We start from the raw sequence: 109,319 nt of genomic DNA on the forward strand, positions 1-109,319 counted from the left end.
CTCCTCCGCGGACACGTCCCCCTGGACGGCGACCGCGGACGCCCCCGCCTGCGTGATCGCCTTGGCCGTCTCCTCGGCCCCCGCGCCGTCGATGTCGGCGACGACGACCTGGGCGCCCGCCTCGGCGAAGAGCACCGCCGTCGCCCGGCCGATGCCGGAGGCACCGCCGGTGACGATCGCGACCTTGCCATCGAGCCTGTTCATCCGTAGAACTCCTCACTTGCCGCACAAATGCGATAAATCGTGCTTTCGCGGTATCCGGTGAGCACCCGTACGTGCCCGGCCAGCTTCCGGTCCAGTTCCTGGTCCCCGCTGTCGGCCAGCAGCGGCCGCCCCCCGAGCCCGGCCAGCTTCTGCTGCGTGGCCAGCACGACCAGCCGGTCGCCACCGCCGCCCCCGAGCACCTCGTCGAGCACCCGGGGCGAGACCTGCTGGTTGCCGCGGCCGAGCACGAAGCCCTGGCCGCCGATCACCGACAGCACGATGACCGATTCCCGGCCGCGTACCAGCTCGAACAGCTCCCCTTCGGTCACGTCGGCGGCCACCAGGTCCGCGCCGCCGTCCGCGCGGGCCTCGACCACGTCCACGCCGAGCAGCGTGGTGGCGAGCCCGAGCTCCCTGCCCACGGCCGCCGTGGTGGCGCCGGGGCCGAGCACGTAGCGCGCCCCCGGCCGCAGCCGGGTCGCGACCGCGCGGGCGATGCCCTCGACCGTGGCCGGAGCCGCGTCCGAGGAGCCCGCCTTGCGCCCCGACAGGGCCGCGCGACCTGCCGGGACGCGCAGGCTACCGTAGAGCCGGGGGCTGACGAGCCCCCGGCGGTAGCGCTCCTCGTCCAGGTCCACCACTTCGGCCTCGACGGTCTCCGGCCGGGCCAGGAAGTCGGCCGCCACGAACCCGGCGGTGGCCGGGCTGAGCGCGAAGCAGCCCGAGTACACCTTGACCCCGGCCGGTATGCCCAGCACGGGCGGCGCCTGGTCGCCCAGCTCCCGCGCGGCGTCGAGCACGTCGCGGGCCGTGCCGTCGCCGCCGGCGAACAGCAGCAGGTCCACGTCCGCCAGCGCGGCGACGGCCGCCCGCGTGTCGGCCGCGGTGGTCGCGTCAGCGGTTGTGTCCCCGACGCCGGAGGGCACCAGCTCGTACGGGACCGCGGCGGCGCGGGCGCTGTCCTCGCCCATCGCCCCCGCCACGGTCACCAGCCGGACCCCGGGACGGCGGGCCAGCAGCGTGGCGACGGCCTGCGCGGCCCGCCGCCCGGCCTTGGGCTCGGCGCCCTTGGCCAGGGCCGCGCGCTGCACGTCGGCGCCGTCGCTGCCCTTGAGCCCCACGGACCCGCCCAGCCCGGCGACCGGGTTGACGACCAGCCCGATCACGCCGTTCCCTCCGGACGCCATGGCTCAGCCGCCCGCGGCCAGGTGCTTGCGCACGTACGCACGCCAGGTCGGCGCCCACTGCTTGGGGTCGTCGAGCGGCGTCGGGTCGATCTTGTGGATCGTCTGGTTGTAGGGCGCGCCCTTGACGAACTCCGGGTCCCGCCGCGCCTCCGAGGCGACGTGCTCCAGGATCGCCGCGTACTCGTCCAGGTCCTCCCGCGAGTACGACTCCGTCGGCTCCAGCGTGAACGGCTCCGGCACCAGGTAAGGGTGGTGGCTGGTCCAGTAGTGGACGCCGAAGTCGGCGGCGCGCACGCCGATCTCCTCCGAGTGCACCCCCGTCTCCTCCGACAGCTCCTGCCAGGAGTAGCGGACCTGCTCGATCCGGCGCTGGTTCCACGGCGCCGAGGCCCCGGGGATCTGCAACACCTTGTGCATCAGGTAGTTGTTGTTCAGCGCCGCCGTCTCGGCCACCTCGCGCAGCCCCTTCGCGCCCAGGGTCATGATCCAGGCGTAGGCGCGCACGATGTTCGGGGTGACGCCGAGGAACGGCCGGATCTTGCCGACGGTCTGCGCGGGCGTCTCCAGCCCGTACGCGTCGCCGTCGAAGGAGACCACGGGCCCGGGCAGGAACGGCTCCAGCTCCGGCGAGACGCCGCAGGCGCCGGCCGCCGGGCCGCCGCAGGCATGCGGCGTGGAGAACGTCTTGTGCAGGTTGAAGTGGCACAGGTCGAACCCGGCGTCGCGGGCCCGGGTGATGCCGAGGATGCCGTTGGCGTTGGCCTGGTCGTAGCAGGCCAGGCCGCCGACCTCGTGCACCAGGTCCACGAACTCCTTGATCCTGGAGTTGTAGATGCCGGTGTCCTCGGGGTTGGTGATCATCAGGGCGGCCGTGCGCGGGCCGACGGCGGCGCGCAGCGCCTCCAGGTCGGGCAGGCCGTTGGCGTCCGGCATGAGGGTGATGACCTCGTACCCGGCGACCTTGGCGCAGGCCGCGTTCGAGGGGTGCGAGAACATCGTGGTGATGACCTGGTCCCGGTGGCTCTCGCCGCGGGCGGCGTGGTAGGCCCTGATCATGGCGATGTTGGCGTAGATGGCCGCCGAGCCCGAACCGGGCTGGAGGGACACGCGTGACATCCCGGAGATCTCGGCCAGTATGCGCTCCAGCCGCCAGTAGATCTCCAGCACGCCCTGCACGGTGTCCTCGTGCTGCAGCGGGTGCAGCTCGGCGATCGCGTTGGCGAACTGGTCGTTGACCTTCGGGCTGTACTTCATCGTGCAGGTGCCCTGGCCGATGTCGATGTTGAGGTCGACGCCCAGGTTCTCCTGCGACAGCCGCAGGTAGTGCCGCACCACGTGCGGCTGCGACATCTCGGGCAGCTTCGGCGGGGTGACCCGACCGACGCCCTCGGGCAGCTCGACCTTCGGCGCGCCCGGCTCGGGCACGGCTATGCCGCGGCGGCCGGGGCTGGACAGCTCGAAGATGATCGGCTCGTCCCAGCGTGCCTGGTGGAAGCGGCGCAGCGGCGGCTTGGGCGCCACCGGCAGCTCCGCGAAGGACTCGGCTCCGTGCCCGCTCATGCCTGCACAACCTCCTGTACGGCTGCCGCGAGCCGGTCGATGTCCTCGATGGTGTGGCGTTCGGTCACGCAGACGAGCACCGTGCGCTCGTCCAGCGGCACGCCGCCGTAGATGCCGCGCTCGCGCAGCCCGGCGAGCAGCGCCGCGGAGTCGGGCACCTCGATCGCGAACTCGCGGAAGTGCACCGAGCCCCCGTGCCGGACGGTGACCGACCGGGCCAGGGCGTCCATGGCGTACCGGGTGCGGGCCAGGACGGTCTCGCCGAGCTCCTTCATGCCCTGCGGGCCCATCAGCGCGAGGTAGACCCCGGCCGTGATGCCCCACAGCGCGGCGGCGGTGCCCACCCATTCCTTGCCCTCTTCGCGCAGGGCGAAGGAGGTGCGGTCGTAGAAGACGTCGCCGAAGCCGTACTCGCCGGGGACCTTCGTCGGCGCGATGCCGAACAGGCGCGAGGGGAACTCGGCGACCAGCGGCTCGTGGTCCTGGGTGGCGATGTAGCCGGCGTGGCCGCCGCCGTAGTTCTGGTGGATGCCGAGCGACTGGATGTCGCCGCAGACGATGTCGGCGCCGTAGGAGGCGGGCGGGGCCAGCACGCCCAGGGAGATGGGGTCGGCGCTGACGACCAGCAGCGCGCCGGCGGCGTGCGCGAGGTCGGCCAGCTCCCGGCCGCGGGTCTCGACGACGCCGTAGACGTTCGGGGTCTCCAGGTAGATCGCGGCGTAGGAGTCGTCGAGCGCGACCTCGCCGATCTGCCCGTCCTCGGCCACGGGGGCCAGCTCGATGGTGATGTCGGGGGCCAGGAAGTCACGCAGCTTGCTCAGCTTGTCGGCGCCGATCGCCCCGGTGACCAGCACCTTCGACCGCTTGGTGTAGCGGCAGGCCATGCGCAGCGCGGTGCCGGACGCCTGGAAGCCGTCGTAGGTGGGGACGTTGACGACGTCCATCTCCAGCAGCTCGCCCATCATGCTGACGTACTCGAACAGGGCCTGGAAGCGGCCGTGGTCCTCGTACGGCTCGCCCGCGTACGCGGTCAGGAACTCGCTCCTGGAGTTGACCTCGTCGCAGACGGCGGGCACGTGGTGCGGGTAGCAGCCGTGGCCGAGGAAGCTGAGCGCCTCCTCGGTGTCGACGGTCCGGGCGAACAGGCCCTTCATGTGGCGCACCAGGTCACGCTCGGCGGTGAACGGCGCCGGGAGGTCGAGCGGCCGGTCCAGCCGCAGCTCCGCGGGGATGTCGGCGTAGAACTCCTCGACGCTCGACGCGCCGACCGCCGCGAGCATCTCGGCTCGCACGCGCGGCTCGGCGTTGGGTATGTACGGGTGCGTCACTTCTCTCCTTCGATCCTGAGCACGACGGCGTCGCGAGGGGCCAGCTCGATGCCGCCCCGCAGTTCGGCCCCGGTGAGCAGGTCCGTCCCCGGATGCGGGAGCGTGACCGGCTGCGGGGCGGTGGTGTGGTTGAGGAGGAACAGGTGGCCGCCCCTCCTGACGGCCTCCACGCCCTGCGGCACGTCGATGCGCTCGATGCCGTCCAGCAGCGGCTCCAGCACCGGCGTCACGTCGTCGAGCAGGCAGCCGACGTAGGTGACCGCGCCCTTGCGGGTGACGGCGGGCAGGCCGTCCAGGTCGCCGCCCTCGAACAGGGCGACGGGCTCGGCGCCCTCCAGCCTGATCCACTCGGCCCAGGTGCGGGCGTCGCCCAGACCGGTCCGCTGGACGTCCCCGTCGGCGAGCGGCCAGAACTCCTCCACGGCGATGCCGAGCAGGTCGGCCAGCGGGCCGGGGGCGCCGCCGGTGTGCACCTGGTCGCTCTCGTCCACCACGCCGCTGAACGGGCCCACGACGAGCCTGCCCTCGTACGCCTCCAGCGCCTTGGCCTGCTCGGCGGTGCACATGTAGAGGTTCGGGGCGATGACCAGGTCGTACGACGACAGGTCCCGGCCGGGCGGCGCGAGGTCGACGGCGATGCCCCTGGCGTGCAGCGGGGCGTACCAGGCGAGCAGCAGCTCCTTGAGCTTGAGCCGGTTGGACGGCATGGACTCGGGCGCCTCCAGGCCCCACCAGCTCGACCAGTCGAGCAGCAGCGCCACCTGGGCGCGGGTCTCGCCTCCCGCGACCTCCGACAGGCGCCGCAGGTCCTCGCCGAGCGCCAGGGTCTCGTGCCAGCCGCGGGTCCGCGTCCCGCCGTGCGGCAGCATCGCCGAGTGGAACTTCTCGGGGCCGTACTTGGCCTGCCGCCACTGGAAGAACATCACGCCGTCGGAGCCGTGTGCGAGCGCCTGAAGGCTGTGCAGGCGCATCATGCCCGGCGGCTTGGGGACGTTCACCTCGCGCCAGGACACCGCGGACGGCGCGGACTCCAGTAGCAGCCAGGGCCCCTGCCGCAGCGAGCGCATGAGGTCGTAGCTGAGCGCCACCTGCACGTGCGAGCCGGGATCGGCGGGGTCGGGGTAGGCGTCGTCGCTGACGAGGTCCTCGGCCTCGGCCCACTTCCAGTAGTCGAGGCCGTGCAGGATGCTCATGAAGTTCGTGGTGACCGGGACGCTCGGTGTGATCGCGCGCAGCGCCGCCTTCTCGGCCAGGAACAGCTCCAGGAGCGCGTCGCTGCAGAAGCGCCGCCAATCGAGGAGCTGGGCGGGGTTGACCGGGCCGGGCGCCGTCCTGGGCGGCTCGACCTGGTCGAAGCTGGTGTAGTGCTGGCCCCAGCAGGAGGTGCCCCAGGCGGCGTTGAGGGCATCGACGGTGCCGTACCGGTCTTCCAGCCAACGGCGGAAGTGGGCGGCGGACTCGGGGCAGAAGCACTCCAGCGTGTGGTCGGCGTACTCGTTGCCGATGTGCCACATGGCCAGCGCCGGGTGGTCGCCGTAACGCTCGGCCATCGCGGTGGCCATCCGTACGGCGTGCTCGCGGTAGACCGGCGAGCTCGGGCAGTAGCCCTGCCGGGAGCCGAACTCCAGCCGCACGCCGTCGGCGTTGACCGGCATCATCTCGGGGTGCTCGCGCACCAGCCACGGCGGCGGCGTCGCGGTCGCGGTGGCCAGGTCGGCGGCGACGCCGTTCTCGTGCAACAGGTCCAGCACCCGGTCGAGCCACGCGAAGTCGTACGCCCCCCGCGCGGGCTCCAGGCGCGACCAGGAGAACACCGCGACGGTCGCCATGTTGACCCCGGCCTCGGCCATGAGCCGCACGTCCTCGGCCCACACCTCCTCCGGCCACTGCTCCGGGTTGTAGTCCCCGCCGAACAGCAGCCCCGGTATCCGGGTCAGCCCCACTCGAACTCCTCGATCATGCAATGTAATATTTTGTATGCCGAATTCATAGTGCAGTATTTTGCATCACGTCAAGGGTTAAGATTCGGTTGACCTGAACGAGAGGGAGTCCCCCATGCCGATCGAGCGGCGACCGTTGCGCGAGCAGATCAGGGAAGAACTGCTGAGCCGCCTCGATCGAGGTGACTTCGCCGCCGGGACCGACATCAACGAGGCCTCCCTCGCCGCCGACCTGGGCGTCAGCCGTACCCCTCTGCGCGAGGCACTGATCACCCTGGCGGGCGAGGGCGTGCTGGAGAGCACCCAGGGGCGCGGGTTCCGGTTCGCCCCGGTGAGCCGGCGCGAGTTCCGCGAGCTGTGCGAGATCGTGGCCGCCCTGGAGTCGCTGGCCCTCGACTGCTCCGACCCGGCCCACCTGCGCTCGATCGCCCCCGACCTGCTGAAGCTGGCCCAGGACTTCCCCGACAACGTGGCCGAGCAGCAGATCATCGAACGTCACGACGACGAGTGGCACGACCTGCTGCTGAGCGGCTGCCGCAACGAGCGCCTGCTCGACCTCATCACCAGCGTCAAGGCCGGCATGCGCCGCTACGCCCACCTGATCGCCGGCGACGACGCACCCCTGGAGCGCGAGGCCGCCGAGCACCGCCGGATCGCCGAGTTCCTGCAGGCCGACGAGCCGGCCAAGGCCGCCCAGGCGTTGCGCGACAACTGGATCAACGGCATGGAGCGGATGATGTCCCGCATCCCGTAGCCTCACGGAATAGTTGAAAACTAAACTTGGTTGCATGGGGCAGATCCCGCTGGAAGGAGCGCGACATGCCCGCCGTAACCGTTGAGAACCCGCTCACCCTCCCCCGCGTGCCCGCGCCCGTGGCGGGAGTGCCGGAGCGGAAGGTGCTCGCCGTCGAGACCGCGCCCAGCGGGTTCGAGGGTGAGGGCTTCCCCGTGCGCCGCGCCCTTGCGGCCATCAAGCTCGAATACCTCGACCCGTTCGTCATGATGGACCAGATGGGCGAGGTCGACTACGCGGCCGGCGAGCCCAAGGGCACGCCCTGGCATCCGCACCGCGGCTTCGAGACCGTCACGTACATGATCGACGGCGTCATGGAGCACCTCGACTCCAACGGCGGCGGCGGCACGATCACCAACGGCGACACCCAGTGGATGACGGCCGCGTCCGGAATCCTGCACAAGGAGGCGCCGCCGGAGTGGCTGGTCCAGAAGGGCGGCCTGTTCCACGGCATCCAGCTCTGGGTCAACCTGCCGGGCGCCAAGAAGATGATCGCGCCGAAGTACCAGGACATCGGGCGTTCCAGCGTCGCGCTGCTGAGCAGCCACGACGGCGGCGCGCTGGTCCGGCTGATCGCGGGCGAGCTGGCCGGCAACACCGGCCCCGGCAGCACGCAGACGCCGATCACGCTGCTGCACGCCACCATCACCCCGGGCGCGCGGCTGAGCCTGCCGTGGCGCAAGGACTACAACGCCCTGGTCTACGCCCTCTCCGGCCGCGGCACGGTCGGCGCCGAGCGGCGTCCGCTGCACGGCGGGCAGCTCGCGGTCTTCGACGGCTTCGGCAACCGGCCGGGCCGGACCACCCTGGGCCGGACCACCCTGGGCGAGACCATCACGATCGAGGCCAAGGACACGCTCGACGTGATCGTCCTGGGCGGCGAGCCGATCGGCGAGCCCGTGGCGCACCACGGCCCGTTCGTCATGAACACCCGCGCCGAGCTGGTCCAGGCGTTCGAGGACTTCCAGGCGGGCCGCCTCGGCACGATCCCGGCCGAGCACGCCCAGTCCTGACCGTCCTCCCGAAGGCCCGTGCGTCGCGCACGGGCCTTCGCGTTTTCTGGTAGACATTCATTGTGAAGGACGTACATAAATTCGACCAGGAGCCGGACGGCTCCCTCTTCGACCCGCGGGCCAGGGCGGCCATGAGTGAGTTCGTCGGCGGCGGCGACACCGCGCCGTTCGAGGCGGCCGCCGCCGTGCGGACGGCGTACCAGGCCGTGGAGCGCATGCGCGCACACGGCAGCGAGGGGCGCGGGCTCAGCTCCGGCGCGATGGACGTCCTGCTGCGCCTCAGCGCGGCAGGAGCCGGAGGCGGCATCAGCATCGGCGACCTGGCCCAGGCCGCCGGGGTCAGCTCGCGCAACGTCACCGGCCTGGTGGACACCCTGGAACGCGACGGCCTGGCGCGGCGGGTCCAGGACAGCCGCGACCGGCGCTCGGTGCTGGCCATGATCACCGACGAGGGCCGGGCGTGGATCGAGGCGTTCCGCACGCCGTCGCAGATGGCGATGCGGGCGATGTTCCAGGGGTTCACGGCCGCCGACCTGACCGCGCTGCGACACCTGTGCCTGCGCCTGGCCGACAACCAGCAGCGACTCTCGGCGCACCTGGAGGGGCGATGACCGGCACCCGCGAGGTGGTCAGGGCCTACCACGAGGCCAGGCTCCGCGCCGACGTGCCGGCCGCGGCGGCGCTGATCGGCGAGGAGTTCTCCTTCAGGAGCCCGTTCGTCTCCTCGACCGACCCCACCGGCCACCTGGCCGGCATCGAGGCCCTGATGAGCGTGGTGACCGGCGTCGACCTGATCAGCGAGCTGTACGGCGACTCGGCGGCGACCCTCGTCTACGACCTGCACACCGCCACGCCGGTCGGCACCCAGCGCACCGCCGAGCACTTCACCCTCGGCCCGGACGGGCGGATCCGGTCCATCATGCTGATCTTCGACTCCGCGCCCTGGCGGCCGATGGAGGCGGCGATCAGGTGAGCGGCAGGGCGGCGGCGGTCTGGCGCCAGATCCTGCCGTCCCTGACGACCAGCGTCCCGAACGTCGTGACCCGGTTCCCGCCGACGGTCATGACCGCGTTGTAGAAGATCACGTCCCCCTCGATCCGGAGCGACATGATCTCCTCCACCCGCGGCCCGGCCGCCAGGTAGGCGGTGAACAGCTCGCGGATCTCGGCGGCGCCCCTGGCCGCGCGGTCGAACCGGACGACCACCGCCTCGTCGTGGTACTGGGCGAGCAGGGCCTCCAGGTCGCCGTCGGCGATGGCGGCGAGCTGGCGGTCGAACACTTCCTGGGTCACGATGTGCCTTCCGGGGAGGGGCGCAGCAGGTCGTAGCCCACCTGGGCGGCGCCGAACAGCAGGACGAGCGGGAGCGCCGCCGCGACGGGCAGCGCGGAGGAGGCGAGCGTGAGCACGGCGGCGGCCAGCCGGACGACGCCCGCCCGGCGGTCGGCCGAGCACAGGTGCTGGAGGCCGAGCACGGCGAAGACCACGGCGGCCGGCACCCCGACGGCCCAGCTCGTCCCCGACGGGTGCATGAGCGCGTGCTCGATCCCGATGCCGAACGCCACCAGGCCCATCGAGAGCGGCAGGTGCGAGTACACCCACACCTGCCCGGCCAGCTTGGTGCGCAGCACGACGGACTCGTCGACGTGGTCGAAGTACAACCACCAGAAGGCCATCGCGATGGCCACCCCGGCCAGGGCGATCAGCAGCACGGACGGGGTGACGTCGTGCCCCTTGAGCCCGGTGACCACGGCCGCGACCACCTCGCCGAGCACGATCACGACGAACAGCCCGAACCGCTCCGGCAGGTGCTCGCTCTGCGGCGGCAGCTTGCTCTGGTGGCCCCGGCTGAGCAGCGGGGTCGCCAGGTCGATCACCAGCGCCACGGCCCACATCGCGTACCGCTGCGGCGGATCGACGGCGAGGGAGGCCAGCCAGATGACCGCGGCGACGGTGAACCCGGCCGCGTACCGCACGGTGAGCGGCCGGGCCTCGGGCACGTGCCGGCCGGCCCTGAGGTAGGCGACGACGAGCAGGATCCGGGCCGCCGCGTAGGAGAGCGCGAACAGGGCCGAGCGCTGCTCGATGTCGCTGACGCTGGCCGCCATCGTGGCCACCGCGAGGATCTGCGGCAGTGCGAGCAGGCGATGGCTGACGTCGTCGGTGTCGAACCGGTTGGCATAGAAGACGTAACCCGCCCAGGACCACCAGACCGGCACGAACAGGCCGACGAAGGTGAGGACGCGGCCGGCGTCGGCGCCGCCGGCGAGCACGTCGGCCAGCTCGGCGACCGCCACGACGAAGACGAGGTCGTAGAGTAGCTCCAGCCAGGTGGCCCGGCGGTGCACCTGCTCGAACAACCGTAAGCGGGGCGGCTGCCATCGGCGGCTAGTCAACGCGGGACCTCCACAATATGTAATTGTGTAATTATGCACGCCTTTCGGCTAGTGCAGTGTCAGGCAGGCCACCCGAGGGCCCGCCTCGCCCGCGTGGGCGCCGCTCTTCGTGGTGGGCCGGGCGTGGATGACCAGCGACTTCGGCAGGGCGGCGGGGTCGAGACTCCAGGAGTGACGGGCCGTCGAGCGGCCCGCGCCCGACCCGTCGGTGGTGACGTCGAGCCAGATCTCGCTGGCCGGGTCGGCGTGGCCGGGGTTGTGCTGGTAGTGGCCGCCGGCGTCGTCGGGGTCGGTGCCGCAGGGCGCGGTGTGCAGGTGGGCGCCGTAGTGGTGGCGGGGCAGGAAGCCCTCCACGACCAGCGAGGTGCGGGTCGTGCCGCCGCTGGACTCGGCCGTGAGGCTGGCCTGCGCGCCCTCGGGAGCCAGGCGGCGGTCGTAGGCGATCGCCGCGGTGTCACCCGAGGTGAACTCACCGCCGCCGCTCAGTTCCGGCAGCCCCGACGGGCTCGGTTTCGCGACCTCCTGCAGCGGCGCCGGTGGCCCCGCGCAGGCGGCCGTCGTGAGCAGGACGAGCAGAAGTGCGGGAACGCGCATGAGGGACCCCCGGATGTGCTGACGAAGGCCCCTCACTCTAACGAGTAGCCATACGACTACGCTGCGTGTTCGGCGAATCTCACTTCAGCGCGCCCGAGCTCAACCCGGACTGGATCTGCCGCTGGAAGATGATGTAGATGACCATCACCGGCAGGATGGTCATGCTCAGCGCGGCGAACAGGCCCGGCCAGTCCGCCTCGTAGCCGGCCCTGGTGGAGATCCTGGCGATGCCGAGCGTGAGCGGCCACTTCTCCGGCGCGCCGCCCATGAGCGCCAGCGGCAGCAGGTACTGGTTCCACTGCCCCAGGACGTTGAAGATCGTGATGCTGACCAGGCCAGGCTTGGCCATCGGGACCATGATCTGGAAGAACGTCCGGGTGTGCGAGGCGCCGTCGATCAGGGCCGCCTCGGCGACCGCCTCGGGCAGCGTGCGGAAGAACGCGGCCAGGAAGAAGATCGTGAAGGGCAGCGAGTACGCGATGTAGACGATGATCAGGCCGATGTGCGAGTCGAGCAGCCCGAACTGCTTGACGACGAAGAACAGCGGCCCGAGCGCCAGGAAGATGGGGAAGGCGAGCCCGGCGACGAAGTAGTAGTAGATCAGCTTGCCGCCGACGAAGCTGTAGCGGCCCAGCACGTACGCCGCCATCGAGCCGAACAACATCGTGCCCGCCGTGCCGAAGAACACGACGATGACCGTGTTGAGCATGTACTGCCCGACGTGCGCCTTGTCCCAGGCCCGCCCCCAGGCGTCCAGCCGCAGCGCCCCGGGGAGCTGGAGCGGGTCGCCGAAGATCTCGGTGTTGGTCTTGAACGAGGCCAGGAACGTCCACAGCAGCGGCAGGATGATCAGCAGGGCCCAGACGGCCAGGGCCACGTGCGAGAGCCCGCTCAGCACGCCGGGCCGCGGCCTGCCCGCTCCACGCGAAGCCATCAGAGCTCAACCCTTTCACGCCTGGTCGTACGGAGCGTCAGCACGGCGAACGTCACTGTCAGGAAGAACAGCACGACGCCCATCGCCGAGGCGTAGCCGACCTTGTGGTAGTCGAAGGCGGTCTTGTAGATGGTGATGGGCAGGATGGTGGTGGCCCCGTCCGGCTCGCCCCGGTCGCCCGCCAGCACCTGGATCAGCGCGAAGCCGTCGAAGGCGGCGATCCCCAGGTAGATCCAGCCGACCTGGAGGGTGTCGCGCAGCAGCGGCAGCGTGATGGAGAAGAACAGCCGCATCCGGCCGGCGCCGTCGATGGAGGCGGCCTCGAAGTAGTCCTTAGGGATGGCGGCCATGCCCGCGGAGAACAGCACCACGTAGAAGCCGACCGCCTGCCAGACCATCACCGCGATGATCGACCAGAGCGCCAGGCCCGGCTCGGTGAGCCAGCCGATCGGCTCGGAGAGCCCGAGCCTGGCCAGCGTGCCGTTGATCACGCCGTCCTCGTCGGGACGGTAGATGGCCTGGAACAGCACGCCGACCACGGCCACGGCGAGAACCTGGGGGAAGAAGAACACCACCCGGTAGAAATTCGACCCCCAGACCCCGCGCATTCCCGCGCCGCGGGTGCCGCCGCCGAGATTCAGCAGGAACGACAGGAACAGCGCGATGACGATCGTCAGGAGCGGCAACACCAGCAGGAGAATTCCGTGATTGCGCAGGGCCTGCCAGAAATTGTCGTCGTCGAACAACCGGCCGAAATTGTCCAGCCCCACGAATCGGACGACCGAGCTGACGCCGTTCCAGCTCGTCAGGGAGAGCTGGAACGCCTGTACATATGGGCTGATCACGAAGACCGTGTAAAGCGTGACCGGGACGGCCAGGAACCCGATGACGAATCCGTACTTGCGCAACCGCTCCATGTGCTCAGGCGCTCCGCGTCTGCTTGGTGATGGAGTCGTCCTTCTTGACGTCGTCGGCCTTCTTCTGCATGCGCGCGCAGAATTCGTCAGGGGTGATGCGGCCGGACATCAGGACGTTGGTCTGCTCCCAGCCGTAGTCGAACAGCTCCTTGTACCAGCCCTCGAAGCGGGCGTCGGTGATGATGTTCTCGCCGGCCGCGTCCTGCGCCTTGGAGGCGCTGACCAGGCCGGGCGGGAACTCGGAGCTGTCGGCGGCGCCGGTCACCACCGTGAGGTTGCTGGTCTTCTTGGTGAAGCCCGCCGCGCCCTCCTTCGACAACATGATCCGCAGGTACTCCAGGCCGCCCTGCGGGTTCTTGCCCTTCGCCGCGACGACGAAGTTCTCGCCCACGCCGACCTGGATCGCGCCGTACGGCATCTTGTCGGAGGCGGTGACGTCGGGGATGGGGGCCAGGGCGTACTCGAAGTCGAGCGGGATGTCCTTGGTCATCTCGTTCTCCAGCCAGGAGCCGCACGGGTAGAACAGCACCTTGTTCTGAAGCTGCTTGACCTGGGTCTGGGTGTGGTCGAGGCCCAGGTACGCCTTGTCGCCGTACTTCTGCTGGATGTCCAGCCACGCGGTGACCGCCTGCTTGACCGCCTCGCTCGTCCAGGCGTTGTCGACGAGGTTGTCGATGTCGATGATGACCTGGTTGCCACCGATCTTGGCGGCCGTGTACAGGACGTTCCAGAGCTGGTAGTACGGGCCCTTCTTGCCGGGGTAGGCGAAGAGCGCGATGCCCTCCTTCTTGGCCGCCTCGCCGAGCGCCGTGAACTCGGCCCAGGTCTTCGGCACGCTCCAGCCCTTGGCGGCGAACAGCTTGGCGTTGTACCACAGCGCCCGGTGGGACACGGTGTAGTTGAGCACCAGGTCCTTGCCGTCGAGCTTGCCGTTCTGCAGCACGAGCGGCGTGATCGTGTCGCGGACCTTCTTGGACGGGTCGTCGAAGGAGGGCGCGTCGTAGAGCGGGGTCAGGTCGGCCAGGTGGCCCTCGGTGGCCAGCGCGGCCAGGTCGAGCGCCTCGGGGCCGGAGTTGTTGATCACGTCGGGCATGTCGTTGCCGACGATGCGCGGCCGGAGCTGGGTGCCGATCTGCTGGGTGGCGGTGTGCTTGATCGTGACGCCGGCGTGGGCCGTCTTGTACAGCTCCTCGTGCAGGTCCTTGGCGTAGGAGTCGCCGTAGCCGCCGCTGAAGATGACCACTTCGAGCGGCTTCTTGACGTCGACGCCGAAGGGGTTCTTGGGGTCCGCCGACGCCGCGATCGACGTGGAGGGCGCCGCCGTGGGCTGGTCACCGCCACCGCCGCTGGTCGCGCAGGCGCTCAGCAGGCTCGCGCCGGGCCCGGCCACGAGCGCGGTCATGCCGATACGGCGGAGCAGCTGACGCCGAGTGATCTCGCCCGGGTGGGTCATGGGGGCTCCCGAAGAGGATTCAGTTAGGAAAGTTTCCTAAACGTTTGCCCGAACGTACGAACGCCCGCCGACACGCGTCAAGAGGGCGCAATCGAGACGTGACCTTGCCGTGATCCCTTGCCTAGAACGACGTTCTAAAAGCAAGGTTGGTCACATGATTATCGAGTACGCGGACCGGGTGTGGCGCGGCGAGTCTGACGACAGCATCGTGGACACCGGCATGGAGGGCAAGGGCGTCCAGACCGTGACGGAGGGTGTCGGCTGGTGGTCGGGGTTCGGCAACGCGATCGCCTTCGAGACCGAGGGCGAGCTGCTGCTCTTCGACACCGGCGGACCATGGGCCGCCGCCCGCCTGCACGAGGACGTACGCCGCTGGTCCCGGGCGCCGCTGACCACCGCGTTCTACTCCCACGGGCATGTGGATCACGTCTTCGGCACCGGGCCGTTCGAGGAGTCGGGCCCTCGGGCCACCGTCTACGCGCATCAGGCGGTGGTCGATCGGTTCGACCGGTACGTGCTGACAAATGGTTACAACACGGTGATCAACCAGCGGCAGTTCCAGAACACCCGCCTCCGCTGGCCCACCGACTACCGGCGGCCCGACGTCACCTACACCGACGCGCTGACCGTACGGCGCGGCGGGCTGACCTTCGACCTGCTGCACGCCAAGGGCGAGACCGACGACGCCACCATCGGCTACGTGCGCGAACACCGGCTGCTGCTGCCCGGCGACCTGTTCATCTGGGTGACGCCCAACTGCGGAAACCCCCAGAAGGTGCAGCGATACCCGCGCGAGTGGGTGCACGCGCTGCGCCTGATGGCGGCCCTCGACGCCGAGATCATGCTGCCCAGCCACGGCGCCCCGATCTTCGGCGCCGACCGGGTGCGGCGGGCGTTGCTGGAGACGGCCGAATGGCTGGAGTCGATCATCACGCAGACGCTCGACCTGCTCAACGCGGGCGCCCGGCTCGACGAGATCGTGCATGCGGTGAAGCCGTCCGAGCATTATTCCGACCGTCCTTATCTGCGGGCGCGTTATGACGAGCCGGAATTCGTCGTACGCAATCTCTGGCGCCTTTACGGCGGCTGGTACGACGGCAATCCGGCCAATCTCAAACCGGCTCCCGACGCGGTTCTGGCCAAATCCGTGGCGGAACTTGCGGGCGGGGCGCAAGCGCTCGCCGACGCGGCGGCCAAGGCCCTTTCCGAGGGGGACGAACGGCTCGCCGGACATCTCGCGGAAATGGCCGCCCTGGCGGCTCCTGACGATGCGGGTGTGCACCGGGTCAGGGCCCAGGTTTTCGCCGCCCGGGCGGCCGGTGAACAGTCACTGATGGCAAAGGGCATTTTCACCTGGGCGGCCACGGAGTCGTCGGACCGGGCCGGTTAGCGGAAGCGCCACGACGTCGGGCCGCTCAGCGACGGGTCACTCGTTCTCGATCCACCAGGGGCTCGGCATCGGAGCGGGCCGCGACCTGGGCAGGGAGTCCCGGGGGACCTCGGGTCCCGCCTTCACGTTCAGCTGGACGGTGTCCGACGCGATCAGCATCACTCTGTCGGCCGTCCAGTCGTCCTTGACGTACTGGGCGTCGACGCCGTACCCCCTGCCGGTGCCGTCGGCCTTCATCCACATCACCACGTACTCGATCTTCAGCCCCCGCCGCGCCAGCTCGGCCCGGATCTCCCCGACGCTCTTGCCGCGTACCTCCAGCCCGTCCGGAACCGGTTCCGGGACTCCCGGCGGGGCAATGACGGCGTACCGCTCGCCCGGCGCGGCCGGACGGCCGATCCCGAAGACGATCCTGCCCTTGTAGCCGGTGGGCATGGAGACCGTGCCGCACCAGACCGACGCGCAGGTCCCGGCTTTTGTGACGATCACGCCGGTGCCCGGCGGGAAGCTCCCGGGGGTGGCGGGGCCGAACAGCATGCCCGCGTACTGAGAGGCGACCGGGATCTTGCGTACCTGCGCGTCCAGGCCGACGGCCTTGAACGCCTCGGCGAAGGCGGCCGAGTCGGCCTCGGGGTCGGTGATGGCGACGTCGATGAAGTCGTCACCGGTCTTGAGGGTGACGGCGGCGTTGGCGTACTCGGTGGCCGGGCCGGCGATCGGCAGCGTGACGGCGAGCACGGCGGCCAGCCCGGCGGCCACGGCCCCCAGCACGAACGTCCTGCGCAGCGCCCGGCGGCGCGCCCTCCGGACGGGCACGCGCTCCTCGGGCACGCGCTCCTCCGACATGATCGACCGCATGAGCGCCCGCGCCCCCGCGCCGGACGCCTGCCCCACGGGCTCCCCCGCGAGCTCCTCGTCGCCCACGCGGGCGAGATCGGCGATGTTCACAATGAGCTCCCTTCCAGGGCCACGGCGTGCGGGTGCTCGAACCCGGCCTCGGTCAAACGGCGGGCGAAGCGCCGGCGGGCTCGATAGAGCCGGACCCGCACGGCGTTGCGCGTTATGCCCAATGTCGTTGCGATCTGGCCGGTGTCCAGCTTCTCCCAGCCGACCAGGGTGAGCAGTTCGCGGTCGTCGTCGGAGAGCAGGCGGAACGCCCGGGCCAGCGGCGACAGGTCCTCGGCGGACGGCCCGGCGACCACGGGCGCGGCGGCCAGTTCCGCGCGCAACGCCTCGGTACGCCGCTCGTGGCGGCGCTCACCCCGCCGGTGGTTGGCCAGCACCTTCCTGGCCACGCCGTACAGCCAGAGCCGGGCCTCCTCCCCGCGCGGCACCTCCTCGATGCGCCGCCACGCGATCACGAACGTCTCGGCCACGACGTCGGCCGCGTCGTCGGGGTCGGGACATCGGCGTAACGCGTAGCCGAGCAGGGGTCTGTAGGAGGACGCATAGATCTCCTCGAACCGGCTCTCGGGATCGGCTCCCATCCGGTCTCCTTACGTGAGTGTCAACAACACTCACCCCATGTCCGGATTTTTGGCAGCATTACAGCTCTTTGCGGGAGGAGTCGGTTTTGACGGTGGATCGCATCGTAGGCGTGGGTGTCCTGCTCACGGACCCGGACGGGCGCGTGCTGCTCGGCGAGCGGGTGAAGGCGGGCGAGCCCCTGTCGTGGTGCCTGCCCGGCGGGGCGGTGGAACCGGGCGAGACCTTCGAGACGGCGGCCGTCCGCGAACTGGCCGAGGAGACCGGCATCCGCGACGCCGGCCCGCCGGTCGTCACCGCCGTGGCCCTGGACCACCCGGAGGGAGCCGTACGGGTGACGGCGGCGGTCACCATGCTGCGGGGCGCCGACGCTCCGCAGGTGACCGAGCCACACGTCTTCCGCTCATGGCAGTGGTTCGCCTTGGACCGGTTGCCGTCCCCGCTGTTCCCGGCGACCGCCCTCGTGCTGGCCGTCCCGGCTTCCGGCTCCCGCGACGGGCTCTACCGGATCACGCCGCCCGCCGCCCGGCCGTGATCCCGCTCGTCAGGAGAAGACCTCCTGGAGAGATCGTCCGGCGTTAGCGCGCACGGTCCAGGCCACGAGGTGGTCGACCTCGGCGCAGGCGTCGATCCGCTCACGGACGTCGTCAGGCACCTCGACCCCACGCTCGGCCAACAGACACTTGAGCACACACTTCATGCCCGCCAGCCGGGCATGAAGCCTGTACTCCTCCTTGTAGTTCTCGCCGCACCCCTCCTCGTAGCCCGCCATGAAGGCCAGCAGGCCGAGCAACCAGTCGGGCGCCTGGAGCCCCGTCCTGGAGCGCTGGTTCCACGCTTCGCGAACGGAAGGGCGGTAGACCGGCCAATTGATGGACGTCATGCTCTCCTCTCAAACGCCGAATCCCCGCGAGCGGGGTCGAACCGGCAGCTGATCACGTGTTCTCAGCCCACCTCCGGGATGTCCGGCATGGCGCCACGCCCTGGCAATCCGTCATCCCGGACGCAGTCAGAGATCTGCCGCTGAACCAGCAGGTGGATCGATCAGAACCTGGAGCGGGTGTACCTGGGCACCCGCTGCCAAGGGCGTCAGCCGTCCGAATCGTCGAACAGGTCACGGGCGGACTGAACACTGCTCGCGCGAACAGTCCAGTGCATGAGCAGGTCGACGTCCGTACAGGCATCGATGCGCGCGCGGACGTCCTGGGGGACATCGATTCCACGCGCGTCCAGCAGGTACAGCACGATTCTCCGTGCGGTCTCGTGACTGCCCGCTGTGTGGCCCACTGCGTGCCCCCGGCCGAAGTGTTGGTGGGCGAAGCGGCTGTGGAGCGGCCATTCGGTGGACGCCATGATCTCCTCCAAGATGTCTTTGACTTCGGGCGCGGACATGCTGCAAGCGTATTCACTGTACTTCGGAGCGTGATCGCCGCCGGTCGCCACCAGCGCCGTCGCGAACGCCTCGATGACCTTCCGCTCACGTCCGTGGATCATGACGGACATGACCGCGAGTTCCAGGTGGGCGGCGGCCTCTTGCGGGTCGGTGATGGCCGGTACGTCGTCGGGGCCCAGCACGTACGCCTGGAGGCGGTAGCCGGTGAGCCCGGTGTCGATCGGCTGGGAGTAGTAGGCGGCGGCTCTCCGGTCGGGACAGACGACCAGGACTGTCACGTCGCAGCGCAGCATCAGCCACTGCGCGGCGGCGTAACGGGCCAGTTGCCGGGGGTCTTTGGACTTGTCCTGCTGGATCTCCACGATGATGGCGTGCGCGGGACTCTGGGGAGGGCCGAGCACGATGCCGAGGTCTGGTTCGATGTCGTCGGAGGGCCTGGTGTTGAACAGGCGGTCCTCCTGCCGGACCAGCGAGGTGGAGGGTAGGTCGACGCCCATGAGGTCACGCAGGATCTCCACCGCCACTTGAGGCCGGTCGGCGAACATCTGTCTGAGAGCGTCATGTCGGGGGGACGGCATGACACTTATTGTCACATGGTGAGCGCGTAGCGTGACCATCACTCAAGAGGAGCGGGCGTCCGGGGCTGCGAGCTGGATGCAGGCGCTACCGCGGGTGGTGGTCGGCCGGGAAAGCATGACGACGAGAGGGCTCGAACGACGGCCGGAGCACCTGAGGGGCCAGAGGGCCGTTCGCGGCAGCGCTCCTCAGGCTCGCGTCCGGTAACCGGGAAGCGCCGTTCGAGGTGAGGTTCTTACGCGCCCACCCGGCAGCCGGCCAACGGGCGGCCCAAAGGCGCCCTCCGGGGTGGGTCCCGCACGCCCACCCGGTAACCAGGCAAGCGGTGGGCGAACCAGAGGCGCTGAAGGCGCCGTCCGGGGTGGGGTTCCGTGCGCCCACCCGGTACCCAGGGGTAACGGGTGGGCGGGGCAAGGGTGCCGGAGTGGCGTCCGGGCGCGGGGAGTCAGGCGAAGTGGGTGCGGGTTTCGGTGAAGGCTTGGTCGGTGGCTTCCAGGGCTCGGGCCACGTCCTCCTCCGTGTGGGCCGCCGACATGAACCAGTTGTGCCAGGGGTGCAGGTACACCCCGTGCCGGAGGCAGGCGTCGCTCCAGTACAGGGCCGTGGACAGGTCGGCGTCGCCGTCGAAGCTGAGCCACGGGATGGTCACCGGGCCGGTCTGGTTCACGACGAACCCGTGGGACTTGGCCTGGGCGTACAGGCCCTCCCTGAGCTGGGTGCCGGCGCGTTCCATGGCGGCGATGCCGTCCGTGTCGCGCAGGGTCTCGATGGTGGCCTTGGCCGCGGCCATCGCCACCGCCGAGAACCAGAACGAGCCGGTCGTGTAGAGGGTCTGCGCGGCGCCGCGCAGGGCGTCGGTGCCGGTGACGGCGGCGATCGGGTAGCCGTTGGCCATGGCCTTGGACCAGGCGGTCAGGTCCGGACGGACCCCGTACGGCTCCCACGACCCCCGCAGGTCGATGCGGAACCCGGCCCGCACGTCGTCGATCACCAGGGCCGCCCCGAGGCGGTCGGCCAGGGCGCGGGCGCCGCGCGCGAACGCGGGCTCGACCAGCTCCTGGTCCTCGAAGGAGTCGTGCTTGAAGGGGGTGCAGATGATCGCCGCGACGTCGCCCTCGACGGTGGCGGCGGCGGCCTCCAGGGACTCCAGCGAGTTGTAGGAGAACTCGACCAGGTCCGCGCGCTCGTTCGGGGTGGTGCCGGCGGTCGAGGGCGTGCACCAGGGGTCGGCGCCGTGGTACGCGCCGTGCGCCATCAGCACCTTCGTCCGCCCGGTGGCGGCGCGGGCGACCATGAGCGCCTGGGTGGTGGCGTCGGTGCCGTTCTTGGAGAACATCGCCCAGTCGGCGCTCGGCACGGTGTCGACCAGCAGCTCGGCCAGCTCGACCATGATCGGTCCGGGGCCGTTGAGGCAGTCGCCGAGCGCGAGCTGCCGGGCGGCGGCCTCCTCCACGCGAGGGTGCCGGTGCCCGAGCACGACCGGGCCCCAGCTGCACATGAGGTCGATGTACTCGCGCCCGTCCACGTCCCATTGGCGGCAGCCCTCGCCGCGCTGGAAGAACTGGGGGTAGCCGGGGGCGAAGATGGCCGCGTTGAGGTGCCCGTACATGCCGCCGGGGACGACCTTCAGCGCGCGCTCGCGGAGTTCGGCGTCTGTCATGCGAGAGTCCTTAGGGTGGAGTCGAGGTCGGTGAGGCCCGCGTCGGAGCCGAGGCCGGTGGCCACGCGGGCCGCTGCTGCGGTGCCCCAGCGGGCGGCCTCCAGCACGTCGCGGCCGTGCAGGAGCCCGGTCAGGAAACCGGCGCAGTACGCGTCCCCGCACCCGGTCGTGTCGGCGACCTCCGTCTTCAGCGCCGGCACCCGCTCGGGACCGCCGTCGGAGGTCAGCACGAGGCTGCCGGCCGCGCCGAGGGTGACGAGCACGCCCTTCGGGCCGTCGGCGAGCAGGGTCGCGGCGGCGGTGTCCACGTCGGCGTCGCCGGTCATGAGCAGGGCCTGCGACTCGTTGGGCAGCACGTAGTCCACGTGGGGCAGGAACGCGCGGGCCATCGCCAGCAGGTCGGGCAGCTCCGACAGCAGGTCCATCGTGACGATCGTGCCCGCGGCCCGCACCTCGTCGAGGAGGGCGAAGAAGGCGGGGTCGCCCAGGCCGAAGGTGACGTCCATGCCGCCCAGGTGGATGGCCCGCGCGCGGCGCAGCACGTCGGGGTCCAGGTCGGCAAGGGTGACGCCGAGGTTGGCGCCGGGCACGTGGAAGCTGGGCCGGCCGCCGTCGGGGCGGATGGGCAGGATCGAGGCGGCGGTCTGTTCGCCGGCCCTGCGGACCAGGCGGGTGGCGTCCACGCCGCGCTTGGCGAGGACGGCCTGCAGGAAGTCGCCGAGCTCGTCGTCCCCGATCGCGCCCATGGTGATCACGTCGTTGCCGAGTTTGACCAGGTCGACGGCGGTTCCGGCGGCGGCGCCGGCGGCCGTGAGGCGGATCTGCTCGACGAGTACGGTGTCCTGGCCCTCGGGGATGTGCTCGACGGGCCTGGCGAGGATGTCGACGATGTGCACGCCGACAGTGGCGACGGTCATGGTCTAAATAGACAGACGTCCGAATAAAAAGTCAATATGGTGGGAGTCGCCGCGACAAGAGGGGGATCCGATGCCGAAGATCGTCGATCACGATGAGCGCAGGGCCGAGGTCCTGTCGGCGGCCCGCAGGGTGATCGTCAGGGATGGCATCGACGCCGCCACCACCAGGGCCATCGCCAAGGAGGCCGGTTACTCCAACGGGGTGCTCGCGCACTACTTCGCCGACAAGGACGAGATCCTGCTGTCGGCGCTGCGCCAGTCGCACCAGCGCATCAGGGCGCGGCTGACGCGCAAGGTCGAGGGCGTCACCGGCCTGGCGGCCCTGCGCGAGCTGCTGCTGGACAACCTCCCGCTGGACGCCGAACGCACCGAGGAGAGCCGCCTGGAGGTCAGCTTCTGGAGCCGCAGCCTGGCCTCCGAACGGCTGGCCGAGGTCCAGACCGCCGAGGCCGACGAGCTGCGCGCCGCCGTACGGGAGCTGCTCGGCCAGGCCCGCGCGGCCGGCGAGCTGCGCGCGGACGGCAGCCTCGACGACCTCGCCGAACACCTGCTCGCCCTGGTCGACGGCCTGAGCCTGCACCTGCTCCTCTACCCGGGCCGGCTCACCCGCGTCGACCTCGAACGCCTCATGCTCCAGGCCCTCGACCGCCTCTGAGGCGAAAGCACCCAAAAACGTCGCTGGAAGTATTTCGGACGACCGACTACTCTGCCGTCGCATGAGCCTCCGCGAGCAGTTGTGCGAGTACGGCAGGCGCGCCGTCGAGCTGGGCCTGGTCATCGGCACCTCGGGCAACCTGAGCGTGCGCCGGGGCGACCAGGTGGCGGTCACCCCGTCCGGTGTGGCGCTCGACCGGCTGACCCCGGAGGCGTGCCCGATCGTGGACATGGAGGGCCACCTGGTCGAGGGCGAGCTGCAGCCGTCGTCGGAGACCCCCATGCACCTGGCCGTCTACCAGGCGACGGGCACTCAGGCGATCGTTCACACGCATTCGGTGTTCGGGACGGTCGTGGCCACGACGATGACGGAGCTGCCGCCGGTCCACTACAACGCGCTGCTGCTGGGCGGCGTGGTCAAGGTGGCCGAGTACGCCACGTACGGCACGCCGGAACTGGCCGCCAACGTGCGGGCGGCGCTGGAGGGCAGGCAGGCGGCCCTGATGGCCAACCACGGCGGGGTGACCATCGGGGCGACGATGGAGCAGGCGTTCGAGGCCACCCGCCTGCTGGAGTGGCTGTGCGAGGTCTACGTGCGCGGGCTCGCCGTGGGCAGGCCCGCGGTCCTGACCGACGAGCAGCTCGCCGCCGTCGTGGAGCGCGCGGCCAACCCACCGGTGTTCCCGCGCCGCCCGAGCTAGCCCCGGGAGCGCGAGCGGGCCGGTCAGACCAGCGCGGCCTGTTCGGCCAGGCCCAGGGGCAGGCCGCCGGACCCGGCGATCCGGTCGTGGAACTCGCGCAGCGACCCCGTGAACGACTCGCGGATGCGGTCGATCTCGATGGCCCCCGTCAGGTACGACGGCGCCTGCGTCGGCCAGGCGCAGTAGCGGTTCACCTCGCCCCGGGCGGTGCCGGGCGACAGCGACGCCTTGGTGGCCATGAACGTCTCGGCCTCCTCGATCGACATGTCCTCGCAGTGCAGCGCGGTGTCCACGATGATCCTGGCGGCGCGGAAGAGGCGGAAGTCCAGGTGGGCCAGCTCGGTGGCGGGGGTGTCGAAGTAGCCCTGCTCGTGCAGCACCTTCTCGACGTACAGGGCCCAGCCCTCGGTGAAGTACGGCGTCCTGAAGACCTTGCGGACCGTACGCGGGTTGTCCGCCATGTACGACAGGTGCCAGTGGTGGCCGGGGTAGGCCTCGTGCACGGCGATCGAGGGCATCTGGGCGCGCGCGTTTGTCCGCAGGCGCTGGCGTACCTGCTCCTGGGTGAAGTCGTCAGGGGTGAAGGGGACGAAGAAGATGCCCCTGCGCGAGCTGCTGAGCGGCGGCGGCGACAGGTAGTGGGCGACGTACAGCACCGGGCGGGCGTACTCGGCCGACGGCAGGACCTCGCACTCCTCCCCCTCGGCGAAGGTGACGAGCCCGCGCTCGCGGACGAACTCACGGGCCCGCCGGGTCTCGGCCTCGTACTCGGACCGCATGGCCTCCAGGGTGGGCGGGTGGTCGTCCATGAGGGACTCCATCGCGGCCCGCCAGTCCTCGGTGCCGTTGAGGCCGAGGGCGACCCGGCGCATCCGGGCGTCCAGGTCGCTCCAGGCGGCCCTGCCCTTGGCGTGCAGCTCGGCGGCGCCGTAGGTGAGCATCTCGCGCTCGCGCAGCAGGGTGGAGTAGAGCTTCTCCCCCATCCGCCAGGTGCCGCCGCACTGGAAGCCTTCGAGGAAGGCGACCAGCGCGTCGAACGCGTCGGCGGCGGGCTCGGCGGCCTTGGCCAGCCGGGCGCGCAGGGCCTCGTCGGCGACCATCGCGGGGAGCGTGCGGGTGAGGAAGTTGCGGCCGGTACGGGCCTGGCCGAGCCCCCGCGTGACCAGCAGCGGCGCGGCGAGGTCGGGGGCCAGGTTGGCCTGGCAGGCGGCCAGCACGCCGGGCACCTCGGCCAGGCGCGAGACGGCGGCGGCGACGAGCTCGGCCTCCGGCTTGAGCCGCTGCTGGAAGGCGTTGAACAACGATCCGAAGACGGCCGAGAGGTAGAGGCCCGGGTTGCGCCGCCACTCGGGCCAGGATTCGAGCGCGACCGAGCCCCTCAGCTGGGACAGGACCAGGTCTCTGTCGATGGCGTCGTCCAGCGAGTCGGCCGGGGACTTGGAGAGGCGTTCGATCCAGCGGATCTCCTCCCGGGCGCGGTTCTCCCAGGCGGAGGCGGTGAAATCGCCGAGGGTGTGGTCGTAGCCGTCGGCTCCCAATTGGCTGGCGACGACGGGACGGTCGGAAAAGTACCAGTTGAGAAACTCGTCCACCTACGCACCATATCCTGACGTTCATGCCCCTGCAGATCACTGGCGCGCTAGGCGACCCCGACCTCATCCGGCTCCCCTGGGACGTCCCGCTGGCCGACTGGCCCAAGCATCATCTGGTCGATCTGCCGCGCGGCATCTCCCGCCACGTCGTACGGTTCGCCCGGCTCTCCGGCAAGGTCTACGCGATCAAGGAGATCAGCGAGCGGTACGCCAGGCGGGAGTACCAGCTCCTGTGGGACCTGGCCCGGCTGGACGCCCCGGCCGTGGAGCCCGTGGCGTACGTGACCGGCCGCGACGACGACCTGGACGCCGCGCTGATCACCCGCCACCTGCAGTTCTCGCTCCCCTACCGCGCCGTGATGTCGGGCACCCTGCGCCCCGACACGCTCACCCGCCTGCTCGACGCGCTGGCCGTGCTGCTGGTGCGCCTGCACCTGAACGGCTTCTACTGGGGCGACTGCTCGCTGTCCAACACGCTGTTCCGCCGGGACGCCGGCGCCTTCGCGGCCTACCTGGTGGACGCCGAGACCGGCGAGATGCACCCGATGATCAGCGAGGGCCAGCGGCTGACCGACATCGACGTCGCCCACACCAACATCTTCGGCGAGATGCTCGACCTGGAGGCCGGCGGGCTGCTGCACCCGTCGATCGACCCCATGGAGACCGCGGAGGACATCGTCACCCGCTACCACCGCCTGTGGGCCGAGATCACCGACAGCGAGATCATCGACGAGGTCGACTGGCACCGCGTGGAGCAGCGCATCCGCCGCCTGAACCTGCTCGGCTTCGACGTGGCCGAGATGATGGTGCGGCGCAAGGTCGGCACCGGCCGGCTGATCGTGCGGCCGAAGGTGGTGGACGCCGGCCACCACCAGCGCCGGCTGATCAGGCTGACCGGGCTCGACGTGGAGGAGAACCAGGCGCGGCGGCTGCTCAACGACCTGGACGGCTACCGGGTCGCCAAGGGCCTGCGCCACGAGGACGAGGCCATCGTGGCGCACCGCTGGCTCGCCGAGGTCTTCCACCCCACGGTCGACGACATCCCCGCGGAGCTGCGCGGCAAGCTGGAGCCCGCGCAGCTCTTCCACGAGATCCTCGACCACCGCTGGTACCTGTCGGAGACGGCGGGCGGCGACGTCGGGCTGGCCACGGCGGTGAAGTCGTACGTGGACAACGTGCTGGTGCACAAGCCCGACGAGAAGGCGCTGCTGCCCGACGACCAGGACGAGGACGATCAGTAGGCGACGGTGATGCGGGTGCGCGGGTGGGCGTTCTCCGCCAGTTCGTCGGCGATCGCCACCGCGTAGTCCTCGGCCGTGATGAAGCTGCGGCCGTCGGCGTCGCTGAGCAGGTCGTCGTGGCCGATCCGGTAGACCCCGGTGCGCTCGCCCGGCGCGATCTCGGCGGCGGGTGAGACGTAGGTCCAGTTCAGGTCGGTCACCTCGCGGTAGAGCCCGAGCACCGCCCGCGCGGCCCTGGCCTCCTTCTTGTAGATCTCCGGGAAGCCGGGCGTGTCGACGAGGTCGAGGCCGGGGCCGGCCTTGAGGCTGCCCGCGCCGCCCACGACCACCACGCGGCTCACCCCGGCGGTCCGCAGGCCGTCGATGAGCGCGCGGTTGGCGGCCAGGAACGGCGGCTCGGGCTCGGTGCCGTCGCGCGGCGGAGCGATGGCGCAGACGACGGCGTCGTAGCCCTCGGCGAGCGTGGCGGCGTCGTGGACGTCGCCCTTGACGGGACCGCGGCGGCTGACACCGGTGACGTCGTGGCCGCGGCCGGTGAGTTCGGTGACGATGCGCTGGCCGATCATGCCGGTCGCGCCGAACACGAGGATCTTCATGAGAAGCACAGTATCCAATGGATACTGGTTACTTCATCGTGCTATAAGTACCTTATGGATACCGGTGATGCCTTCGACCCGAACTGCCCGACCCGGCTGGTCCTCGACCGGATCGGCGACAAGTGGTCGGTGCTGGTGCTGCTCAGCCTCAGCGACGGGCCGATGCGCTTCACCGTGCTGCGGGGGCGGATCGGCGGGGTGACGCCGAAGGTCCTCACGCAGACGCTGCGGGCCATGGAGCTGGACGGGCTGATCACCCGCGAGGTCTTCGCCGAGGTGCCGCCGCGGGTGGAGTACGCGCTGACCGACCTCGGACGCTCGCTGCACACGCCGATCTCGGTGGTGGCGCGGTGGGCCGAGGAGAACGTTTCCGAAATCATCCGCCATCGTGAAAAAGTCTCGTGAATTGATCTTATTTCCGCACGAGTGATGCTTTTCTTCGCCCTGGCCGTATAAAACCGTATCTCCCGGTAAAACGCGTCCCTTCTGATCTCTTGTGGCCCCCTACGCTTTCCCCGTCCCACGACGGAGGGAGGCTCGCGATGCTGGGAGTGGACACGTGCCTGGCGGAGGTCATGTCGATACCGGGCGCGCTCGACGCCATGCTGGTCGACGGCACCAGCGGCATGGCGGTCGCCTTCAGCAGCGCGTCCGGCGTGGACGCCGACAGGTCCGCCGCCGCACTGACCGAGGCGCTGCGCGCCACCACCGACGGGCTGACCCGGACGTGTCCCGGCGAGATCGTGCGCATCGACGACATGCTCGTCACCACCGACCGGGGGCACCACCTGCTCCGGCTGCTGGAGACGGTCTTCGAGGGGCCGCTGGTCATCTACGTCCGCCTCGACCTGGAGCGCTCGAACCTGGCCCTGGCCCGTTACCGCCTGCGGGCCATCTCCGACCTGCTGACCACCTGAGCCATGGCCGCGCTCGACTCGCTCCTGTCCGGACTCGCCCGCGAACGCGCGACGGGCGCCCTCCGCCTGGGCAGGAACGGCACGATCTACCTGTCGGGAGGGCGCGTGACGTACATGGAGTGCGCCCAGGCGCCGGGCGTCGAGCGGCTGTTCGCGGCCCGGGGGCGGATGTCGGAGTCGGCCCTGCGCGCCCTCCAGGCCGACGGCGGCCGCGCCCGGCTGCTCCAGGAGGGCCCGGTCACCCTGGCCGAGCTCCAGTACGCCGTGCTCGGCGTGGTCCAGGACGCCGCCTTCTTCCTGCTGCCGGTGACCGGCGTGCGGCCGAAGTTCCGGCCCGGGGAGGAACACTGGCTGGGCGGGCAGTGGTTCTTCGACGTCCCGGAGCTGGTGCGCGAATCCGCCCGCCGCCGCGAGCAGCTCGCCGGCATCTGGCCCTCCGCCGACGTGGACACCCAGCCCGTACGGCCGATCCCGCGCCTTCCCGGGCACGGGGTGACGCTCAGCCAGGTGCAGTGGGAGGTCGTCGTACGGGCCGACCAGAAGGCCACCCCGCTGGAGCTGGCCCGGCAGCTCGGCCGGTCGGGCTACTCGGTGCTGCTGGCCGTCAGGAAGCTGGCCGCCGCCGGCCTGCTCGTCCCGCCGGACCCGGTACGGCCCGCGCAGCCCCGGCGCCACCCCGACGACGGGGAGGCGCTGCCCAAGCGGGTGCCGAGCCCGGTGGCCGTCCCCGCCGGCGACGGGCGGACGGGGACGGCCGCCGGGCCGGTGCCGACGGGCGACCCGACCGATCTGACGCTGCTGCGGCGGCTGAAGAAGGCGCTGGAGGAGATGCCGTGAGGTTCCCCTCACGACGCAGGAGGAGGCCACCCGTGGAGCTACGGCAAGAGGTCCTGGCGGAGATGGAGCTCCTGCGCGGACGCACCCCGGACGTCACCGGCAGCGTCGCCTGCACCGTGGACGGCCTGCGGATCGCCGGCGACCTCGACGGCGACACCGGCGAACAGGTGGCGGCGCTGTCGGCGGCGCTGCTCGCGATGAGCAGCCGGATGCTGACCATGGCGGGCCGCGGGACGTTCGAGGAGACCCTCGTGTCCGGCACCGCCGGGTTCGTGGCCCTCTACGCCGCGGGCCCCACGATCGTCCTCACGGTCCTGGCGGGACCCGGCGCCAACGTCGGGCTCCTGCGGCTGGAGGGCAGGAAGACGGCGGCCTCCGTGGCCGCCGTGGCACGCAAGCACTGACCATCCCACCGAAGCGGAGGAAAGCATGGCAGGCATGGACGTCTCCCTCAAGGAGATGATGAGCATCGACGGCACGATCGGAGCGGCGATCGTCGACCACGGCAGCGGCATGGCGCTCGGCACGCTCGGCGGCTCGAAGGAGCTGGACCTCCAGGTCGCGGCGGCGGGCAACACCGAGGTCATCAAGGCCAAACTGCGCACGATGGACTCGCTGGGCCTCAAGGACGGCATCGAGGACATCCTCATCACGCTGACCGCGCAGTACCACATCATCCGCCCGCTCACCGGCCGCAGCGGCAAGGGCCTGTTCCTCTACCTCGCCCTCGACCGCAACCGGGCCAACCTGGCCCTGGCCCGGCACATGCTCAAGGTCATCGAGGAGAAGCTGGAGCTCTGACCGGCCCGTTCACGGCTCCGTGGCGACCTCCGGGCGTACGGCGGCCGCGGAGCCGGTGTGGGCGCTGATCTCGGCGATGATCTCGGGCCAGAGGGGGCGGGGCAGGTCGTGGCCCATGCCGGGGTAGGTGACCAGGCGGGCGCCCGGGATGGCGGCGGCGGTGGCCCGGCCGCCGGCGATCGGGACGAGCTGGTCGTCCTCGCCGTGGATGACCAGCGCGGGCGCCCTCAGCCCGCCCAGCGCCGCCGTACGGTCGCCGGAGGCCATGATGGCGGCCAGCTGGCGGGCCGTGCCGGCCGGGTCGTGGCAGCGGTCGAAGGCCAGCCCGGCCAGCCTGCCGACGCGTTCGCGGTCCAGCTCGTAGCCGGGCGACCCGATGACGGACCAGGTCGCCAGGGCACCGGCGACGACCGACTCGCGATCGGCCGCGGGCTTGGCGAACAGCACCGCGGCGGCCGCCTCGGTCGGCGGGGCCGCCTGGGGGCTGGGCGTGGACATGATCGAGGTCAGGCTCAGCACGCGCGCGGGATGCCGGATGGCCAGCGCCTGGGCGACCATCCCGCCCATCGAGGCGCCGACGACGTGCGCGGCGGGCAGGCCCAGGACGTCCATGAGCCCGGCGCTGTCGTCGGCCAGGTCGTCCAGCACGTACGGCGAGGGCGCTCCCCATGGGGGAACGCCCTCGCCGTGGAGGTGCGTGGACAGGCCCGCGTCGCGGTTGTCGAACCTGACGACGTGGTGCCCCCGCTCGGCCAGGAGTTCGCAGAACTCGTCGTCCCAGTGGATGAGCTGGGCGCCGAGTCCCATGATGAGCAGCAGGGGCCTGCCCGCGGGTGAGCCGAAGCTCTCGTAGGCGATCTCGATGCCGTTGGCGGCTGCGCGCTGGATCACAGCGACCAGAATGTCATTCTGGTCGTCCGGCGTAAAGGCCGGAATGTCCGTGGGTCAGTCGTTGAGGAGCTTGCGCAGGCGCTCGCCGCCGAGCACCACGCCGCCACCGGCCAGGACCAGCACGCCGGCCATGACGGTGCCGCCCATCGCGACGGTCTTCCCGACGTTGCCCTGACCGCCGGCGGAGGTTGCCCCGTCGTCGGCGGGCGCCTCGGCCAGGACCTTGGGGGGCTCGGCCGGGTTGGCGTCGTACCTGCTCCAGGCGCCGCTGGAGAAGGCCACGGGGTAGTTCTTCTTGCCCTTGCCGTCGCCCCACTTGGTGATGACGTAATCGATCTTGATGTGGCCCTGGCCGCCGTTGCCGTCCACGCCGAGGGTGTCGGAGTTGAAGGTGCCGCCGGTCAGCTCGGCGAAGGTCTTGGCGTCGAGGTCGAGCATGACGCCGCGGTTGGAGGGCTCGCCCGGGCCGCGGTCGCCCACGAAGAACGGCATCTTCTTGCCGTTGTAGGTCACGTAACCCTCGGTCATGAGGGGCCAGCTGGGGCTGGCGGCCAGGCCCTTCTGCATGGGCTTGCCGCTGGCGGGAAGACCGGTGTCGCCGGCGCGGCCGGAGGAGTCGTCCCAGAAGTACGAAGCCTTGGTGGATCCTTTGAGCAGGATCTTCTGGTCGTCGCCGGTGTCGGCGTGGGCGCCGGTGGCGGAGATCGTCAGCGCGCCCATGGCGGACACGGACAACAGGGCGAGAGAGCGCAGGCCAAATCGAGACATGAAGCAGTGAAGTCCTTCGCGAGGGGACAGGGGGAACGCGCGTGACTACGGTGCGTAACCGGGCAGAGCGCCGAAAGGGTGGTTACGCGGCGCGTGGGGGAAAGTCAGGGAAGAGACCGCTCAGCAGGCGGTCGTCACTACACTGTCCGGGGGTACGACGAGGTGGTACATGCGTGAAGTCCTCTCCATCTCGCCTACCGGGTTAGCTGACGGGTTCGGGCGTGGAGATGCCCTACCGGCACAGGGCCGGATTCACCCCAATGAGATGGGTCCCCGGTTCCCGACAAGTCGGGATTCGGCGCCAGCTGTCGCCCCTCTCCTGGTAGGGACTACGCCACCAGCTGGTAATTGGTTAAGACGGTACCCAGAGATTCGGACAAATACAAACGAATCGTCATGAACCGGGTAAAGATCTACCTGTCGAGGTAAAGAGAAAGGGGGCACGGCATGCCGTACCCCCAGCTAAATTCGACCTTTCAGCCGCCGCTCTTGCGCCTGAAGGATCTTTTACTCGAGGCCGGGCCGTGCGCCCCGTGGATCTTCGACGGGTCCACGCCCCTGCCACCCGCGGCCGAGTCGGCCTGCTGCCCGCGCTTGCGTTCCAACGCCTCCCGGAACTTGCGCTTCATCTCGTCCTCGGGAGTCTCGCTGACTTCCGGCTCCGGTGTTTCCGCCATGAGGACCTCCTGGTATTGGGGACATCCACAGCTTCGCATGACGCCGCTTACGACGCGAAACCGGCCTCCACTCTGCTCTCCGGCGCCGGCGTCTGCTCCAGCCGCCTGCCGGGCATCATGACCAGCGCGACCAGGGCGATCACCGCGCCCGCCACGCCCAGCGACGGGATCACCACGGCCGCCGCCGAGGCGTGCGCGGCCGCGAGCCCGTGCACGGGCGCGTCCGTGGTGATGACCGACGTGTACGCGGTGCCGGCCAGCGCCAGCGCCACCGAGCCGCCGATCTGCCGGAAGAAGGTGAGGTTGGCCGAGGCGGTGCCGATGTACTGCGGCGCGACGGCCTGCTGCACGGCCACGGTCAACCCCGACAACATCGGCCCCATGCCGAGCCCGATGAGCACCATCCACCCGGCCAGCAGCAGGCCGTCGGTGCGCAGGGTCAGGTTCAGGCAGAGCAGGCTGCCGGCCACCAGCAGGAACGGCGCCCCCACCAGCCACGGCTTGTACGTGCGCGTCCTGGACATCAGCGTCCCCATGAGCGCGCTGCCCGCCACCATGGCCAGCGTCATCGGGTAGATCCTCAGCCCGGACTCGGTGGCGCTGACGTTCAGCGCCTGCTGGAAGTAGCGCGGCAGGAACACCACACCGGCGTACATGCAGAAGGCCGTGAAGAACGAGGTCGCGTTGACCAGCGTGTACGTGCGGTCCCGGAACAGGTGCATCGGCATGATCGGGCTCGACGCCCGCAGCTCGACCAGCACGAACACGGCCAGCAGGACCAGGGCCAGCAGGATCGGCCCGGCCACGGGCAGGGACGTCCAGGAGTTGCTGTCCAGGCCCTTCTCGGTGAGGCCGAGCAGCAGCGCGCTGATGGCCACGCTGAACACCGCGATGCCCAGGTAGTCCGGTCGGCCCCCGCCGCCGGTGCCCGGACGGAACGGCAGCCGCAGCGCCACGATCGCGATCAGCGCGATCCCGAGCGGCACGTTCACGTAGAAGGCCCACCGCCAGCTCGCGTGGTCGGTGAACAGCCCGCCCAGGAACGGCCCGGCCAGGTACGTCAACGCCATCACGCCGCCGAGCGCACCCTGCACCCGGGCGCCGTTCCGGCCGGGCGGGAACATCTCCATCACCAGGGCCAGCGAGAGCGGCAGCAGCGCGCCCGCGCCCAGCCCCTGCACGGCCCGGAACACGATGAGCTGGGTCATGTCCTGCGCCAGGCCGCACAGCGCCGATCCGACGACGAACACCGACATCCCGACGAGCAGCAGCGGCTTCCTGCCGTGCTGGTCGGACAGCCGGCCGTACAGCGGCACGGTGACGGTGGAGGTGAGCAGGTAGGCCGTGACCACCCACGTGTACAGCCGCGTGCCGCCCAGCTCGCCGGTGATGCGGGGCAGCGCGGTGCCGACGATCGTCTGGTCGAGCATCGCCAGGAACATCCCGCCGAGCACCGCCAGCAGCACCAATCCGTTGCCCTTGGCCTTCATGTCACTAGTCACAGGTAGAGACTGATAGGTAAGCGCTGACATGTCAAGCCTTTGCTATGCTGGCGGGCATGTCCCTGCGGATCGCCCTCCTCGGGCTGCTCTCCGGCGTCGGCCCGGCCAGCGGCTACGACCTGGCCAAGAAGTTCGAGCACTCGCTCAACCACGTCTGGCAGGCCGGGCACACGCAGATCTATCCCGAGCTGGTCAAGATGGCCGCCGACGGCCTGGTGACGGTCGAGCACGAGGGCGCGCGGGGCCGCAAGATCTACGCCATCACCCCCGAAGGCCGCGCGCTGCTCACCGACTGGCTGATCGGCCACGACCCGTCGGCGACCGTGCGCAGCGAGACCGCCCTCCAGGCGTTCCTGCTGCCCCTGCTGAACACCGAGCAGGCCATCGCCGTGGTCGAGCGCATCAAGGCCCACTTCGTGGCCCGCCTCGCCGTGCTCGACTGCGTCCCTGAGGGCAGCAGGCTCGGCAACTACGCGCTCACCCTCGGCCTCCGCCAGGTCCGCTCCGGCGTCGCCTGGGCCGACGAGACCCTGGCCGCCCTGCGGCGCGAAGGGTAAAACGGAACTCTTCGGTTCCTGGTGTTGCGTTGGAGCAGCCCCGGATATACACCCAGGCATGATGGTCTACCTCCCAGTACGGCGATGAGCCTCCTGGGTCGTGACCTGGCGATCGACCTCGGCGCGGCCAGCACGAGGATCTATGCCAAGGGCAAGGGCATCGTGCTCGACGAGCCCTCGGCCGTCATGCGCGACAGGGAGACGGGCAAGGTCCTCGGCTACGGCGCCGAGGCCGCGGACGGCGTTGACGTCACGGACGGCGAGACGTACTGGCCGATCAGCGATGGCCTGCCCCAGGACGGCGAGCTCGCCCGGCGCATGATCAGGCACTTCCTGCGCAAGGTGCATCGGCACCCCTTCCCCCGGCCGCGTCTGGTCATGGCCGTGCCCGACGAGTTCACGCCGATCGAGCGGGTGGCGCTGCGCGACGCCGGGTTCGAGGCGGAGGCCCGCGGCATCCTGCTGGTCAAGCATGCGATCGCCGCGGCGCTCGGCGCGGGCCTGCAGGTGCGCGACGGCACCGGGCACATGGTCGTCGACATCGGCCGCGACGCCGCCAGGGTCGCCGTGCTCTCCTGCGGGGCCGTGGTCGCCGCCGGAACCGTGCGCGGCGGCGGGAACGCCGTCACCCGCGCCGTAGCCCGCCTGGTCGAGGACGAACACGGCCTGCTGGCCGACGACCGGCAGGCCGAGTCGGCCAAGCTGCACGCGACCCGGGAGCCGGCCGGGAACGTGCTGATCCACGGCAGGGACGCCGGCACCGGCGAGGAGCGCGCGGTCGCGCTGCCCGCCGCCCGGGTCCGCGAGGCCGCCGTGCAATCGGTCGAGCACATCGTGCGGGCCGCCGAGTCCACCATGGAACGCTGCCCTCCCGAGCTGACCGCCGACCTGGGCGAGCGGGGCATGGTGCTGGTCGGCGGCGGCGCGCTGCTGCCCGGCCTGCGCCGGCGGATGCAGGAGGGCCTGTCCATGCCGGTGCGGCGCGCGGAGCGGCCCAGCGACTCGGTGGCGCTGGGCCTCGGCCGCTGCGTGGAGGACCTGGGGCTGATCGCCAAGCTGAGGCGCCGGTGAACGACCTGTTCGACCTGGGGGTCTCGCTCGCCGACAAGACCGTCAGGACGATCGCGGTCTACGTGACGATCGCCGTCCTGCTCCGCATCGCCGGAAAGCGCGGCATCGCGCAGCTCAACAACTTCGACTTCGTGGTCATGCTGCTGATGAGCAACGTCGTGCAGAACGCGATCATAGGCCCGGACAACTCGCTGATCGGCGGCCTGGTCGGCGTGGTGATCCTGGTGGCCGTCAACGCGCTCGTGGTGCGGTGGGCGGCGACCGTGCCCGCGGTCGGCAGGATGTTCGAGGGCGCCCCGGTCGTCCTGGCCCGCGACGGGCACTTCATCCCCTCCGCGCTACGCCGGATGGGCGTCCGGCAGGCCGATCTCAACGTGATGCTCCAGCTCAGAGGCGCCGACAGCGTCGCCGACACCGAAGTGGTACGCCTGGAGCCCGGCGGCTCGCTGCTGGTCCGCCTGCGCCCCGAGGAGGAGGACGTGGAACGCGGCGACCTGGAGGAGCTGTACCGGCGCCTCGACCGCATCGAACGCAAGCTGGACGACCTGAAAAGCGGGCCCTCCTGAGAATGGCGGCCGAACGACCATTAGATATCGATCATTAATGGTCCGTTAATCGCCCTGCGCCCGGAATTGATCTCCGATATTGTCCTGATGTGCGCCTGGCTGGTCGCTCGGTCATGATGTCCGCGGTGCTGATCTGCGTCGCGGTCGCGGCAGCTTGTACCTCCGGCCGCCAGTTCTCCTTCGAGGAGGCGGCCAGGCAGCTCACCGCCGACACCGACACCCTGCTCACCAGCGCCGCGCTGCGCGTGGCGCCGGACCACCGCTCCGACGAGACCGAAGACCGCTCGTGCGTGCCCGGCCAGGTGCGCCGGCTCGTCCGGGCCGAGGGCGAGGCCGCCGACGCCCCCGACGGCCTGCTGGACACCCTCCAGGACATGGGCTACGACCGGATCGTGGAGGACCTCGACCTGCGTGACGAGAGCCCCGAGGTCTCCGTCGTGCGCAACCCCCGGACGAACCTGACGTTCGAGCTCACCGTCCTCGACGGGCCGAACGTCAGGATCGTCGGCAGGACGACCTGCTACGTCCCGCAGGAGGACGCCCGCTCCTGACGCCTCAGGGCGCCGACAGCGCCTCGGTCGGCGACAGCCGCGAGGCGCGCACGGCCGGGTAGAGCCCCGCCACCGCGCCGATGAGCAGCGTGGCCACCAGGCCCCCGACGGTCGCCCAGCCGGGCACCACGGCGGGCCACTCGCGGGAGAAGGCGTAGCCGACGGTGACGCCGGCCCCCAGCAGGATGCCGCCCACGCCGCCCAGCGCGGACAGCAGCAGCGACTCGGCGAGGAACTGGGTGCGGATCTGGCCGCGCGTCGCGCCGAGCGAACGGCGCAGGCCGATCTCGGCGCGGCGTTCCAGCACCGAGATGACCATCGTGTTGGCCACGCCGACGCCGCCCACGATCAGGGCCACCGCGCCGACGCCGAGCAGCAGCCCGGCGAAGGCCTGGCTGGTCGCCTGCTTGGCGGCCAGCGCGTCCGACGGGCGGGACACGTCCACCTCGTTGGGCGCCTCGGGGTTGGCCGTGCCGGCCAGCACCGACCGTACGGACTCCAGCCTCGTCTCCTGCGAGCGGGTGTAGAGCGTGGTCGGGTGCCCGTCGAAGTCCAGCCTGGACTCCGCGACCGGCCAGCCGACCAGGGCCGCGCTGTCCAGCTCCTCGGCCAGGGGCACCGGGTCGAGCACGCCGACCACCGTGAACCGGATGCCGCCGATCACCACCTGCGTGTCGGGGGTGACCGCGCCGATGCCGAGCCGCCGGGCGGCGACCGAGCCGAGCACGGCGGCCGGGTAGCGCTCGGTGGCCGCGTTGAGCCAGGTGCCGCTGCGGACCGTCGCGCCCACGGTCGGCAGCAGGTCGAGACGGGCGGCGGCGGTGCCCAGGCCGTTGGTCTGGGGCGCGGGGATCTCCTCGCTCCGGTAGACCTTGGCCTCCGGCACCCTGCCCGTGGACGAGACCGTCTCCACCGGGCCGATGCGCTCGATCATCGCCTCGGCGTCCATGGGCATCTGGGCCGCCTCGCCCATCAGCGTGGTGCCGGAGGAGACGGTGAGCAGGTTCGTGCCCAGCGCGGACAGCGTACGGTCCAGCTCGGCGCTGGAGGAGGACGAGATCCCGACCACGCCGATCATCGCGGCGATGCCGATCGCGATGCCCAGCGCCGACAGGAACGCCCGCAGCGGGCGGGTGCGCAGGCCGACCGCGCCCACGCGCATCACGTCGCGCGGGCGCATCTTGGCCGGGGAGAGCCGGGGGCGCTCCAGCGTGGCCATCACGCCACCTCGGATTCGACGGACTCCCGCACACGCACCCCGCGCTCCCCGCGCGCCCCGGAGCCGGGGGCCGAGTCGGAGCGGGAGGCCGTGTCCGGGCTTGAGGCCGAGTCGGCGACGATCCGGCCGTCCCGCATGCTCACCTGGCGGGGCAGGCCGGCGGCGATCTCCCGGTCGTGGGTGATGATCACGATGGTGGTGCCGCTCCCGTTCAGTTCGTGCAGCAGGTCCATCACGCCGGTGCCCGAGACCGAGTCCAGCGCGCCGGTGGGCTCGTCGGCCAGCAGCAGCGGCGGGTCGCCGGCCACCGCCCTGGCGATGGCCACGCGCTGCCGCTCGCCTCCGGACAGCTCGTGCGGCTCGTGGTCGACGCGGTGCGCGAGGCCGACGCGGCGCAGCGCCGTCGCGGCCCTGCGGCGGCGTTCGGACAGGGGCAGGCCGGTGTAGATCAGGCCGTCGGCCACGTTGTCCAGGGCGGAGACCTTGGCGGCCAGGTGGAAGTGCTGGAAGACGAAGCCGATCGTGGTGGCGCGCAGGGCGGAGAGCTGGTTGTCCGACAGCTTGGAGACGTCGTAGCCGTCGATCTCGACGCGGCCCGCCGACGGGCGGTCGAGGGTGCCGACGATGTTGAGCATCGTGGACTTGCCCGAGCCCGACGGGCCGACGATGGCGACCAGCTCGCCGTGCCGGATCTCCAGCGACACCGAGTCCAGCGCGGCCACCCCGCCGGGGTAGCTCCTGGAGACGCCGGTGAGCGCGATCATGGGCCACCTCATCCCGTGGTCCGCGGCGGGCGTGCCCGAAGGGGGCGGGGAGGGGGTAGTGGTGTGGGTCATTTCGGGATTCCGACCGTCATGCCGTCGGTGAGACCGTCGCCGGAGATCTCGACGCGGCCCCCCGCGAACAGCCCGGTCTTCACCGCCACATATCGCGACTTGCCACCTTCGACCACCTCCACCCCGAACCCGCCCTCCTGCAACGCCACCAGCGCCGACACCGGCACGGTCAGCACGTCCTTCCGCCGGTCGGCGGTGAACGTCACCTTCACCGCCGCCTTGTCGAGCCCCTTGGCGGCCTTGGCGTTGCCCAGCGAGATCAGCACCTCCAGGCGGGTCTCCGGATCGGCGTTCTGCCCATCCCCCGGCTCGATGATCGTGGCGACCTCGGTGATCCGGCCGGTCACGTCCTTGCCGCCGGGCAGCGCGACCGAGACCTTGGTGCCCTTCCTGGCCATCCGCTGGTCCTCGGCCGCCAGCTTCGCCGTGACTACCTTCTTCGTGCCCGTGTAGGTGAGGATCTTCTGCCCCGGTGCCGTGGGCTGGCCCCGCTCGGCCTCCAGGCTCTCCACCCGGACCTTGCCGGGAGCGAAGACGACCCGTCCCAGCTCCACCACGCCGGTCTCGTCCAGGCCACGGTCCTCCTGCCACTCCCTCACCGCCTGGGCGGTGTCGTAGGTGTACTCGTCGTCCACGGTGAAGCCGTCGTAGCCGAGTTTGCGCAGGTTGCGTTCCAGGTTCTCGACGTCCCTGCCCTCGGCGCCGATCCTCAGGTCGCGGTAGGCGGGGGTGGTGCCGTACAGGAGCATGACCGGCTTGTTGTCCAGGCGGAACAGGGACCGGCCGCGGGTGATCTGGTCGCCGCTGTCGGGGAGCCAGGTGACCGTGCCCGGCTTCCTGGCCGTGGCCGTGGTGACCGGGCCGTAGCCGAGTTCGCCGTCGGCGTCCCTGGTGTCGTTCAGCGTCTGCCGGGTGACCGGGGCGGTGGCCGGGGGCAGCGCGGCGGCCGACGTGGCGGGGGCGGCGCCGCCGTTCAGCAGGCCGCCGGGGTTGACCGCCAGGACCGCCGCCCCCGCGGCGGCGGCGACCCCGATGAGGACGACGATCGTCCGGCCGCCGCGGGGGCGGCGCGGACGCGGTGAGGGGGCGTCCGGCTCGGCCCTCTCGTCGATGGTGGCCCTCCCCATCAAGAGCCTCCCTGTCCCCCGCCGATGTTCATCCGGCACTTCTCCTGCGCGGACTTGAAGTCGGGGTCCTCGGCGACCTCGCGGTTGATGCGCACCATGCCGCCCTCGGGATCGGGGAACGCCTCCACGCCGTTGTCACGCATGCACTGCGCCTGCTTGCGCATGTTCTCGGCCTGCTTGGGGTCGCCGCCCTTGCCCGACGTCATGCCCTCCGGCTGGAACTGCTTGCAGGCCTCCATGGCCTTCTGGACCTTCTCCGGGCCGCCGGAGCTCTTGTCGAACTTCATCTCCATCCGGCCGTCCGGGCCGGGGTCGGGCATGTCCAGGCCCTGTTCGCGCAGGCAGGTGGTGTACTTGACGGCCTGCTCGCTGCGGTCCGTGGTGGCCGAGGCGCCGGCCGACGGCCGGGCGCCGGTGCCGGTCACCGACGCCACGTCCGATCCGCTCTCCTGGGCGCCGCACGCCGTCAGGAACAGCGCGGCCGCGGCCAGCGCCATGAGGGGTCGTCCTCGCATGAATGCTCTCCTCCGTCGGATCCGATGGCCTTCGAGGGGAGATGCAATACGCGGCCGTGTTTCTCCAGCGTTTCCATCCCGACTTATCCCGATCAAATGCCACCCGCGTCACAATCGAGCCGGAGGTATGGAATGCGGGTGCTGGTGGTGGAGGACGAGCGCATGCTCGCCGGCGCGATCGCCGAGTGGTTACGCGAGGAGACCCACGCGGTCGATCTCGCCCACGACGGCGAGGCGGCGCTGGAACGGATCGCGGTCAACGACTACGACGTGGTCGTGCTGGACCGCGACCTGCCACGCGTGCACGGCGACGACGTGTGCAGGGAGCTGGTCGCCTCCGACTCCGACGCGCGGGTGCTGATGCTCACGGCCGCCGCCCAGCTCGACGACCGGGTGAGCGGGCTGTCCATGGGCGCCGACGACTACCTGACCAAGCCGTTCGCCCTCCCGGAGCTGGCGGCGCGCGTCCTGGCGCTGGGACGGCGCTCACGTCCGGCCACTCCCCCGGTGCTGCGCCGGGCCGGGATCACGCTGGATCCGGCGCGCAGGGAGGTGTTCCGGAACGGGCGGTTCGTCCCGCTGTCGAAGAAGGAGTTCGCCCTACTGGCCGAGCTGATGCGGGCGCAGGGCACGGTCGTCTCGGCCGAGCACCTGCTGGAGAAGGCGTGGGACGAGCACGCCGACCCGTTCACCGGCGTGGTGCGGCTGACGATACTCAAGCTGCGCCGCAAGCTCGCCGACCCGCCGGTGGTGGAGACCGTGCCGGGAGTGGGGTACCGCATCCCATGAGACGTCCGCACCCCACCCTGAGGCTGCGCCTCACGCTCGTGTACGGCGCGCTCTTCCTGGTGGCGGGGCTGGCCCTGCTGGGCGTCACGTACCTGCTGTTCAACCAGCAGCTCTCGCAGTCGTTCGAGAGCCGGTTCACGACCAGTGACGGCACCCGTAAGAACATCATCTTCCTCAAGCAGGACGGCGTCGAGCTGGTCGGCCCCGCCGCCGTCAAGTGGATGCGGCAGCAGGAGGAGGGGGTGCGCGAGGCCGCCGTGACCTCGCTGCTCACCCAGGGCGCGATCGCTCTGACCGTCGTGTGCGGGACCGCCGTCGGGCTGGGCTGGGTGGTGGCCGGACGTGTACTGGCCCCGCTGCACCTGGTGACCGAGACCGCGCGCCGCATCGCCGCCGCCCCGATGGCCGAACGCGGCCTGCACGAACGGATCGCGCTCCACGGCCCCCCGGACGAGGTCAAGACGCTGGCCGACACCTTCGACACGATGGTGGAACGGCTGGACCACTCCTTCGACGGCCAGCGCAGGTTCGTCGCCAACGCCTCGCACGAGTTGCGCACGCCCCTGACGCTCAACCGGGCGCTGGTGGAGCTGGCCATGCACCGGCGTACCGCCTCCGACGACGTCAAGGAGCTGGGCGAGAGCCTGTTGCAGATCAACACCCGCCACGAACGGCTCATCGCGGGCCTGCTGCTGCTGGCCCGCTCCGAGCAGGAGATCGCCGACCGTTCCCCGGTGGACCTCGCCGACGTCGTCACCCACGTGGTCGCCCAGACCGCGCGCGACGCCGAGGAGGCGAAGGTCGTGGTGAAGGAGGACGCCGCTCCGGCGCCGACCGTGGGTGACGCGCTGCTGCTCGAACGGCTGGTGCACAACCTGGTGGAGAACGGCGTCCGGCACAACCTCGACGACGGCACCGGCTGGGTGCGGGTGTCGAGCCGGACGGTCCCCGGCGGGCTGGTCCAGGTGGAGGTGGGCAACAGCGGGCCGAGCGTGCCGCCGTACGACGTGCCGCTGCTGTTCAAGCCGTTCCACCGGCACGGCGCCGAGCGGGTGGTCACGGGGATGAGCGCGGGGCTCGGGCTGTCGATCGTGCGCTCGGTGGCCGTCGCGCACGGAGGCGACGTGACGGCCCGGCCCCGCGAGGGCGGCGGTTTGATCGTTACGGCGACGCTGCCGGCTGCTCGCGCAACTTGACTACAAATCCTGATATTGGTCGCTATCGTAAGTAACTTCGTTCATTTCAGTATCAGGAGTCACTTCTCTCATGGCGCACGTCGAACCGCTGCGGGAGGGTGACCCGGCGGTCGTGGGGGCGTACCGGCTGCTCGGGCTGCTGGGCGCGGGCGGCCAGGGGACCGTCTACCTCGGGCGGGCGCCCGACGGGCGGACGGTGGCGGTCAAGGTGCTGCGCCACGGCGCCGGGCCGGACGAACGGTTCGCCAAGGAGATCGAGGCGGCGCGGCGGGTGGAGCCGTTCTGCATCGCGCAGGTGCTCGACGCGTCCCCGGGGCCGCAGCCGTACATCGTGACCGAGTACGTCGAAGGGCCCTCGTTGCAGCAGGCGGGCCGCCACACGGGGGCCGACCTGCAACGGCTCGCCGTCGCCACGGCCACGGCGCTGGCCGCCATCCACCAGGCGGGCGTCGTGCACCGGGACTTCAAGCCCGCCAACGTGCTGCTCGGCCCAGGCGGGCCGCGGGTGATCGACTTCGGCATCGCCCGTGCCGCGGACGCGTCGGCCACCATGACGAGCGGCATCGTGGGGACGCCCGCGTACATGGCGCCCGAACAGCTCGCGGGACAGATGGTCGGGCCGCCGGCGGACGTGTTCGCGTGGGCCGCGGTCGTGGTGTGGGCGGGCACCGGGACGCCGCCGTTCGGCCAGGACACGCTGCCCGCGATCATCAACCGGATCCTGAACAACGAGCCGCAGCTCGGCGACCTGCCCCGGCCGCTGCGCTCGATCGTGTACGACTGCCTGGCCAAGGACCCGGCGGCCCGTCCGACGATGCGCGACGTCCTCCTCCGCCTCCTCGGCGGCGACGCCCCCACCCCGGCCCACCCCTCCCAGCTCCAGGGACCACGGCACCCCACCCCGTCCGGCGCCATGGGGCAGGGACCACCGCCGGGCCCCGCTCCGGTCGGGGGCGCGGGGCAGGGGCCGGCGCCGTTCCCCGGCCCGGGGGGACGGCGGCACGGGCGCGGGCGGGGGGTGGTGCCGCTGGCCGCCGGGTTGTCGGTGGTCGTGGCAGCGGCGCTCGTGGGCGGGGTCGTCTGGCTCGCCCCCTGGTCGCACCTCCCCGGCCTGTCCGCGCTCACGGCCCCCTCCGCCACCCCGACGCCTCCCACCTCCACCCCGCGGAAAACGCAGCGGAAGAGCACCCCGAAACCCGCCACCACCAAGAAACCGACCTCCCGCCCCACCACCCGCCGCCCTACGGAGTCAGCCACCCCCCGCCCCACCGTCACCCGCACCACGACACGTTCGACCCCCACCCCCACCCGCACCACCAAGAAGCCGGTCACCACCGCCAGGGCCGGCGTCGGGGAGATCACCCTGTCCGGCGGCCCCGGACAGTCCGCCGGAAGCGGCTGCTACATGCCCCCCTTGCACTTCCAGGGCCGCGTGGAGTCCACCAAGCGCGAGATCTGGGTCTCCTACGCCTGGCTGATCGACGGCAGGAGCGTCGAGCGCAGCAGATCCTGGGTCTCCGAGGACGACTACAGCGCCTACATCACCGCCGGCCAGTACATGCTGAAGGCCGGCCCCCACACCGTCACCCTCCGGGTCACCGCCCCCAGCGCCGCGACCAAGAGCGTGTCCCTGACCATCTGCACGATGGACGACTGATGACGATGCCGCCGGCCATCGGCCCGTACCGGCTGGTCAGGCAGCTCGGCGAGGGCGGCCAGGGCGCCGTGTACCTGGCCGAGGCCCCCGACGGCGCCCAGGTCGCGATCAAGGTCCTGCACGAGGGCGCGACCGGCGACGGCCGCTTCGCCAAGGAGGTCGCCGCCGCGCGGCGGGTGGAGCCGTTCTGCGTCGCGCAGGTGCTGGACGCCTCGCTGGGCGGGCGGCCGTACATCGTGACCGAGTACGTCGAAGGGCCCTCGTTGCAGCAGGCGGGCCGCCATGCGGGGGGCGACCTGCAACGGCTCGCCGTCGCGACCGCGACCGCGCTGGCCGCGATCCACCGGGCGGGCGTCGTCCATCGCGACTTCAAGCCCGCCAACGTCCTGCTGGGACGCGACGGGCCGCGGGTCATCGACTTCGGCATCGCCCGCGCCGCCGACGCCTCCGCCACGGTCACCAGCAGCATCCTGGGCACGCCGTCGTACATGGCTCCCGAGCAGTTCGCGGGCGCCACCGTCGGCCCCGCCACCGACGTCTTCGCCTGGGCCTGCGTCATGGTGTACGCCGCCACCGGCGTCCCGCCGTTCGGCAACGACTCGGTGCCCGCCGTACTCGGCCGCATCCAGTACGGCGAGCCGCACCTCGCCGGCGTGCCCGAGCCGCTGCGCTCCATCGTGGCCGCCTGCCTGGCCAAGCACCCCGACGCCCGCCCCACCATGCAGGACGTGCTCTTCCAGCTCATAGGCGGCCCCCGCCCCGCGCCGCCGCCCTCCCCCGGCCACCCGGCCGTCCCTCACGTCTGGACCGGCCCCTCCGGCCGTCCGCCCGGCGGCCCCACGCACCCCTCCGCCCACGGGCACCCCCGCCACCCGCCGGGCGGACGTCCCCGGGCCGGGCTCGCGCTGCTGGCAGGCGGCGTGGCGCTCGTCCTCACGGCCGCCACCGCGACGGCCGCCTGGGTGTGGTGGCCCACCGCCCCGGGCCGGAACACCACGAACACCACGAACGCCGCCGCACCCCCCACCACGCACGTCCCCGACAGCCGCAGGTCCGGCACCCGCCGATCGACCACCCGCAAGCCCGCGAAACCCACCAGGTCCCCGCAACCCCCCACCACCAGGCCGACGCCCACCACCAAGCCGACGTCCGCCAGGCCGACCTCCACCACCAGGCCGACGACCTCCACCAGGCCGACGACCCCCGCCAAGGGCGGCGTGACCTCGGCGGCCCTGACCTACCAGGGCATCCGCGTGGGCGACTGCTGGCGCTACGACCTCAACGTCTACGCCGACGTGACCGCCACCGTCGGCTACGACTACCAATGGCTCGTCAACGGCCAGAGCCAGGGCAGAAAGGTGGCCACCGCCTCGACCAGGCCCGTCCTGCCCTCGATCACCTGGAAGGGCAAGGGCAGCTACACCGTGGTGTTCCGCGTCCTCACCCCCACCAGCCTCCGCCGCAGCGCCACCGTGAACATCTGCGACGTCGACAAAGGCTGGTAGCGGCCCCCGTCCGGTGGCCGGCCGGTCAGCCGAGTTGCGCGGCCGTGCGGAGTGAGCGGTAGAGCAGGCGCGGGTCGCCCAGGTGGTGGCGCAGGAGTTTCTCCAGGCCGCCGATCGGGACCAGGTTCTGGGGGGCGCGCGGGTCCTTGTAGTCGACCCCGGCCAGCGCCGGCAGGGCCAGCGTGACCGCGTCGGCCAGCTCCACGACCTGCGCCGGGTCGAGGTCGGCGCTGGCCTCGCAGCGGGCGATCCCGGCCCACGGCGCCGACGACTGCACCGGGAGCCGCAGGTACCAGGCGTGCCTGCGCCAGCTCGTGCCCATGAGGAACACCGGCGTACGCTGCCCCGGCGTGAGCGCGGCGACCACGGCCGACTGCGGCGGCGGCAGGTACGCCGCGTGGTGCGTCTTGATGTAGCCGATCGTGCGCGGCAGATGGGTACGCCCCCGCAGCGGCCCGTCGACCAGCAGCAGGTCGTCGCCCAGCGACCGGTGGCGGACGGCGAGGTCCACCTCCAGCTGGGTGACCTGGCGTTGCAGGGCGAGCGACAGCTCCTCGAAGCTGGAGTCGGCGGCCTTGTGCGGCCGGTAGGAGGCGTGCGCGGTCTTGACCTCGGGCGCGTACGGCGAGGCCGAGATGAGCGCCCTGTCGACCTCGATCGCGGCCAGCTCGGCCCCCTCGCGCCCGCAGCGCACGATCCCGGCGGCGTAGGAGGCGGCGATCCCGGGGACGGGCATCGGCAGGTCGGAGTCGTGCACCCACACGCGGGCGTCGATCCGGCGCACGCCGTCGGCCACCAGCAGCGTCTCGGGGACGGCGGCGCCGGGGCCCGGCGTGACCGGCTTCCAGTCGGCGGCCGGCCGCTCGACGTCGAGGACCAGCTCGGCACTGGTCGCGCCCAGCTCGGACAGGGCCTCGACGGCGACCGCGGCGGCGTAGCCCGGGTCCCAGGGGTCGACGGTGAAGCCCGACGCCCCCTGGACCCCCGACGTCATTGCCCCACCTTCCGGACGTGCGAGCCCTTGGCGTCGCGCAGCACCTCGAACCGGGCGGGCACCCGGTCGGCCAGCGCCGGGACGTGGGTGACGACGCCGATCATGCGTTCCTGCCCGGCGGCCAGGCGTTCGAGGGTGGTGGCGACGGTGTCGAGGGTGGCGGGGTCGAGCGTGCCGAAGCCCTCGTCCAGGAAGATCGAGTCGAGCCCTCTGGCGACGGCCCCCGACAGCGCCAGGGCCAGGGACAGCGCGGCCTGGAAGGTCTCGCCGCCGGACAGCGTGCGGGCGCTGCGCCGCAGGCCCGCCTCGCCGTGGTCGATGACCTCGATGTCGCCGGTGCGTTCGCCGAGCGCCAGCTCGTACTGGCCGTCGGACAGCTCCATCAGCGTCTCGGACGCCGTGGCGACCAGCACGGCCAGGGCCTCGGCGCACAACCACCGCTCGAAGGCGTTGGCCCGCAGGCGCAGCGCCAGCTCGTGGGCGACCTTGGCCTCGTGCTCCTTCTCCGCGACGGCGGTCTCCAGCTCGGCGGCCCGCCTGCGTTCCTCGCGGACCCGTTCGAGGGCGCCGTCGGCCCGCGCGACCGCGCCGGCGACGGCCGCGCCGAGCTGGTCGGGGGTGGCGTTGCGCGGGACGGTGACGCCGTGCTCGGCCAGGCGTTCGGTCAGCTTGTGGCGTTCGGCGGCGAGCCTGGCGGTGGCCTGGGCGAGCTCCTGCTCGCGCTCGGTCAGGGCGGCGCGGGCGGCCTCGGCGGCCCGGTCGCGCCAGCCGAGCAGCTCGGTCCAGGCGCGGTGGAGGTCGTCGCGGGTGAGCGGCGGCGGCGCGTCGCCGGAGGGCGCGAGCACGAGCAGCCGGTCGCGGGTGGCCCCGAGGGTCTGCCAGGCGCTCTCGGCCTGCCGTTCGACCTGCTCGGCGGCGGTACGGGCGCGTTCGAGCTTCTTGCGCGCGTTGCGCACGGCCGTACGGGCCTCGGTGGCCAGGGCCTCGGCCTTGGCGATGGCGGCCAGGCGGCCTTCGATCTCGTTGCGGTCGCCGGGGGCGGGCAGCCCGGCCAGCTCGGCGTCGATCCTGCCGGACTGGGTGGCCAGCATCGACGCCGACGTCTCGGCCTTGGCCAGGGCGGCCCGGCCACGGCTCGCGTGGTCGCGGGCGGCGGCCAGGGCGCGGTCGGCGGCGCCGAGATCAGCGGGCGTCTCGTGGCGGGGCAGCTCGGCGAGCGGACGCAGGCAGACCGGGCACGGCTCCCCCACGGCCAGCCGGTGGGTCAGGCCGGCCGCGGTGTGGGCGTCGCGCAGCCGCTCGCGTTCGTGTTCTGCGTCGGTCAGCGCGCGTTCGGCGTCGGCGACCGCGGGCGTGAGGCGGTCGAGTTCCGTGGCGGCCTCGGCCGCCGCCTTCCGGGCGTCGGCGGCCTGGGCGGTGAGGCGTTCGCGGGCGTCGAGCGCGGCCAGCGCCGCCACCGGCTCGGCGCGGTCGCCGAGCGCGGCCAGCGCCTCGAACGCCTCGTGCTCGTCGGCCTCCACGGCCGCCGCCTCGGCGTCCAGCGCGGTGATGGCGTCGGCGGCCTCGCGGCGGGCCGAGGCCAGCGTCGGCACCGCGGGCGGCATGCGCAGCGCGGCCAGCGCCGACTGCCGCTCGGCCACCGACGCGCGTTCCTGCTCGGCCCGGCCGATGTCGGACTCTCGGGAGCGCAGCAGGTCGAGGTCGGTGTCGATGGTACCGGCCAGCCGGTGCAGCGCGGCCAGCCGGTCGGCCAGCTCGCGTTCGGCCTCGTCGGACGCGCCGGCCAGCTTGGCGAGCTGGTCGCGGGCGAAGGCGGCGGCGTTGCGCGCGGCCTCCTCGTCGCGGGCGGCCCGCTGCCTGATCAGCTCGTAGACGTCGGCGTCGAGGAGCTGCACCAGCAGGTCCTGGCGCTCGCGCGGCGCGGCGTGCAGGAACTCGGCGAACCGCCCCTGCGGCAGCACCACGCACTGGGTGAAGAACTTGTACTCCAGGCCGGTCACCCGCTGCACCTCGGGGGTGACGTTCTCGCCCTCGGCCAGCGGCTTCAGCACCATCTCGTACGCCTCGCCGAGCGGGGCCGCCGGGTCCAGCTCGTCGATCCTGGCCTCTTTGGTGCGCACGGTGCCCTTGGCGTCGCGGACCAGCGAGCGCACCACCCCGTAGCGCCGCCGGTCGCTCTCGAACACCAGCGCCACCTTGCCCGAGCTCGCCGACGGCGCCAGGGCGTGCGCGATGACGTTCTCCTTGCCCCAGCGCGGGACGGTGCCGTACAGGGCGAAGCAGATGGCGTCGATGATCGTGCTCTTGCCCGCCCCGGTGGGGCCGACCAGGGCGAAGTACTCGGTGTCGGAGAAGTCGACGACGGCCGGCTCGCGGAAGCTGCCGAAGTGGTCGAGGTGCAGCAGCAGGGGACGCATCAGCCGGTCACCTCGTCGTAGAGCCGGTCGAACAGGGCGGCGACCTGGTCGTCGTGGCGGCCGGTCGCGGTCAGGTACTCGCGGAACAGCTCGCGCGGGCTGCGCGCGGCCGACCCCGTACGCCGCACCGCCGGCACCGGCCGGAACCGCTCGTCGAGGACGACGTCGACCGAGCCGGGCAGCAGGTCGCGCACCTGGTCGGACAGGCCGACGCGGGGTTTCTCCTCCACGATCACCTTGAGCCAGTCGTCGCCCGCCTCCAGGCCCTCAAGCTGCTCCAGCGTGCCGCGCACCGTACGCAGCCTGCGTGCCGAGGCGAACGCCAGCTCGCGCACCACGGCGGGCCTCCCGGGCGTGACCTCCACCAGCAGCGCGCCGGGCGTGTTGCCCTCCTCACCGAAGTCGACGGCCAGCGGCGAGCCGCTGTACCAGATCGGGCACGGGCCGGGGATCTGCTGCCTGCGGTGGAGGTGGCCGAGCGCGGCGTACTGGGTGGAGACCGGGAAGGCGTTGGGCTCGAAGTAGTAGGAGAAGATCGACTGGGCCTCGCGCTCGCCGCCGCCGAACGCGCCGCCCGGCAGGGTGCCGTGGGTGGTGATCAGGTTGACGGTGTCGCTCTGGAAGCCCGCGGTCAGCGCGCCGACCAGCTCGGAGATGCGGGTGGCGTAGTCGCGGTTGTGGTCGGCGGCGGTACCGGTGAGCACCTCCGCGGCGCGTACGACGTAACGGTGGGACAGGAACGGCAGCACCCCCAGCCGCACCGGCTCCCCCGAGCGCGCCGTGAAGGCCAGCGTGCCGCCCGCGTCGGGACGGCGGAAGACGCCCACCACGTGCATGCCGAGCTTGCCCAGCACAGGGCGGTAGACCTCGAAGAGCTGCGGGTTGTCGTGGTTGCCGGCCAGCACCACCACGTCACGGCCGTCGCCGCGCAGCGCCATGAGGGCGTTGAGCACCAGCGACTGCGCCTCGGGCGTCGGCGCCGAGGTGTCGAACAGGTCGCCGGCCACCACGACCGCGTCGACGTCGTGGGTGCGGGCCGCCGCGACCAGCTCGCGCAGCACGGCCCGGTGCTCGTCCATGCGGGAGCGGCCCTTGAGCACCTTGCCCACGTGCCAGTCCGCGGTGTGCAGGAATTTCACCGAGCTCCCTTCAGAACGGCGGAATGTCGTCTTCGACGCCCGGCAACCCCTGGAACGGATCGGCGGCCGACGAACTCGCCCGGGACGCCGCCTCGGCCGGACGGGTCGCCCAGGCGGGGAACGGGAACGCGACGGCCAGCGGCACCGGGATCTCCGGCTGGGCGACGAACATGGTGCCCGGTTTGGCGATCGTGGCGCGTTCCCTGACGGCCGGGGGCAGCCAGCCGTACTCGGAGCGGGCGGCCTCGGCCGGGTCGAGCCGGCCCGCGACGCGTACGGCGCTGTTGGACACGATGCGGCGTTCCACCTCGGAGGCGGTCTGCTGGGCGCCGATGAGGATCACGCCGAGCGAACGGCCGCGCTCGGCCACGTCGAGCAGGATCTCCTTGATCGGGGAATCGCCCTCGCGCGGCGCGTACTTGTTCAGCTCGTCGAGCACCACGAACAGCAGCGGCTTGGCCGTGCCCGAGGTCTCCTTGCGGTGGAACTCGCCGCGCAGGACGACGCCCACCACGAACCGCTGGGCCCGTTCGGGCAGGTTGTGCAGGTCGACGATGGTGACCTGGGCATCGGACGTGCGCACCGAGTGGGCCCGGAAGAACGGCAGGTCGCCGCGGACGATCGGGGACAGCGGCTTGACCGCGCTGCGCAGCCTGCGCAGGAAGGCGTTGACCGTGCCGAGCGGGGTCTGGGCGCCGGTCCACTCGATGCGGGTGGCCTCGTCCTGCAACTGGTCGGACAGGAGCTCGACCAGGTCGCCGAAGGTGCGGCAGGCGGTGCCCCTGATCATGACCGCGCCGCCGTCGCCCACCGGCTCGGCCCACGACTTCAGCCGGGCCGCGACCTGGCCCACCAGCAGGGAGTATCCGGCGCGCTCGTCGTCGGCGTCGGCGAAGACGAACCGCAGCAGCTCCTCCTCGCACAGCTCGACCAGCGTCCAGAAGAACGAGCTGACGCCCTGGGTGCGCGCGGACACGTGCGGCACGCCGTTGGGGTCGCCGGGCCGCGGCGGCGCGAACACGTGCACGCTGCCGAACGGCTGGGCGGGCAGCCCGAGCCGGGCGTACGCGGCCCGCGCCCCGTCGTCGAGCCGGACGTTGTCGTGGTCGAGGAAGAGCAGGTCCTCGCCCTTGACGGAGAAGATCAGGGCCTTGGTGTTGGCCGACTCGGCGTCGAGCACGCCCGAGTTGAAGATCGAGTAGAGCAGGAACGTGGCGAAGGACGTCTTGGTGGCCACGCCGGAGACGCCGGAGATCGACACGTGCGCGCCGCGGGTGCCGTCGAGGAAGTCGAAGTTGACGTAGAGCGGCAGGCCGTCGCGGCCCGTGCCCATGGGGACCCGGCGGTCCATCACGTCGAAGTAGAGCGCCTGGTCGCGGTCGCCGGCCCCGGCCAGGAAGACCTGGGAGCCCGGCAGCGGCGGCACGAACACCTCGGGCTCGACCCTGGTGACCCGCACCTCGGCCACCTCGACCACGGCGGCGGGCAGCGCGCCCTCGGCGATGAGGAACACGTCGGAGTCGTAGGCGGCGCCCTCGTGCCTGGCCTCGACCGTCGTCACCACGCCCGCGACCAGCACCGGGCCGTGGCCGGGCACCTCGCGCCTGGTGACCACGACGTCGTCGAGCTGCAACACCTTGCCGGGCTCCAGCCCGACCCAGAACGACAGCGGCGAGGCGGCCTGGGTGCCCAGGACCCGGCCGACCGCCTCACCGGACGCCGCCGCAGCAGGAGACGTCTCGCGGCTCGCAGCCCCGTTGACCGTCACGAATCCCTCCACCACCAGACATGCCCTTCCAAAGGAGAGTAGTCGGGGCCCGGGGATGCGTCCGGCTCATCGACGCCTTCGCCGCGCCGCGTCAGAGCGCGAAGGCCGCCTTGGTCCAGGCGTGCTGGGCGTCGAGCACCTCGCCCAGCATGCCGGCCAGCGTGGCGTCGGGCTCCTCCGCGGGCCGCCTCGGCCCGATGCGGCCGCCCTCGGCGCTCCGCCCGGCCACCAGCAGCACCCTCGCGCCCTCGCGGTCGACCGCCAGGGCCGCCGCGGGCTCCCACGCGCCCTCCCGGTGCGCCGCGGCGGGCCTGCGCGGCACCTCCCGGTACGCCGGAGGTCTCCACGCGCCCTCGCCCTCGGCGGGCGCGAGGGCATGCGCGGGGGCGACGACCACCAGCGCGTCGACCCGCATCGCCGTCGCCACCCGCCGCCGCGACTCGTCGAAGGCGTCCTCGGGCGGGACGGGCTGGGCCCGCATCGACTCGGCCATCATGCGCAGCAACGCGGGCAGGCCGAGCCCGCCCGGCTGCGCCAGCTCGTACTGCAGGTAGCCGACCAGCGGGAACGGCGGGTCGGGAAGGGTGTTGTAGCCGAGGAACAGCCTCGGCCACCCGGCCGACTCGGAGGGGCCGGTCAGCGCGCCGTGAGCCACCCGCCCCAGCTCGCCGGCCCCGTGGTGGGGCAGGCCATTGACTGACCGCAACATCGCCATGCACGAATTGTTGCAGACCGATTACCTTCAGTTGCGCGTTCTCCACGAGAGCCCGGGACCTCCGCCGTCCAGCGTGATCATCTTGATGGGAGCCATGGATACCAGCCGGGTCCGACAGAACCGGCTCCGCACAGCACGCGTCGTCCGGATGTGGACGGTCCGGTCAACCTGCCGCCGCCGTCCGCCGTCCCTTCTGTGTCACATCCGCCACAAAGGGAAACGTCGTGCGTCTGCCACTGATCCTGCCCTTGGCCGTCCTGCTGTTCGCCACGCCCGCGCCCGAGAGCGGCACGGTGGCGGCGTACACGTGCAAGACCGCCGGCACGAACGAGACGCAGGTCGTCAAGATGACCATCACCCTCACGGTGCCCGCCACCGCCCCCGTGGACGAGCAGCTGACGATCGGCTGGCGCGGCTCGTACGTCGAGGGCGCCGAACTGCGCGCCCCCGCCACCGGCCTGACCGGCGAGATCAAGCTGTACGCCTACGCCGCCGTCAGCGGCATCGACCGGCTGACCTCGGCGACGGGCGTCGGCAGCCCCGGCCTGATCGTCCCGGGAGCGGTCATCCCCCTCCCTGCGGGCACGGTCGACCTGCGGACCACGCCCCGGCATCCGGGGTCCGGCACGGTGCGGCCCGCGTCCGTCAACTTCGGGCCGACCCCGCAGCAGCGCCTGATCGAGTGCGAACTCCAGGACAAGGACGCGCCGGCGTCGTACCCCCTGACCGTCACCACCGCTCCGGGCGCCACCGACGCCACAGACACTCCGGCCCCCGAAAGCACGCCCCCGGCCGAGACCCCGGAGAAGACGCCTGCCGCGACGCCGACGGGCGGCGCGGACACCGGCGGCGGGGGCGAGGCGGGCCCCGACGGGCGGGCGCTGGTGCTGGCCGGCTCGCTGGTCCTCGCCGCCGCCCTCACCGGCTTACGCCTCCGCCGCCCGTCCCGCCCGTAGATGATCCGCGCCCGGTATGTGACTCGGCCGTGCGGGCCGGGCCACGTGTCACGCGTGGAGGTACGTGCTCCTATGATCCGATGCGTGGCCAAGTACTTCGACCTGCACCCTGTCAATCCCCAGCCTCGCCTGATCGGCCAGGTGGTCGAGACCCTGCATGCCGACGGGCTGATCGCGTACCCGACGGACTCGTGCTACGCGCTGGGGTGCCGGCTGGGCAACAAGGACGGCCTCGACCGGATCAGAGAGATCCGGCACCTCGGCAGCGATCATCACTTCACCCTGGTCTGCAAGGACTTCGCGCAGTTCGGCCAGTTCGTACATGTGAGCAACGCGGTGTTCCGGCTGGTCAAGGCGGCGACTCCGGGCGGGTACACGTTCATCCTGCCGGCGACCAAGGAGGTGCCGCGGCGGTTGCTGCATCCCCGGAAGAAGACCGTCGGCGTCCGGATCCCCGATCACGTCGTCACCCAGGCGCTGCTGGCCGAGCTCGGCGAACCGCTGGTGTCGAGCACGCTGATCCTGCCCGGCGAGACCGAGCCCTCGACGCAGGGCTGGGAGATCAAGGAGAGCCTCGACCACATGGTGGACGCCGTCATCGATTCGGGGGAATGCGGCGCCACGCCGACGACCGTCGTGGACCTGTCACAGGATGAGCCCGAGATCCTTCGTCGCGGCACCGGAGACCCGTCCCTCTTCGAATAGGCGGCAGACGGCCCACCCGGCCGGCCACCCCTTCGGAAGGCCGGCCGAGCCCGCTCTCACCCCGGACGGCCAGGAGCGGTGACCAGGGCGCTCTGTCCCGGTGCGACCTGCGTGACCACGGCGGGGGCGTCCGGGAAGCGGGCCTCCCAGCGGTAGGTGGTTTCGCTGGAGGTGTTGGTGAGCGTGGTGGCGGTCCTGCCGTCGTGCCGGACGGTGATCGTGCCGTCGCCCAAGGGGATGCCCGAGACCTCGGCCCAGGCGATGTCGTCGGGCAGGTGGGACAGCGTGGTCACGGCGTTCACGTCGGGCGTGACGCCGAGCAGGCCCTCGACGACCTGGCTGACGAGCGTGAAGGACACCTCGGGGTAGTCGCCGTTGAGGCCGCCCGCGACGTGCGGTTCCGCACGCCGGTCGAAGACGTGCCGCATCCAGCGCCAGGCGGCCGCGTTCCTGTCGTGGCGGAAGAAGGTGTCGGGCAGGTACGTGTAGGCCTCGATGTTGCGGGGACGCTCGGGGCCGGCGGCTTGGCCGTCGATGAAGTCGAGGTAGGCCTCGTTGCGCGGACCTGGCTCGATGAGGTCCTTGAGCGGCATGAACCAGCTGTTCTCACAGCCCCATCCGGTGACGGGGGCGCCGTCCACGGTGTAGCCGCGCACCAGGTCCGCGGGGTTCTCGCCGACGCTCCAGACCTCGTTGAAGTGTCGCCTCAGCTCGGCGGCCCGGCAGGCGAAGTCCTCGCCGTCCAGGCCGCGGGCCCGGCTCAGGGCGCTCATCGCCAGGTATGCCTGGTACCGGGAGCCGACGGAGTCTCCCGCCTCCGCCAGGTGCTCGCCGGCCAGCTCGTTGTAGCTGGCCACGCCCTGGAAGATCCCCCTTCCGGTGGCACGCGGCACGATCTCCGTCACCGCGTTGCGGTAGTAGGACCACAGCACGGGGTCCTCGACGTAGGCGCGGTCCCAGGTCCATCGGTAGGCGGTCCCGGCCTTCTCCACCAGCTCGTACACCGCGGGCAGCTCACGGACGAAGGAGTCGGGGCCGCGGTAGTCGATGGACAGGTAGGAGCCGTCGAAGTTGAACGCCCACACCGGGTGGAAGCCGTGCTCGGGGGTGGCCGAGGCGGCGAAGCAGCGCAGCATGGTGAGGTTGGCCTCGGCCATGCCGAGCAGGTGCGCGCCGACGATCTGGTGGGCGAAGTCGCGGGCGTAGAAGCCGCTGCGGTGTGCGTACCCCGCCCAGTAGGAGGGCAGGTAGCGGCTCTGTCCCGTCCCCGCGGGCCGGTGCTCGTCGACGTCGACGGGGCCCCACGAGCCGCCCTCGTGCCGCAGGCGCAGCGCCCTCGCCCGGGCCCACTCGAACATCGCGACCAGCTCGTAGCTGGCCGAGCCGATGCGCATCATGGGCCGATGCTGGGACGGATCACCAGCTCCCCGGGCAGCAGCAGCCCCGCCTGAGGGGTCGCGCCGTCCTCCACCGTCTGGATCAGACGGCCGATCAGCGCCCGCGCGATGCGCTGGAGCGGCAGCCGTACCGTGGTCAGGGCGGGATGGAGGAACGCGGTGAGGGGAAGGTCGTCGAAGGCGGCCAGAGCGAGATCAGCGCCGATCTCGATGCCCTCCTCCCTGGCCGCGGCGTAGACGCCGAGCGCGAGCCAGTCACCGGCTGCCACGACGGCCGTCGGGCGGTTGCGGCCGCGCAGCAGCTCACGGGTGACCGTGACGAGCTCCGCGGGGCCGTCGCCCGGCGCGGAGAACTCCTGCCCCACCAGGCCGTGCCTGCGGACGCCGGCGCGGAAGCCGTCTCTGCGGTCCTCCATCCACGGTTGCGCGCCGACGGAGGCCAGGAAGGCCACGCGCCGATGCCCCCTGGCGGCCAGCAGCCCGACCAGCTCGATGACCGCCTGAACGCTGTCGACGTCCACCCACGACTGCGGCTGGTCCGGCATCGTCCTGCCGAACGCGGCGAACGGGAACCCCGCCGCGGTCAGGTGCGCGACCCTGGGGTCGTCACGCATCACGTCCGACAGCAGGAAGGCGTCCACGGTGCGAGCCGCGATCACCTCGTCCAGTGCCTGCTCCTGACTCTGGCCCGGGCGCGGCCGCAGCAGCAGGATCCGGTAGCCGACCTCCCCGGCCGAGGCCACCACGGCCTCCAGGAACCCGCCCATCAGCGGGTTGGGGTTGGCGGGGTCGTCCACCGGCGTCGGGTAGGCGATTATGCGCCTGGTGCCCGACTTGAGGCTGCGCGCCGACTGGTCGGGCCGGTAGCCGAGCTCCTCGATCAGCCGGGTCACCCGTTCCAGCGTCTCCGGCTTGAGCCGCTGGGGGGCGTTGAGCGCGTTGGAGATCGTCTGGCGGGACACGCCCGCCGCGCGGGCGACGTCCTCGATGGTGATCCCACGGCGTGCCGCCACTCAGTCTCTCCTCACCGTCAGCAGGCCCCCCACGGGTACCTCGACCACGCTCGTGCCGGAGGTGAAGCGCAGCTCGCTCTCGCTCACGAGCCGCCCGCCGCAGTCGCGGACCTCGGCCGTCGCGACACCCCGCCCGTGCAGGACGACGCGGGTGTCGGGGGCGGCGTTGGCCACGAGCAGCTCTGCGATCTCCGGCACGTCCACAGGCAGGGCAGCGTACCGGGCCACGACCTCGCTCTCCTCACTGTAGGCCCGCACCAGCGGGTATCCGTGCTCGACCCCGTGCGGTTCCAGCACGCCGAGCTGCAGCGTGGCGAGGTGGCGCCGGAAGACGCCCAGCCAGAACCGGATGGCGGCGAGCTGGTCGGGCCGCTGGGCCGCCAGGTCCACGGAGATCTGCGGCACCGAGAAGAGCACGTTGATCAGGTGCACCGCGACCTGCTCGGCGGACTCGTCCGGATGCCAGAGGATCATGTCCGAGTGCACGGCCTGAGGTCCGGCGGTCAACCGCAGGTCGATCGTCCGCTGCCGGTTCTCCTGCGGGCTGAGCGGGCAGTCCACCGCCCTGACCATGTTCGCGTACGGCCACAGACCCGGGCTCGTGTACGGCTGGCGGTGCTCGATCAGCACGTCCGGCTTCGCCGCCCGGAGCCTGACGTCGAGCTCGCGCAGCAGCTCCGCCACCCCTTCGTCGGTGCCGAAACGGTCGATGAAGTCGATCTTCAGGCCGTCCGCGCCCCACTCCTCCACCGCTCGCGCCAGCTTGTCGACGAGGAACGCGCGCACCTCGGGGTGACGCGGGTCGAGGACGGCCGCGTCCATGTGGTCGAGGTAGCGCAGGAACTTCCCCCCGAAACGCTCGAACGCGGCGTTGTCCTTGCCCACGAACGGCAGCGCGTACCACAGCAGGTAGGCCATGCCGTCGCTCTGGACCCGCTGGATGTGCTGCCGGATGTCGGAGATGTTGGGCTCCCAGTCGCCGCAGAAGGCGTACCCCCGCGACCGGTCGGCCGTCTGCCACCCGTCGTCCACGATCATCGTGGCGCAGCCCAGTTCCTTCGCCAGACGGGCCTGGAGCTCCACCGACTCCCGCGAGACCTCCTGGTGCATGCTGTACCAGGTCGAGTACACGGGCAGCCTGGCCTGACGCGGCGTGGGCGGCAGGTCGCGGCCCTCCTGCCACCATCCGGCGACCTCGGTCAGCGCCGCGGAGAACTGCCGATCCGACAGGTCCAGCCGGATCCGCAGCCCCTCGCCCTGCACGGTGAAGACGAACTCGCCGGTCTCCTCGATCACGCCGCCGGTGAAGCTGCCGGTCACCGAGGCCAAGGCCACCGTGCACAGGTTGGCCCCCGCCGTGCCGACGAGACTGACGACGGGCGCGCCGGAGATCAGCCCGGCCGCCGTCGGAGAGCTCCAGATCGGCGGGATCCAGCGGGTGCCCGAGCCCGGCGTCCAGAAGGCCGCGGCGTTGACGCACGGCAGTTTCCACTGCGCCGCGTTCCCTTCGGGGGCGTCGATCAGCCAGACGTCCGGCGCGAGCGGGGTGACCGTGATCGCCTCCGTACCGGCTATCGCCACCTCGACCTCGCCCGCGCGGACGACGGTCGTCTCCCCGAGGGCGTGCGGCTCCCAGATCTGCATGGTCAACCTTTCGTGGCCCCGGCCAGCAGGCCGGAGATGAACTGTTTCTGAAGGATGAGAAAGAGGATCATCATGGGCAGCGCGGAGATCGCGGTGCCCACCATGACCTGGCCGAAGTCGGTCCTGGCCAGCCCCTGGAGGGTGGCCAGCGCGACCGGCAGGGTGAACATCTCGGGCGTGCGCAGCGCGATCAGCGGCCACAGGAAGTCGTTCCACGCGCCGAGGAACAGGAAGACCGCCAACGCCGCGAGCGCGGGCCGCATGACCGGCACCACCACCCGCCACAGCACCCGGAGCTCCCCCGCCCCGTCCACGCGCGCCGCGTCGAGCAACTCGTCGGGTACGGCCTGCAGCGACTGCCGGATGAGGAAGATCCCGAACGGAACGGTCAGGTTCGGCAGGATGAGCGCCGGGAAGGTGTCGATCAGCCCGAGGTCGTTCATCATCTCGAAGATCGGGATGATGGTGACGCCGCCCGGGATCACCAGCGTCGACAGCAGCAGGACGAAGAAGGCGTTCCTGCCACGGAACTCGAACTTGGCGAACGCGTAGCCCGCCAGCAACGCCACGACCAGCGCGATCGACGTCTGGACGGTCGCCACGAGCAGCGTGTTCCCCAGCACGTGGAGCAGGCCGATGGACTCCTCCAGCTTCGCGGTGTTCGCTCCGAGCTGGTCGCCCGGCGAGAACGTGGGCGTGGCGCCGAAGATGTCGGCGTTGGCGTGCGTGGCCGCCATGGTCAGCCAGTAGAACGGGCCGACGCACAGGGCGAAGCACGCGGCGAGCGCGAAGGTCAGCAGCCAGCCCTTCATTTCCTGCCTCCGGTGAGCTTGAGCTGCACCAGCCCGAAGCCGGCCACGATCAGCGTGAGCGCGTAGGCGATCGCCGAGGCGTAACCGAAGTCGAAGTAGCGGAAGCCGTTCTGGTACAGATAGAGGGAGATCGTCAGGGTGGAGTTGTCCGGGCCGCCACCGGTGAGCACGAACGGCTCGTCGAACAGTTGCAGCGTGCCGATCGCCGACAGCACGATCGTCAGCAGCAGGATCGGCCGCAGTTGCGGGACGGTGATCGACCAGAAGCGGCGGACCGCTCCCGCGCCGTCGACCATCGCCGCCTCGTACAGCTCCTTCGCGATGCTCTGCAGCCCGGCCAGGTAGATCACCGCGTTGTAGCCGCAGTAGTGCCAGGTCAGCGCGATGACGATGGCGATTCGCGCCCAGAAGGGGCTGCCCAGCCAGTCGATCGGGCTGACGCCGAAGAGGCCGAGCAGCCAGTTGAGCAGGCCGGAGTCCTTGCTGAGGATCACCGAGAACATCACGCCGTAGGCGACCAGGCCGGTCAGCGAGGGCATGAAGACGCCGAGCCGCCACAGGGCGCGCAGCCGTACGAGCTTGGAGTTGAGGCCCAGCGCCAGCAGCAGTGCGAGGATCAGCATGATCGGGACCTGGACGACGAGGATCAGCGCCGTGTTCCCCAACGACGTCCAGAACAGCGGGTCGTTCACCAGCCTGACGTAATTGTCCAGTCCGGCGAAGGAACGCGCCGCCCCGGCGCCGGTCGTCAGGCTGATGTAGGCCGCCGCCAGGATCGGATAGGCCTTGAAGCAGACGAAGCCGAGCAGCGCGGGCAGCACCAGGAAGTACGGAACGTTTCTCCTGGTGAGCAGGCGGGCGGTCATCCCGCGAGCTTCCTGCCGGACTGCTGGGACAACTGCTGGGCCGCCTGGCTCAGCGCGGCGGCCGGGTCGGCGCCCTTCAGCAGGACCTGGGTCTGCGCGTCACTGGCGATCTTCAGCGCGCGGGCGTAGTCGCCGGAGTAGTAGGTGGCGTCCGCGCCCTCGCCCAGCGCGTCCACGAAGGTCTTGAGCGCGGGCTGCCCGCCGTAGTAGTCCGTCCTGGCGGTGAACCGCGGGTCGGCGTAGGCGGCGGTCAGAGCGGGGAAGACCCCGCCGTCCTCGAACATCTTGTTGATGACCTCGGGCCTGGTCAGCGCGTACTCAAGGAACTTGAACGCCTCCGCCTTGTGCGGGCTGGTTCCGGAGACCGACAGGTACGTGGAGTTGACGATCGCGGTGCGCTTGCCGCCCGGCACGACGGCCGGCGGCTGCATGACGCGCCAGAGCCCCTTCTGCTTCGGCCACGTCTCGGGGATGTAGCCGACCCCCCAAGCCGCCCACGGCAGCACCGCGACCTTGTCCTCGCTGATCAGCTTCTTCCGCGTCCCCTCGCCGGAGGTGTCGGCGACGATCCCGGCGTCGTTCATCTTCTTGATCAGGGTCATCGCCTGCACGGCGGGCGCCGAGGAGAGCGTGACCGCTCCCTGACGGTCGAAGTAGAAGGCGCCCTGCTGCTGCAGCAGCGACTGGAAGAGGTCCATGTCCACGCTGCCGGCCGCCGGCTTGTTCAGGCCGATCAGATAGGCGCCCGTCCTCTCCTTGAGCTTCTTGCCCGCCTCGATCGCGTCGTCCCAGGTCCTGATCGCCGCGGAGTCGATGCCTGCCTTGTCGAACAGGTCCGAACGGTAGAAGAACCCGACCGGGTTGACCTCCCACGGCATCGCGTACGCCTTGCCGTCCTTGCCGGTGACCGTCGGCCACAGGCCCTCGGCGAAGGCGTCCTTGTACTTGTCGGCGCCCAGCTCGCTCAGGTCCGCCAGCCCGCCGGGGAACTTCTCCATGTATCCGGGCAGGTAGTCGATGCCGATGTGCAGGACGTCCCCCAGGCCCTTGCCTCCCGCGGCCATCCCCACCGTGATCTTCTCCCAGATCGCGGGGTTCCCGACCACCTGGACGTCGACCTTGATGCCGGGGTTCGCCTGCTCGAAGTCCTTGGCCACCGAGGCCAGCCCGTCGGAGGCGGGCTTCCAGCTCCAGACCGTGATCTTCACGGGACCGGTGGACTTCTGGTCGCTCCCGCCCCCGCCGCCGCAGGCCGTGACGGCCAGAGCGAGAGTCGCGGAGACGACCATGACGAGAGGTCGGTTCATGACGATTCCTTTCTCGGGGGGTGCAGGGCGGCGGCCAGACGCTGTACGGCCTTGCCCGAGGTGGTGGCGTGGGGCGAGAGACGGATCCACTCGCCCCGCAGAGTCGTGGTGAGCCCGGCGGCGGCCAGCGCGGCATGGACGGCCGCCGGATCCCGGCCGGGCATCGTGAAGGACCCGATGCCGCTCCACTCCGCGGCGCCACGTCCGGGGCCACGCCCGGCGCCGGGCGGCGCCGGCCCGCCGGCGCCGGCGGGCGCGTCCAGCAGCACCCGTGCCCCGGCGGCGCGGGCCGTGTCGAGCAGCTCACCCAGCCGATCGGCCGTCCTGCGGCCGATCTCCGCGACGCCGGCCTCCAGGACCAGCTCGATCGCGACGCCCAGGGCGGCGACGCCGGAATAGTCGGGATTGGTCATCGTGTGCGCGGCCGCTCCCGCGAGCGGCGGCCGGGGCGCGGGCCCCGCCAGCGGGCCCTCGACCCCCGACCACCCGCCGAGCCCCGGCGCCATCAGCCCGGCGACGCGGTCGCGGGCCAGGAAGAGCGCCGCCCCCCAACCGGCGCGCAGCCACTTCTGCCCGCCGCAGACCAGCACGTCGGCGGCCTCCACCTCCAACGGCACGGCGCCCAGCCCCTGGATCGCGTCCACGACCAGCACGCGTCCCGGCCCGAGCACCTCCTTCAGCGCGCCCAGCGGCGCCGGGTAGCCGGTGAGCGCGTCGACCGCGCTGACCGCGAGTGCCCGCACCGACGCGTCCAGGTGCTCGGCCAGCACCTGGGGGGTGAGGCGCACTTCGTCGATCCACCGCACCCGGAGCCCGCCGCGCCCCTCGAACCGCAGCCAGGGGTAGACGTTCGCGGGGAACTCACCCCGGGGCAGCAGCACCACGCCCTCTCCGGGCAGCGCGGCGGCGGCGGCGAACAGCCCGTGGCTGGTGGAGGAGACGAACGCCACTTCGTGCTCGGCCGCCCGCAGCAGCCGCGCCGCCGCCGAGCGCGTCCGCGCCGCCTGCTCCTCGAACCAGGCCAGCGGCATGTCGCCGACGCGGCGGTGGGCCGACTCGGCCAGGACCCCCGCGACCGCGCGGGAGAGCGGCCCCAGCCGGGCGAAGTCGAGGTAGCCGGAGGGCTCGGCGAAAATTTGAACGTTCATATCCTCTGACGGCTCATCTAGGCATGACGAAGCGGGGAGTGTGCGGCTGACCGGGGATAACAGGGCTCAGCGATATGAACGTTCATATTACGCAGCTTCCTCATGGCCGCAAGCAAAGATTGCATAACGGGCCCGGGGAAGCAGGGCGGCCCAGCGGTTCGACCAGAGCCACCGGACAACGAGAAAACCCCAGCTCAGCGTACTGAACTGGGGCTTTCGTGCGGTGCGCCGCCAGGGACTCGAACCCCGGACCCGCTGATTAAGAGTCAGCTGCTCTAACCAACTGAGCTAGCGGCGCTTGCAGAGAGGAATATACCGGTGATCCGCATGTTGGTCGAATCGACCTCGGATGGACTCCTGCCGCTAGAATAAAGTTCGGCCTGCAGACAGGGAGCATCGATGTTCGACTCGCCCGCCGACGTTACGGCGCGGCTCGCCGCCGTGGACTACCTCTCCGACGACGCCATCTCCACCTCGGTGTTCCTCGCCGCCGCACTGGGCAAGCCGCTGCTGGTCGAAGGGCCCGCCGGCGTGGGCAAGACGCAGCTCGCCAAGGCCGTGGCCCAGGCGACCGGGTCCGAGCTGGTCCGCCTCCAGTGTTACGAGGGGCTCGACGAGGCCCGCGCGCTGTACGAGTGGAACTACAAGAAGCAGCTGCTCCGCATCCAGGCGACCAGCGCCGACGACGACATCTTCACCGAGGAGTTCCTGCTGGAACGCCCCCTGCTGAAGGCGATCAGGTCGGCCGACCCCACCGTGCTGCTGATCGACGAGACCGACAAGGCCGACGTCGAGGTCGAGGGGCTGCTGCTGGAGCTGCTGTCCGACTTCCAGGTCACCATCCCCGAGCTGGGCACGATCGCCGCCACCCGCAAACCGTTCGTGCTGCTCACCTCCAACGCCACCCGCGAGCTGTCCGAGGCGCTCAAGCGGCGCTGCCTCTACCTGCACATCGAGTACCCGACGCCGGAACGGGAGCGCGACATCGTGCTCGCGCAGGTGCCGACCATCCGGGCCGACCTGGCCGAGCAGCTCGCCAGGACGGTCGCGACCATGCGGGCGCTGGAGCTGAAGAAGGCGCCGTCGGTCGCCGAGACCGTCGACTGGGCCAACACGCTGCTGGCCCTCGGCCGGGAGGAGCTGGACGAGGCGACGGTGGCCGGGACGCTGGGCGTGGTCCTCAAGCACGCCTCCGACCAGACGCGGGCGATCAAGGAGCTGGGGCTGCCGGATGCCTGAGCGCATGTCGCTGGTGGACCGGCATGTCGGGTTCGTGCACGCGCTGCGCGAGGCGGGCCTGCCGGTGTCGCTCGCCGAGGGGCTCGACGCGGCCCGCGCGCTGCGGGTGATCGACCTGAGCGAGCGCGAGTCGCTGCGCGCCGCCTACGCGGCCACGCTGGTCAAGAAGCCGGCCTACCGTCCCGGCTTCGACGTGCTGTTCGACCTGTGGTTCCCGTCGTCCACGACCGGCATGCACGCCCCGCGCCCCGGCGACGCAGGGCTCGACCCGCGGACGGCCCCGGTGACCGAGCTGCGCGACCGCCTGGCCGGGCTGCTCACCGGCAGCACCGACGCCGAGCTGCGGGAGTTCGCCCAGGTCATGGTCGAGCGGTTCGGCCGCCAGCAGACCACCGGGCCCGGCCGCCAGAACTGGTTCTCCTACAGCGTCCTGCGCGCCCTGTCCCCCGAGACGCTGATGGCCCGCATCCTGGCGAACGTGCTGGCCGGGCAGGAACGCGGCGGGCTGGCCGAGAAGACCGTGCGGCAGCGCGTCAACGGCAACATCCGGCGCTTCGAGGAGGCCGTGGCCACCGACGTGCGCCGCCGCATCGCCGAGGACTCGGGCATCGAGCGCATCGCCCGCTCGGCCGTGCGCCCGCCGCTCGACCAGATCGACTTCCTCCGCATCACCAGGGCCGACCTGGCCAGGCTGCGCAAGGAGGTCTACCCGCTGGCCAGGCGGCTGGCCGCGCGGCTGACGATCAAGCACAGGAAGGGGCGCAGGGGGCGGCTGGACTTCCGGCGGACCGTGCGGGCCTCGCTGCAGAGCGGCGGCGTGCCGCTGACCACGCACTTCAAGCCGCCCCGGCCGCACAAGCCCGAGCTGGTCATCCTCTGCGACACCAGCGACTCGGTCTCGTCGTTCGCCCACTTCACGCTGCTGCTGACGTACGCGCTGCGGGAGCAGTTCACGAAGGTGCGGGCGTTCGGGTTCGTGGACCGGGTGGACGAGATCACCCGCTTCTTCGTGCCCGGCGCGGACGTGGTGGAGGCCATGACGAGGCTGGCGGACGAGGCCGACATGGTGCGCTTCGGCCGGACGAACTACGGCCACGCCCTGGAAGGCTTCGCCGAACGCCATGCCGACGCCATCGGCCCGCGGACCTCGCTGCTGATCCTCGGCGACGCCCGCTCCAACTACCAGCCGCCCGCCCTCGACGTGCTCAGGCGCCTGACGTCGGGGGCCCGCCACGCCTACTGGCTCAACCCCGAGCCCAGGCCGCAGTGGGACACCGGCGACTCGGTCGCGAGCGAGTACGGCACCGTGGTCGAGATGCACGAGTGCCGGAACGTCGCCCAGCTCACCGCGTTCATCGAGACCCTGGCCTGACGGCGGTCAGACCTTCTGCAGCTCCCTGGCCGCGGTGCGGGTCAGCAGCTCGACCTGCTGCTCGGTGAACACCACGCCCTCGACCGCCCTGATCCGCCGGGAGACCAGGCGCGGCTTGATCAGCGCGAGGCCCTCGCCGACCACGACGCCGCCGCGCGGCAGCAGCCCGCAGTGGACGGCCAGCATGGGCGAGATCGTGACCTCGATCCCGGTCTCGCGGGTCAGCAGTTCGGCGAACGCCTCGGCGGTGTCGACGAGCGGCTTGGCCCATTTGCTGCCGTACTTCTCGCTGAAGAACAGCCTGCCGTTGTAGCAGCCGATCTCGGTGTCGGGGCTCCAGGACTCGTTGTCGATGACCCAGATGCCCGTCGGGCCGATCACGAGGTGGTCGATGGAGGCCTGGTCGCGGATCGCGCGGCCGTCGAGCACCTGGTAACCGCGCCTGGCGAGCTGCCTGCGCAGCAGCCGACCCGTGATCAGCTCGCCGCGCCGGGCGCCGCGCCAGACGGCCGTCGCGCGGAACGAGCGCCAGTCGATGAACCAGTCGACGGCGGCCACCAGACCGGCGGTGACGGCTCCCCAGAACAGGATGAACTCCGAGCCGAACCGCAGCGCGAGCAGGACGCCGGCCACCGCGCCCACGCCCGCCTTGACGTACCGGGACCGGCGCCGGTTGGGCGCGTCCTCACGCCAGAACTTCTCGTACCACCACTGCGGGGATGAGCCTGTGTACTTCTCGTCCTGCTGCACGTAGATAGAGCCACCGGGCACGGCAAACTCCCCGAGTCAGTAGAAACCTTCAGGATCTGCCACTCCGAAGATCCTCACCGGTCTAAGTGATACCCATGCTTGAACCAAGGCGAGCCTAAGGTGACGTAAATAGAACCCGCAAGACCGTCAACCGACCAGTCGGTATGCTATGGCGGTGACAAGGGGGACGAAGTGAAGGAAGAACCCGTTCGGCAGCGGTTGCTCGCCGAGGCTACCCGGCTGTTCGCGGCCCGCGGATTCGAGGGGACCTCGGTCCAGGAGATCGTCCTGGCGGCCGGCGTCACCAAGGGCGCCATGTACCACTATTTTGACTCAAAAGACGATCTGCTGCACGAGATCTACGCCCGCCTGCTCCGCATGCAGATGGACCGTCTGACGCGCATCGCCGACGGTCCGGGCACGGTCCGCGAGCGGCTGCACCGGGCCGCGGCCGACGTCGTGGAGACGACGACCGCGAACCTGGACGACTCCAAGATCTTCTTCAGGTCGATGCACCTGCTCGCGACCGAGAAGCAGAAGACCGTGCGCGCCGAGCGCCGCCGCTACCACGAGCGCTTCCGCGGCCTGGTCGCCGAGGGGCAGCGCACGGGCGTCCTCAGCGACCGGGTGCCCGCCGAGCTGGTCGTCGACTACTTCTTCGGCTCGGTGCACCACCTGGGCACCTGGTTCCACACCGACGGGCCGCTGACCGGCGCCCAGGTGGGCAGGCACTTCGCCGACCTACTGCTGAACTCCCTCGGGGCCGGGGACGCCGGCGAGTGAGGCCAGCGCCTCCCGGTGGTCTCCGGGGGTGCCGAGCGCGATCTCGGTGGCCTTGGCGCGCTTGAGATACAGATGCACGGGATGCTCCCAGGTCATCCCGATCCCGCCGTGGAGCTGGACCGCCTCCTCGGCGGCGTGCACCGCCACCCCCGCGTTCCACGACTGCGCCACCGCGACCGCGATGTCCCCGGGATCGGCGGCCGCGGCGCGGGCGGCGGCCCTGGCCCTGACCACGTCCAGCCAGAGGTCGGCCAGCCGGTGCTTGATCGCCTGGAAGGAGCCGACCGGCCGGGCGAACTGGTGGCGCTCCTTGACGTAGGCGAGCGTCGTGTCGAGACACCACTCGGCCACGCCGACCTGTTCGGAGGCCAGCAGGCCCGCACCGAACCGCAGCACGCCGGCCAGGTCGCACGCGCCGACGTCGCGGGCCGGCGCTCCGGCGAGGGTGACGGAGGCGACCGGCCTGGTCAGGTCGAGCGAGGGCACCACCTCGACGGTGGCGCCCTCGACCTCGTACAGCCTGCCCTCGAAGGGCACCAGGAGCACGTCGGCGACGTCCGCCCCGGCCACGCCGGTGACGGTCCCGGACAGCCGCCCGCCCGCCAGCCGCAGCGACGACCCGCGCCCCGGCCGGTACGGCGAGGCCGCGAACGACACGACCAGCGCCGCCGTCCTGCGCCCCTCGGCCAGCTCGCCGAGCAGGGGGTCACCGGTGGGCAGCAGCGCCCGCGTGGCCAGCACCGCGCTGGTCAGGAACGGCACCGGCGCCACGGCCCGGCCCAGCTCCTCCAGCACGACGGCCACCTCGCTGGCCGACGCGCCCGCGCCGCCCAGCTCCTCGGGCACGAGGAGGCCGGCGACCCCGATCTCGCCCGCCAGCGTCTTCCACAGGTCCAGGTCGTAGGGCTGCGACTCGACGCGCCCGAGCACCGCGGCCGACGGGCAGCGGTCGGCGAGCAGGCCGCGCACGGCCGCGCGCAGCTCCTCCTCGACCTCGGAGTAGAGCAGGGTCATCGCGGCAGGTCCTTCCAGGGCACGTCCTTGTCGACGCGGGGCTCGGAGGGCAGGCCGAGCACCCGTTCGGAGATGATGTTGCGCAGGATCTCGGACGTGCCGCCCTCGATCGAGTTGCCCTTGGCCCGCAGGTAGCGGTAGCCGGGGCCGCGGCCGTAGAAGTCGACGTCCTCCGAGCGGCGGAACGTCCAGTCGTCGTAGCCCAGGTCGCGGCGGAGCTCGACGTCGAAGCCGGACAGCGCCTGGTTGAGCCGGGCGAACGACAACTTCATGCCCGAGCCCTCGGGGCCGGGCTGCCCGGCGGCGAGCTGCTCGCGCAGCCGGGCCCCGGACAGGCGGGTCACCTCGGCCTCCACCCACAGCGCCAGCAGCCGCTGGTGCAGGTCGTGGGTGCGCAGCTCGGGGTGCTCGCGCCAGGCCGCCAGCACCGCGCCGACCATGCCGCCGCCGCGCCGCACGGGCGCGCCGCCGATCGCGACGCGCTCGTTCATCAGCGTGGTCTGCGCGACCCGCCAGCCGTCGCCGACCTCGCCCAGCCGCAGGTCGTCGGAGAGCCGCACGCCGGTCAGGAACACCTCGTTGAACTCGGCCTCGCCGGTGATCTGCCGCAGCGGCCGCACCTCGACGCCGGGCGCGTGCATGTCGCAGACGAAGTACGTCATGCCGCGGTGCTTGGGCACGTCCGGGTCGGTGCGGGTGACCAGGATCGCCCACCGCGAGTGGTGGGCGCCCGACGTCCACACCTTCTGGCCGTCGACCACCCACTCGTCGCCGTCCCTGACCGCGCGGGTGGCGAGGGTGGCCAGGTCGGAGCCGGCGCCGGGCTCGCTGAAGAGCTGGCACCAGATCTCCTCGCCGGTCCACAGCGGGCGCAGGAAGCGCCGTCTCTGCTCCTGCGTGCCGAACGCCAGGATCGTCGGCGCGGCCATGCCCAGGCCGATGCCCTGGACGCCGCTGTTGATCTGCGGCGTGCCGGCCAGCTCGTGCTCGACCACCTGCTGCAGCTCCCTGGCCGCGCCGAGGCCGCCGAGCCCTTCGGGGAACCAGACCCAGGCCAGCCCGGCGTCGAACCTGGCCCGCAGGAACTCCAGCCGGTCCCCGTCGGGGTCGTGCTCGCCCAGGAACGCGCGCACGCGCTCCTTGATCTGCGCTTCGTTCACATGAACCTCTTCAGCTCGCGATAGGCCAGGGACCGCTTGTGGACCTCGTCGGGACCGTCGGCCAGGCGCAGGGAGCGGGCGCCCGCCCAGAGCGCGGCCAGCGGGAAGTCCTGGGAGACGCCGCCCGCGCCGTGCACCTGGATGGCCTTGTCCAGGATCCATTCGACGGTGACCGGGGTGGAGATCTTGATGGCCTGGATCTCGGTGTGGGCGCCCTGGTTGCCCACGGTGTCCATGAGCCAGGCGGTCTTGAGCACCAGCAGGCGGAGCTGCTCGATCCTGATGCGGGACTCGGCGATCCAGTCCTGGACCACACCCTGCTGGGCGATCGGCTTGCCGAACGCCGTCCTGGCCAGGGCCCGCTCGCACATCAGCTCGACCGCGCGCTCGGCCATGCCGATCAGGCGCATGCAGTGGTGGATGCGGCCGGGGCCGAGCCTGGCCTGCGCGATGGCGAAGCCGCCGCCCTCCTCGCCGATCAGGTTGTCGGCCGGGACGCGCACGTCCTCGAAGATCACCTCGGCGTGGCCGCCGTGGTCGGCGTCGGTGTAGCCGAAGACGTGCATCCCGCGCTTGACGTGCAGCCCCGGGGTGTCGCGCGGCACCAGGACCATGCTCTGCTGCCGGTGCTTGGGCGCGTCGGGGTTCGTCTTGCCCATGACGATGAAGATCTTGCAGTTGGGGTTCATCGCGCCGGAGATGAACCACTTGCGGCCATTGATGACGTACTCGCCGCCGTCGCGGACGATCGAGGTGGCGATGTTGGTGGCGTCGGAGGAGGCGACGTCGGGCTCGGTCATCGCGAAGGCCGAGCGGATCTCGCCGTCGAGCAGCGGGCGCAGCCACTCGTCGCGCTGCCACCCGCTGCCGAACATCGACAACACTTCCATGTTGCCGGTGTCGGGGGCAGCGCAGTTGGTGGCGGTGGGGGCGATGCTGGGACTGCGGCCCATGATCTCGGCCAGCGGGGCGTACTGGAGGTTCGTCAGGCCGGCGCCGTGCGCGCCCGGCAGGAACAGGTTCCACAGGCCGCGCTTCCTCGCCTCGTCCTTGAGGTCGTCGAGCAGCGGGGGCGGGCTCCAGCCGGCGGCCGCGGCCTGCTCCTCGAAGGCGGGCTCGGCCGGATAGACGCATTCGTCCATGAAGCGGAGCAGGCGCTCGCGCAGGTCCTCGGTGACGGTGTCGAAGGCGAAGTCCATGCCGGTGAGCCTACCGACCGGCCGGTATGGCTGTCGACAGGTGGTTCCCCGCAAAAACCGCCAGGTGGCCGTCAACCTGCGACGGGACCGCGTCCTATCGTGGCGGCATGACCGCCAAGCTGCCCGCGCCCGTGGTGCTGGAGAACGACGTCGTGCGCCTCCAGCCCCTCACCCTGGAACACGTTCCGGACCTGTTCGCCGCCGGAGGCGGGGACGACGAGCTCTGGCGCTGGCTGCCCGCCGCCACCCCGCGCACGCAGGAGGACCTGGCGAGGACGGCCCGCGCGCTCATCGACGACGACCTGCACATCCCGTTCGTGGTGATCCCCAAGGAGACCGGACTTCCGGCCGGCTGGACGACCTACATCGACGTGCCCGGCTTCGACGACAGCGTCGAGATCGGCTGGACCTGGTACGGCCAGGCCCATTGGCGCACCGCGCTGAACACCAACTGCAAGCTGCTGCTGCTCGACCACGCCTTCGGCCTCGGCTACAACCGCGTCCTGCTCAAGACCGACGTGCTGAACCTGCGTTCCCAGGCCGCGATCCGGCGCATCGGCGGCGTGCACGAGGGCACCCTGCGCCGCCACCGCAGAAGGCCCGACGGCACCTGGCGCGACACGGTCTATTTCGGCATCCTCGAAGAGGAGTGGCCGGAGCACCGGGCTCGACTGAACCGCTGAACGGAAGGCGGCATCTAATCCCGCATGACTGATCGGCTGGGAGGCTACTGGCTCGGCGCCCGGCTCGACGGCGGCGGGCGGACGACCGTCCGCGAGGCCTACGACGAGTCGGGCGGTCGCCATGCGCTCCACCTGCCCGGGCCGGGCGCGTACGCACAGGTCAGGGAGGTGCGGTCGGTGCACGCCGCGCGGCTGGTCGAGGCGTGCCCGCAGGGCGATCCGCCGTATCTGGTCAGCGAGTACATCGAGGGGCCGACGCTGCGCCAGGTCGTCGACCGGCACGGCCCCTTCGCCGGCGACGACCTCTACCGCCTGGCCGCCGCCACGGCCACCGCGCTGGCTGCGGTGCACGAGGCGGGGGCGGTGCACGGGTCGCTCACGCCCGACAAGATCATTTTAGGCGCCGACGGGCCGCGCCTGGTGGGGCTGGGGCTGGCCGACGCCGAGGCGGGCCCGGCCGGTGACGTCCAGGCGTGGGGGCGGGTCCTGCTGTTCGCCGCGTACGGGCTCACCGAGCGATTAGGCAACGGGGAGCGCCTCGACCGGCTGTTACGCGGCCTGGTCGCCGCCACGCTCCACGACGAACCCGAGCAGCGCCCGGACGCCCGCGGCCTGCTCATGTCCCTGCTCGACGCCCCTCAGTCGCAGCTCGGCCGCCTGCTGCCGCCCGAGCCCGTCGACGACCCGCCGCTCGGCGCCCGCGCCGAGGCGATCTACCTCCAGCTCTGCCGGGCAGACCAGGATCTGGTGCCCGAAGTCTTCCTCCGCCTGGTCGGGCTCGACGACTCCGGCGGCGACACCGTGGCCCCCGCACTCCGCGACGACCTGGTCGCCGGACGCGCCCCCGACGAGGTGGCCGCGATCGACCGGGTCCTGGAGACGTACGGGAAGGCCGGCATCCTGACGATCGCCGACCGGGGGCCCCTGACGATCACGTACGCGGCGCTGCTGCGTGCCTGGCCGCGCCTGCACGAGTGGCTGGACAGCGAGCGGGACGGCCTGGCCGTGCACCGGGAGCTGGCCCGGGCGGCGCGGGCCTGGGACGCGGGCGGGCGCCGCGAGTCCGACCTCTACCAGGGAGAACCCCTCGACCGGGCGCTGGCGTGGGCGGCCGGCGGGCGGCGGCGGGTCACCCTGAGCGCCGGCGAGCAGACCTTCCTGGACGAGGGCCTCGGACGGGCCCGCGGCGGGGCGCGCAGGCGGCGGGCGCTCATGGCGGGGCTGCTGTCGGTCGCGGTGCTGGCGGCGCTGCTCGCGCTGTGGCAGCGCGGGGCCGCCGACGGGCGGCTGGAGCAGGCGATGGCCAAGGTGGCCGCGTCGCGGGCCGAGGCGCTGCGGGTGGCCGACCCGGTGACCGCGCGCCGGCTGAGCCTGGCGGCCTGGCGCCTGGCCCAGGTGCCGCAGGCGCGGCGGGCGCTGACGGCGGCGGCGGCCGACCCGGCCGTGGACGTCTTCACCGCCCCGGAGGCCGGGCCGCACTCGTTGTACGCGATCAGCGACGACGGCTCCCGGCTCGCCACGCTGACCGGCGCCACGGTACGCGTCTACGACGTCCCCGGGCGCCGCCGGCTGGCCGAGACGAACGGTCCCGAGCAGAGCGTGCGGGCGATGGCCTGGTCCCCCGACGGGCGCACGCTGGCGTTCGTGGGCGTGGACCGGTCGTACCTGTGGGACACCGCGTCGGGGCGGGGCGTCGGGCCGCCGTTCGGGAGGGGGCTGGGCGCGCCGGGCGAGCAGTCGGCCTGGTTCAGCCCGGGTGGCGGGCTGCTGTTCGCGGCGGCCCGGCAGTCGGGCGAGCGGTGGGCCTGGGACCTGCGGGCCCGCCGGGCGGCCTTCGTCGGCGAGTACGCCGTGGCCGGTCCCGGCGACCGGGTGGCGCTGACGTTCGAGGGCCGGCGTTCGGCGATCAGGCGCGGCGGCCGCGTCACCCCCGCGCCCTGGCTGGACCGCATGCCGTGGGAGTACACGACGTTCGCGCCCGACGGCGAGCGGGTGGCCATCGCCGAGGAGACCGGCATCCAGATCTACGACCTGGACGGCGTGCCCGTGCTCGGCACCCGCCTGCGGCCCTCCCCCGGCCACCTGCGCTTCAGCCCGGACGGCCGGCTGCTGGCCGGGACGGACAACGACCGGGTGCGGGTGTGGCGCGTGCCCGACCGCACGTTGCTGGCCGAGCGCCAGGTGCCGGTGGGCGGCGCGGACCAGCCGGCGCGGGCGGTGCTCGCGGGCGACGGGCGCACTGCGCGCGTGCTGGCCGCGGGCGGGACGGTGCTCACGCTGGACCTGGCCCCCTCGCCCGCGTCCGGCGACCCGGCGTCGGCGGTCTGCGCCCGCTACGGGGGCCTGTCGGCGGCGGACTGGGCCCGTCACCTGCCCGAGGTGCCCTACCGCGCGACCTGTCCCGGCTGATTTCCGGTTATACGCGAATATTTCTCGAATTCGGGCCGTGGATCGTGAACCAACCCCTTGCCGGGCACGTAACCGTAGTCATACGGTCACCGTGAGCTGTTGTTCGACGAGAAGGAGAGTTCCCCCCGTATGGGCAGGCATGAGGCACCCCCCAAGGACGAGTCGCCCGAGGCCGGCGCGGCCGACGACCACCGGGAGCCTCGCGGCGGCAAGCACGCGAGGGACGGCCAGGACGCGGGCGGCGACGACTAGGCCGCCGGCAGGTCGCGCACAGACCGCGGCACAGGCCATGAACAGGCCATGAACCGGCGATGCAGGCGCCGGCGGTCCTATCCGCCGGCGCCTTCGCCACGCAGGCCGGCACCTTCGTCACGCAGGCCGGCACCTTCGTCACGCAGCATGCCGGCGAGCAGGTCCGCCATCGCGAGGGTGAGCTCGTCGAGGGTGGGCACGGCGCCCGCGCCCGCGATCGCGTCGAACATCAGCCCCTCCCCGAAGGCCACGAGCTGGCGGGCGTGGCGCACCGGGTCCTTCGACCCCAGGGCGGCCAGCATGGCGAGCGCCGGGTCGCGGAACCGGCGGCCCGCCCGGTCGTAGATCTCGCGCAGTTCGGGGCGTCTGGTGGCCTCCAGGGCCAGTTCGTAGCGGGCCAGGGTGCGCCGGCGGTCGTCCAGCTGCACGCGCAGCACCTCGGCAATCCGGGCGGGCAGGCCGTCGAGGGTGAGCGGCTCCGGCTCGTACGCCGGGGCCATGACCTCCATCTCCAGCTCGGTGAGCCGGGACAGGGTCAGCTCCAGCAGCGCGGCCCGGGTGCGGGCCAGGTTGGACGTCGATCCGGGCGGCAGCCCGGCCGCCTCGTCCACGGCGCGGTGGGTCAGGCCGCGCATGCCTCGCTCGGCCAGCAGGGTGATGGCCGTGTCGGCGACGGTCTCCGCTCGTTTCACGGACCGAATACTACAGGGGTAGTGTCACCGAACTACAGATGTAGTACGGTGACACTACAGACGTAGTAACCAAGGAGGCGATCATGCCCAAGGCTGTGGTGATCGGCGGCGGCATCGGAGGGCTGGCCGGCGGCGTGGCGCTGCGCCGCAAGGGGTGGGAGGTGAGCGTCCTGGAGCGGGTGGCCGCCGTCGAGCCCGTCGGATCGGGGCTCGCGATCGCCGCCAACGCCCTGAAGGCGCTCGACACGCTGGGCCTGGGCGACCGGGTGCGCGAGCTGTCCACGGTGGAGGGCCCGCTCGGCGTGCGCCGGGCGGACGGCCGCTGGCTGACGCGCACCACCACCGACCACGCCGACGCCCGCTACGGGGACTCGGTGGTCGTCATGCTGCGGGCGACGCTGATGGACGTGCTCGCCGACGCCCTGGGACCGAACGTCCTGCGGCTGGGCACCACCGTGACGGGCGTGGACGCCGGGCGCGGGATCGTGCGCACGGACGCGGGCGAGATCGAGGCCGATCTCGTCGTGGGCGCCGACGGCATCCACTCGGCGACGCGGCGGGCGCTCTTCCCCGGGCATCCGCGGCCGGCGTACGCGGGGGTCACGGCGTGGCGGGCGCTCGTCCCGCGCGGCGATCTGGCGATCCCCCGGTCGGAGAGCTGGGGAAGGGGGCTCGTGTTCGGCGTCCACCAGCTCGCCGACGACCTGGTCTACCTGTACGCCACCGACCTGTCACCGGCGGGCGCCACCCACGGTGACGAGCGGGAGGAGCTGCTGCGCAGGTTCGGCGGCTGGCATGAGCCGATCCCGGCGCTGCTGCGGGCCGCCGACCCCGCCCGGATCATCCGCAACGACGTGTACTACCTCAAGACGCCGCTTCCCGCCCTCCACCAGGGCAAAGTGGCGCTGGTGGGCGACGCCGCCCATCCGATGACCCCGAACCTGGGCCAGGGCGCCTGCCAGGCGCTGGAGGACGCCGTGGTGCTCGCGCACCTGGCGGGCGGCGACCTCGCCGCCTACACCGCCGCCCGGCTGGCGCGCACGTCCGCCGTGGTGCGGCAGTCGATGACGATCTGCCGGGTGACCAAGGTGCGCAACCCCGTCGCCGTACGGCTGCGCGACCTCGCCGTCACCGTGGCGGGCCGGGTCAGCCCCGAGCTGATGCTGCGTTCGATGGACGACGTGCTGTCCTGGCGTCCGCCGGTGGAGGCGGTCACTGACCGGACGCGGGCCGCTGACCGGTGACCGCGCCCTCGGAGTCAGCCTTGGACGCCGCCTGGGACGCAGCCTCGGCGGCCACCGTCGCCGAGGTGAGCACCGGCGGCACGGGAGCGGGGGCGGGGGCGGGCTTGGAGTGGTCGGGGGTGAGGCGGCCCAGGGTGATCGTGCCGCCGATGGTGAGCGCCCCGGCCAGCAGGGCGGGGATCGCCGTGGACGGGCTGGTGGGCAGCGGTTCGCCGAGCAGGATCGCCCCCGCCAGCACCGACGTGATCGGGTCGATGACCTGGACGCCGGCGTAGGCGATGCCGAAGTAGCCGACCGCGTACGAGCGCTGGAGCAGCACGACGGCGCAGACCAGCAGCACCGGCACGGCCAGCGTGAACCAGTGGATCAGCCGGCCCCACTCCCCCTCCAGCCCGCCGCCGACCACCCGGACGAACGTCGAGACGCTGGCCGTCACCACGCCCGCGCCCACCGAGAGCAGCAGCGCCCGCGCCGGCCCGTGGAAGCGCCGCGCGAGCAGCTGCGAGACCAGCGCGATCGCCGCGATGACGCCCAGGAAGCCGAGCGCGGCGCCGCTGCTCAGCCGGGGGACGACGTTGTGCTGCGGCACCAGCAGCATGAGCCAGAGCAGGCCCACCGCCACGGCGATCGAGCCGAGGATCTCCGCCCGGTACGGCTTGCGCCCGTACATGAAGGCGGCCAGCGGCACCGCGAACACCAGGGTGGCCACGCTGATCGGCTGCACGGCCACCAGGGGCGCGAAACTGAGCGCCACGGCGTGCAGGCACGCCCCGGCGAAGCCGATCACGCCGCCGATCCACCAGCGGGGACGCCGGACCAGCTTGAGGGAGGCGCCCGCCGACACGGCCTCGTACTGTTGGAGGGCGGCGCCGAGGGCGTATCCCAGCGCTCCGGCCAGCGCGATGAGCAGTCCGACCCAGGTCATCGGCGCCCGCGCAGGGGCAAGGATCCGTGCAGGAGCATTGCTCCAGCTTAGGAGCCGAGCAGAGCACTACCATCCTTCTTTAGGCTGATTAATCACCTAAATGCGGCTGTCACCTGCACGAACATGTTGCTGATCCTTGGCCCTCCGCGGGGGCGTCACGGCGCTTACGATTGCTCGGGAACCACGCAGAACAGGTGCCCCTCCGGGTCCTGCAGCACGATCCAGCGCGTGCCCTCCTCCGTGACGCCCGGCTGGAACTCCGGCTTGACCGCCCCGAGCGCGATGTACTCCTCGACCGCCTTGTCCAGGTCCGGGACGCGGAAGTCGAAGTGGAACTTCTTGTCCGGGCTGGGCCAGGTGCCCGGCTTGTAACCGGGGACGCGACCGAAGTAGATGTTGGTGGAGCCGTCGCCGATCGCCGCGTACTCCTCCTCCGAATACTGGATCTCGAAGCCGGTCACCTCGTGGTAGAAGGCGGCCAGTCCGCGCGGGTCGTCGCAGTCGAGGGTGAAGGCTATGAGCTTGGCTTTCGTCGTCATGCGTCCATGCTGGCAGGCGTACCTGTCATCTTCTGTCAGGTACGCCCGGCCGGTCAGCCGCGACGCGTGGCGGCCGTCACGCGCTTGAGGATCCGGTCCCATTCCGTGCCGAACGGGTTGTCCTGCACCAGGTACGTCCACGTGGCCGACGGGCGCTTGAGGTCGGGCTCGGGGGCCTCGAAGGACTCCAGCGAGCGGCGTTCGACCTCGGCCTGCAGCGCCTTGTACTCGGCCACGGCCTCCCGCTGGAACTCGTCGACCGGGCTCATCCGGCCCAGCGCGCGCAGGTGGATGCCCTCGCGCAGGTCGTTGAGGAAGGCCAGGTGCTCGGTCCAGCAGGTGTCGATGGCGTGCAGGACGATCTGGCGGGCCGTCTCGTCCCTGGTGTCCTCGGGCAGCTCGGCCCAGCGCCCGGCGTCGGCCTCGGCCAGCGCCTTGGCGGCGGCGTCGCCGTGGAGGACCTTGTCACGCCATTCGAGGATCAGCTCACGCTGGTGTTCGAGCAGGCGGGTGTAGCGCCAGGTGTTGCGGTGGATCTCCAGGTTGACGCCCTCGGCGACCCGCTGGGCGTGGCCCACGATGTACGCGCCGCGCCGGTGGCGCACCAGGCCGTCGGGATCGGCGGCGGGCGGGCGCTCGTCGGGGACGAACTGGGTGATCAGATCGTCGGTCATGCTGACGAAGAAGACCGAGCCGCCGGGGTCGCCCTGGCGGCCGGCCCGGCCGCGGAGCTGGTCGTCGAGGCGGCTGCTGGCGTGGCGGCCCGAGCCGATCACGTAGAGGCCGCCGAGCTCGGCCACGCCCTCGCCGAGCCGGATGTCGGTGCCGCGGCCGGCCATCTGGGTGGAGACGGTGATCGCGCCGCGCTCGCCCGCCCTGGCGATGATCGTGGCCTCTTCGGCGTCGTTCTTGGCGTTGAGCACGACCGGTTCCATGCCGCGGCGTTGCAGCAGCTTGGCGAGGTTCTCCGACTCGGCCACGTCGAGGGTGCCGATGAGGATCGGCCGGCCCGTCTCGTGGATCTCCTGGATCTCCTCGACCAGCGCGGCGTCCTTGTCGGGGACGGTCGGGTAGACGCGGTCGGGCTCGTCCTGCCGCACGCACGGCCGGTTGGACGGGATGACCGCGACCTTGAGCCCGTAGAACTCGCCGAGCTGCTCGTTGACCGCGACGGCGGTGCCCGTCATGCCGCAGATCTGCGGGTAGCGGCGGATCAGCCCCTGGACGGTGATCGAGTCGAGGATCTCGCCCTTCTCGCTCGGCGGCAGCGCCTCCTTGGCCTCCACGGCCGCCTGGAGCCCGTCGGGCCAGCGCTGGAGCAGCGCCACCCGGCCGCGCGAGGGGTTGATGAGCTGCACCCTGCCGTCGCGGACGATGTAGTCGACGTCGCGGGCGAGCAGCGCGTGGGCGTGCAGCGCGAGGTTGAGCTCGATGAGGGTGCCGGGCTCGTGCTCGTCGTAGAGCTCGACGCCCAGGATGTTCTCGACGCTGTCGGCGCCCTTGGGGGTGAGGTAAACGTTGCGCGCCTGCTCGTCGATCTCGTAGTGGTAGCCGCGGACGAGCGTGCGGACCAGCGCCGCCATCTCCGGCACCGCGCTGCCGGGGTCGGCCGCGCCGGCCATCACCAGCGGCACCCTGGCCTCGTCGACCAGAACGGAGTCGGCCTCGTCGATCAGCGCCACCTCGGGCGCGGGCACGATGATCTCGGCGGGGTCGGTGCGCAGCCGGTCGCGCAGCACGTCGAACCCGATCTCGCTGACCGGCCCGTACGTGACGTCCTTGGCGTAGGCGGCGCGGCGCTCCTCCGGGGTGGAGTTCTGGTCGATCCAGCCCACGGTGACGCCGAGCGACTCGTAGAGCGGGCCCATCCACTCGGCGTCGCGCCTGGCCAGGTAGTCGTTGACGGACATCACGTGGACGCGCTTGCCCTGCAACGCGTAACCGGCGGCGGCCATGGCGCCCGACAGGGTCTTGCCCTCGCCGGTCGCCATCTCGGCCACCTTGCCGTCGAGCAGGGCGAGCGTGCCCAGCAACTGCACGTCGTACGGCCTGAGCCCGAGAGTGCGGTCGGCGGCCTCGCGCACCACGGCGCAGAACTCGGCCAGATCGTCCATGGCCGGCGTCGGCAGCTCTTCGAGCTTCCCGATGCGGTCGGCGCGCTCGTCCGCCGCCTTGACGATCTTCAGATAGGGGGTCAGGTTCACCCCGCCCGGACGATCCAGGAGGTTCCTGAACATTCCCTTTATCGAGGCCACAGTTCCTCCAACGCACGTTTCGCCGGCGCCGTTCCCTTAAGCCGAAATGAGGGAGCGGAGCGACGATACGGCAAGCGTCGCCGTACCGGACCTTAACTCATCACGGGCCCTGGACCTCACATCTCCGTATCCGCTTTCAGCGCGAGAACCGCGACGGCGGCGAGCAGCAGCGCGCACCCGCCCCACGCGAGCGGCGTGAGCCGTTCGCCGAACAGCACGACGCCGATCAGCGCCGCCCCGGCCGCCTCGCCGAGCGAGATGATCGAGACCGTGGTGGCGGGCAGCGCGGTGAGCGCGCGGAAGAACAGGCCGTAGGCCAGGGCCGTGGGGACCGCGCCCAGGTAGAGCAGCAGCGCCGCCGACGACACGCTCAGCTCGGGCAGCACGCCCGCCGGCAGGGCGAAGGGCGCCAGGCAGGCCGCCCCGACCACGAAGCCGCCGACGGCCGTGCCCTGCGGGTCGGTCCTGTGGCGCCGGGAGAAGAGCGTCACGCCGGCATACCCGGCGGCCGAGAGCAGGGCGTACCCGATGCCGGCCCCGGCCTCGGCCCGGACGACGGACTCCCAGGTGAGCAGGACGAGCCCGGCCGGCGCGGCGGCCAGCGCGGCGCGGGCGACCGGTCCCAGCGGCTCGCGCAGCAGCAGGCGCCCGCCGATCGCGGTGAAGATCGGCGTGGCGCCCATGGTCACGACGGTCGCGACCGCGACGCCGGAGCCGGCGATGGCCGCGAAGTACGCCGTCTGGTAGACGGCCATGCCGGCCCCGACCGGCAGCACGTGCCAGGTGAGCCGCCGCGGGCGCCACGGGCGGCGGGTGAGCGCGAGGAGGAAGGCGGCGCCGAGCAGGTAACGCCAGAAGGAGACGCCGATGGGACCGAGATGGCCGGACTCGAACAGCAGCGCGCCGGCGGCGCCGCCGGTGCCCCAGGCGGTGGCGGCCACGGAGACGTAGACGGCGCCACGGCGGGCGGAGACAGGGGTCATGACAGGAGTGCTCCGGATGGAGTGGTCGGAATGGGCCCGTGTGCGGGCAGCAACCACCCCCGGATCCGTCAGACCCGGAAATTCCTGGAACGCCGCCGCCCGCTAGAGGGCGGGCGGCGGGGAGCAGATGAGGAGACGACGCGGCATGGGCGACACCCTAGCCGTCACCGGTCGTGAGGCGCACCGGGATTACGGCTTGCGGGCCACGCCGCCCAGCAGCAGTTCCTCCCAGGGGGCCAGCGGGCCGGGCAGCCGCTCGTCGGGGTGCCATTCCGGGAAGTGCACCACCCCGGGCTCGACCAGGACGAGCCCGTCGAAGTACGCCTCGATCGCCGTCCGGTCGCGGAAGTGGCCGGTGCCCATGGTGGCCTGGAGCAGGGTCTCCAGGGCCTTGGCCTTGGGGTTCTCGGAGGCGAGCATGTTGGAGACGGCCAGGTGGCTGCCAGGGGCGAGCTCGGCGACGTACCGCCGGACCAGGCCGTGGGGGTCGTCGGCGTCGGGGAACAGGTGCAGCAGCCCGACGGCGAGCAGGGCCGTGGGCTGGTCGAGGTCGATCAGGCGGCCCAGCTCGGGGTGGCCGAGCACGGCCTCGACGTCGCGGGCGTCGGCGGTGATCGCGGTGGCGTTGGGGTTGCCGCTCAGGATGGCGCGGGCGTGCGGCTCGACCATGGGGTCGAGGTCGACGTAGACGACCCTGGTACGGGGGTCGGCGAACTGGGCGACCTCGTGCGTGTTCTCGATGGTGGGCAGCCCGGCGCCGAGGTCGATGATCTGCCTGATGCCCGCCTCGCGGACGAGGAAGTCGACGACCCGCCCGATGAAGGCCCGGTTGCACCAGACCAGGTCGACCACCTCGGGCACGGCGTCCTTGAGCCGGCGCGCCACCGAACGGTCGACGGAGAAGTTCTCCACGCCGCCCAGCAGGCAGTCGTGCAGGCGGGCCACGCTGGGACGCGTGACATCGACGCCCGCGGGGGCCCACTCCTGCGCTTCGCCGACAGTCATCCGGCCCCCTTTCCAGTCCGTGACGCGGATCGTATCCGCCACCACCGACGCTTTGTGGGGGGTTTACCGGAGTCTGTCCGGGTAGCGGAGGTCTTGCCCGAGAAAAGACGGAAGAAGAGAGGAAGAGAGCCCAATGGAGCTCTGGAACTATCGTGCTGACGTCTATGACCGGGGTCAGAGTCTGGATCTCGTGGGGTACCACGTCCAGGCGACCGACGGGAAGATCGGGTCCGTCGACGAGGCGACGTACGAGGTCGGCGAGAGCTACATCATCGTCGACACCGGTCCCTGGATCTTCGGCAAGAAGGTCATGCTGCCGGCGCAGGTCGTCACGCGCATCGACCCTCAGGAGCGCAACGTGCACGTCGCGCGCACCAAGGCCGAGATCAAGGACGCGCCCGAGTTCGACGAGGGCAGGTACAAGGAGCCCGAGTACCGTACGCGGCTGGGTGACTACTACGGCCGCTACGGCGGGTGACCCTGGACGTCTGCCCCAGAAGGGCAGTCCGTCCTAGAAGGAGGGCCGCGTCCGAAAAGGACGCGGCCCTCCGCCCGTTCCGGGCCGCCTCCGTCAGGGCCACCGGCTCTCGCCGCCGGCCACCACCGGCTCGCTCAGCACGCCCAGCCGCTCCAGCAGCGTGACGAACGTCGTCGCGTACGGCGAGTCCGCCGTCACCGCCACCACCCTTGACCAGTCGACCTGCTCGCGCAGCGCCCGCACCTGGGCCAGCAGCGCGCCGTAGTCGCAGGCGTGCTCCGACAGCGGCAGCAGCCACGAGATGACCAGGTCGGTGGCCTCCAGCACCGGCACGATCACCGCCGACGCCTTCAGCGGCTCGGCCCGGTCCAGCAACTCCTCGGTGATCTCGTGGTCGGAGACCCGGAAGATCAGATCGACCAGCCGGCCCTCGTCGTACGCCTTGACCAGCCAGTCCTCCGGCGGTTTGGCCGTCTGGAAGCCCAGCCCGCGCAGGGCCTCCAGCGCGGCGGGCACGTCGTGCTCGGTGAGGACGAAATCGACGTCGTGCAGGGAGGGGGCGGCGCCTCTGGCGTAGGCCGCGCAGCCGCCGGCCAGCGCGAACTTCACCCCGGCGTCCTTCAGCCCGGAGCTCGCGCGCTTCAACGTGTCAAGGATGGCGTCGGTGACCGCATGGCCATGGCTGCTCATGGTTCCGGGCTACCCGCACGATCGTCATGTAGGCGTTGCGGACAGCGCGTAGGGACAGGGCGTAGGGACGGGGGTTGAGGGTAGCGCCACACCCTATGACCGAGATGCTGGAGAAGACGGAACGGGCGTACGGCAACGGGCACGATCGGCCGCTGGGCGGCTACATGGGCATCCTCGCCACGTACGGGGCGGGGGTGGCCGGCGCGGTGGTGGCCACCGTGCTGACCAAGAGGAAGCTGCCCGAGCGGGTCGGGGTCCTGGACCTCGCGCTCATGGCGGCCTGCACGCACAAGGTCTCCCGGCGCCTGGCCAAGGACCCGGTCATGAGCCCCCTGCGGGCGCCCTTCACCAGGTACGAGGGCCAGGGCGGCCCCTCGGAGGTCCAGGAGGAGCCGCGCGGGCCGATGGGCGAGCTGCTGGCCTGCCCGTTCTGCCTGGCCCAGTGGGCGGCCACCGCGTACGCCGTCGGCCTGGTCTTTGCCCCCAGGGTGACCAGGCTCGTCGGCGCCACGATGACCGCGGTCGCCATCTCCGACTGGCTGCAGCTCGGTTACGCCAAGCTGATGAAGTCGGCCGGCTAGCGCACCCTCGGGAGCACTTCACGCTCGTAGAAGTCGAAGAAGGCGTCCTGCTCGGGGCCGATCTGGTTGACGTAGACCTCGTCGAAGCCGGCGTCCACGTACTGCCTGATCGCCCGCGCGTGGACCTCGGGGTCGGGGCCGACCGGGCTGCCGCCCACGGCCTCGTCCTCGGTGACCGACTCGGCGAGCTGTTCGAAATGGCGTGGCAGCGGCAGGAGCTGCGACGCCTCACCCTTGATCCCCTGCGTGGGCCACAGGCGGTGGACGGTCTTGCGCGCGGTGGCCTCGTCGGCGGCGTAGCAGGCCTTGAGCCCGCCTAGCACCGGTTTGTCCCCGCCGCCGGCCTCGCGGAACATCGTGACCGACCCGGCGTCCGGCGCGGTGGAGATGTAGCCGTCGGCCAGCCGTCCGGCCAGCGTCGTCGACTTCTCGCCGAACCCCGACATCAGGATGGGCGCGGGCTCGTCGGGGAGCGTGTAGAGCCGGGCGGTGTCCACGCGGTAGTGCGCGCCCCGGTGGGTCACCAGCCTGCCGGTGAACAGCTCGCGCATCAGCCCGACGGCCTCTTCGAGCATCTCCAGACGTTCGTCGAGCGGCGGCCAGCGGGACTCGACGACGTGCTCGTTCAGCGCCTCGCCGGTGCCCACGCCCAGCCTGAAGCGTCCGCCGGTGAGCGCCGCCGTAGTGGCGGCGGCCTGCGCGATGACGACCGGGTGCGTACGGACGAGCGGGCAGGTGACGGCTGTGGTGATGGGCAGGGAGGTCGCCTCGGCCAGCGCGCCTATCACGGACCAGACGAAGGGCGCCTGGCCCTGCTCGTCCAGCCAGGGGTGGAAGTGGTCGGAAATCCACAAGGCCGTGAAACCCGCGCGTTCGGCGGCCTTGGCCTGGCGTACCAGTTCTTGGGGGCTGTGTTCCTCGCACGACAAGAAATAGCCGAATGTCGTCATGCAATCCCCACCTGCCCGTTACTGCGGAGAAAAACATGTTAAGGAGTCGCGCGTGGGGGCAGTTGCCGTAGCATGGCTACTTTGCTTTGGATCATCGCTGTAATCCTCGTCATCTCCGGGATCTACGTGATTCTGGCCCGGCGCGACCTCCTCTGGGGGATCGTGCTCATCGTCCTCGGCTTCCTCGTGGGGCCGGGTGGGGTCAGCATCTTCAATGTCTAGGGCGGACGCGCCGCCCTGGACCCCGTCCGCGACCGTCCGCTGGGCCGAACCTCGAGAACGGCCCAGCGGAACACCTAGGTTTACCGAAATATCAGCAGCACCAGCCCTCAATCCCGATTGATCGGGCATGGGGAGCGAGTGAGCAGATTTCCGCCGTTCAGCCGCTACGAAATGAACGCGGCTTCGGCAAGGGTCCGTGAGCAGCTCGCTCACCTGCGCCGCCACCTGCGTTCCCAGGCCATCCTCGACGAGGCCACGGCCCGCCTGGCCACCCGGCTCAACATCCGCCCAGGCGAGGCCGCGGAGCAACTCGCCAGGATGGCCCAGCACAGCGGTCTGGAGCTGACCGAGGTCGCCAGGGGCATCGAACCGCTGCCCGAGCAGGAGCTCGAACAGCCCGAGGTGCCCCAATGGGTACGCGGCATGCTGGCGGGCGTGCACGCCTCGGCCATCTTCCTCACCCCCGTCCAGGACGACGCGGGCCGCGTCGTCGACTTCCTGGTCCTGGCCGCCAACAAGCACGCCAGGACCCCGGCCGGACGTACGGCCGACGACCTGGCCGGGGGCCGCCTTCTGGCGGTCAGCCCCGGCGTGGCCGGTTCGGGCCTGCTCGACGACTACATCGCCGTGTACGAGACGGGCGAGCCCCTCCACCACATGCCGATGGAGTTCGTCGAGGCCATGGACTACCGGCTGTGGCCGGCGACCCTGAGCGTGCGTGCCTCGCGCGTGGACGAGGGTCTGCTGGTGACCTGGCGCATCCTCGACGACGAGGAACTGCTGGTCTCCGGCTGGGAACGCGCGCAGCGCCTGGCCGAGCTGGGCTGGGGCGAGTGGAACCTGGCGACCGAGCGCACACTGTGGACGCCTCAGATGTACGAGATGTTCGGCCGCGACCGCGCCGACGGCCCGATGGCCCTGGAAGAGCTGCCCAGCGTGGTGGTCGCCGACGACCTGCCGCTCATGGACGAGCAGATCCGCACGCTGCTGGAGTTCCGCGAGGCCGTGGAGAACGAGTTCCGCATCCAGCACCGGCACGGCGTGCGCCACCTGTGCGTCTACAGCGAGCCGATCCTCGACGGCGACGGCGTGCCGATCAAGGTCCGCTCCCTGGTCCAGGACGTCACCAAGAACCGCCGCAGGGAACGCGCGCTGGCCGTGGCGCACGAGCAGGCGACCAAGGAGAAGGAACGGGCCGAGCAGGAGCACCGGATCACCGTCCAGCTCCAGGACACGATCCTGCCGATCCGCCGGGGGCTCATCAGCCTGCCGGGGCTCAGCGTGGGCGTGCGCTACCTGCCGGGCGAGGAGCTGGCCAGTCTCGGGGGCGACTGGTTCAAGGCCCGTCTGATCACCGACGGCCGCGTCCTGCTGGCCATCGGCGACGCCATGGGCCACGGCCTGACCGCCGCGAGCATCATGTTGCAGATGCGCTCGGGGCTGGCCGGGCTGGCGTACACGGGCGCTCCCGCGGGCCGGCTCGCCACCTGGCTGAACGACCTCATCGTGCACTCCAACGAGGGCATCACCGTCACCGGCACCGCGATCATCGGCCACTTCGACCCCGAGCCGCGCACGTTCGCCTGGACCAACGCCGGGCACCCGCCGCCCGTCCTGATCAGGGACGGGCAGGGGAAGCCGATCGAGGGGGTCACCGGCACCCTGCTGGGGGCCTTCGACGCGGCCGAGTTCGGCATGACCGTCACCCAGCTCGAACCGGGCGACACCCTGCTCATGTACACCGACGGCGTCGTCGAGCGGCGCGGTCAGGACCTGGACGCGGGGGTCGCCGCGCTCGTCCGGGCCTCGCACGCGTGCGTGGGGGACGATCCCGAGCAGATGATCGACTGCGTGCTGGAACGGCTCGGCGCCGACAGCGCCACCGACGACGTGTGCGTCATCGCCGCACGGGTGCTGTGAGGGCCGTCAGTCGTCGTAGTCGTTGCCGGGCTCTTCCAGGCAGTAGACGCCGTACGCCTTGCCGAGGACGGGCAGGGCGACGTTGCGGACGCGGATGCCGCCCGAGGTCGTGCCCTTCTCCGTGCCCTTGTGGGCGTGCCCGTGCAGGATGAGGTCGGCCCCCGCCGTGTCCACCGCCTCGGCCAGCAGGTAGCTGCCGAGGAAGGGGTAGATCTCCAGCGGCTCGCCCTCCAGCGTCTCCTTGATCGGGGAGTAGTGGGACAGCACCACGCGCTGGTCGGCCACCAGCTCCTTCAGCGCGACCTTCCACGCCTCGGCGATGTAGCGCGTGTGGGAGATGAAGTTCTTGATCTCGCGCTCGCCGAACTCGCTCGCGCTCTTGCCGGCGAACCCGCCGCCGAACCCCTTGCCGCCGACCACGCCCAGCTTCCGGTCACCGCACTGGATCACCGTGCCGTCGTCGTCGAGCACGATGACGCCGGCGTCCCGCAGCTCGGCGGCGATCTCGTACTGCAGGTCGGAGTGGTAGTCGTGGTTGCCCAGGACGGCCACGGTGGGGATGGGCAGGCCGCGCAGCTCGTCGGCCACGAGCCGCCCCTCCTCCAGCGTGCCGTGCCGGGTGAGGTCGCCCGCGAGCATGAACACGTCGGCGCGTTCCTCGATGCCCTCAAGCCTGCGCCGGTACTGGCCTCTGACGTCCTCGCCCAGGTGGATGTCGCCCACCGCCGCTATTCGCAGGTCAGTCAAGATGCTCATCCTCCCCCGGCACCGAGACGTCGACCACGCGTATCTCGTTGTGCAGGTGCAGCTCGGGCGCGATCTCCCGCGCCACCTGGCCGAGCCTGTCGCGCTGCTCGGCTCCGCTCACCTGACCACGCAGGAACAACTGGTCGCCGCGGACGTCGACCCGTATGCCGAGCTCGTTCGTGCGTCCGTCCTCGGCCAGCGCCCGTTGGACGCGGGCCGCGACGTACTGCGGAGCTTCCATCGTCTGTCTCCTTCCATTGTCGCCGCATGCCCGGGGATTAACGGCTCAAACAGCGCGAATCAGGTCTATGACCGCCCGTTCCACCGTCCCGTGCGTGGCGAGCTGGCCGTAGTCGGTGTCGGCTCCGAGCTCCGTCAGGGCCGCGGCGATCGTCCTGTTCTGGTCGTACGCCTCCACCACCCGCGGGTCCACGTACGACGCCCGCGCCACGGTCGGCGTGTTGCCCAGATACTCGGCCACCTCCCGCATCACCCGGGTGACCGCCCGCTTCCTGGCCGTGCCGCTCCCCCGGGCGTGTCCGGAGACCGCCAGGCCCACGGCGGCCAGGACGGTCGCGTGCCAGGTGCGGAAGTCCTTGGCGGTGACCTCGTACCCGATCAGTTCGCGCAGGTAGTCGTTGATGTCCTCGCTCCTGACGTCCTCCCACCCGCCTTTCGGACGGCGGTAGCGCAGCAGCTCGCCCTCCGCGCCGAGCGCCTTGAGCGAACGCAGCACCGTGCACGCCCCCGGATCGGCCACCTCGACCTCGCGGGAGATGTCCCCCTTGGCCTGGTAGGCACAGGTCACGATGCCGTTCCGGCACGTCACGTGCTCCATGCGCAGGGTGGCCAGGCCGTAGGTGTCATAGCTCTCGCCGCCGATCCTGAAGAACCCGATGTCCAGCAGGCGGGCGGCGGCGGCGAGCACCCGGTCCCTGGTCAGGCCGCGGCCCTTGAGCCGGTCGTCCACGGCCTGCCTGAAGGCGGGCAGGCGCTCGGCCACCTCCAGCACGTGGTCGAACTTCGCCTTGTCCTGCTGCTCGCGCCAGAGGTCGTGGTAGCGGTACTGCCGGCGTCCGGCCGCGTCCGTGCCGACGGCCTGGAGGTGGCCGCGCGGAGAGGGGCAGATCCACACGTCCTTCCACGCCGGGGGGATGACGAGCGACCGGATGCGCTGCAGTGTCGCGCTGTCGCGCACCGGCCGCCCGTCCGGTCCTTCGTAGCTGAAGCCTCGCCCGCGGCGACGCCTGACGATCCCCGGCTCACTCTGATCACTCGGACGCAGCTCGGGCACGCAGGGCGGCTACCCAGGACGTTAGGCAACAAACAGGACGGGCAGGTGAGCGGCATGCCTGAGAACATGGATGACGGTAGATGGTACGAGCAGGGTGACCGGAAGGGGCACCCCATGGTGCCCGCCACACCGCGCGACGTGGTGCACATCAGGGTGGGGTCGTTCATCCTGGTGTTCCTCTTCGCGTTCACGGTGCTGGGGCTCATAGCGGGTGCGCCGGTGATGGCGGGGATCGCGATCGTGTTGTTCATCGTCACGATCATCGACATCGCCATGGCGATCCGGCGGCAGAAGGAACGAGGAACGGGAGAGGCAGGCTGACAGTCGACATGGCATCCCTTCGAGGACGCGTGGTAGTGGTGACAGGCGCCAGCGGCGGGGTCGGACGGGCGGTGGTGCGCGAACTCGGCGCCCGCGGCGCCCGCGTGGCCCTGGTCGCACGCGGCGAGGCGGGCCTCGGCGCGGCCGCCGTGGACGTGGGGACCGCGGGCGGGGACGCGCGGGTCTACGAGGCGGACGTGGCCGAGTACGAGCAGGTGAAGGCGGCGGCGGAACGCGTCGAGGCGGAGATGGGACCGATCTCCGTCTGGATCAACTGCGCCTTCTCCTCAGTGTTCGCCAAGTTCGCCGACATCTCGCCGGATGAGTACGCCCGTACCACTTCGGTGACGTACCTCGGCTACGTGTGGGGCACCAAGGTCGCCCTCGACCTCATGGGCCCCCGCAACGCCGGGACGATCGTCCAGGTCGGCTCGGCCCTGAGCCACCGCGGCATCCCCCTGCAATCGGCGTACTGCGGGGCCAAGCACGCCATCAAGGGCTTCACCGAATCGCTGCGCACCGAGCTCCTGGCCGACCGCAGCGGCGTCGAGGTCACGCTGGTCCAGCTCCCGGCGGTCAACACCCCTCAGTTCGAGTGGGTCCTGTCCAAGCTGCGGCGGCACCCCCAGCCCGTCCCCCCGATCTACCAGCCGGAGGTCGCGGCCCGCGCCATCGTCTACGCCGCCGAGCACCCCGGACGCAAGGAGTACTGGGTGGGCGCCAGCACCGCCGCCACCCTCCTGGCCCAGCGCGTCGCCCCCGCCCTCGTGGACCGGTACCTGGCCAGGACCGGCATCAAGTCCCAGCAGACGGACGAGAAGCAGCCGAGCGGGGTGTCCAACCTCTGGGAGCCGGCCGACGAGGACAAGGACTACGGGGCGCACGGGACGTTCGACCAGCGCTCACACGGTCACAGCCCCCAGCTGTGGCTGTCCCAGCACCGGCGCGCGGTGATGCTGGCGGCGGGGGGCGTGGTCGCGGCGGTCACGGCGGCCCGCCGACTCAACCGCTGACCCGGCGGCGAAGGCGGGCCACCTCGGAGCGCCGAGCTATGCGTCGTCACCGTCGCGCAGGGAGTGAATCATGCTCCGCAGGATCCGGAAGGCGTCCGACTGCTCGGTCTCGTTCATCCCGGCCAGCATTCTGACCTCGACGGACCGGACCGCCGCGCTCGCCTTCTCCAGGCTCCGCCGGCCGCTGGGCGTGAGCCGCGCCGGAAGGGCCTTCCCGACCGGCGCCGCCGCGGGCCTGGTCACGTAGCCGTCTCGTTCCAGGGCCTGGAGCAGCACGTTCATCGACTGCCGGGTCACGAACGCGCCACGCGCGAGCTCGGAGTTCGACAGGCCCGGCCGTTGGGCCAGCAGTTCCAGGCAGGAGTAGTGCGTCACGGTCATCCCGAGCGGCCGCAGCACCTCCTCCATGGCTGCGCGCAGGGCGCTCGAAGCCTCTTTCAGCAGGTAGCCCAGCGATTTGTCCAGGTCGATGCCGCCACCGCTTTGACTCATGTCAGTATTCTGACATACATTGCTGCGTGTCAGTATCCTGACATGAAGAGAAGGAGCATCACCATGCCCGTCACCGGCCCCGACTTCATCTCGCTCCAGGCGCGCGACCTCGGCGCTTCACAGGCGTTCTACGAGCGCTACCTCGGCCTCGTCCGCTCGCCGGCCGGGCCTCCGCACGCCGTCGTCTTCGAGACGAAGCCGATCGCGTTCGCCCTGCGCGACGTCGTCCCCGGCACCGATCTCGCGTCCGTGGCCCAGCCCGGCATCGGCGCCTCGATCTGGCTGCACGCCACCGACGTCCAGGCCATCCACGACGCCCTCGTCGCCGACGGCCACACCATCGTCTCCGCACCGATCGACGGCCCCTTCGGCCGCACCTTCACCTTCGCCGACCCCGACGGCTACCAGGTCACCCTCCACGACCGCGCCTGAAGGCGGCCGTCCTGGCGCGGAAGCGGCGTGCCTGCGACGCCGGGGATCGGGTCCCCGCCCTCGGCCAGAATGCCGCGCCACTTGCCGCGCCGCTCCTCGATCCCGGCCTCGGCGACCTTCGGCGCACACAACGGACCGTGGATCTCGCCGAGGACGTCCCCGTCACCGGGCCGCGGGGGCTTCACTTCACTGAGAGAAACTGAGAAGTGGGTTCTGAACGACGTTTCTCAGTTGGTTCTCAGTACATCGCCTCCGGCATTGCCCGGTCAGGGGAGGAGGGCGGTGGCTTCGATCTCGACCAGGTGGTCGGGGACGGCCAGGGCGGCGACTCCCAGCAGGGTCGCCGGTGGGGTCGACGTCACCCCCAGCTTCGCCTTCGCCCGGGAGATCCCCTCCAGGAGGGCGGCCATCCGGTCGGGGGTCCAGTCCACGACGTGGACGGTCAGTTTCGCCACGTCGTCGAACGTGCCGCCCGCTCCGGCCAGGGCGGTGGCGAGGTTGAGGTAGCACTGCTCGACCTGCGCGGTGAGGTCGCCGGCGCCGATCGTGGTGCCGTCGGCGTCCCAGGAGACCTGGCCGGCGACGAAGACCAGCCTCGTCCCCGACGCGACCGCCACCTGGTGGTAGACGTCGACCTCGGGCAGCCCCTCGGGGTTCAGCAGGGTGACGGGCATGGTGGTGCGCCTCCTCGGAACACGGGCGGCCGGAACGCGTGCGCGGCCGCCTCACAGTCTCTTGTGGTTACTGAGGAACTGTAGGAGAGTGTCCGCTGACGTGGAAGAACGCACTTTTCAGTGACTGGGGAACCTCATGGTGACCAAGCAGTTCAAGGGCCCGGACGGCGAGGCGGACCTGAGACGGGCCGACTCCCTGGCACGGGAGATCTTCTCGGACGTCGCCAACAAGTGGGCGTTCCTGATCATCGAGGCAATCGGCGAGGGCACCCTGCGGTTCGGCGAGCTGCGCGACCAGGTCGAGGGCATCAGCCACAAGATGCTCACCCAGAACCTGCGCATGCTGGAGCGCAACGGGCTGGTCGAGCGGGAGGTGTATCCGACCGTGCCGCCGCGGGTGGAGTACACCCTCACCGAGCCGGGGCGGGCCCTGCGCGCGACGGTCGACGCGATGTGCCACTGGACGCAGCGCCACCTCGGCGAGATCGAGGCGGCCCGCCGCCGCTTCGACACCTGACACCCCGACCCAGGCCGCCCCGCGAGGGATGTTTCAACTGTGGATAAATGGGGTCAGGTGGCGTCAAGCCCGAGTTAAGCCGCGCCCAGGGGGTAGGCGGCGTGAAACTCACGAGGAGGGTCTTGATGCCTGAACGCGATCTCCAGTATTTGACCGAACTGGCCGCGCAACTGCGCGTCGACTCCGTACGCGCCGCCGCGGCGGCCGGTTCCGGGCACCCCACCTCGTCCATGTCGGCGGCGGACCTGATGGCCGTGCTGTTCGCCTGCCACCTCAGGTACGACTTCGACCGCCCCGACAACCCCGGCAACGACCACCTGATCTTCTCCAAGGGCCACGCCTCCCCCCTTCTCTACTCGCTCTACAAGGCGGCGAAGGTCATCGACGACGAGGAGCTGCTGTCGTTCCGGCACAGGGGAAGCAGGCTGGAGGGGCACCCCACCCCCCGGCTGCCCTGGGTCGACGTCGCCACGGGCTCGCTCGGGCAGGGGTTGCCGGTGGGCGTGGGCGTGGCCATGGCGGGACGGCTGGAACGGTTGCCGTACCGGGTGTGGGTACTGTGCGGTGACAGTGAGCTGGCCGAGGGGTCCATCTGGGAGGCGGCCGAGCACGCGGGGGCCGAGGGGCTGGCCAACCTGGTCGTGATCGTGGACGTGAACCGGCTGGGACAACGCGGCCCGACCAGGCACGGATGGGACACGGGGGCGTACGCGCGCCGCTTCGGCGCCTTCGGCTGGCACACGATCGAGATCGACGGGCACGATCCCGGGCAGATCGACTTCGCGCTCGGGGACGCCTGCAACACCCGCCGACGTCCCACCGCGATCCTGGCCAAGACCCGCAAGGGCGAGGGGGTCACCGAGGTCGAGAACCGGGAGGGCGCGCACGGCAAGCCGCTCAAGGATCCCGACAAGGCCATCGACGAGCTGGGCGGCCCGCGCAGCGTCCGGGTGGACGTGCACCCCCCGGAGGGCGAGGCGGAGCCGTTCCACTTCGACACGCGACCGGCGACGGTGCCCGAGTACGAGGTCGGCGGGAAGGCCGCGACCAGGAGCGCGTTCGGCGCTGCGCTGGCGGCGCTCGGCGCGGCCCGCGGCGACGTGGTGGCGCTGGACGGCGAGGTGGCCGACTCGACCAAGACCCAGGAGTTCGGCGAGGCGTTCCCCGAGCGCTTCTTCGAGATGTACATCGCCGAGCAGCAGCTCGTGGCGGCGGCCGTCGGCCTGTCGGTACGCGGCTGGACCCCGTACGCGGCCACCTTCGCGGCGTTCCTGACCAGGGCGCACGACTTCATCAGGATGGCCGGCGTGAGCCAGGCGTCGATCCGGCTGGTCGGCTCGCACGCCGGCGTCTCGATCGGCGAGGACGGCCCCTCGCAGATGGGCCTGGAGGACCTGGCCATGATGCGGGCGGTGTACGGCAGCACGGTGCTGTACCCGTGCGACGCCAACCAGGCGGCGGCGCTGACCGTCGAGATGGCGGACGTGTCAGGGGTGTCCTACCTGCGCACCACGCGCGGGGAGACCCCGGTCATCTACCCGCCGGGCGAACGGTTCCCGGTGGGCGGCTCGCGGGTGCTGCGGCGCTCGCCCGACGACCGGGCCACGATCGTGGCGGCGGGCATCACGGTGCACGAGGCGCTGGCGGCGGCCGAGGAACTGCAGGCGGCCGGCGTCCCGGTCGGCGTGATCGACCTGTACTCGGTCAAGCCGGTGGACGCGGCGGTGCTGGTGGAGGCGGCCACGACGACGGGCAACCTGATCACGGTCGAGGATCACCGGCTGGAGGGCGGTCTCGGCGACGCCGTGCTGGACGCCGTCAGCGAGCTCGGCCCGCGGGTGGTGAAGCTCGCCGTGACCGGGTTGCCCGGGTCGGCGACGCCTGAGGAACAGCTCGCGGACGCCCGCATAGACCGCCACGCGATTGCCGCGGCGGTCAAGCGGTTGCTTTGAAGGAACTAGCGGGCCTTCGCCGTGGCCTTCCTGTTGGCCTTCTTGATGGCGTCCACCAGTTCCTTCTTGGTCATCCTGGATCGGCCGCGCACCCCGAGCCTGGACGCCACGCCCTGCAAGTGCTCCTTGCTGGCGTTGGCGTCCACGCCCTCCTCGGTCCGGCCGGAGCGGTCGGTCGCGCCCTTGTCGGACGGTCCCTTCTGCCCCTTCGCCTCCCAGTGGTCTCCGACCTTCTCGAAGGAGTGCTTGAGGGCGGCGAACGCGGTCATGTGCGCGCGCCGCCCCTCTCCGTACTCCTTCACGGCGGAGTCGTGCGCCTTGATCCACGTGTTCTGCGCCTTCTTGGGCGAACGCTTGATGGTCGACGGCAGCTCGTCAACGGCTGGCATGTCGATTCACCTCCTACAGCGGCGGCTCGTCGTAGTGGCGGCGCTCCTCGTACACCGTGGTCCTGCGGGTCTCCGGCTCCTCGTAGATCTCGTGCCGGTGCACCGGCTCGTCGATGGGGCCGACCGCCCTGCGGGTGACGCTGATCCGGTAGATGCCGAACAGCAGCCCCGCCAGGCCACCGAGCATGAGGATGACGCCGACGACGTTGATGTCGAGACCGGCGAGATCGAACTCGACGGCCCAGGTGAGGATCGCACCGAGCATGATGAGGATGATGCTTCCGGCGATGGTCATCAGATTTACCTCCTTGACACGAAGGAACCTCTATCCACATGTCGAAAAACAAACCAGTCGTGGTGATCGGGCTGATGGGATCGGGTAAGACGACCGCGGGCCGCCTCCTGGCCACGGCGCTGGCGATGCCGTTCACCGACAGCGACCCGTTCCTGGAGAAGGAGTACGGCGGCACGGCGGCGCAGATCGCCGCCCGCGAGGGCGCGGACGCGCTGCACCGGTACGAGGCCGAGCACGTGCTGGCGGCGCTGGCGGACGAGCCGAAGGTGATCGCGGCGGCGGCCAGCACCGTCGAGGACCCCCGGGTGCGTGCGGCGTTGCGCGACGCGTTCGTGGTCTGGGTGGACGCCGCCGACGCCGTCCTGGCGCAGCGCATGAGCTCGGGCGCGCACCGCCCCGAGTTCCAGCCGGCGGAGATGCGGGCCCGGCGCGAGCGGTATTTCGAGCAGGTCGCGGACCTGACCTGTGACGTCGGCGTGCTGACCCCGGAGGAGGTGCGCGACGCGGCACTGAGGAAAATGGGTTTGCCGGTCGATGACCAGGGCTGATACCCAAAGGGGATGTTCGCCGAGAAACCCACTCTGACGGGGAAGCTGGTCAGGTTGCTGCCGGTCGGCCCCGAGCACGTCGAGGGCCTGCTCACATTGGTCGGCGACCCGGAGGTGACCCGGCTGACGGGCACCCACGGCGAGGCCGACCCCGAGGTGGCCCGCCAGTGGTACAGCACGAGAGGCGAGCACGCCGACCGGCTCGACCTGGCCGTCATGGCCGGCGACGAGTACGTGGGCGAGGTCGTGCTCAACGAGCTCGACCGGCACAACCTGTCGTGCAACCTGCGGATCGCGCTGATCGGCGCCCGGGTCTTCGGCAAGGGCTACGGGAGCGAGGCGATCGAGCTGGTCCTCGACCACGCCTTCGCCACCACGCCGCTGCACCGGATCAGCCTCGAGGTCTACTCCTTCAACGACCGGGCCCGGCACGTCTACAAGAAGGCCGGGTTCGTGGAGGAGGGCGTGCAACGCGACACCCTGCTGTGGGAGGGCGAGTGGCACGACTCCGTGACGATGTCGGTGCTGCGTCCGGAGTGGCAGTCAAGATCCGGGAACCTGGCATAATGATCATGACGCATGGGTCCCCCGAGGCGCGCGGGGGACCTGTGGTCGTTCTCCCACAACCAACGGCCGCTCCGGCGCATCTAAGCATCAGTGACGATGCGCTTGGTGCCTGGTGATCCCGAGAGGCTGGGCGGCTTCTGGCTGGCCGCCCGGCTCGGCGCGGGCGCGCGCGGAGTGGTCTACGACGCCTACGACGACGACGGCCGCCGCTACGCGGTCAAGGTGCCGCGGGTCGAGGTGGAGCCGGTCGCGCGGGTGACCTGCCCGCATCTGGCGGAGGTGGTCGCGTCCGGGGTCGATCACGGCGTCCCTTACGTGGTGAGCGAGTTCGTCGACGGGCCCGACCTGCGGCAGGCGGTCGAGCGGCACGGGCCGTACCGGGGCGAGGAGCTGGCGGCGCTGGCCGGGGCGCTGGCGGGGGCGCTGAGCACGCTGCACGCGGCCGGGCTGACACACCGTGACCTGCGGCCGGAGAGCGTGCTGCTGGCGGCGGGCGGCCCCAAGGTCATCGACATGGGGGCGGCGGTCGGCGGGTCGCTGGGGGCGACGTGCACGTACCTGGCCCCGGAGATCCTGACCGGCAGCGGCCACGAGGCGGCGACCGACGTCTTCTCCTGGGGGGCCGTGGTGCTCTACGCGGCCACGGGCGGCGATCCGTTCTCCGGACGCAGCCTGGGCGTGGTGCTGCACCGGCTGCTGACCGTCGACCCCGACCTGAGCGCCCTGCCCGAGGGGCTGCGCGAGCTGGTCGGACGGGCGCTGGCCAAGGATCCCGCCGCCCGGCCCGCGGCGCACGAGCTGCTGGTCGAGGCCGACCCCGCCGCGCTGCGCCCGCCGGACGGAGTGGCCGGCCACCGGTCGCTCGGCGAGCTGGCCGAGGACGTCTACGCCGGGCTCACGCCGCGCCAGCAGGAGGCGGTGCCGGGGCTGCTGCTGCGCCTGATGGACGGCGACGAGCCCCACGACGAGGGCGGCGTGCTGGCCCCGCTCATGGCGGCCGGGCTGCTCGTGCGCCGCAGCGTCCGGGTGCCGCCCACCGAGACCCCGGTCGGCAAGCTCGTGGCCGTGCGCGACGACCGGGTGGGGCCGGCCAGCGCCGCGCTCTACCGGGCCTGGCCACGCCTGCGCGGGTGGGTGGCCGACGAGCGTGACGGCCTGGCCGTCCACCGGGAGCTGCGCCTGGCGGCCGACCGGTGGTCGCGCCACCGGCGCGGGCAGACGTACCTCTACCGGGGCGACCGGCTCGACACGGCGCTCGGCTGGGCCGCGGCCAGGCGCCGCCACCTGCGCCTCAACCAGCTCGAACGCGACTTCATCGGCGCGAGCGTGGCCATGTCGAAGCAGCGCAGGCGGCTGCTGCGCCCGTCGCTGGCGACGCTGGCCGCCGCCCTGGCCGTCGCGGTGTCGATGTCGGCCCTCTCCCTGAACGGCGAGCAGCAGCTGCGGGGGCAGCTCCTGGAGGCCAACGCGCGGGCCGTCGCCGCCCGCGCCGAGGCGCTGCGCTCCTCCGACCCGCGTACGGCGATGCGGCTGAGCGTGGCGGCCTGGCGGATGTCGCCGGTGTTCGAGGCGCGGGCGGCGTTGCAGGCCTCGCTCGCGCAGCCCGAGCTGGGCGTGTTCACCGACCCCGCGGCCGACGAGCGGGCCGGCTACCTGCTGCGCGGCGACGAGCTGGTCAGGTGGGGCGACGGCACGCTGACCGTCTGGGACGTCCGCGGCGGCCGGCAGCTCGCCACGCGCGCGCTCCCCGAAGGCAGCGCCGCCCTGAGCGAGGACGGCCGGTACGCCGAGGGCCCGGACGGCCGGCCCGTCGAGGTCGCCACCGGCCGTACCCCCGAGACCGGGACGTACGCGATCACCAGCGGGAACCGGACGAAGGTGTACCGGGGCGGCGAGGTGCTGTTCGACGTGAGCGACCGCCGGGTGGCGGTGTCCCGCGACGGGAGCCGGGCCGCGTTCTCCGGCCTGGACGGGCGGGTCGAGCTGTGGGCGCTGCCGGGCCGGACCAGGGAACGGGTGATCACCGTACGGCCGCAGTCCGGGCCGGACCGGTCGGCGCCGCCTCTGGCGTTCAGCCCCGACGGCCGCACCCTGGCCGTGGCGGGCCGCGACGGCGTGACGCTGGTCACGCCCGGCGCCGAGCCGCCGAAGGGCGCCTCCGCCGCCGACTCGGCCCCCGCCCCCGTCGCCGCCTTCGCGGCGGAGGCGGGCGACGGTGAGAGGCTGTCGGACACCTCCGCCGGCACCCCCGTGTTCAGCCCCGACGGCAACCTGCTCGCCCTTCCCGGCCGGGACGAGGTGCGCGTCTGGAGCGTGGCCGACCGGCGGCTGGCCGGGGCCTACCACTTCCGCGGCGACCAGCACGGCGGCCTGGCCTTCTCCGCCGACGGCCGCACGCTGCGCTACCTGAGCGGGCTTGGCTCGGTCGTCTCGCTCGACGTCCCCGGGCTGCCCGCGCCCTCCCCCGGCGTCCGCACCGCCGCGCTGTCGAGCGACGGCCGGGTCGCGGCCAAGGACGTGGGCGACGCCATCCGGCTCACCGACGTGGTGGCGCGCAGGCCGCTGGCCGAGATCGCCGCCACCGGCGACGTGACCTTCGACGCGGCGGGCAGGCTGCTGGCGGTGGCGGGCGACCCGGTCACCGTCTGGGAGGCGTCCGGCGGCAGGAGGGTGAGCGCCGTCGACGCGGGCGGCGACGTGTCGGCCGTGGCCCTGTCCCCCGGCGGCGACACGCTGGCCACCGCCCGTGGCCGCCTGCTGGAGACCTGGGACGTGCGCGCGGGCCGCCGGATCAAGGTCTACGAGGGGGCCGGCGACCTGGCGATGGCCTTCAGCCCCGACGGCTCGACGCTCGCCTCCGGCACGAACCTGCTCGACCTGCGTACGGGCGAGGTCACCCCGCTCGCCCCGGCCGCCGACCGGCCCACCGCGCTCGCCTTCTCCCCCGACGGCCGCACGCTGGCCCTCGGGCTCGGCGGCGGACGCGTGGAGCTGTGGGACGTACGGGAGCGCGAGCGGGCCGGCACGGTCGTGACCGGCTCGGCCCCCGTACGCGACCTGCGCTTCTCCCCCGGCGGCGACCTGCTGGCGATCGACGCCGAACGCACCTCCCTGTGGGACGCCGGCACGCTGCGCGAGGTCGGCCAGGTGGGTTCGTGGGCCGAGGGGCTGGCCTTCAGCCAGGACGGCCGCACGCTGCGCGGCGTGGCGGCCGACGGCAGCGTACGCGAGAGCCCGGTCGACCCGGCGCTGACGGCGCGGGAGGTGTGCGCCCGCGCGGGCGGGCCGCTCAGCCAGGACGAGTGGAGCCGCCTGATCCCGGAGAGCGGCTACCAGGGCGGCTGCTGAGCCGCCCGGCCGGTCAGGAGGCGCGGTAGGTCTTGAGCACCCTGCCCTGGGGGTCGGCCACCAGGTAGCCCGTGCGGTAGGCGTCGCCCAGGTAGACGAGCAGGACCTGCTTGGTGCTGGTGAAGACGAAGTTGGGGTCGACGATGAGGTAGCGCGAGGTGGGCTTGCGCACGCCGAGGACGCCCTCGGCCTTCTTGAGCAGGCCGGGCATGGCGTCCCAGTTGTACTTGGCCAGGTCGACGGTGGGGGTGCGGACCGTGGAGCCGGCGCCCTCGCGGGAGGCCACGCCGTCGCGGTAGGCGTAGCGGTCGTAGATGGTCGGGTCGCCCTTGACCGGCGCCTCGGCGGAGATGTACGTCGGGTAGACGACCATCCGGACGACCTTGGTGCCGCCCATGACCGGCTTGAGCGCCTTGATCGCGGCGCGGATGCCGTCGGCGGTGAGCAGGTTCTCCGGCTGCGGCTTCGGCTCGTCGGTCTCCGCCGGCTCCTGGGCGTCGGTGGTCTCCATCGGGGTGACCCGCGGCGTCTGCGGCTGCTCCGGCTCCTCCGCGCCGCGCACGCCCGGGAGCAGCGTGTAGACCAGCACGCCGGTCACCGCCAGCGCGCCCACGGAGGCCGTCACGGCCGCGACCGGCGAGCGGCGGGAGCGGCGCGACGACATGGTCCCGGCGTGCGAGAACGACGGCTCCGGCCCCCAGGGCCGCGGCCCCCCGGGCGGCACGGTGGCCCCTGGCGGCGGCCCGTGGTGGAGGGGGCCCGAGGGTGGGGAGGGGTGGCCGGGCGGGAAGGGGGCCCGGGGTGGCGGGAGGTAGGCATGCGGGGCGGAGCCCGGGTCGGCGACGGCGGCGAGCAGGCGGTCGAGGGTCTCGGCGTCGGGCCGGCCGGCCGGGTCGCGGCGCAGCAGGGCGCCGAGCACGGGCGCGAGCGGCCCGGCCCGCTCCGGCGGCGGAACCTCCTGGTTGAGCACGGCGGCCAGCGTCGCCAGCGTGGTGCTCCTGCGCAGCGGGTGGCGGCCCTCGACGGCCACGTACAACATCATGCCGAGCGACCACAGGTCGGAGGCGGGGTCGCCCTCGTGGCCGTTGATGCGCTCGGGCGCGATGTACTCCGGCGAGCCGATGAACGACCCGGTCGCCGTCAGGCTGGTCGACTCGCGCACGGCGGCGATGCCGAAGTCGGTGAGCACCGAGCGGCCGTCCTCGCGCAGCAGCACGTTGGCGGGTTTGACGTCGCGGTGCTGGATGCCGACCGCGTGCGCGGCGCGCAGCGCGGACAGCACCTCGCGGCCCAGGCGGGCGGTCTCCCAGGGCGTCATCGGCCCGCGGGTGAGACGGTCCTGGAGCGAGCCGCCGGTGACCAGCTCCATGACGATCCACGGGTAGCCGTCGGCGCCCGGATCGACGATGTGGTGGATGGTGGCGACGTGCGGATGGTTCAGCCTGGCCAGCGCGCGGGCCTCGCGCAGCACCCGGGCGCGCAGCTCGCGGGCGCCCTCCGGATCGTGCTCCTCGAACGACGGGTCGGGCGGCCGGACCTCCTTCAGCGCGACCTCGCGGTGGAGGGCGGTGTCCCAGGCGCGCCACACCAGGCCCATTCCACCGCCGCCGAGCCTCTCGGTCAGCTCGAAGCGGTTGTCGATCACGCGTTTGTGCATGGGAAGCAGCGTAGGGCCGCCTCGCGGTCGCCGTCATCAGGGCCGTCATGAGGGCGGTCGTCACGGCCCCCGGAGGGCGGGACGGGCTGGTTGGATGGGAGCCATGAACGCAGGCGATCACCAGCTCGGCATCTACCTGACGGGCATGCTCGAAGGCCGTGCGCCGGAGCTGACCACCGACCTCTCCGCCCTGGAGGCCGCGGCCGGGCGGGTGCTCCCGCCCGAGGCGCTCGGCTACATCGTGCCCAGCGCGGGCAGCGGCTCGACCGCCCGCGCCAACCTGGAGGCGTTCGAGCGGCGCAGGATCGTGCCGAGGATGTTGCGCGGCGTCCGGCGGCAGCGTGACCTGTCGTGCGAGGTGCTGGGCACCCCGATGGCGGCGCCGGTGCTGGTGGCGCCGATGGGCGTGCAGACGCTGGCCCACGAGGAGGGCGAACTCGCCACCGTGCGGGCCGCGGCCGCGGTCGGCGTCCCGTACGTGCACTCGACGGCCGCAGCCCACGACTTCGAGCAGGTGGCGGCGGCGGGCGGGGACGCGCCGCGCTGGTACCAGCTCTACTACCCGACCGACCGGGACGTGTGCCTGAGCTTCCTGCGCCGGGCCGCGGCGACCGGCCATTCGGTGCTGGTGGTCACGCTGGACACGACGCTGCTCGGCTGGCGTCCGGCCGACCTCGACCGTGGCTTCCTGCCGTTCCTGGCCGGCACCGGCATCGCCAACTACCTGAGCGACCCCAACTTCGCCGGGGTGGAGAACCCGGTCGCCCATTGGGCGGGCATGTTCCCCAACCCGGGGCTGAGCTGGGACGACCTGCCGTTCCTGCGCGACCACTGGGACGGCCCGATCGTGCTCAAGGGCATCATGAGCACCGAGGACGCGCGGCTGGCCGCCGAGCACGGCGTCGACGGCATCGTGGTGTCCAACCACGGCGGCCGCCAGGTCGACGGCGCCCTGGCCGCGCTCGACGCGCTGCCCGGCATCGCCGAGGCGGTCGGCGACCGGCTGACGGTGCTGTTCGACTCGGGCGTGCGCACCGGGGCCGACGTGGTCAAGGCGCTCGCGCTGGGCGCGCGGGCCGTGCTGATCGGCCGTCCCGTGCTGTACGGGCTGGCGCTGGGCGGGCAGGCGGGCGTCGAGCACGTGCTGCGCTGCCTGCTGGGCGAGCTGGACATCACGCTCGCCCTGTCCGGCTACTCCTCGCCGGACGAGCTGGGCCCCGACGCGCTCGCCTGAGGGCACATCGAGGTCGGGAAGTGACCGCGATTGCCCCTACCTTTGTCCCCATGGATCCCCTCATCTCCCAGCGCGCGCTCAACCGGGCCACGCTCGACCGGCAACTGCTGCTGCGCCGCGGCGGCGGGAGCGTGCAGGAGGTCGTCGAGCAGCTCGGCGGTCTCCAGGCGCAGACCCCCCACACCTGGTACGTCGGCCTGTGGAACCGCTTGGAGGGGCTCAAGCCCGAGGACGCCTCCGCCCTGCTGGCCTCCCGCGAGCTGGTGCGGATCGCGTTGCAACGCTCCACGATCCACCTGGTCACCGCCCGCGACTGCCTGGCCATGCGGCCGCTGTTGCAGGTGGTCACCGAGCGCATGACCCGGACGACGTTCGGCAAGCGGCTGGCGGGCGTCGACCTGGACGAGCTGGCCGTGACCGGGCGGGCGCTGCTGGAGGAGCGGCCGATGACCTTCGCCGACCTCGGGCGGGCGCTGGCCGAACGGTGGCCGGAGCACGACCAGCACGCGCTCGGCCAGGGCGTGCGCTGGCTGCTGCCGCTGGTCCAGGTGCCGCCGCGCGGCCTGTGGGGCAGGAGCGGGCCGGTCGCGCACACCACCGCCGAGTCGTGGCTGGGCCTGGGCGAGGTGCCGCCGATGACGGCCGCCGAGCTGGTCCGGCGCTACCTGGCCGCGTTCGGCCCGGCCTCGGTGCAGGACGCGCAGACGTGGTCGGGGCTGACCAGGCTGGGCGAGGTGGTCGAGTCCATGGACCTGGTCCGTTTCAGGGACGCCTCCGGCCGCACGCTGTACGACCTGCCGGAGGCCGTCCGGCCGCCGGAGGACGTGCCGGCCCCGGTCCGGCTGATGTACGACTTCGACAACCTGTTCCTGTCGCACGCCGATCGCTCCCGGGTGATCAGCGAGCGCGGCGCGGCCGTCATGCAGGGGTCGTTCATGGGCACGAACGTGATCCCCCGGATCATCCTCGTGGACGGCGTCACCGCCGGCGACTGGACGGTGACCAGGGCCAAGGGCGTCTCCACGCTGAACGTCCACCAGTGGACGCCGATCGGCGAGCTGGACGAGGTCGAGCGGGAGGCGCGGCTGCTGCTGGAGTTCCTGGCCCCCGGCGACCGGCACGACGTCTCAGTCCTTGACCGCCCCTCCAAGCCCTGACACGAGCCGCCGCTGCACCGCCACGAAGAAGATCAGCGCGGGGATCGTCATCAGCGTCGAGGCCGCCATGATCCCGCCCCAGTCGTTCTCGTTGGGCTTGAAGAAGACGAGCAGCGCCGCGGGCAGGGTCTGGTTGTCCTTGGCCGAGATGATGAAGGTCCGCGCGAAGACGAAGTCGTTCCAGGCGGTGATGAAGGAGAACACGCTGGTCGCCACCAGGCCGGGGGCGACCAGCGGGAACAGCACGCGCCACAGCACGGTCGCGCGGCCGGCCCCGTCGATCATCGCCGCCTCCTCCAGCGCCTCGGGCACCGCGGCGACGAACCCGCGCAACATCCAGATCGCGAACGGCAGCGTGAACGCCAGCTGCACCACCACCAGCGAGGCCAGCGTGTTGAGCAGCCCCAGGTCCCTGACCACGAAGAACAGCGGGATCGTCAGCGCCTCGACGGGCACCATCTGCGCGACCAGGAACATGATCAGCACGGTCGTCCTGAACCGGAAGGCGAACCTGGTCACGGCCACCGCCGCGAGGAAGGCGAGCCCGGCCGACAACACGACCACGACCAGCGCCACGACCGCGCTGTTGAGCAGGTAGCGGGCGAAGTTCTCGCCGGTCAGCACGCGGACGAAGTTGTCCAGCGTCGGGTGCGACGTCCAGGGCCTGACCTCCAGCGACTGGATCTCCCCCGCGGGCTTGAACGCCGACAGGGCCATCCAGTAGAGCGGGAACGCGGTGAGGACGGCGACCACCAGCGCGACCGTGTTGGGCAGAAGACGTCGTCGGTTCACAGGCGTTCCCCACTGCGCCGCAGCGCACGGATGTAGAACAGGGTGATCACGAGCAGGATCAGTGTCATGACGACCGCGACGGCCGAGCCGAGGCCGTACTCGGAGGAGCCGAAGGCGATCTGGTAGGCGTAGACGTTGAGCACGGTGTTCTGCCCGGCGACGCCGCCGCCGTTGGTCATCACGTAGATCTGGGTGAAGATCTTGAAGTCCCAGATGACCGACTGGATGACCACGATCGTGACCAGGGGCCGCAACATCGGCACGACGATCCGCCAGAACCCCTGCCAGGCCGAGGCGCCGTCGAGCGCGGCGGCCTCCAGCACCGAGGACGGGACGGCCCGGATGCCCGCGTACAGGGTGATCATGACGAGCGGGAACGAGTGCCACACGACCGTCGCGCCGACCACGCCGAAGGTGACCCACCGGTCGTAGAACCAGTTGAACCCGTCGATCCCGAGCACCTGGTTGACCAGGCCGAGGTCGGCGTCGAACAGGAACATCCACACGGTGGAGCCGGTCATCGCGGGCGCCGCCCACGCGCCGAGCGCGGCCAGCGACAGCGCCGCCCTCGGCACCGGCCCGGTCCTGGTCAGCAGCACGGCCAGGGCCGCGCCGACCGCCAGCGTCGCGACGACCAGCGCCGCCGCGAACCCCACGGTCTGCGCCAGCACCTCCCAGAAGCGCCCGTCGCCGAGCAGCGTGGCGTAGTTGCCGAACCCGACGAACGTGCTCGGCTGCCCGCCGCTGACCTGCGCCTGCCGGTAGTCGAAGACCGACAGCAGGCCCAGCATGTAGACCGGGTAGCCGAACATCGGGACCAGCACGGCCGCCGCGGGCAGCAGGTACAGCCACGGACGCCCGCGGCGGACGGTCGTACCTCGGCTCACGAGCGGCCGAAGGCGGTCTTGACGGCCGCGGCCGCCTCGGTGGTGGCCTGGTCGACGGTGGACTGCCCGGTCGCGACCTTCTGCAACATCGTGGGGATGACCTTGCCGTTGTCGATCTTCACCCAGGCGGGGTCGATCGGTACGAACCGGGTGCCCTTGGCCACCGTGTCCAGGAACGGCCTGACGAACGGGTCCTTGGCCGCCAGCTCGTCGCGGGCCGAGGTGAGCGTCGGCAGGTTGCCCATCGCGTCGTACATCTTGGCCTGGTACGCCTTGCCGCCCAGGAGCTTGACGAAGTCCGCGGCCAGGGTGCGGTGACCGGCGTTCTTCAGCACGCCCAGGTTGTTGCCGCCGGCGAAGGCGGGCGCGATCGAGCCCTCGGCCGCGCCGGGCAACGGCACGACCGCGTACTTGCCGGCCGCCGCGCCGGCGTCCACGGCCGAGCGGTTGAAGTTGCCCAGGATGCCCATCGCGGCCTTGCCGCCGGCGAACAGCTCGACCGTCTTGCCGCCGGTCAGCGAGACGCACGCCTGCGGCGGGCAGACGTCGTCGGTCAGCAGGTCCGTGTACGCCTTGACGCCCTTGCGCGACTCGGGCGAGTCGAGCGAGGTGATGTCGCCGCCGGCGTCCCAGACGAAGGGCAGGGCGCCGAAGGTGTACTCGCCGCCGACGGCGATGCCGTACAGGTCGGGCTTCTTCTTCCGGATCGTGCGGGCGGTCTCGGTCAGCGCGGCGACGGACGTGGGCGGTTTCAGGCCCAGCTCGTCGAAGACGTCGGTGCGGTAGTAGAGGGCTCGGATGCCGATGAACCAGGGCAGGCCGTACTGCTTGCCCTGGACGGAGGCCGACTTGACCAGGTCGGGGGTCAGGTCCAGGCCCTTCAGGTCGGCGGTGAGGTCGGCGAAGCCGCCGGCGGCGGCGTACTCGGCGAGGTCGGTGTTGCCGTACTCGGCGACGTCCGGGGAGCTGGCGGGGTCGTTGAAGGCGCCCTTGAACTTCTCGTGCCGGGCGGGCGTGGTGGGGATGTAGGTGACCTCGACCTTGACGTCCGCGTGCGCGGCGGTGAACTCCTTGATCGCCTCGTTGACGACTTTGTCCTTGGGGGCGCGGTTGGGCTCGTCGAAGAGCCAGACGCGCAGCGTCCCCGTCCGCTCGTCGCCGCCGCCGGAGGCGGGAGCGGTCGAGGGTGCGCAGGTGGCCAGCGTGAGCAGGGCCGTTCCGGCCGCGGCAAAGTAAAGAAACTTCACTATTACCTCCTGAGCGCAGACACTAGGAATTCGTCCAGGGGTCGAGAAGACTTGTCAGAAGATGTTGTGCAGTGCACAACAGCGTGCTGCATTTCGCGAAATTTCATCGAATATGGTGACGTTCGTGCCCGAACGCAACCAGTCCGCCTCGCTCCGGCGCGCCCTGGCCGTCCTGGACCACGTACGCGGCCACACCGGCCTGTCGCTCACCCAGCTCGCCGAGGCCGTGGGCCTGTCCAAGAGCACGGTGCTGCGGCTGACCGTCCCGCTCGTGGAGGCCAGGCTGCTCGAACGCGACCGCAGGACCGGGGCGTACCGGCTGGGGCACGGCACCCTCCAGCTCGGGCAGGCGTATCTGGCCACGCTCGACCTGCGCGCGGTCGCGGCCGAGGAGTCGCACCGGCTGATGAGCGAGGTGCGCGAGACCGTCCACCTGGTCGTCTACGATCACCCCCACGTCGTCTACATCGACAAGGTGGAGAACGAGACGAACGTGCGGATGGCCTCGCGCGTCGGCAGCCGCGGCCCGGTGCACGCCACGGCGGTCGGCAAGGCGATCCTGGCCTGGCAGCCGGAGGAGGCGCTGGCCGGGCTGGCGCTGGAACCGATCACCAAGCACACCATCACCGACCCCGACCGGCTGCGCGCCGAGCTGACCCACATCCGGCGGCGCGGCTACGCGGTGGACGACCGCGAGAACGAGCCCGAGGTGCGCTGCGTCGCCGCGCCGATCTTCAACCACAATGACGCCGTCGTCGCCGCCATCTCGGTCTCCGGGCTCACCTCGCGGATCACCGCCGCGCGGGTGCGGGAGCTGGGGCCGCTGGTGGCCGGGGCGGCGTCACGGATCTCCAGAAAGCTGGGCAGGCCGACCACATGACCGAACTGGTGACCTTCGGCGAGACCATGGCGCTGTTCGCCGCCCGGCGTACCGGGCCGCTGCGCTTCGCCCGCGACTTCGACCTGGGCCTCGGCGGCGCCGAGTCGAACGTGGCGATCGGCGTGGCCCGGCTCGGCCACCGGGCGACGTGGACCGGGCGGGTGGGCGACGACGAGTTCGGCGACCTGATCCGGGCCACGCTCGCCGGGGAGGGCGTGGACGTGCGCGCGGTCACCGACCCGGACGCCCCCACCGGCCTGATGATCAAGGGCAGGCGCACCGCCGACCTCGTGGACGTGCGCTACTACCGCAGGGACAGCGCCGGGTCCCGGCTGCGGCCGGACGACCTCGATCCGGCGCTGATCTCCTCGGCCCGCGTGCTGCACGTCTCCGCGATCACCCCGGCGCTGTCGCCGTCCGCCCGCGAGAGCGTGGCGCACGCCATCGCCGTGGCGCGGGCGGCCGGCGTGCTCGTCTCGCTGGACGTCAACTACCGCCGGGCCCTGTGGGCGGCGGAGGAGGCCGGCGCCTGGCTGCGGGAGACGGTCGGCGGCGTGGACGTGCTGTTCGCGACCGTGCCCGAGGGCCGCCTGATCGCCGACGTCGAGGACCCGGCGGAGCTGGCCAAGGCGCTGGCCTCGCTGGGGCCCTCGTACGTGCTGGTCAAGTCGGGGGCCGAGGGCGCGCTTGAGCTGTCGGACGGGGTGCTGCGGCGGGCCCGGCCGTACCGGGTGACGGAGGTGGACCCCGTGGGCGCCGGGGACGCGTTCGCGGCCGGGTGGCTGGCCGACTGGCTGGCCGGGGCCGAGCCGGAACGGCGGCTGGACACCGCCTGCGCGGCGGGCGCGTTCGCGGTGACCTCGCAGGGCGACTGGGAGAGCCTGCCCCGCCGGTCCGACCTGGGCCTGCTCGGCCGGGGCGCCGACGACGTGAGCAGGTAGCCGCCCCGAGGACGAGGTTTTGCCCGTTTCCGATCCGGCCTTGAGGGCAGCCGGGGAAGATCTCGTCCGGGGAGAGGAACGGTGCGATGACAGACGTCTCCAGCAAGGGACCGCAGTCGGGCGACGAGCGCGAGGTGCTCACCAACCGGCAGGGGCATCCCGTCTACGACAACCAGAACCAGCGGACGGTCGGCCCGCGCGGTCCGGCCACGCTGGAGAACTACCAGTTCCTGGAGAAGATCAGCCACTTCGACCGCGAACGCATCCCCGAACGGGTGGTGCACGCCAGGGGCACGCTGTCCTACGGCTACTTCGAGGCGTACGGCAAGATCGGCGACGAGCCGGTCAGCCGCTACACCAGGGCCAAGCTGTTCCAGGAGGCCGGCAAGCGCACGGATGTGGCGCTGCGCTTCTCCACCGTGATCGGCGGCCGGGACTCCGCCGAGACCGCCCGCGACCCGCGCGGTTTCGCGATCAAGTTCTACACCGAGGACGGCAACTGGGACCTCGTGGGCAACAACCTGGCCGTCTTCTTCATCCGGGACGCCATCAAGTTCCCCGACGTCATCCACTCGCTCAAGCCCGACCCGGTCACCTTCCGGCAGGACCCGAACCGCATCTTCGACTTCATGTCGCAGACGCCCGAGTCGATGCACATGCTGGTCAACCTGTTCAGCCCGCGCGGCATCCCCGCCGACTACCGGCACATGCAGGGGTTCGGCGTGAACACCTACAAGTGGGTCAACCAGCAGGGTGAGACGTATCTGGTCAAGTACCACTGGATGCCCAAGCAGGGCGTGCGCAGCATGACCGAGGCGGACGCGGCGGTCGTCCAGGCGGGCGACCTGGGACACGCGACGAAGGATCTGCACGACGCCATCGAGCGCGGCGACCACCCCGAGTGGGAGCTGCTGGTCCAGCTCATGAGCGACGAGGAGCACCCCGAGCTGGACTTCGACCCGCTCGACGACACCAAGGTGTGGCCGGAGAACGAGTTCCCGGCCAGGCCGGTCGGCCGCCTGGTGCTGAACCGCAACGTCGACAACCAGTTCGCCGAGAACGAGCAGGCCGCCTTCGGCACCGGCGTCCTGGTGGACGGCCTCGACTTCTCCGACGACAAGATGCTGGTCGGCCGGACGTTCTCCTACAGCGACACCCAGCGCTACCGGGTCGGCCCCAACTACCTGCAACTGCCGGTCAACCAGGCCAGGAACGCGCCCATCAGGACCAACCAGCGCGACGGCCAGATGGCGTTCTTCGTCGACACCGGCGGCGAGGACCCGCACATCAACTACGAGCCCTCGCTCCGCGGCGGCCTGCGCGAGGCCGAGTACCCGACCCTCGACGAGGAGGGCCCGGTCATCAGCGGCCGGCTCATGCGCAGGCGCATCCCGCGGACCAACGACTACAAGCAGGCCGGCCAGCGCTACCTGCTCATGGAGCAGTGGGAGCGCGACGACCTCGTGCGCAACTTCGTCGACGCGCTCAGCCAGTGCGACCGGCGTATCCAGGAGCGCATGGTCTGGCACTTCCTGCTCGTGGAGGACGACCTCGGCCTGCGCGTGGGCGAGGGCCTCGGCCTCACCCCGGACGACGTCTCCCAGCTGGAGCCGCTGGCGGGCCAGGACCTCACCGACGAGGACCGGGAGCGCCTGGTCAAGCTGGGACGCAACGGCCCTCGCGACGTGGAGGGGCTGAAGATGACCCATTGCGTCCCCAACGAGCGGGCCGCCCACGCCGAGGGCCTCTGAACAGCGGCCACTGAGCAGCGGCCATTGAGCGGCTACAGCAGCCCGGCGGCGGCCAGCAGCTTGCCGATGCGGCCGGTCTCGTCGTCGTTCAGCGGGATCTGCGGCAGCGCGGCGAGCGGGCAGTCGATGACGCCCCGCAGGTGCAGGGCGGCCTTGAACGCGCCCAGCCCCGCCGAGCTGCCGCCCATGCGGCCCGCGCCGACCCGGACGATCTCGAACAGCCTGACCAGGCGTTCCTGCTGGATCCTGGCCGCCTCCCAGTCGCCGCGGGAGGCGGCCCGGTACAGCTCGGCGTACCCGTGGGGGTCCACGTTGCCGAGGCCGGGCACGACGCCGTCGGCGCCCATCCACAGCGCGGAGTCCACGGTCACCTCCGACCCGGTGAGCACGCTGAACGGCGCCCGGCGGCCCATGATGACCTGGCGCAGGCCGCCCTCGTCGCCGCTGGAGTCCTTCACCCCCGCCAGCGCGCCCTCGGCGGCCAGTTCGAGCAGCAGGTCGGCGCCCAGCTTGGTGTGCACGCTGACCGGCAGGTCGTAGGCGTAGACGGGCAGGCCGCCGCGGGCGGCGATCGTCCGGAAGTGGGTGCGGATCTCGTCGGGGTGGGTGCGCGTGTAGAACGGCGCGGTCGCCACCAGCGCGGACGCCCCCGCCTCCACCGCGACGCGGGCGTGTTCGAGCACCCGCGGCGTGGTCATGTCGATCACCCCGGCGAGCACCGGAACCTGCCCGCCCACGTGCCCGACGACCGTGTCCAGCACCACCCGCCGCTGCGCGTCGGTCAGGTAGGCCACCTCCGAGGAGGAGCCGAGCACGAACAGCGCGTCCACCCCGCCCTCCAGCAGATGGTCCACCAGCCGGGTCAGGGAGGCGGCGTCCACCTCGTGGCCGGGGGTCAACGGGGTGCAGACCGGGGGGATCACGCCGGTCACCGTCGCGGACCCGGCGACATCGGGATCTGTCATGAGTGCTCCTGGATCAGCTCTAGGTCGGTGGCTCCGGCCGCCACCGGGTGGTGGCAGTGGAAGAGGTGGTCGTCCCCGGCCCGGGTGGCGGGGGGCGGCTCGGCGGCGCACAGGTCGTCGGCCCGCCAGCACCGGGTGCGGAACGGGCAGCCGCTCGGCGGCCTGGTGGCCGACGGCACGGCCCCCACCAGCGGGATCGGGTTGATGGGCGAGATCAGCCCCGGGGTGGCCGAGAACAGCGCCCGCGTGTACGGATGCCTGGCCCGCCCCGGAACGGACTGCGCGGGCGTCTGCTCGACGATCCGGCCCAGGTACATGGTGACCACGCGGTCGCTCATCCTGCGCACGGTCTGGATGTCGTGCGAGATGAACACCAGCGCCAGCCCGAGCCGTTCCTTGAGGTCGAGCAGCAGGTTGAGGATCTGGGCGCGGACGGACACGTCCAGGGCGCTGGTGGGCTCGTCGGCGACGACCAGCCCGGGTTCGAG

The 109,319-nt window shown here is 71.6% G+C and carries 113 protein-coding genes, 1 tRNA gene and 1 riboswitch (2 of these 115 cut by a window edge); of the genes, 48 read left to right on the forward strand and 66 right to left on the reverse strand.

Annotated features, from left to right (window positions below; genetic code table 11):
• The 5 genes in view from ACIA8R_RS09465 to ACIA8R_RS09485 are tightly spaced (at most 3 nt apart) and all read right to left on the reverse strand, a layout consistent with a single transcriptional unit that may run on beyond the window.
• Positions 1-204, reverse strand: partial view of an SDR family NAD(P)-dependent oxidoreductase gene (locus tag ACIA8R_RS09465; RefSeq protein WP_357699202.1) — the 5' end (the start) only. 552 nt of this gene lie to the left of the window's left edge; 204 of the gene's 756 nt are visible here — the first part of the coding sequence; it begins with the start codon at positions 202-204; its stop codon lies beyond the left edge, outside the window.
• Entirely contained in the window at positions 201-1,391 is a 1,191-nt protein-coding gene (locus tag ACIA8R_RS09470) for an ATP-NAD kinase family protein (RefSeq protein WP_397037593.1), read from the reverse strand. Before ACIA8R_RS09470 ends, ACIA8R_RS09465 begins: the two co-directional genes overlap by 4 nt.
• Positions 1,392-1,394: 3 nt before the next feature.
• On the reverse strand, positions 1,395-2,951 hold the full coding sequence (gene gcvPB / locus ACIA8R_RS09475) for an aminomethyl-transferring glycine dehydrogenase subunit GcvPB (protein ID WP_397037595.1): 1,557 nt from the start codon (positions 2,949-2,951) through the stop codon (positions 1,395-1,397).
• Positions 2,948-4,279 (reverse strand): aminomethyl-transferring glycine dehydrogenase subunit GcvPA, encoded by a 1,332-nt coding sequence (gcvPA, locus tag ACIA8R_RS09480; protein ID WP_357699196.1) that lies wholly within the window; start codon positions 4,277-4,279, stop codon positions 2,948-2,950. Before gcvPA ends, gcvPB begins: the two co-directional genes overlap by 4 nt.
• On the reverse strand, positions 4,276-6,222 hold the full coding sequence (locus ACIA8R_RS09485; RefSeq protein WP_397037597.1) for a beta-galactosidase: 1,947 nt from the start codon (positions 6,220-6,222) through the stop codon (positions 4,276-4,278). The genes gcvPA and ACIA8R_RS09485 overlap by 4 nt, the downstream gene beginning before the upstream one ends.
• A 112-nt stretch (positions 6,223-6,334) precedes the next feature.
• Between ACIA8R_RS09485 and ACIA8R_RS09490 the strand changes: the two genes are divergently transcribed.
• The 4 genes from ACIA8R_RS09490 to ACIA8R_RS09505 all read left to right on the forward strand — a co-directional run bounded on the left by ACIA8R_RS09490 (position 6,335) and on the right by ACIA8R_RS09505 (position 8,998).
• Positions 6,335-6,973: a GntR family transcriptional regulator gene (locus tag ACIA8R_RS09490; protein ID WP_357699192.1), complete on the forward strand. Its 639-nt coding sequence runs from the start codon at positions 6,335-6,337 to the stop codon at positions 6,971-6,973.
• Between the two features lie 65 nt (positions 6,974-7,038).
• Entirely contained in the window at positions 7,039-8,025 is a 987-nt protein-coding gene (locus ACIA8R_RS09495) for a pirin family protein (protein ID WP_397037600.1), read from the forward strand.
• A gap of 62 nt (positions 8,026-8,087) precedes the next feature.
• The gene (locus tag ACIA8R_RS09500; protein WP_397037602.1) at positions 8,088-8,636 is read left to right on the forward strand and encodes a MarR family winged helix-turn-helix transcriptional regulator; all 549 of its coding nucleotides are present in this window, start codon (positions 8,088-8,090) and stop codon (positions 8,634-8,636) included.
• Positions 8,633-8,998: a hypothetical protein gene (locus tag ACIA8R_RS09505; RefSeq protein WP_357699186.1), complete on the forward strand. Its 366-nt coding sequence runs from the start codon at positions 8,633-8,635 to the stop codon at positions 8,996-8,998. The genes ACIA8R_RS09500 and ACIA8R_RS09505 overlap by 4 nt, the downstream gene beginning before the upstream one ends.
• Here the strand turns inward: ACIA8R_RS09505 and ACIA8R_RS09510 are convergent.
• From ACIA8R_RS09510 to ngcE, 6 genes are all read right to left on the reverse strand, one after another.
• Positions 8,991-9,317 (reverse strand): nuclear transport factor 2 family protein, encoded by a 327-nt coding sequence (locus ACIA8R_RS09510; RefSeq protein ID WP_364084643.1) that lies wholly within the window; start codon positions 9,315-9,317, stop codon positions 8,991-8,993. The genes ACIA8R_RS09505 and ACIA8R_RS09510 overlap by 8 nt on opposite strands.
• Positions 9,314-10,420 carry a low temperature requirement protein A gene (locus ACIA8R_RS09515; RefSeq protein ID WP_357699182.1) on the reverse strand — a complete coding sequence of 369 codons (1,107 nt, stop codon included), beginning with the start codon at positions 10,418-10,420 and terminating at the stop codon, positions 9,314-9,316. Before ACIA8R_RS09515 ends, ACIA8R_RS09510 begins: the two co-directional genes overlap by 4 nt.
• 48 nt (positions 10,421-10,468) lie before the next feature.
• Positions 10,469-11,014 carry a superoxide dismutase family protein gene (locus ACIA8R_RS09520; protein ID WP_364084646.1) on the reverse strand — a complete coding sequence of 182 codons (546 nt, stop codon included), beginning with the start codon at positions 11,012-11,014 and terminating at the stop codon, positions 10,469-10,471.
• Positions 11,015-11,093: 79 nt separating this feature from the next.
• Complete coding sequence (locus ACIA8R_RS09525) at positions 11,094-11,948, reverse strand: carbohydrate ABC transporter permease (protein ID WP_357699179.1); 855 nt, start codon at positions 11,946-11,948, stop codon at positions 11,094-11,096.
• Positions 11,948-12,865, reverse strand: a complete 918-nt coding sequence (locus ACIA8R_RS09530) for a sugar ABC transporter permease (protein WP_357699177.1) — start codon at positions 12,863-12,865, stop codon at positions 11,948-11,950. The genes ACIA8R_RS09525 and ACIA8R_RS09530 overlap by 1 nt, the downstream gene beginning before the upstream one ends.
• A gap of 4 nt (positions 12,866-12,869) precedes the next feature.
• Positions 12,870-14,318, reverse strand: coding sequence for an N-acetylglucosamine/diacetylchitobiose ABC transporter substrate-binding protein (gene ngcE / locus ACIA8R_RS09535; RefSeq protein WP_397037606.1), 1,449 nt, complete (start codon positions 14,316-14,318; stop codon positions 12,870-12,872).
• A gap of 154 nt (positions 14,319-14,472) precedes the next feature.
• Between ngcE and ACIA8R_RS09540 the strand changes: the two genes are divergently transcribed.
• Positions 14,473-15,708 (forward strand): alkyl sulfatase dimerization domain-containing protein, encoded by a 1,236-nt coding sequence (locus ACIA8R_RS09540; protein WP_364084653.1) that lies wholly within the window; start codon positions 14,473-14,475, stop codon positions 15,706-15,708.
• Positions 15,709-15,744: 36 nt separating this feature from the next.
• On the opposite strand, the gene ACIA8R_RS09545 is transcribed toward ACIA8R_RS09540, so the two are convergent.
• Positions 15,745-16,656 (reverse strand): hypothetical protein, encoded by a 912-nt coding sequence (locus ACIA8R_RS09545; protein ID WP_397037608.1) that lies wholly within the window; start codon positions 16,654-16,656, stop codon positions 15,745-15,747.
• Entirely contained in the window at positions 16,653-17,195 is a 543-nt protein-coding gene (locus ACIA8R_RS09550) for a sigma-70 family RNA polymerase sigma factor (protein ID WP_364084659.1), read from the reverse strand. Before ACIA8R_RS09550 ends, ACIA8R_RS09545 begins: the two co-directional genes overlap by 4 nt.
• A 92-nt stretch (positions 17,196-17,287) precedes the next feature.
• Here ACIA8R_RS09550 and ACIA8R_RS09555 point away from each other — a divergent pair, with 92 nt between their 5' ends.
• Positions 17,288-17,728, forward strand: a complete 441-nt coding sequence (locus ACIA8R_RS09555) for an NUDIX hydrolase (RefSeq protein WP_397037610.1) — start codon at positions 17,288-17,290, stop codon at positions 17,726-17,728.
• A gap of 9 nt (positions 17,729-17,737) precedes the next feature.
• Here ACIA8R_RS09555 and ACIA8R_RS09560 read toward each other — a convergent pair whose 3' ends face one another.
• The 4 genes from ACIA8R_RS09560 to ACIA8R_RS09575 all read right to left on the reverse strand — a co-directional run bounded on the left by ACIA8R_RS09560 (position 17,738) and on the right by ACIA8R_RS09575 (position 21,739).
• Positions 17,738-18,076: a hypothetical protein gene (locus ACIA8R_RS09560; RefSeq protein WP_364084665.1), complete on the reverse strand. Its 339-nt coding sequence runs from the start codon at positions 18,074-18,076 to the stop codon at positions 17,738-17,740.
• Between the two features lie 206 nt (positions 18,077-18,282).
• On the reverse strand, positions 18,283-19,203 hold the full coding sequence (locus tag ACIA8R_RS09565) for a hypothetical protein (RefSeq protein ID WP_397037612.1): 921 nt from the start codon (positions 19,201-19,203) through the stop codon (positions 18,283-18,285).
• A 404-nt stretch (positions 19,204-19,607) separates the two neighbouring features.
• The gene (locus tag ACIA8R_RS09570) at positions 19,608-20,822 is read right to left on the reverse strand and encodes an aminotransferase class III-fold pyridoxal phosphate-dependent enzyme (protein ID WP_357699163.1); all 1,215 of its coding nucleotides are present in this window, start codon (positions 20,820-20,822) and stop codon (positions 19,608-19,610) included.
• A complete protein-coding gene (locus tag ACIA8R_RS09575) occupies positions 20,819-21,739 on the reverse strand; it encodes a carbohydrate kinase family protein (protein WP_357699161.1) in 921 nt (306 codons plus the stop codon). Before ACIA8R_RS09575 ends, ACIA8R_RS09570 begins: the two co-directional genes overlap by 4 nt.
• A 70-nt stretch (positions 21,740-21,809) precedes the next feature.
• Between ACIA8R_RS09575 and ACIA8R_RS09580 the strand changes: the two genes are divergently transcribed.
• Both ACIA8R_RS09580 and ACIA8R_RS09585 read left to right on the forward strand, forming a co-directional pair.
• Positions 21,810-22,394, forward strand: coding sequence for a TetR/AcrR family transcriptional regulator (locus ACIA8R_RS09580; RefSeq protein ID WP_364084675.1), 585 nt, complete (start codon positions 21,810-21,812; stop codon positions 22,392-22,394).
• A 61-nt stretch (positions 22,395-22,455) separates the two neighbouring features.
• Positions 22,456-23,094, forward strand: coding sequence for a class II aldolase/adducin family protein (locus ACIA8R_RS09585; RefSeq protein ID WP_397037614.1), 639 nt, complete (start codon positions 22,456-22,458; stop codon positions 23,092-23,094).
• Between the two features lie 23 nt (positions 23,095-23,117).
• On the opposite strand, the gene ACIA8R_RS09590 is transcribed toward ACIA8R_RS09585, so the two are convergent.
• Positions 23,118-24,686, reverse strand: a complete 1,569-nt coding sequence (locus ACIA8R_RS09590) for a DUF885 domain-containing protein (RefSeq protein WP_397037616.1) — start codon at positions 24,684-24,686, stop codon at positions 23,118-23,120.
• A gap of 23 nt (positions 24,687-24,709) precedes the next feature.
• Between ACIA8R_RS09590 and ACIA8R_RS09595 the strand changes: the two genes are divergently transcribed.
• The gene (locus tag ACIA8R_RS09595; protein WP_357699153.1) at positions 24,710-25,927 is read left to right on the forward strand and encodes a DUF4032 domain-containing protein; all 1,218 of its coding nucleotides are present in this window, start codon (positions 24,710-24,712) and stop codon (positions 25,925-25,927) included.
• Here the strand turns inward: ACIA8R_RS09595 and ACIA8R_RS09600 are convergent.
• Positions 25,921-26,523, reverse strand: a complete 603-nt coding sequence (locus tag ACIA8R_RS09600) for an NAD(P)H-binding protein (RefSeq protein WP_364084685.1) — start codon at positions 26,521-26,523, stop codon at positions 25,921-25,923. The genes ACIA8R_RS09595 and ACIA8R_RS09600 overlap by 7 nt on opposite strands.
• A 54-nt stretch (positions 26,524-26,577) precedes the next feature.
• Between ACIA8R_RS09600 and ACIA8R_RS09605 the strand changes: the two genes are divergently transcribed.
• The 5 genes from ACIA8R_RS09605 (at position 26,578) to ACIA8R_RS09625 (ending at position 29,078) form a co-directional block, all read left to right on the forward strand.
• Entirely contained in the window at positions 26,578-26,928 is a 351-nt protein-coding gene (locus ACIA8R_RS09605) for a helix-turn-helix domain-containing protein (protein WP_357699149.1), read from the forward strand.
• 137 nt (positions 26,929-27,065) lie between these two features.
• Entirely contained in the window at positions 27,066-27,440 is a 375-nt protein-coding gene (locus ACIA8R_RS09610; RefSeq protein ID WP_357699147.1) for a roadblock/LC7 domain-containing protein, read from the forward strand.
• A gap of 3 nt (positions 27,441-27,443) precedes the next feature.
• Complete coding sequence (locus tag ACIA8R_RS09615; RefSeq protein ID WP_397037619.1) at positions 27,444-28,277, forward strand: hypothetical protein; 834 nt, start codon at positions 27,444-27,446, stop codon at positions 28,275-28,277.
• A 32-nt stretch (positions 28,278-28,309) separates the two neighbouring features.
• Entirely contained in the window at positions 28,310-28,681 is a 372-nt protein-coding gene (locus tag ACIA8R_RS09620) for a roadblock/LC7 domain-containing protein (RefSeq protein WP_357699143.1), read from the forward strand.
• Between the two features lie 25 nt (positions 28,682-28,706).
• Complete coding sequence (locus tag ACIA8R_RS09625; protein ID WP_352352019.1) at positions 28,707-29,078, forward strand: hypothetical protein; 372 nt, start codon at positions 28,707-28,709, stop codon at positions 29,076-29,078.
• Positions 29,079-29,087: 9 nt separating this feature from the next.
• Here the strand turns inward: ACIA8R_RS09625 and ACIA8R_RS09630 are convergent, their stop codons facing one another.
• The 4 genes from ACIA8R_RS09630 to ACIA8R_RS09645 all read right to left on the reverse strand — a co-directional run bounded on the left by ACIA8R_RS09630 (position 29,088) and on the right by ACIA8R_RS09645 (position 32,916).
• Positions 29,088-29,969 carry an alpha/beta fold hydrolase gene (locus tag ACIA8R_RS09630; protein ID WP_397037622.1) on the reverse strand — a complete coding sequence of 294 codons (882 nt, stop codon included), beginning with the start codon at positions 29,967-29,969 and terminating at the stop codon, positions 29,088-29,090.
• A 54-nt stretch (positions 29,970-30,023) separates the two neighbouring features.
• Positions 30,024-30,737 carry a hypothetical protein gene (locus tag ACIA8R_RS09635; protein ID WP_397037624.1) on the reverse strand — a complete coding sequence of 238 codons (714 nt, stop codon included), beginning with the start codon at positions 30,735-30,737 and terminating at the stop codon, positions 30,024-30,026.
• 176 nt (positions 30,738-30,913) lie between these two features.
• Positions 30,914-31,048: riboswitch (cyclic di-AMP (ydaO/yuaA leader) on the reverse strand.
• A gap of 165 nt (positions 31,049-31,213) precedes the next feature.
• On the reverse strand, positions 31,214-31,414 hold the full coding sequence (locus ACIA8R_RS09640) for a DUF5302 domain-containing protein (RefSeq protein WP_357699139.1): 201 nt from the start codon (positions 31,412-31,414) through the stop codon (positions 31,214-31,216).
• 47 nt (positions 31,415-31,461) lie between these two features.
• Entirely contained in the window at positions 31,462-32,916 is a 1,455-nt protein-coding gene (locus ACIA8R_RS09645; RefSeq protein ID WP_397037626.1) for an MDR family MFS transporter, read from the reverse strand.
• Positions 32,917-32,972: 56 nt separating this feature from the next.
• Here ACIA8R_RS09645 and ACIA8R_RS09650 point away from each other — a divergent pair, with 56 nt between their 5' ends.
• The 4 genes from ACIA8R_RS09650 to ACIA8R_RS09665 all read left to right on the forward strand — a co-directional run bounded on the left by ACIA8R_RS09650 (position 32,973) and on the right by ACIA8R_RS09665 (position 35,661).
• Positions 32,973-33,473, forward strand: a complete 501-nt coding sequence (locus tag ACIA8R_RS09650) for a PadR family transcriptional regulator (protein WP_364084705.1) — start codon at positions 32,973-32,975, stop codon at positions 33,471-33,473.
• 84 nt (positions 33,474-33,557) lie between these two features.
• Positions 33,558-34,544, forward strand: a complete 987-nt coding sequence (locus ACIA8R_RS09655) for a rod shape-determining protein (RefSeq protein ID WP_364084708.1) — start codon at positions 33,558-33,560, stop codon at positions 34,542-34,544.
• Entirely contained in the window at positions 34,541-35,110 is a 570-nt protein-coding gene (locus ACIA8R_RS09660) for a YetF domain-containing protein (RefSeq protein ID WP_357699131.1), read from the forward strand. The genes ACIA8R_RS09655 and ACIA8R_RS09660 overlap by 4 nt, the downstream gene beginning before the upstream one ends.
• Before the next feature lie 89 nt (positions 35,111-35,199).
• Positions 35,200-35,661, forward strand: coding sequence for a hypothetical protein (locus tag ACIA8R_RS09665; RefSeq protein ID WP_397037629.1), 462 nt, complete (start codon positions 35,200-35,202; stop codon positions 35,659-35,661).
• Positions 35,662-35,665: 4 nt separating this feature from the next.
• On the opposite strand, the gene ACIA8R_RS09670 is transcribed toward ACIA8R_RS09665, so the two are convergent.
• The 4 genes from ACIA8R_RS09670 to ACIA8R_RS09685 form a co-directional block, all read right to left on the reverse strand.
• Positions 35,666-36,880, reverse strand: a complete 1,215-nt coding sequence (locus ACIA8R_RS09670) for an ABC transporter permease (RefSeq protein ID WP_357699127.1) — start codon at positions 36,878-36,880, stop codon at positions 35,666-35,668.
• Positions 36,880-37,644, reverse strand: a complete 765-nt coding sequence (locus ACIA8R_RS09675; protein WP_397037631.1) for an ABC transporter ATP-binding protein — start codon at positions 37,642-37,644, stop codon at positions 36,880-36,882. Before ACIA8R_RS09675 ends, ACIA8R_RS09670 begins: the two co-directional genes overlap by 1 nt.
• 68 nt (positions 37,645-37,712) lie before the next feature.
• Positions 37,713-38,843 carry an efflux RND transporter periplasmic adaptor subunit gene (locus ACIA8R_RS09680; protein WP_397037633.1) on the reverse strand — a complete coding sequence of 377 codons (1,131 nt, stop codon included), beginning with the start codon at positions 38,841-38,843 and terminating at the stop codon, positions 37,713-37,715.
• The gene (locus tag ACIA8R_RS09685) at positions 38,843-39,358 is read right to left on the reverse strand and encodes a hypothetical protein (protein ID WP_357699121.1); all 516 of its coding nucleotides are present in this window, start codon (positions 39,356-39,358) and stop codon (positions 38,843-38,845) included. Before ACIA8R_RS09685 ends, ACIA8R_RS09680 begins: the two co-directional genes overlap by 1 nt.
• Positions 39,359-39,490: 132 nt before the next feature.
• On the opposite strand from ACIA8R_RS09685, the gene ACIA8R_RS09690 reads away from it, so the two are divergent.
• The 4 genes from ACIA8R_RS09690 to ACIA8R_RS09705 all read left to right on the forward strand — a co-directional run bounded on the left by ACIA8R_RS09690 (position 39,491) and on the right by ACIA8R_RS09705 (position 44,505).
• A complete protein-coding gene (locus ACIA8R_RS09690; protein ID WP_357699119.1) occupies positions 39,491-40,147 on the forward strand; it encodes a response regulator transcription factor in 657 nt (218 codons plus the stop codon).
• On the forward strand, positions 40,144-41,343 hold the full coding sequence (locus tag ACIA8R_RS09695) for a sensor histidine kinase (RefSeq protein ID WP_397037635.1): 1,200 nt from the start codon (positions 40,144-40,146) through the stop codon (positions 41,341-41,343). Before ACIA8R_RS09690 ends, ACIA8R_RS09695 begins: the two co-directional genes overlap by 4 nt.
• 70 nt (positions 41,344-41,413) lie before the next feature.
• On the forward strand, positions 41,414-43,000 hold the full coding sequence (locus tag ACIA8R_RS09700) for a serine/threonine-protein kinase (RefSeq protein WP_397037637.1): 1,587 nt from the start codon (positions 41,414-41,416) through the stop codon (positions 42,998-43,000).
• Positions 43,000-44,505: a serine/threonine-protein kinase gene (locus ACIA8R_RS09705; RefSeq protein ID WP_397037639.1), complete on the forward strand. Its 1,506-nt coding sequence runs from the start codon at positions 43,000-43,002 to the stop codon at positions 44,503-44,505. Before ACIA8R_RS09700 ends, ACIA8R_RS09705 begins: the two co-directional genes overlap by 1 nt.
• 25 nt (positions 44,506-44,530) lie before the next feature.
• On the opposite strand, the gene ACIA8R_RS09710 is transcribed toward ACIA8R_RS09705, so the two are convergent.
• The 5 genes from ACIA8R_RS09710 to ACIA8R_RS09730 form a co-directional block, all read right to left on the reverse strand.
• Positions 44,531-45,499: a hypothetical protein gene (locus ACIA8R_RS09710; RefSeq protein ID WP_357699111.1), complete on the reverse strand. Its 969-nt coding sequence runs from the start codon at positions 45,497-45,499 to the stop codon at positions 44,531-44,533.
• On the reverse strand, positions 45,496-47,916 hold the full coding sequence (locus ACIA8R_RS09715; protein WP_364084736.1) for an SMC family ATPase: 2,421 nt from the start codon (positions 47,914-47,916) through the stop codon (positions 45,496-45,498). Before ACIA8R_RS09715 ends, ACIA8R_RS09710 begins: the two co-directional genes overlap by 4 nt.
• Entirely contained in the window at positions 47,916-49,055 is a 1,140-nt protein-coding gene (locus ACIA8R_RS09720; RefSeq protein WP_357699107.1) for an exonuclease SbcCD subunit D, read from the reverse strand. Before ACIA8R_RS09720 ends, ACIA8R_RS09715 begins: the two co-directional genes overlap by 1 nt.
• Positions 49,056-49,065: 10 nt before the next feature.
• A complete protein-coding gene (locus ACIA8R_RS09725) occupies positions 49,066-50,823 on the reverse strand; it encodes an ATP-binding protein (protein ID WP_357699105.1) in 1,758 nt (585 codons plus the stop codon).
• Between the two features lie 91 nt (positions 50,824-50,914).
• Positions 50,915-51,538, reverse strand: coding sequence for a hypothetical protein (locus tag ACIA8R_RS09730; protein ID WP_397037642.1), 624 nt, complete (start codon positions 51,536-51,538; stop codon positions 50,915-50,917).
• 224 nt (positions 51,539-51,762) lie between these two features.
• Here ACIA8R_RS09730 and ACIA8R_RS09735 point away from each other — a divergent pair, with 224 nt between their 5' ends.
• Positions 51,763-52,494, forward strand: a complete 732-nt coding sequence (locus tag ACIA8R_RS09735; protein ID WP_364084746.1) for a hypothetical protein — start codon at positions 51,763-51,765, stop codon at positions 52,492-52,494.
• 84 nt (positions 52,495-52,578) lie between these two features.
• A complete protein-coding gene (locus ACIA8R_RS09740) occupies positions 52,579-53,199 on the forward strand; it encodes an L-threonylcarbamoyladenylate synthase (protein ID WP_397037644.1) in 621 nt (206 codons plus the stop codon).
• A 56-nt stretch (positions 53,200-53,255) separates the two neighbouring features.
• Here ACIA8R_RS09740 and ACIA8R_RS09745 read toward each other — a convergent pair whose 3' ends face one another.
• The 8 genes from ACIA8R_RS09745 to ACIA8R_RS09780 all read right to left on the reverse strand — a co-directional run bounded on the left by ACIA8R_RS09745 (position 53,256) and on the right by ACIA8R_RS09780 (position 61,684).
• Positions 53,256-54,596, reverse strand: coding sequence for a hypothetical protein (locus ACIA8R_RS09745; RefSeq protein ID WP_397037646.1), 1,341 nt, complete (start codon positions 54,594-54,596; stop codon positions 53,256-53,258).
• A complete protein-coding gene (locus ACIA8R_RS09750; protein ID WP_364084755.1) occupies positions 54,593-55,609 on the reverse strand; it encodes a LacI family DNA-binding transcriptional regulator in 1,017 nt (338 codons plus the stop codon). Before ACIA8R_RS09750 ends, ACIA8R_RS09745 begins: the two co-directional genes overlap by 4 nt.
• Positions 55,610-57,253, reverse strand: coding sequence for a glycoside hydrolase family 36 protein (locus ACIA8R_RS09755; protein ID WP_397037649.1), 1,644 nt, complete (start codon positions 57,251-57,253; stop codon positions 55,610-55,612). It abuts the gene before it with no gap.
• A gap of 2 nt (positions 57,254-57,255) precedes the next feature.
• Entirely contained in the window at positions 57,256-58,065 is an 810-nt protein-coding gene (locus ACIA8R_RS09760; protein WP_364084761.1) for a carbohydrate ABC transporter permease, read from the reverse strand.
• A complete protein-coding gene (locus ACIA8R_RS09765) occupies positions 58,062-58,931 on the reverse strand; it encodes a sugar ABC transporter permease (RefSeq protein ID WP_357699089.1) in 870 nt (289 codons plus the stop codon). Before ACIA8R_RS09765 ends, ACIA8R_RS09760 begins: the two co-directional genes overlap by 4 nt.
• The gene (locus tag ACIA8R_RS09770; RefSeq protein WP_397037651.1) at positions 58,928-60,238 is read right to left on the reverse strand and encodes an ABC transporter substrate-binding protein; all 1,311 of its coding nucleotides are present in this window, start codon (positions 60,236-60,238) and stop codon (positions 58,928-58,930) included. The genes ACIA8R_RS09765 and ACIA8R_RS09770 overlap by 4 nt, the downstream gene beginning before the upstream one ends.
• On the reverse strand, positions 60,235-61,386 hold the full coding sequence (locus tag ACIA8R_RS09775) for an aminotransferase class V-fold PLP-dependent enzyme (protein ID WP_397037653.1): 1,152 nt from the start codon (positions 61,384-61,386) through the stop codon (positions 60,235-60,237). The genes ACIA8R_RS09770 and ACIA8R_RS09775 overlap by 4 nt, the downstream gene beginning before the upstream one ends.
• A 224-nt stretch (positions 61,387-61,610) precedes the next feature.
• A tRNA-Lys gene (locus ACIA8R_RS09780) sits at positions 61,611-61,684 on the reverse strand.
• A gap of 101 nt (positions 61,685-61,785) precedes the next feature.
• Between ACIA8R_RS09780 and ACIA8R_RS09785 the strand changes: the two genes are divergently transcribed.
• Together ACIA8R_RS09785 and ACIA8R_RS09790 are read left to right on the forward strand one after the other, a co-directional pair.
• On the forward strand, positions 61,786-62,625 hold the full coding sequence (locus tag ACIA8R_RS09785) for a MoxR family ATPase (RefSeq protein ID WP_357699083.1): 840 nt from the start codon (positions 61,786-61,788) through the stop codon (positions 62,623-62,625).
• Positions 62,618-63,997 carry a VWA domain-containing protein gene (locus ACIA8R_RS09790; RefSeq protein ID WP_397037655.1) on the forward strand — a complete coding sequence of 460 codons (1,380 nt, stop codon included), beginning with the start codon at positions 62,618-62,620 and terminating at the stop codon, positions 63,995-63,997. Before ACIA8R_RS09785 ends, ACIA8R_RS09790 begins: the two co-directional genes overlap by 8 nt.
• A 6-nt stretch (positions 63,998-64,003) precedes the next feature.
• Here ACIA8R_RS09790 and ACIA8R_RS09795 read toward each other — a convergent pair whose 3' ends face one another.
• Complete coding sequence (locus tag ACIA8R_RS09795; RefSeq protein ID WP_357699079.1) at positions 64,004-64,768, reverse strand: nuclease-related domain-containing protein; 765 nt, start codon at positions 64,766-64,768, stop codon at positions 64,004-64,006.
• Between the two features lie 171 nt (positions 64,769-64,939).
• On the opposite strand from ACIA8R_RS09795, the gene ACIA8R_RS09800 reads away from it, so the two are divergent.
• The gene (locus ACIA8R_RS09800) at positions 64,940-65,530 is read left to right on the forward strand and encodes a TetR/AcrR family transcriptional regulator (RefSeq protein WP_357699077.1); all 591 of its coding nucleotides are present in this window, start codon (positions 64,940-64,942) and stop codon (positions 65,528-65,530) included.
• On the opposite strand, the gene ACIA8R_RS09805 is transcribed toward ACIA8R_RS09800, so the two are convergent.
• From ACIA8R_RS09805 to ACIA8R_RS09815, 3 genes are read right to left on the reverse strand one after another with little or no spacing between them, the layout of a single operon-like run.
• Positions 65,489-66,544: an acyl-CoA dehydrogenase family protein gene (locus ACIA8R_RS09805; RefSeq protein WP_397037658.1), complete on the reverse strand. Its 1,056-nt coding sequence runs from the start codon at positions 66,542-66,544 to the stop codon at positions 65,489-65,491. The two genes, ACIA8R_RS09800 and ACIA8R_RS09805, sit on opposite strands and share 42 nt — an antisense overlap.
• The gene (locus ACIA8R_RS09810) at positions 66,541-67,704 is read right to left on the reverse strand and encodes an acyl-CoA dehydrogenase family protein (RefSeq protein ID WP_357699073.1); all 1,164 of its coding nucleotides are present in this window, start codon (positions 67,702-67,704) and stop codon (positions 66,541-66,543) included. The genes ACIA8R_RS09805 and ACIA8R_RS09810 overlap by 4 nt, the downstream gene beginning before the upstream one ends.
• Positions 67,701-68,903, reverse strand: a complete 1,203-nt coding sequence (locus ACIA8R_RS09815) for an acyl-CoA dehydrogenase family protein (RefSeq protein WP_364084776.1) — start codon at positions 68,901-68,903, stop codon at positions 67,701-67,703. The genes ACIA8R_RS09810 and ACIA8R_RS09815 overlap by 4 nt, the downstream gene beginning before the upstream one ends.
• A 107-nt stretch (positions 68,904-69,010) precedes the next feature.
• Here ACIA8R_RS09815 and ACIA8R_RS09820 point away from each other — a divergent pair, with 107 nt between their 5' ends.
• From ACIA8R_RS09820 to ACIA8R_RS09830, 3 genes are all read left to right on the forward strand, one after another.
• Entirely contained in the window at positions 69,011-69,586 is a 576-nt protein-coding gene (locus tag ACIA8R_RS09820) for a GNAT family protein (RefSeq protein ID WP_364084779.1), read from the forward strand.
• A 24-nt stretch (positions 69,587-69,610) separates the two neighbouring features.
• Positions 69,611-71,995 carry a hypothetical protein gene (locus ACIA8R_RS09825; RefSeq protein ID WP_397037660.1) on the forward strand — a complete coding sequence of 795 codons (2,385 nt, stop codon included), beginning with the start codon at positions 69,611-69,613 and terminating at the stop codon, positions 71,993-71,995.
• A 129-nt stretch (positions 71,996-72,124) separates the two neighbouring features.
• Entirely contained in the window at positions 72,125-72,247 is a 123-nt protein-coding gene (locus tag ACIA8R_RS09830) for a hypothetical protein (protein ID WP_357699066.1), read from the forward strand.
• 77 nt (positions 72,248-72,324) lie between these two features.
• On the opposite strand, the gene ACIA8R_RS09835 is transcribed toward ACIA8R_RS09830, so the two are convergent.
• Positions 72,325-72,939, reverse strand: coding sequence for a TetR/AcrR family transcriptional regulator (locus ACIA8R_RS09835; protein WP_397037662.1), 615 nt, complete (start codon positions 72,937-72,939; stop codon positions 72,325-72,327).
• Positions 72,940-73,022: 83 nt separating this feature from the next.
• On the opposite strand from ACIA8R_RS09835, the gene ACIA8R_RS09840 reads away from it, so the two are divergent.
• Positions 73,023-74,183 carry an FAD-dependent monooxygenase gene (locus ACIA8R_RS09840; protein ID WP_397037664.1) on the forward strand — a complete coding sequence of 387 codons (1,161 nt, stop codon included), beginning with the start codon at positions 73,023-73,025 and terminating at the stop codon, positions 74,181-74,183.
• Here the strand turns inward: ACIA8R_RS09840 and ACIA8R_RS09845 are convergent.
• The 5 genes from ACIA8R_RS09845 to ACIA8R_RS09865 form a co-directional block, all read right to left on the reverse strand.
• A complete protein-coding gene (locus ACIA8R_RS09845) occupies positions 74,152-75,108 on the reverse strand; it encodes a hypothetical protein (protein WP_364084792.1) in 957 nt (318 codons plus the stop codon). The genes ACIA8R_RS09840 and ACIA8R_RS09845 overlap by 32 nt on opposite strands.
• 164 nt (positions 75,109-75,272) lie before the next feature.
• Positions 75,273-75,647, reverse strand: a complete 375-nt coding sequence (locus ACIA8R_RS09850; protein WP_364084795.1) for a VOC family protein — start codon at positions 75,645-75,647, stop codon at positions 75,273-75,275.
• A 53-nt stretch (positions 75,648-75,700) separates the two neighbouring features.
• Complete coding sequence (secA2, locus tag ACIA8R_RS09855; RefSeq protein WP_364084798.1) at positions 75,701-77,884, reverse strand: accessory Sec system translocase SecA2; 2,184 nt, start codon at positions 77,882-77,884, stop codon at positions 75,701-75,703.
• 134 nt (positions 77,885-78,018) lie between these two features.
• Complete coding sequence (locus ACIA8R_RS09860) at positions 78,019-78,885, reverse strand: DMT family transporter (RefSeq protein ID WP_397037667.1); 867 nt, start codon at positions 78,883-78,885, stop codon at positions 78,019-78,021.
• A 189-nt stretch (positions 78,886-79,074) separates the two neighbouring features.
• Positions 79,075-79,890 carry an SAM-dependent methyltransferase gene (locus tag ACIA8R_RS09865; protein WP_364084804.1) on the reverse strand — a complete coding sequence of 272 codons (816 nt, stop codon included), beginning with the start codon at positions 79,888-79,890 and terminating at the stop codon, positions 79,075-79,077.
• 190 nt (positions 79,891-80,080) lie between these two features.
• On the opposite strand from ACIA8R_RS09865, the gene ACIA8R_RS09870 reads away from it, so the two are divergent.
• Complete coding sequence (locus ACIA8R_RS09870) at positions 80,081-80,368, forward strand: PRC-barrel domain containing protein (protein ID WP_352352063.1); 288 nt, start codon at positions 80,081-80,083, stop codon at positions 80,366-80,368.
• Positions 80,369-80,461: 93 nt separating this feature from the next.
• Here the strand turns inward: ACIA8R_RS09870 and ACIA8R_RS09875 are convergent, their stop codons facing one another.
• Positions 80,462-81,058 carry a nucleotidyltransferase gene (locus tag ACIA8R_RS09875; protein ID WP_357699050.1) on the reverse strand — a complete coding sequence of 199 codons (597 nt, stop codon included), beginning with the start codon at positions 81,056-81,058 and terminating at the stop codon, positions 80,462-80,464.
• 95 nt (positions 81,059-81,153) lie between these two features.
• Here ACIA8R_RS09875 and ACIA8R_RS09880 point away from each other — a divergent pair, with 95 nt between their 5' ends.
• Positions 81,154-81,639, forward strand: coding sequence for a DUF1360 domain-containing protein (locus tag ACIA8R_RS09880; protein ID WP_357699048.1), 486 nt, complete (start codon positions 81,154-81,156; stop codon positions 81,637-81,639).
• Here ACIA8R_RS09880 and ACIA8R_RS09885 read toward each other — a convergent pair.
• On the reverse strand, positions 81,636-82,589 hold the full coding sequence (locus ACIA8R_RS09885) for a TIGR03557 family F420-dependent LLM class oxidoreductase (RefSeq protein WP_364084812.1): 954 nt from the start codon (positions 82,587-82,589) through the stop codon (positions 81,636-81,638). The genes ACIA8R_RS09880 and ACIA8R_RS09885 overlap by 4 nt on opposite strands.
• A gap of 72 nt (positions 82,590-82,661) precedes the next feature.
• Here ACIA8R_RS09885 and ACIA8R_RS09890 point away from each other — a divergent pair, with 72 nt between their 5' ends.
• A complete protein-coding gene (locus ACIA8R_RS09890; RefSeq protein WP_165959640.1) occupies positions 82,662-82,811 on the forward strand; it encodes a GPGG-motif small membrane protein in 150 nt (49 codons plus the stop codon).
• Positions 82,812-82,949: 138 nt separating this feature from the next.
• Positions 82,950-84,731, forward strand: coding sequence for a SpoIIE family protein phosphatase (locus tag ACIA8R_RS09895; RefSeq protein WP_397037670.1), 1,782 nt, complete (start codon positions 82,950-82,952; stop codon positions 84,729-84,731).
• 6 nt (positions 84,732-84,737) lie between these two features.
• Here ACIA8R_RS09895 and ACIA8R_RS09900 read toward each other — a convergent pair whose 3' ends face one another.
• Genes ACIA8R_RS09900 through ACIA8R_RS09910 form a run of 3 tightly spaced genes read right to left on the reverse strand, consistent with a single transcriptional unit; the run spans position 84,738 to position 86,772 of the window.
• Complete coding sequence (locus ACIA8R_RS09900) at positions 84,738-85,478, reverse strand: metallophosphoesterase (protein WP_364084818.1); 741 nt, start codon at positions 85,476-85,478, stop codon at positions 84,738-84,740.
• The gene (locus tag ACIA8R_RS09905) at positions 85,471-85,719 is read right to left on the reverse strand and encodes a BON domain-containing protein (RefSeq protein WP_364084821.1); all 249 of its coding nucleotides are present in this window, start codon (positions 85,717-85,719) and stop codon (positions 85,471-85,473) included. The genes ACIA8R_RS09900 and ACIA8R_RS09905 overlap by 8 nt, the downstream gene beginning before the upstream one ends.
• Positions 85,720-85,764: 45 nt before the next feature.
• Positions 85,765-86,772 (reverse strand): DNA topoisomerase IB, encoded by a 1,008-nt coding sequence (locus ACIA8R_RS09910; RefSeq protein ID WP_397037673.1) that lies wholly within the window; start codon positions 86,770-86,772, stop codon positions 85,765-85,767.
• A 66-nt stretch (positions 86,773-86,838) separates the two neighbouring features.
• Between ACIA8R_RS09910 and ACIA8R_RS09915 the strand changes: the two genes are divergently transcribed.
• Together ACIA8R_RS09915 and ACIA8R_RS09920 are read left to right on the forward strand one after the other, a co-directional pair.
• Entirely contained in the window at positions 86,839-87,093 is a 255-nt protein-coding gene (locus tag ACIA8R_RS09915; RefSeq protein WP_397037675.1) for a hypothetical protein, read from the forward strand.
• 8 nt (positions 87,094-87,101) lie between these two features.
• Positions 87,102-88,106: an SDR family oxidoreductase gene (locus tag ACIA8R_RS09920; RefSeq protein ID WP_357699034.1), complete on the forward strand. Its 1,005-nt coding sequence runs from the start codon at positions 87,102-87,104 to the stop codon at positions 88,104-88,106.
• Positions 88,107-88,142: 36 nt separating this feature from the next.
• Here ACIA8R_RS09920 and ACIA8R_RS09925 read toward each other — a convergent pair whose 3' ends face one another.
• On the reverse strand, positions 88,143-88,598 hold the full coding sequence (locus ACIA8R_RS09925) for a MarR family transcriptional regulator (protein ID WP_357699032.1): 456 nt from the start codon (positions 88,596-88,598) through the stop codon (positions 88,143-88,145).
• A gap of 63 nt (positions 88,599-88,661) precedes the next feature.
• Here ACIA8R_RS09925 and ACIA8R_RS09930 point away from each other — a divergent pair, with 63 nt between their 5' ends.
• Positions 88,662-89,030 carry a VOC family protein gene (locus tag ACIA8R_RS09930; RefSeq protein ID WP_357699469.1) on the forward strand — a complete coding sequence of 123 codons (369 nt, stop codon included), beginning with the start codon at positions 88,662-88,664 and terminating at the stop codon, positions 89,028-89,030.
• Here the strand turns inward: ACIA8R_RS09930 and ACIA8R_RS09935 are convergent.
• Positions 89,000-89,215, reverse strand: coding sequence for a hypothetical protein (locus ACIA8R_RS09935; RefSeq protein ID WP_397037677.1), 216 nt, complete (start codon positions 89,213-89,215; stop codon positions 89,000-89,002). The genes ACIA8R_RS09930 and ACIA8R_RS09935 overlap by 31 nt on opposite strands.
• 81 nt (positions 89,216-89,296) lie before the next feature.
• Positions 89,297-89,704, reverse strand: a complete 408-nt coding sequence (locus ACIA8R_RS09940) for a RidA family protein (RefSeq protein WP_364084833.1) — start codon at positions 89,702-89,704, stop codon at positions 89,297-89,299.
• 136 nt (positions 89,705-89,840) lie between these two features.
• On the opposite strand from ACIA8R_RS09940, the gene ACIA8R_RS09945 reads away from it, so the two are divergent.
• Both ACIA8R_RS09945 and ACIA8R_RS09950 read left to right on the forward strand, forming a co-directional pair.
• The gene (locus tag ACIA8R_RS09945) at positions 89,841-90,221 is read left to right on the forward strand and encodes a helix-turn-helix domain-containing protein (RefSeq protein ID WP_364084836.1); all 381 of its coding nucleotides are present in this window, start codon (positions 89,841-89,843) and stop codon (positions 90,219-90,221) included.
• Between the two features lie 125 nt (positions 90,222-90,346).
• Positions 90,347-92,173, forward strand: a complete 1,827-nt coding sequence (locus ACIA8R_RS09950; protein WP_364084839.1) for a transketolase — start codon at positions 90,347-90,349, stop codon at positions 92,171-92,173.
• A gap of 5 nt (positions 92,174-92,178) precedes the next feature.
• On the opposite strand, the gene ACIA8R_RS09955 is transcribed toward ACIA8R_RS09950, so the two are convergent.
• Positions 92,179-92,562, reverse strand: coding sequence for a ChaB family protein (locus ACIA8R_RS09955; protein WP_357699025.1), 384 nt, complete (start codon positions 92,560-92,562; stop codon positions 92,179-92,181).
• A 13-nt stretch (positions 92,563-92,575) separates the two neighbouring features.
• Positions 92,576-92,857 carry a hypothetical protein gene (locus ACIA8R_RS09960; protein WP_352319513.1) on the reverse strand — a complete coding sequence of 94 codons (282 nt, stop codon included), beginning with the start codon at positions 92,855-92,857 and terminating at the stop codon, positions 92,576-92,578.
• Positions 92,858-92,895: 38 nt separating this feature from the next.
• Between ACIA8R_RS09960 and ACIA8R_RS09965 the strand changes: the two genes are divergently transcribed.
• From ACIA8R_RS09965 to ACIA8R_RS09975, 3 genes are all read left to right on the forward strand, one after another.
• Positions 92,896-93,405 (forward strand): shikimate kinase, encoded by a 510-nt coding sequence (locus ACIA8R_RS09965; protein WP_364084843.1) that lies wholly within the window; start codon positions 92,896-92,898, stop codon positions 93,403-93,405.
• Positions 93,406-93,417: 12 nt separating this feature from the next.
• Complete coding sequence (locus ACIA8R_RS09970; protein WP_397037681.1) at positions 93,418-93,972, forward strand: GNAT family N-acetyltransferase; 555 nt, start codon at positions 93,418-93,420, stop codon at positions 93,970-93,972.
• A gap of 105 nt (positions 93,973-94,077) precedes the next feature.
• Entirely contained in the window at positions 94,078-97,320 is a 3,243-nt protein-coding gene (locus ACIA8R_RS09975; protein WP_397037683.1) for a protein kinase, read from the forward strand.
• 13 nt (positions 97,321-97,333) lie between these two features.
• On the opposite strand, the gene ACIA8R_RS09980 is transcribed toward ACIA8R_RS09975, so the two are convergent.
• Positions 97,334-98,977, reverse strand: coding sequence for a serine/threonine-protein kinase (locus ACIA8R_RS09980; protein WP_397037685.1), 1,644 nt, complete (start codon positions 98,975-98,977; stop codon positions 97,334-97,336).
• A 103-nt stretch (positions 98,978-99,080) separates the two neighbouring features.
• On the opposite strand from ACIA8R_RS09980, the gene ACIA8R_RS09985 reads away from it, so the two are divergent.
• On the forward strand, positions 99,081-100,211 hold the full coding sequence (locus ACIA8R_RS09985) for an alpha-hydroxy-acid oxidizing protein (RefSeq protein WP_397037687.1): 1,131 nt from the start codon (positions 99,081-99,083) through the stop codon (positions 100,209-100,211).
• Positions 100,212-100,261: 50 nt separating this feature from the next.
• A complete protein-coding gene (locus ACIA8R_RS09990) occupies positions 100,262-101,368 on the forward strand; it encodes a winged helix DNA-binding domain-containing protein (protein WP_364084856.1) in 1,107 nt (368 codons plus the stop codon).
• Here ACIA8R_RS09990 and ACIA8R_RS09995 read toward each other — a convergent pair.
• Genes ACIA8R_RS09995 through ACIA8R_RS10005 form a run of 3 tightly spaced genes read right to left on the reverse strand, consistent with a single transcriptional unit; the run spans position 101,339 to position 104,294 of the window.
• Positions 101,339-102,160 carry a carbohydrate ABC transporter permease gene (locus ACIA8R_RS09995; RefSeq protein WP_397037689.1) on the reverse strand — a complete coding sequence of 274 codons (822 nt, stop codon included), beginning with the start codon at positions 102,158-102,160 and terminating at the stop codon, positions 101,339-101,341. The two genes, ACIA8R_RS09990 and ACIA8R_RS09995, sit on opposite strands and share 30 nt — an antisense overlap.
• Complete coding sequence (locus tag ACIA8R_RS10000) at positions 102,157-103,047, reverse strand: sugar ABC transporter permease (RefSeq protein WP_364084860.1); 891 nt, start codon at positions 103,045-103,047, stop codon at positions 102,157-102,159. The genes ACIA8R_RS09995 and ACIA8R_RS10000 overlap by 4 nt, the downstream gene beginning before the upstream one ends.
• Complete coding sequence (locus ACIA8R_RS10005) at positions 103,044-104,294, reverse strand: extracellular solute-binding protein (RefSeq protein ID WP_397037691.1); 1,251 nt, start codon at positions 104,292-104,294, stop codon at positions 103,044-103,046. The genes ACIA8R_RS10000 and ACIA8R_RS10005 overlap by 4 nt, the downstream gene beginning before the upstream one ends.
• A 124-nt stretch (positions 104,295-104,418) precedes the next feature.
• Between ACIA8R_RS10005 and ACIA8R_RS10010 the strand changes: the two genes are divergently transcribed.
• From ACIA8R_RS10010 to ACIA8R_RS10020, 3 genes are all read left to right on the forward strand, one after another.
• Positions 104,419-105,174, forward strand: a complete 756-nt coding sequence (locus ACIA8R_RS10010) for an IclR family transcriptional regulator (RefSeq protein WP_397037694.1) — start codon at positions 104,419-104,421, stop codon at positions 105,172-105,174.
• Positions 105,171-106,115 carry a sugar kinase gene (locus ACIA8R_RS10015; protein WP_397037696.1) on the forward strand — a complete coding sequence of 315 codons (945 nt, stop codon included), beginning with the start codon at positions 105,171-105,173 and terminating at the stop codon, positions 106,113-106,115. The genes ACIA8R_RS10010 and ACIA8R_RS10015 overlap by 4 nt, the downstream gene beginning before the upstream one ends.
• 86 nt (positions 106,116-106,201) lie before the next feature.
• A complete protein-coding gene (locus tag ACIA8R_RS10020; protein ID WP_397037698.1) occupies positions 106,202-107,866 on the forward strand; it encodes a catalase in 1,665 nt (554 codons plus the stop codon).
• Between the two features lie 32 nt (positions 107,867-107,898).
• Here ACIA8R_RS10020 and ACIA8R_RS10025 read toward each other — a convergent pair whose 3' ends face one another.
• Together ACIA8R_RS10025 and ACIA8R_RS10030 are read right to left on the reverse strand one after the other, a co-directional pair.
• A complete protein-coding gene (locus ACIA8R_RS10025; RefSeq protein ID WP_397037700.1) occupies positions 107,899-108,831 on the reverse strand; it encodes a dihydrodipicolinate synthase family protein in 933 nt (310 codons plus the stop codon).
• On the reverse strand, positions 108,828-109,319 hold the final stretch of the coding sequence (locus tag ACIA8R_RS10030; protein WP_364084876.1) for an ABC transporter ATP-binding protein. 501 nt of this gene lie beyond the right edge of the window; 492 of the gene's 993 nt are visible here — the last part of the coding sequence; the start codon falls outside the window, past its right edge; the stop codon is at positions 108,828-108,830. The genes ACIA8R_RS10025 and ACIA8R_RS10030 overlap by 4 nt, the downstream gene beginning before the upstream one ends.

The organism is Nonomuraea sp. NPDC051191 (assembly GCF_044455665.1).
Taxonomy (GTDB): domain Bacteria; phylum Actinomycetota; class Actinomycetes; order Streptosporangiales; family Streptosporangiaceae; genus Nonomuraea.

What these genes read in the sequence shown, in the direction of transcription:
- ACIA8R_RS09470 (WP_397037593.1), bottom strand. Translation starts at nt 1,391, where the DNA reads ATGGCGTCCGGAGGGAACGGCGTGATCGGGCTGGTCGTCAACCCGGTC.
- gcvPB (WP_397037595.1), bottom strand. Translation starts at nt 2,951, where the DNA reads ATGAGCGGGCACGGAGCCGAGTCCTTCGCGGAGCTGCCGGTGGCGCCC.
- ACIA8R_RS09490 (WP_357699192.1), top strand. Translation starts at nt 6,335, where the DNA reads ATGCCGATCGAGCGGCGACCGTTGCGCGAGCAGATCAGGGAAGAACTG.
- ACIA8R_RS09495 (WP_397037600.1), top strand. Translation starts at nt 7,039, where the DNA reads ATGCCCGCCGTAACCGTTGAGAACCCGCTCACCCTCCCCCGCGTGCCC.
- ACIA8R_RS09505 (WP_357699186.1), top strand. Translation starts at nt 8,633, where the DNA reads ATGACCGGCACCCGCGAGGTGGTCAGGGCCTACCACGAGGCCAGGCTC.
- ACIA8R_RS09520 (WP_364084646.1), bottom strand. Translation starts at nt 11,014, where the DNA reads ATGCGCGTTCCCGCACTTCTGCTCGTCCTGCTCACGACGGCCGCCTGC.
- ACIA8R_RS09525 (WP_357699179.1), bottom strand. Translation starts at nt 11,948, where the DNA reads ATGGCTTCGCGTGGAGCGGGCAGGCCGCGGCCCGGCGTGCTGAGCGGG.
- ACIA8R_RS09530 (WP_357699177.1), bottom strand. Translation starts at nt 12,865, where the DNA reads ATGGAGCGGTTGCGCAAGTACGGATTCGTCATCGGGTTCCTGGCCGTC.
- ngcE (WP_397037606.1), bottom strand. Translation starts at nt 14,318, where the DNA reads ATGACCCACCCGGGCGAGATCACTCGGCGTCAGCTGCTCCGCCGTATC.
- ACIA8R_RS09540 (WP_364084653.1), top strand. Translation starts at nt 14,473, where the DNA reads ATGATTATCGAGTACGCGGACCGGGTGTGGCGCGGCGAGTCTGACGAC.
- ACIA8R_RS09550 (WP_364084659.1), bottom strand. Translation starts at nt 17,195, where the DNA reads ATGGGAGCCGATCCCGAGAGCCGGTTCGAGGAGATCTATGCGTCCTCC.
- ACIA8R_RS09560 (WP_364084665.1), bottom strand. Translation starts at nt 18,076, where the DNA reads ATGACGTCCATCAATTGGCCGGTCTACCGCCCTTCCGTTCGCGAAGCG.
- ACIA8R_RS09565 (WP_397037612.1), bottom strand. Translation starts at nt 19,203, where the DNA reads ATGGTCACGCTACGCGCTCACCATGTGACAATAAGTGTCATGCCGTCC.
- ACIA8R_RS09570 (WP_357699163.1), bottom strand. Translation starts at nt 20,822, where the DNA reads ATGACAGACGCCGAACTCCGCGAGCGCGCGCTGAAGGTCGTCCCCGGC.
- ACIA8R_RS09575 (WP_357699161.1), bottom strand. Translation starts at nt 21,739, where the DNA reads ATGACCGTCGCCACTGTCGGCGTGCACATCGTCGACATCCTCGCCAGG.
- ACIA8R_RS09580 (WP_364084675.1), top strand. Translation starts at nt 21,810, where the DNA reads ATGCCGAAGATCGTCGATCACGATGAGCGCAGGGCCGAGGTCCTGTCG.
- ACIA8R_RS09585 (WP_397037614.1), top strand. Translation starts at nt 22,456, where the DNA reads ATGAGCCTCCGCGAGCAGTTGTGCGAGTACGGCAGGCGCGCCGTCGAG.
- ACIA8R_RS09595 (WP_357699153.1), top strand. Translation starts at nt 24,710, where the DNA reads ATGCCCCTGCAGATCACTGGCGCGCTAGGCGACCCCGACCTCATCCGG.
- ACIA8R_RS09600 (WP_364084685.1), bottom strand. Translation starts at nt 26,523, where the DNA reads ATGAAGATCCTCGTGTTCGGCGCGACCGGCATGATCGGCCAGCGCATC.
- ACIA8R_RS09605 (WP_357699149.1), top strand. Translation starts at nt 26,578, where the DNA reads ATGGATACCGGTGATGCCTTCGACCCGAACTGCCCGACCCGGCTGGTC.
- ACIA8R_RS09610 (WP_357699147.1), top strand. Translation starts at nt 27,066, where the DNA reads ATGCTGGGAGTGGACACGTGCCTGGCGGAGGTCATGTCGATACCGGGC.
- ACIA8R_RS09615 (WP_397037619.1), top strand. Translation starts at nt 27,444, where the DNA reads ATGGCCGCGCTCGACTCGCTCCTGTCCGGACTCGCCCGCGAACGCGCG.
- ACIA8R_RS09625 (WP_352352019.1), top strand. Translation starts at nt 28,707, where the DNA reads ATGGCAGGCATGGACGTCTCCCTCAAGGAGATGATGAGCATCGACGGC.
- ACIA8R_RS09635 (WP_397037624.1), bottom strand. Translation starts at nt 30,737, where the DNA reads ATGTCTCGATTTGGCCTGCGCTCTCTCGCCCTGTTGTCCGTGTCCGCC.
- ACIA8R_RS09640 (WP_357699139.1), bottom strand. Translation starts at nt 31,414, where the DNA reads ATGGCGGAAACACCGGAGCCGGAAGTCAGCGAGACTCCCGAGGACGAG.
- ACIA8R_RS09650 (WP_364084705.1), top strand. Translation starts at nt 32,973, where the DNA reads ATGTCCCTGCGGATCGCCCTCCTCGGGCTGCTCTCCGGCGTCGGCCCG.
- ACIA8R_RS09655 (WP_364084708.1), top strand. Translation starts at nt 33,558, where the DNA reads ATGAGCCTCCTGGGTCGTGACCTGGCGATCGACCTCGGCGCGGCCAGC.
- ACIA8R_RS09670 (WP_357699127.1), bottom strand. Translation starts at nt 36,880, where the DNA reads ATGGCCACGCTGGAGCGCCCCCGGCTCTCCCCGGCCAAGATGCGCCCG.
- ACIA8R_RS09675 (WP_397037631.1), bottom strand. Translation starts at nt 37,644, where the DNA reads ATGATCGCGCTCACCGGCGTCTCCAGGAGCTACCCCGGCGGGGTGGCC.
- ACIA8R_RS09680 (WP_397037633.1), bottom strand. Translation starts at nt 38,843, where the DNA reads ATGGGGAGGGCCACCATCGACGAGAGGGCCGAGCCGGACGCCCCCTCA.
- ACIA8R_RS09685 (WP_357699121.1), bottom strand. Translation starts at nt 39,358, where the DNA reads ATGCGAGGACGACCCCTCATGGCGCTGGCCGCGGCCGCGCTGTTCCTG.
- ACIA8R_RS09690 (WP_357699119.1), top strand. Translation starts at nt 39,491, where the DNA reads ATGCGGGTGCTGGTGGTGGAGGACGAGCGCATGCTCGCCGGCGCGATC.
- ACIA8R_RS09695 (WP_397037635.1), top strand. Translation starts at nt 40,144, where the DNA reads ATGAGACGTCCGCACCCCACCCTGAGGCTGCGCCTCACGCTCGTGTAC.
- ACIA8R_RS09700 (WP_397037637.1), top strand. Translation starts at nt 41,414, where the DNA reads ATGGCGCACGTCGAACCGCTGCGGGAGGGTGACCCGGCGGTCGTGGGG.
- ACIA8R_RS09705 (WP_397037639.1), top strand. Translation starts at nt 43,000, where the DNA reads ATGACGATGCCGCCGGCCATCGGCCCGTACCGGCTGGTCAGGCAGCTC.
- ACIA8R_RS09710 (WP_357699111.1), bottom strand. Translation starts at nt 45,499, where the DNA reads ATGACGTCGGGGGTCCAGGGGGCGTCGGGCTTCACCGTCGACCCCTGG.
- ACIA8R_RS09715 (WP_364084736.1), bottom strand. Translation starts at nt 47,916, where the DNA reads ATGCGTCCCCTGCTGCTGCACCTCGACCACTTCGGCAGCTTCCGCGAG.
- ACIA8R_RS09730 (WP_397037642.1), bottom strand. Translation starts at nt 51,538, where the DNA reads ATGGCGATGTTGCGGTCAGTCAATGGCCTGCCCCACCACGGGGCCGGC.
- ACIA8R_RS09745 (WP_397037646.1), bottom strand. Translation starts at nt 54,596, where the DNA reads ATGATGCGCATCGGCTCGGCCAGCTACGAGCTGGTCGCGATGTTCGAG.
- ACIA8R_RS09755 (WP_397037649.1), bottom strand. Translation starts at nt 57,253, where the DNA reads ATGCAGATCTGGGAGCCGCACGCCCTCGGGGAGACGACCGTCGTCCGC.
- ACIA8R_RS09760 (WP_364084761.1), bottom strand. Translation starts at nt 58,065, where the DNA reads ATGAAGGGCTGGCTGCTGACCTTCGCGCTCGCCGCGTGCTTCGCCCTG.
- ACIA8R_RS09765 (WP_357699089.1), bottom strand. Translation starts at nt 58,931, where the DNA reads ATGACCGCCCGCCTGCTCACCAGGAGAAACGTTCCGTACTTCCTGGTG.
- ACIA8R_RS09770 (WP_397037651.1), bottom strand. Translation starts at nt 60,238, where the DNA reads ATGAACCGACCTCTCGTCATGGTCGTCTCCGCGACTCTCGCTCTGGCC.
- ACIA8R_RS09775 (WP_397037653.1), bottom strand. Translation starts at nt 61,386, where the DNA reads ATGAACGTTCAAATTTTCGCCGAGCCCTCCGGCTACCTCGACTTCGCC.
- ACIA8R_RS09785 (WP_357699083.1), top strand. Translation starts at nt 61,786, where the DNA reads ATGTTCGACTCGCCCGCCGACGTTACGGCGCGGCTCGCCGCCGTGGAC.
- ACIA8R_RS09790 (WP_397037655.1), top strand. Translation starts at nt 62,618, where the DNA reads ATGCCTGAGCGCATGTCGCTGGTGGACCGGCATGTCGGGTTCGTGCAC.
- ACIA8R_RS09805 (WP_397037658.1), bottom strand. Translation starts at nt 66,544, where the DNA reads ATGACCCTGCTCTACTCCGAGGTCGAGGAGGAGCTGCGCGCGGCCGTG.
- ACIA8R_RS09815 (WP_364084776.1), bottom strand. Translation starts at nt 68,903, where the DNA reads ATGGACTTCGCCTTCGACACCGTCACCGAGGACCTGCGCGAGCGCCTG.
- ACIA8R_RS09820 (WP_364084779.1), top strand. Translation starts at nt 69,011, where the DNA reads ATGACCGCCAAGCTGCCCGCGCCCGTGGTGCTGGAGAACGACGTCGTG.
- ACIA8R_RS09825 (WP_397037660.1), top strand. Translation starts at nt 69,611, where the DNA reads ATGACTGATCGGCTGGGAGGCTACTGGCTCGGCGCCCGGCTCGACGGC.
- ACIA8R_RS09830 (WP_357699066.1), top strand. Translation starts at nt 72,125, where the DNA reads ATGGGCAGGCATGAGGCACCCCCCAAGGACGAGTCGCCCGAGGCCGGC.
- ACIA8R_RS09840 (WP_397037664.1), top strand. Translation starts at nt 73,023, where the DNA reads ATGCCCAAGGCTGTGGTGATCGGCGGCGGCATCGGAGGGCTGGCCGGC.
- ACIA8R_RS09845 (WP_364084792.1), bottom strand. Translation starts at nt 75,108, where the DNA reads ATGACCTGGGTCGGACTGCTCATCGCGCTGGCCGGAGCGCTGGGATAC.
- ACIA8R_RS09850 (WP_364084795.1), bottom strand. Translation starts at nt 75,647, where the DNA reads ATGACGACGAAAGCCAAGCTCATAGCCTTCACCCTCGACTGCGACGAC.
- secA2 (WP_364084798.1), bottom strand. Translation starts at nt 77,884, where the DNA reads ATGTTCAGGAACCTCCTGGATCGTCCGGGCGGGGTGAACCTGACCCCC.
- ACIA8R_RS09860 (WP_397037667.1), bottom strand. Translation starts at nt 78,885, where the DNA reads ATGACCCCTGTCTCCGCCCGCCGTGGCGCCGTCTACGTCTCCGTGGCC.
- ACIA8R_RS09865 (WP_364084804.1), bottom strand. Translation starts at nt 79,890, where the DNA reads ATGACTGTCGGCGAAGCGCAGGAGTGGGCCCCCGCGGGCGTCGATGTC.
- ACIA8R_RS09875 (WP_357699050.1), bottom strand. Translation starts at nt 81,058, where the DNA reads ATGAGCAGCCATGGCCATGCGGTCACCGACGCCATCCTTGACACGTTG.
- ACIA8R_RS09880 (WP_357699048.1), top strand. Translation starts at nt 81,154, where the DNA reads ATGACCGAGATGCTGGAGAAGACGGAACGGGCGTACGGCAACGGGCAC.
- ACIA8R_RS09885 (WP_364084812.1), bottom strand. Translation starts at nt 82,589, where the DNA reads ATGACGACATTCGGCTATTTCTTGTCGTGCGAGGAACACAGCCCCCAA.
- ACIA8R_RS09890 (WP_165959640.1), top strand. Translation starts at nt 82,662, where the DNA reads ATGGCTACTTTGCTTTGGATCATCGCTGTAATCCTCGTCATCTCCGGG.
- ACIA8R_RS09905 (WP_364084821.1), bottom strand. Translation starts at nt 85,719, where the DNA reads ATGGAAGCTCCGCAGTACGTCGCGGCCCGCGTCCAACGGGCGCTGGCC.
- ACIA8R_RS09915 (WP_397037675.1), top strand. Translation starts at nt 86,839, where the DNA reads ATGGATGACGGTAGATGGTACGAGCAGGGTGACCGGAAGGGGCACCCC.
- ACIA8R_RS09920 (WP_357699034.1), top strand. Translation starts at nt 87,102, where the DNA reads ATGGCATCCCTTCGAGGACGCGTGGTAGTGGTGACAGGCGCCAGCGGC.
- ACIA8R_RS09925 (WP_357699032.1), bottom strand. Translation starts at nt 88,598, where the DNA reads ATGAGTCAAAGCGGTGGCGGCATCGACCTGGACAAATCGCTGGGCTAC.
- ACIA8R_RS09930 (WP_357699469.1), top strand. Translation starts at nt 88,662, where the DNA reads ATGCCCGTCACCGGCCCCGACTTCATCTCGCTCCAGGCGCGCGACCTC.
- ACIA8R_RS09940 (WP_364084833.1), bottom strand. Translation starts at nt 89,704, where the DNA reads ATGCCCGTCACCCTGCTGAACCCCGAGGGGCTGCCCGAGGTCGACGTC.
- ACIA8R_RS09945 (WP_364084836.1), top strand. Translation starts at nt 89,841, where the DNA reads ATGGTGACCAAGCAGTTCAAGGGCCCGGACGGCGAGGCGGACCTGAGA.
- ACIA8R_RS09950 (WP_364084839.1), top strand. Translation starts at nt 90,347, where the DNA reads ATGCCTGAACGCGATCTCCAGTATTTGACCGAACTGGCCGCGCAACTG.
- ACIA8R_RS09955 (WP_357699025.1), bottom strand. Translation starts at nt 92,562, where the DNA reads ATGCCAGCCGTTGACGAGCTGCCGTCGACCATCAAGCGTTCGCCCAAG.
- ACIA8R_RS09960 (WP_352319513.1), bottom strand. Translation starts at nt 92,857, where the DNA reads ATGACCATCGCCGGAAGCATCATCCTCATCATGCTCGGTGCGATCCTC.
- ACIA8R_RS09965 (WP_364084843.1), top strand. Translation starts at nt 92,896, where the DNA reads ATGTCGAAAAACAAACCAGTCGTGGTGATCGGGCTGATGGGATCGGGT.
- ACIA8R_RS09970 (WP_397037681.1), top strand. Translation starts at nt 93,418, where the DNA reads ATGTTCGCCGAGAAACCCACTCTGACGGGGAAGCTGGTCAGGTTGCTG.
- ACIA8R_RS09980 (WP_397037685.1), bottom strand. Translation starts at nt 98,977, where the DNA reads ATGCACAAACGCGTGATCGACAACCGCTTCGAGCTGACCGAGAGGCTC.
- ACIA8R_RS09985 (WP_397037687.1), top strand. Translation starts at nt 99,081, where the DNA reads ATGAACGCAGGCGATCACCAGCTCGGCATCTACCTGACGGGCATGCTC.
- ACIA8R_RS09990 (WP_364084856.1), top strand. Translation starts at nt 100,262, where the DNA reads ATGGATCCCCTCATCTCCCAGCGCGCGCTCAACCGGGCCACGCTCGAC.
- ACIA8R_RS10015 (WP_397037696.1), top strand. Translation starts at nt 105,171, where the DNA reads ATGACCGAACTGGTGACCTTCGGCGAGACCATGGCGCTGTTCGCCGCC.
- ACIA8R_RS10020 (WP_397037698.1), top strand. Translation starts at nt 106,202, where the DNA reads ATGACAGACGTCTCCAGCAAGGGACCGCAGTCGGGCGACGAGCGCGAG.
- ACIA8R_RS10025 (WP_397037700.1), bottom strand. Translation starts at nt 108,831, where the DNA reads ATGACAGATCCCGATGTCGCCGGGTCCGCGACGGTGACCGGCGTGATC.